Genomic DNA, 115,343 nt, shown 5'->3' with positions numbered 1-115,343 from the left:
TTTTATTGATGATATACTAATTATACTGTAAATAGTAGAGATTACTATTACACAGCTTTCAATAGATAAAGAAAGCAAGACAATAAAAACTTAATATGCTTTGAGCAGAAGGGAAACCAGTGTGAATCTGGTACTGTACCGCAACTGTAATGTGAGCTTGGCAGCGCATATCTTCACGAGATGCTGTCTGGCGATGAACTTAGTCAGAGTGCCTGTGCTCAAAAGTTTTTCCGCGAGCTTGCGATGTACAGGTGAAAGGAAGGATGGTAAAACCATCTTTAGTATTCGACTAGTGCTGCTTGCGTGAGCTATATTAAGACTGCAGCGTTGTCGCCGCAGTTTTTTTGTGAAAAAAGAGTTTCAAGCTATTTGCCGGTAGCACAGTTAGAGCAAACGCTAAGAGCGTGCAGTATGAAGCAAAGAAGGGTGAGAAATGACGAAGCATCTAATTAATTATTGTCCTATTGATTGGTATGAAGATGAGCTGAAGCGCAAAGGAATGACCTTGGCTGATTTAGTACAGCAGCTGGGTGTTGACGGTATTGAACAGTTTGTTTACAGGGAGCCTGGAGCATTCCCCGATTATAAGGATTTAACCTTTGGCGCACATTTGAATTATTGGCCGTACTGGATGGATTTCTGGCTGCGAAAGGCTAAGCGTCTGCAGCAGCAATTCCGTAGCATCCATGAACGTCAGACGTATTTTAAGGCAGCTATGAGCTGTGATGAATGGCTGGCTGTTATCCGCCGTAATATCTGTGCTGCGATTTCGCAGAAGCCGGAATATCTGGTGTGGCATGTGGCGGAGGCTGATACCGAAACAATCTTTACCTTTGATTTCCGTTACGATGACCGCGAGGTATTGGCTGCTTCGGCAGATGTTTTTAATGCTGTGGCGGATGAGATTCCTGCCAACGTTACGGTGCTGTTTGAAAATTTGTGGTGGCCCGGTCTGCGCCTGACGGATGCGCGCAAGGTGAAGTTTTTCTTTGAGCGTATTGAGCGCAAAAACGTCGGCATTATGCTGGATACCGGTCACTTGATGAATACGAATCCGCGTCTACGCACGGAGGCGGAGGCAGCGGATTTTGTCTGCCGCACTGTGGACAAGCTCGGTCCTTATGCTGAACTGATTAAGGGCGTGCATCTTTCCTGCTCGCTTTCCGGTAAGTATCTGCGCAGCTTTGAGCGCAAGGTGCCGGCTAATTCAAGTGCGGAAGCTATTTGGCGTCATATTGCGGCGATTGACCTGCATAAGCCGTTTACTACAACGGCAGCAAAGCAGATTCTGCAGTGTGTTCAGCCGCAGTATGTAAATCATGAGCTGGCATACGAAACTATAGAGGAAATGATTCCGCTGATGCAGCAGCAGCTGTCTGTTGCAAGATAAGTATATATATAATTTTCGGCAGCGTCCCGATGGCAATCGGGGCGCTGTTGTTTGCTTGTAGGCAGCGTTTTGCTTCCTCTGGACTTGCTCATATGGTAGCTTTGACAATTTATCTTCTTCATAATTTATGCTATAATAAACTACAAGTATGTTTGCAGGAGGTTGACCATGTTTGCTGTTAATGTTGCGATAAATTTACCGGTGAAAAATCTATTCCGTCAGTTTACCTACAGTGTGCCGGAAGCGCTGCAGTTTATTGACAGCGGCTGGCGTGTTGTCGTTCCCTTCAGTGGGCAGAAGGTGGAAGGCTTTGTGGTGGAACGTGTGCCATTGCCTAGTGATGAAGTGCTTAGAAGTAAGCTGAAGCCTGTAGAGGCAGCCTTGGGCGATACTCCCTGGTTTGATAAGGAAATGCTGGCTACTGCCAAATGGATGGCAGATTATTATATGTGTTCGCTGGCAGAGGCGATGCGCCTTTTTGTGCCAGGGAAATCGAGCATTAAGCGGCGTGCTGTGCGTGACGCGCAGGGACGTTTGCTTTATTATGTTTATAATGAGCGCTTGCAGGAAAAAACTGTGTTGGCTTATCGTATCAATGCCGCAGGCAGACAGGCGCTGGCTGAAGGAACACTGTCTAAACGCGCTAAAGGGCAGCATGCTGCGTTGGGCGTACTGGCGCAGGCAGCAGGAGCGCTGAGTGTAAGCGAGCTGGTGCAGCAGGGTGTGAGCGCCGCGGTGGCGCGTGCATTAGCACAGAACGGTTTGGCGGAAGCAGTGCAGAAGCGTGTGCTGCGCAATAGCTATAATACAGAGCAGGAGCGTGGCGAAAGCCTGCAGCTGACGGCGGAGCAGCAGGATGCCGCAGTAAAGATTAATCAGGCGATAGATGCACAGCGCTCGCAGTCTTTCTTGCTGCAGGGTATTACGGGCAGCGGCAAGACAGAGGTTTACCTGCGTGCAGCGGCTCATGCTGTGGATGCAGGCTGGCAGGTACTGATGCTGGTACCGGAAATTGCGCTCACAGCGCAGCTGGTGAAGCGCTTTCAGGCGTGGTTCGGCAGTGAGATTGCCGTGGCGCACAGTAAGCTGTCGCAGAACGAAAGAGGCGACGTGTGGTACCGCATGCGTACAGGCAAGGCAAGAGTGCTGATTGGTGTGCGCAGTGCCGTGTTCGCTCCGTTTGAAAAGCTGGGCCTGGTGATTGTCGACGAGGAACACGAGGGAAGCTACAAGGAGGAGGATCACCGTCCACATTACATTGCGCGTGATGTTGCCCGCACCCGCTGCCGCCTGACCGGCGCAGCTTTGGTGCTTGGCAGTGCTACGCCGGATTTGTGTACGTATTACAAGGCGCTGCAGGGCGAATGTACGCATTTGCATCTTACGTCCCGTCCGAACGGCGCTGCTTTGCCTAAGGTTGAAATCGTGGATATGCGTAAGGAGCTTGAGGCACGCAATTTCAGTGTGCTGTCGCGTGCGTTGCAGCAGGCGCTGGTGATGACGGCGGCGGCGGGGGAGCAGGCAATCGTCCTCTTGAACCGCCGTGGTTATTCTACCTTTGTAATGTGCCGTGACTGCGGCCAGACGATTACCTGTCCGCATTGCGCTGTGGCGATGGTTTACCACAAGAAGAACGAGGATTTGCGTTGCCATTATTGCGGTAACACAATGCCGCTGCCACAGGAGTGCCCGAACTGCCACAGCCGCCGCATCAAATATTTCGGCAGCGGTACGCAGAAGGCCGAAGAGCAGCTGCAGCAGCTGCCGGAGGTGCGCGTGCTGCGCATGGATCAGGATTCGACTGTGGCGAAGTTTGCGCATGCCGATATTTTGCGGCGCTTTGCCGATGGTGCGGCCAACGTTTTGATTGGCACCCAAATGGTAGCGAAGGGACACGATATTCCCAACGTAACGCTGGTAGGCGTGCTGGCGGCGGACAGTACGCTGCATCTGCCGGATTACAGAGCGTCGGAGCGCGCCTTTTCGCTGCTGACGCAGGCAGCGGGGCGTGCGGGACGCGGTGACAGGCCGGGACATGTAATCTTCCAGACCTATGATCCGGATAACCCGATTCTGCAGCTGGCAGTGACGCAGGATTACGACACTTTTGCCAAGCGCGAGCTGCAGGAGCGTCAGAACTATTTTTATCCGCCGTTTGCCCAGATGCTTAAGCTGCAGGTGGTGGACAAGGATGAGGGCGCAGGCCTGGCGCTGGCGCAGCAGGTAGTCTTTTATCTGCAGAGCCTGAAGCTGCAGGGCAAGCTGGAGGATTTGCTGATTTCGGGGCCGTTCCCATCATTGGTGGCAAAGGCCTATGATTTGTACCGCTTCAATGTGCTGCTGAAGGCGCAGGACCTGAAGGAAACTAAGGAAGCATTGTTGAACAGTGAATTCAAGGAAAAGCCTAATCTTTACTTTAATGTTGATCCTGTAAGTGTAATTTAACGTGGTAAATGATTGTATAAAAACAGAGTTTGTGTTACAATATAGAAGATTTAACACTGCTAATACCGGTAGAATGTTGCAAAAAATCTGCCGGTGTCAGCAAATTGATTAATGGGAGTAATTGTTTATGAGCATGCAGATGGAATTTATCAAGGTGCTGCCTTCACCGCAGGCCTTAATGGAGGATTATCCGGTAAGTAAGGCTTCTAAGCTGCTGAAGCTGCAGCGTGACGAGGCTATAAAGAATATTTTTACAGGCAAGGATGACCGCTTTTTGCTGGTTATCGGTCCCTGCTCCAGCGATAACGAGGACGCTGTGCTGGACTATGTTTATCGTCTGGCCAAGCTGCAGGAAAAGGTGCAGGACAAAATTTTTATCGTACCGCGTCTGTACACCAACAAGCCGCGTACTATCGGCGTAGGCTATAAGGGTATGCTGCACCAGCCTTCTCCCGAGGGTGAAGAGGATATGCTGGGCGGTATTATCGCTATCCGCAAAATGAACGTGCGCGTGGTAGAAGAAACCGGTCTGACCGGTGCGGAGGAAATTCTCTATCCTGAGGTTTTCCGCTATCTGTCCGATTTGCTGAGCTATGCCGCAGTCGGCGCACGCTCCAGCGAGGACCAGCTCCACCGTATGATTGCCAGCGGCGTAGGCATTCCCGTTGGCATGAAGAATCCTACCAGCGGCGATTTGTCCGTTATGCTCAACAGTGTGGCGGCGGCGCAGCATGAGCAGGAATTTTTGTTCCGTGGCTGGGAGGTACGCACTAAGGGCAATCCGCTGGCGCATTCTATTTTGCGCGGTTATGTTGACCCCATCGGCAACAGCTTCCCCAACTACCATTATGAGGTGCTGAAAATCGTTATTGATATGTACGCAGAACGGCAGCTGCAGAATCCGGCAATTATTGTGGATACCAACCACGCCAACTCCGGCAAAAAATATCTGGAGCAAATCCGCATCGCCAAGGATATCGTGCATTCCCGTAAGCTGAACGCGGACATCAACAGAATCGTCAAGGGCCTGATGATTGAAAGCTATATCGAGGACGGTGCTCAGGGCGTGCATGACGGCGTTTACGGCAAATCTATTACCGACCCCTGCCTGGGTTGGGAAAAAACGGAAAGATTGCTGCTTGACCTGGCGGAAGAATTGTAAACTGATAAGTATGAGCTGCTGCAGCGAAGGCTGCGGCAGCTTTTTGCATGCAAAAAGACCGCCTGCTTCAGCGGGCGGCCTCTAAATTTTCTCAGCTATTAAAATGTTTCCAGCAGCTTGTAGCCACGACCGATGAGGAAGGTGGCAGTTTCCGGCTCGTTGGTTTTGAAAACTACTACCGGCTTAACATTGTCGCGGTTAAAGGAAATGTACAGGTAGGAAATATCAATGTTGGCACCGTGGATAGCGGAAAGAATTCCGTCCAGATAACCCGGAGTATCGTTCATCTCTACGGCAATAACCTTGTCCTGACGGCATTGGTAGCCTTCTGCCTTCAGCACATCGATAGCAGTTTCTGCCTTGTCTACAATCAGGCGCACAATGCCGAATTCCGCACTGTCGTTGGCCAGCATGGTGTAAATATTGATGTTGGCTTTAGCAAGAATGGTAGTGATTTTGAACAAACCACCCTCGTTGTTTTCGGTGAATAAAGAAACCTGGTTAAGCATATGTAAAAATCCTCCCTAAATTATCATAAAGCGGGCTGTACTGTTGTCAGTTTTTGCTTGCTTAATAAAAGATTATAGCACAAATTTTGGGTAGAAGAAAGAGGCTTTTGTAAAGTTATCTTTATCTGGAGCAAGCTATTGTGAAGTGAAAGAGGACAAAAATAATATTTAGCTTTGATTTGAACGCAGAAAAACAGCCGTGGTTTGTGATAAATATAATGCTTGCTGAGCCCTATGCTCTTTAATATTTACGTGGATATTGAGTTTGAATCAAAACAAACAAAGATTGCAAATTGCTTGCTTTTTCGTATGAAGGTGTTATAATACTATTAACAACATATGAGCAAACTTTGAAATGATGCTCATGTAAATAAGCGGAGGTTGATAGTATGAGTATGAAGAAATTATTAGCAGTTTTATTCTCGGCTTTACTGCTTGTAGGTGTTGCAGGCTGCGGCGGCAATGACGCGCAGCAGGGCGCGGTGACACAAAAGGTTATGAACGCCAAAACTAAGCAGGATTTTGAGCCTGTGACGGAAATCAAGGAAGGACGCAAAAACGTTTATGCCGTACTTAAGGTTATGAAGGGTAACTACTGGGAAGAGGTTATCCGCGGCATTAAAGACGGAGCAGCTAAGGCTGACGTTAACGTTTATGTCGGCGGCGTTATGAAAGACGGCGACTGGGAGCTGCAGCGCGATATGGTCAAAGAGCTTCCGGGCAAAAAAGCGGACGCAGTAATACTTGCTCCGGCGGACAGCTCCAATATGACGGCAAGTGCGAAAACTCTGCGCGAGCAGAAGCTGCCTGTATTTTTGGTTGATACCGCATTGAGCAGCAATGATTACGATGCAGCTTTCCTCACCAACAACCTGGAGGCCGGTGCCGAGGTTTGCCAGCAGATGGTAGAGCAGATGAAGGCTAACGGTGTGAAGGAATCCGAGGAAGCAACAGTTCTGGTGCATGTCAGCACTTTGGCCAGCACTACGATTGCCGACCGTCTGAACAGCGTTATGGCAAACTGGGGTAAATTTGCTCCTGCAAGCTGGAAAATAGAACATGATTATATTATTAACTACGGTGATGACGCAGGCGCTGCTAAGCTGGTTGCCGAAAAAATTAAAAACACTCATAATGTTAAGGGCATTATCGCCTGCAACAACGGTTCCACCAATGCAACCGTTGATGCTGTAATGGCTGCAGGCCGCAAGGATATTGCCGTTACCGGCTTTGACCTTGGTAAAAAAACTTTACTGGGCTTGGAGGACAAGAACTATAGTATCGCCGTTGCCGTACAGAATCAGTACAAAATGGGTTACGAGGCTGTGATGGCTGCCGCTGCTGCAGCAAAAGATGGCAGCAAGCCTGCACAGAAGCTGGTAAATACCGGTATCCGTATGGTAGATAAAAACAATTATAAAAAATAAATAACAAAAAAGCTTAAGAGCCTTCTGCTTCTGACGGGAAATCCGCCTTATGCAGAAGGCTTTTGCTGTTTGGGCATAAATATATGAGGAAGCCTGCACAGAGAATTTGTTTTTTTCTGTAGTAATGTGTTATAATGAACTATTGGAATAGCTACAAGGAGGAACAAAAATGGCTAAGTTAAAAATAGTGATTGCCGGCGCGCCGGTGCTGCGAGAGGTGGCTCAACCGGTAGAGCGTATAGATAAAAAATTGCAGCGTCTGCTGCGTGATATGGCAGAAACGATGTATGCGGCTGACGGCGTAGGCCTGGCAGCACCGCAGGTGGGTGTAAGCAAGCGCGTAGTAGTTATTGACGTAGGCGAAGGCTTGTACGAGCTGATTAACCCTGAAATCGTTAAGCGTGAGGGCAAGGTTATGGGCAGCGAGGGCTGTCTTTCCGTGCCTGATTATGAGGGCGAGGTAGAGCGCTCTGAATATGTGGAATGCGAATTCACCGACAAGACCGGTCAACGCATGCTGCTTTCTGCAAGCGGCCTTTTGGCTATCTGCATTCAGCATGAGCTGGATCATCTGGACGGTATTCTTTTCATCGACAAGGCTAAAACCATTTCGCCTAAGCAGAAGGAAAATCCCGAGGATGCTGTAAGATAAATCCTGAGCGGGATACGAAAGAAAGATAGAAAGATATACGGAGGAAAACAAATGCGTATAGTATTTATGGGAACACCGGATTTCGCAGTCGGCAGCCTGCAGGCGCTGTGCGAAAGCGGCAAGCATGAAATTCTGGCAGTAGTAACTCAGCCGGACCGTCCGAAGGGACGCGGCAACAAGCTGCTGCAGACACCTGTTAAGGAATATGCGCTGGCGCAGGGCCTGACTGTTTACCAGCCGCAAAAGGTAAAAACCCCGGAATTTGTTGAGCTGCTGCACGAGCTGCAGCCGGAGTTGATTGTAGTAGCTGCCTTCGGTCAGTTCTTGAGCAAGGAAATTCTGGAGCTGCCGAAATATGGCTGCATTAACGTACACGCTTCGCTGCTGCCGAAGTATCGCGGTGCGGCGCCGATTCAGTACGCCATCATCAAGGGCGAAAAGGAATCGGGCGTAACGATTATGCAGATGGATATCGGCATGGATACCGGCGCAATGCTGGATAAGGTAGTAGTGCCTATTGCTGAAAATACTACGATGGGCGAGCTGCATGATGCTCTGCGTGAGCAGGGTGCAGCACTGCTGCTGCAGGTTATCGACAAAATTGCTGCAGGTACTGCCGTGGCAGAGCCGCAGGATAACGAGCAGGCTACCTATGCAACACTTCTCGACCGCAGCATGGAGCATATTGACTGGAGCAAAACGGCGCAGGAGGTACACAACCTCATTCGTGGCTTTAATCCTGCACCCAGCACCTTTACCAAGCTGCCGAACGGCAAGAGCCTTAAAATATGGGGCAGCAAAATGACTGACAAAAACAGCGCTGCTGCTGCTGCCGGTACCGTTATCGAAACTGGCAAGCACAGCTTCTTTGTTGCTTGCGGTGAGGGCGTACTGGAAATCACCGAGGTACAGCCCGAATCCAAAAAACGTATGCCGGCGCAGGTTTTCCTGAACGGCCGCGGCGTACAGGAGGGCGACCTGCTTGCCTGAAGCAGGCTGTAAATTGAAGGAGTAATCTTTTAATGAACGAAGATAGTGTATTTAAGCCCAAAAAACGTATATTTATGGCCCTGACCTCCATCAGCGCCGTGTTAGGTGCGTTGATGTTTTATGTGGTCTGGAAGGTAACCTTTCCGGGGCTTTATGAAATCAGCCGCTTTCTGCCGATAATTTTCGGCTTTTTCGGCGTACTTATTGTGCTGGCGATGCTCAGCGGCGTGCTGGGAATCGTCATGGCGCTGTTGGGAATACCGGTGCTTAAGATTTTGTATTTTTGGGCGTGGAAGGCGATTAATATTCTCTTCCCCTTTGCGGTAGTACTGGGACGCTTGTTCAACATTCCCCGTGACCGCATTGAGCAGTCCTTTATCGAGGTCAGCAACAATCTGGTGCTGCAGCATAAGGTGAAGGTGCCTGCCAACCGAATTATGATTTTAACACCGCATTGTATCCAGCTTGATACCTGCGTACATAAGATAACCCGTAACGTAGAGAACTGCCGTCAGTGCGGACGTTGCAGCGTAGGTGCTATGCTGGGGCTGGCGCACAAGTACGGTTGCCATTTTGCTGTGGCCACCGGTGGTACGCTGGCAAGGCAGATGGTGAAGCAGGCACGGCCGAAGGCTATTGTGGCCGTGGCCTGCGAGCGTGACCTGACCAGTGGCATTCAGGATGTATTTCCGTTGCCGGTGCTGGGCGTTTTGAACGAGCGACCCTTTGGTCCCTGCTTTAATACACGGGTAGATATCAATAAGCTGGAAGCAGCAATTTTAGCATTTATGGAAGATGATGAGGAAGAAACAAAGCATGCGGAAGGAACAAAAAGCAAATTATCCTGAGAGTGCCCGCGGAGCAGCGGCGCTTTTGGTGCGTATGGTGCTGGAGGACGGCGCTTATACGAATATCGCGCTGAACCAGTATCTGCGCGGCAGCAGACTGAGCGACCTTGACAGAAGGCTGGCAACGGAGCTGGTATACGGCACGGTAAAGGCCAGCGGTACGCTTGACTGGTATCTGGCGCAGTGCGTCAGCCGTCCGTTGGATAAGGTGGCCGGTGATATTCTGGCGATACTGCGCATCAGCACCTACCAGCTGCTGTATATGACGCGCATTCCTGCGTCTGCGGCAGTAAACGAGGCGGTGAAGCTGGCACGCTCGGTGAGCCATGAAGGCAGCGCCAAGTTTGTAAACGGCGTTCTGCGCGGTCTGCTGCGTAAGCAGGAGGCAGGCGCTTTCGTCCTGCCTGATGCCGAAAAGCAGGATGCCGATTATCTGTCGCTGCAGTATTACCATCCGCGTTGGCTGGTGAAGCGCTGGCTGGGACCGTGGGGCCGTGGCGGTACCGAACGCCTGCTGGCGTTTGACAATACAGCTGCGCCGGTGTGCCTGCGTGTCAATACGCTGGTGACTACACGCGACAAGCTTTTGGCGGATTTGACGGAAATGGGTGCGCAGGTGCGTGCTTCCGCATGGAGTCCCTACGGCATTGTGGCAGAGCATCTGCCGTCGCTGCATACACTTTTGGCAGCACTGCCACAGCATTTTTATATTCAGGACGAAAGCTCTATGCTGGTAGCGCCGGTGCTGGCGCCGCAGCCCGGAATGCGCGTGCTGGATATGTGCAGCGCTCCCGGCGGCAAGGCAACGCATGTAGCACAGCTTATGCAGGATAAGGGCGAGGTTATCGCCTGCGACATCCATGAGCACAAGCTGGAGCTGATTGCCGAAAACGCTGCCCGTCTGGGTATGAAGAGCGTCAAAGCGCTGCAGAACGATGCTCTACAACTGCGCAGCGAATGGCTGGGCGCGTTTGACAGAGTTTTGGTTGACGCACCCTGCTCCGGTCTGGGTGTGCTGCGCCGCCGTGCGGAAGCACGCTGGCGCAAGCAGCGCAAGGATCTGAAGCTGTTCCCGCCGCTGCAGCTGGCAATTTTAAAGAATGCCGCACAATACGTGAAGGATGGCGGTACCATGGTTTACAGCACCTGCACGATTGAGCAGAGCGAAAACCATTACCTGGTGGAAGAGTTTTTAACGCAGCATCCTGAATGGCAGCGCGTGGAATTTACGCATCCGCTGACGGGTGAGCAGGTACAGGAGCTGCAGCTGCTGCCGCAGAATGACGGCATCGACGGCTTTTATATCTGTAAGCTGATGAAAAAGCAGGACAAATAGAGGTAAGAGAATGCAAGATATTTTTGCTTTACCAATAGAAGAATTACAAGATTTATTTGTGGCAGCAGGACTGAAAAAGTTCCGTGCCAAGCAGGTGTTTCAATGGCTGTACCAAAAGTCGGTCTTTGATTTTGCAGCGATGCACAACCTGAGCAAGGCCGATATTGCCGTACTGCAGGAAAAGTTCACTGTGCTGCCGCACAGCTTGGAAATTTTGCGTGAGCAGAATTCCTCTGACGGCATGACGAGCAAGCTGCTTTTGGGCTTGCCGGATGGCAATTCGGTAGAAACGGTTCTGATGCACCATGATTACGGCTACAGCGTGTGTGTTTCCAGCCAGGTCGGCTGCGATATGCACTGCGCCTTTTGTGCCAGCGGTCTGAAGGGCGCTGTACGTAACCTGACGGCGGCAGAAATCGTAGCGCAGGTTTACCTGTTCAACGAGCGCCTGCGTGAGCAGGGCGCGATGGTGAGCAGAGTGGTGGTTATGGGCAGCGGTGAGCCGATGCTGAACTTTGACAGCGTTTTGCAGGCGCTAGATTTTCTGCATCGCGAGGACACCTGCAACATGAGCTACCGCAATATGACGCTTTCCACCTGCGGCATCATTCCGGGCATTAAGCGTCTGGAGGAGCAGGGCAAGCCGATTAATCTGGCAATTTCGCTGCATGCAGTCAAAAACGAGCTGCGTACAGCACTGATGCCTGTCAACAAAGGTTATCCCTTTGTAGATGTGCTGACTGCTGCCGAAAGCTACAGTAAAGCCAGCGGCAGGCAGATAACTTATGAATATATTCTTTTGAAGGGGAAAAATGACAGTCCGCAGGACGCGGAGCTTTTAAGCAATTACCTGCGCTATAAGCAGGCATCTGTTAATCTGATACCGGCTAACCCGGTACCGGAGCAGGGCTTTGAGCGTCCGTCCAAGGCGGCAGTAGAACGCTTTTTGCGCATCCTGCAGAAAAACAGGATTAACGCTACCGTTCGTAAGGAGATGGGCAAGGATATTGATGCAGCCTGCGGTCAGCTGCGGGCCAAATTTGCCAAAGAACAGGAGCAAAAATAATGCAGGCAATCAGCAGAACCCATGTGGGCTTGGTCAGAGAAAATAATGAAGATGCGCTACTGGTACGCGAGCCGTATCTTTTTGCCGTTGCCGACGGTATGGGTGGCTATGCGGCAGGTGAAATCGCCAGCAGGTCTACTATCAAAGCCTTTGAGGCTGCAACACACAGCCTGCGCCATGAGCAGGAGGAACAGAATATCCGTAAGGTTATGCTGGAGGCCTTTGATAAGGCCAATACACATGTCTTTAAAATGGCAGTAAGCAATGAAAGCTATTCCGGTATGGGAACAACGATGACGGCGCTTTATCTGCCGGGGGATGGGCACGGCTACTGCTGCCATGTAGGCGACAGCAGACTGTATCTGTTCCGCGACGGCCAGCTGGAGCAGCTGACACATGACCATACTCTGGTAGCCGATTTGCTGGAGCAGGGAAAAATTACGGAGGAGGAAGCCTTTGTACATCCGCAGCGCCATATTTTGCTGCAAGCCCTGGGTGTAGAGGAAACAGTGAAGGCCGACTTCTTCAGCTTCAGCCTGCAGGACGGTGACAGACTGCTGCTGTGCAGTGATGGCCTGTCAGATATGCTGCGTGCTGCTGAAATCAGTCAGCTCATAGGCTGCAGTGATTTGGAGCAGGCGGCAGATAAGCTGCTGGAGCAAAGCCTGGACAATGGCGGACGGGATAACGTGTCCCTGATTCTGCTTGACTTAACTACGCAGGAGGAGGAAAGCTGTAATGGATAAAAATGGCAAGACCATCTTGAACGGACGCTATGAGATTATTCGTCCGATTGGCTATGGCGGTATGGCCGAAGTCTTTTTGGCCCACGACCAGCTTTTGGACCGTAATGTGGCTGTAAAAATGCTGCGCGACCAGTTTCTGGAGGATAACGAGCTGTTGGAGCAGTTCCGCAGAGAAGCAAAATCTGCAGCCCGTCTGGTGCATCCTTACATCATCAACATTTATGATGTTGTGTCGGAAGGCAGCAATCAGTATATAGTTATGGAATATGTTGACGGTGTGACTCTTAAGGAGTATATGCAGGAGCATAAGCTGAGCCTGAACACTGTGCTGGAAATTGCTGTGCGCCTTGCAGATGCACTGCAGCATGCACATAGCCATAATATTATCCACTGTGATATCAAGCCGCAGAATATTCTCATTGATAAAAATATGAATCCGAAAATTGCTGATTTCGGTATTGCCAAAATGGTCACGAACCAGACAATGGTTTATTCCAAATCGGTGATGGGTTCAGTGCATTATATTTCACCGGAACAGGCCTGTGGTGGTAAGATTACTGCCAGCAGTGATGTTTATTCTCTGGGCATTGTGCTTTTTGAAATGCTTACGGGTGAGGTTCCCTACGTTGGTACAACGGCTGTTTCTGTTGCAATGATGCATGTAGAAAAACCAGTGCCGCAGCTCAAGGATTACATGGAAAACGTTCCTGAGGGCATGCAGGAGATTATGAACAAGGCGCTGGCGAAGCGTTGTGAGGACAGATATGCCAACGCCGGTCAGCTCAGACGCGACCTGATGAACCTAAAGATGAAGCTGTTCCCATTCAGCAGCGAGGACTATCATCAGGAGCTGGGCGCTGTGAAGCCTAACGGCAATGTTGTTGATAACAGTGATGACGGCGCTACTGTGATTATGAAGCCGGTGCGCAGTGAGCTGCCTCCGAAGCAGGCAACTCCGCCTGTGGTACAGGAGCCGGATACAATTCAGGAGAAGCACGAAGCAATGCCTTCCGAAAAAGCAGGGGATGAGAAACAAGTGGCAAAGAAAAAGCTTAATTATACCAAACTGATAATAATGATTACTGCTGCGGTAGTAGCAATTTCGCTGGTAGCACACTTTATCTTCAACCGTAATCTGGCGGAGATTGAGGTGCCTAATGTTACCAATATGACGGTAGTAGAAGCACAGAAGCTGCTGGAGGAAAAGCAGTTTAAGGTAGAGCTGGAGGAAAAATACGGCGATCCTGACAAGTTTAAGCCCGGTACGGTTATGGAGCAGTCTCCGAAGGCCGGTGAAAAACGTAAGCAGGGTAGTCTTATTATCCTGACCATTTGTAAGGGTGCGGAGCTGAAGGCTGTGCCTGATGTAACAGGCATGTCGCTGTCGAAGGCGGAGCAGCAGCTGGCGGATGCAGGCTTTAAGGTCGGCAAGGTGACGCGCAAGCACGTGGACGGTGAGAAAATCGGCGCCGTTCTCAGCCAGTCACCCAAGGGCCTGGATAAGGCTCCTAAGGGAACAGGTATTGATCTTGTGATTAACGAAGGCGATAAGGCAGTACCGAATATTATCGGTAAATCTGTTGACGAAGCCAAGGGCATGCTGGAGCAGGCAGGCCTGAAGCTGGGCGAAATCAAAAAGGTTCAGGATGGCAGCGCCAAGAAAAATGTTGTTCTGGCCTGCAACCCGGGTGTAGGCAGTAACCTTAACGATGGCGCTGCTGTAGCGATTACTGTGGCTGCCGGTGGCGATAAGAAGAGCGCCTATGTTGACTTTGTCGTGCCGAGCGGTAAGCCTGCTAATGTGCGTATTGTGCTGATTGATGATAATGGCACAGCAACGCTGTACAGTGGTACACAAAATGGCAGCGTGCGTCTGCGTCAGAAGGTAGAATACGCAGGCAATGCTAGAGTGCAGTTCTTCTGCGACGGCAAGCTTATTTCTGAAAGGAATCTGTAAGCATGGCAGAGCTGCAGGGCAGAGTCCTGAAAAATTATAATGGCTATTATTACCTGAAGGTAGAAGATGAAAGCGAGCCCTATACCTGTAAGGTAAAGGGAAAAATGAAGAAAAACCGTTTTTCGTTGGCGACTGGTGATATCGCCGGCTTTGAGGTAAGCAGCAGCGAAAAGCGCGAGGGGATGATTACCGGCGTGCTGCCGCGCAGAAATTTTCTGCCGCGGCCTACGCTGGCTAATCTGGATTTGTTTGTGGCAGCCTTTGCCTGCGCTGCGCCGGATTTCAGCTTTCTGCTGGCAGATAAGCTGCTGGCGCTGACAGAGCTGGCAAAAATCCCGGCAATCTTAGTGCTCAACAAGGAGGATAATGCTCCTGCGGGCCTGATTGAGCAGGTGAGGGCAGTTTATGAGCCTATCGGCTACGAGGTCTATACCTTATCGGCACAGAACGGCACTGGCGTGGAGGCTTTGCGAGAGCGACTGCGTGGTAAAATCTGCGCCTTTGGCGGACCTTCGGGCGTAGGCAAATCGTCGACAATCAACGCTATCGACAGCAGTGTAGACCTGCGCACGGGCGAGGTAAGCGAAAAAATCGGCCGCGGTAAGCATACTACACGCTATGCCCAGCTGCTGCCGTTTGATGAAGGCTATATTGCGGATACGCCGGGCTTCGGCAACCTGCTGCTGGAGGGCTTGAACGCCGAGATGGTGCTGGCCTCCTTCCGCGAGTTTGCCGATTATGAGGCAGGCTGCAGGTTCTGTCCCTGCACGCATACGCACGAGCCTGTCTGTGGCGTAAAGGATGCTGTGGCGGCAGGAAAAATTTCTGCCAGCCGTTATGAATCATATTTGACAATGTTAGCAGAGGTAAAACTACTGCAAGAGAAAGAGGGAAGAAAATGATGATTAAAGTTGCTCCATCAATTTTGTCTGCTGATTTTGCTTATCTGGCGGATGAAATCAAAAAAATTGAAGCTGCCGGTGCTGACTGGGTGCACATCGATGTAATGGACGGCCAGTTTGTGCCTAACCTGACCTTTGGCGCTCCTGTAGTGAAAAAAATCCGTAAGGTAACCAAGCTGTTCTTTGACTGCCATCTGATGGTAGAAAATCCGGAAAAATACATTGCCGATTTCAAGTCTGCCGGTGCTGACCAAATTGTTGTGCATGTAGAAACCACCAAGCATCTGCACCGCTGCATCCAGCAGATTAAGGCTGAGGGCATGAAGGCCGGCGTTGCACTGAATCCCGCTACCAGCCTGAGTACGGTAGAAGAAATTCTGCCTTACGTTGACATGGTACTGCTGATGACCGTAAACCCCGGCTTTGGCGGCCAAAGCTTTATTGAAGGCGTAGTGCCGAAGATTGAGCGCCTGCATGCGATGATTACCGAGCGTGGCCTGAACGTGGATATTCAGGTTGACGGTGGCGTAAATGCCGAAACCTCTAAGCTGGTGAAGGCTGCCGGTGCCAACGTATTGGTAGCAGGCTCTTATGTTTACGGCGCTGAGGATACCGCTGCTGCTATTGCAAGTTTGAAATAGTATTCAGTGATTAGTGCCTAGTCATTAGTGAATAGTGATTAGTGAACAGTAAATAGTGTTCGGAGAATAAGAAAACCGTCTTTTCCCGTTGCCTGCGGATGCAGGCAGGGAAGGACGGTTTTGTTTTGCTTTGGACGTTATTTTTTTGGGGTATCGTTGGCTTTTTGCCAGATATACCACACTGCGAGCGAGCGCCAAGGGCGCCATGTTTCGGTGAGCGTGTTGATTTTGCCGCGCTTGGGGATTTCGCTAAGATTAAGCATTTTCTGCAGTTCTTTTTTGAAGATAAAGTCGGCACTGGGAACAACGTCTGTGCGGCACAGGGCCAGCAGCAGAAACATTTCTATGGTCCATTGGCCGAGGCCGCGAATCTGCATCAGCTGCTTGGTAATCTGACTGTCAGTCATATCGTCAAACTTGTCAAAATTAACGCTGCCGTTAATAACAGCTTCAGCAAAGCTGCGCAGATAATCTACCTTTTGCTGTACGAGACCGATATTGAGCAGTGCTTCAATCGGGGTTGCCAGCACTGCCTGCGGTGTAATAGGATTGCCTGTAAGGGCTTCCAGCTTTTTCATCAGCTCCTGGCTGACATTTGGCGGTAGCTGTTGTGAAATTATACCGGTCAGTAATATAGTGAAATAAACCTCTTTAGATTTAGGCTTTAACGGACATGGCGAATAACGTGTAACTAACGGGGCGAGCTCTGGAACGTTTTCACGCAGATAGCGGTCACCAATAGACCAATCTGGGGCTTGGCACATAAGCATCCTCCTTTATGTTTACTTTATTACAATATTATAATACGAAATTGACGGTTAGACAAACGAAAAAAATGCGAAATAATAGCAATAAAAGACGTTTTCTATGAACGAAGACGTTCGGAAATGTTTTTTCTTTGAATCATGAAGAAAAATAAAAGCAGACGGCAATGCAGATTAATATTTGCACTTTTTTCTGTAAAGCTGTATAATTAATCTGGTTGACAATCTATATTTGTAATTAAAATGTAAGGAGACGATGAAATGTCTGAAGTCAGAGTAAGATTTGCTCCCAGTCCTACTGGGTATTTACATATTGGTGGTGCGCGTACTGCGCTGTTCAACTGGCTGTTTGCCCGCAAAATGGGCGGCAAGCTGATTCTGCGTATCGAAGATACCGATATTGAACGTTTGAAAGAGGATTCTGTAAGCCAGATTCTTACCAGCCTGAAATGGTTGGGCATCAATTGGGACGAAGGCCCGGAAGCAGGCGGTGAATACGGTCCGTACTATCAGTCCGAGCGCTTTGATATCTACAGAAAATATGCTCAGCAGCTGCTGGATGAAGGCAAAGCATACTACTGCTTCTGCACTACTGAGGATTTGGCTGCACAACGTGAAAAACAACGCGCTGCTAAGCAACCGTTCCGCTATGCCCGCACCTGCCGCGATATTCCGGCAGAAGAGGCTAAAGCACGTATCGCTGCAGGCGAACCGTATTCTATCCGTATCAAGATTCCTGCTGAAGGCAGCATTACCGTACATGACCTGATTCATGGCGAGGTTACCTTTAACATGGATCAGTTCGACGATTTTGTTATTGTAAAATCCAACGGTATTCCTACCTATAACTTCGCTGTTTGTGTCGATGACCATCTGATGGGCATGACTCACGTACTGCGTGCGGAAGAGCATCTTTCCAACACTCCGAAGCAGCTGCTGGTTTATGAAGCACTGGGCTGGGAGCCGCCTAAGTTTGGTCATATGCCGATGATTCTGGCTATGGACCGTTCCAAGCTGAGCAAACGCCACGGCGCAACCTCTGTTGAAGAATTCCGCAGCCAAGGCTATCTGCCGGAAGCAATCATCAACTACCTGACTCTGCTTGGCTGGGGCCCTGGCGACGAGCGCGAAATCTTCACTCTGGAAGAAACAGTTAAGCTGTTTGAGCTGGAGCAGATGAGCAAAAAGGCTGCTATTTACGACACCAAAAAACTCACCTGGATGAACGGTCAATATCTGTCCGAGCTGCCGCTGGCAAAAATTCTGCCGGATGCCAAACCCTTCTTCGTTAAAGATGGCCTGGTAACCGAAGAATGGTTCAACGATGCTGCCAATGAAGCATATTTTGAAAAGCTCGTAGATGTTGTACGTGTACGCGTTAAAACTCTGCAGGAGGTTGCCGATGCTTCCACCTACTTCTTCAAGGATGTTGAAGAGTATGATGAAAAGGGCGTAGCTAAGCACTTCAAGGCAGAAAATATTCCTGTACTGGAACAGTGCATTGCAGCAATTAAGGCTGACGATGTTTATGACCTGGCTTCTACCGAAGCAGCTTATAACAAGATTGCTGCTGATAATGGCCTGGCTCTGGGCAAGGTTATCCATCCGACTCGTCTGGCTCTGACCGGACGCACTGTAAGCCCCGGCATGTTTGATGTTATGGTGCTGTTGGGCAAGGAAAGAACTCTGGCACGTCTGGAAAAGGCTGTTGAATACATTAAAAGTTTATGATTGTAAAATAGCGATTGGCGGCTAGTTTTAGCGCGATTGCTTTAATTAAGCAGGAGGGCATTCTTCCTGCTTAATTTTTACAGGGCATATTGCAGCTTAATATGTCCCGGGAAATGTTTTTGGAAAGGAGCTGCAGGCTATGAAAATCCTGTTGACAACATTATTATGCTTATGCTTATCGCTGCCGGTACTGGCAGACCAGCAGACCACGGTGCTGACAGAACAGACCTCTGTCGGAAAAGCTACGGCAACGCTGCCTTATATTGATGGCAGTAATTCTGTAGAGCTGGAAACACAGGCTAACGCTTTGGTGCGTGACGCTGCAGCTAAGCTGGTAAAAGAGGTTGGCGGTCAGGGAAGCGTGACCTATAAGGTGATGCTGAACCGTCCGAGCCTGGTGAGCCTTTTGCTGGAAGCAGATAATGGCGGACGCAAGGCGTACACCGGTTTAAATCTTGATTTGACTACTGGCAGAGAGTTCGAGGTTACGGACTTCTTTGTCGATAACGATAATGTAAAGACCGCTTTGGGTGATTATGACAATGTGCTCTTTGGTGAAGAGGGCTTGTTTGTGCGCAGCAAGAAAAATGCAGCGTACAGCAGCTTCGTGCCTTATAAAGAGGTAGTTACCTCGTTGCGCATCGGTGAAGCAGGTCGCTTACTGCAGCTGGCGAAGATTACCGATAAGGCGGCAGGCAAAACATTACGTCTGCCTGCAAGCGGACTGATAGCGCTTAAGCTGGACAGCAATCCTTCCACCGGCTATGGCTGGGAATATAGCTGCAGCTCACCGGCAGTAAGCAGGGTAGGCAGTTCGTTTACCATTCCGCGCAGTGAAGAGGAAAGAGTTGGCGCACCCGGCATTGAAATTCTGGTGCTGGCAGTTACTAAGCCAGGCACCTATAATATCCGCATGGATTACAAGCGCTCCTGGGAAAAGCTGAGCCTGCAAAGCTTTAATTTTACCGTTATCGCGGAATAAGCTAGAGGATGTGTTTATGGAAAAAGCATCAGTTTCTGTAAAAATATATAACAGTACCTATGCATTAACGACCTCTGCCTCCGAAGAGCAGGTACTGAAAATAGCAGCAGAGGTAGACAGAAGAATGCAGGAGCTGGCAGAAAACAAAAAGCTGCTGCAGACGGATAAGCTGGCTATCTGGACGGCACTTGACCTGGCAGCTGAAAGATTGGAGCTGCAGGAAAAATGCGTTGCTTTGAAGCAGGAGATGCAGGAAAAGTGTACTGCTATGGAGCAGGAAATGCAGCAAAAATGTATAGCAGCAGAGCAGCAATTGCAGGAGCAATATACTGCAATGGAACAGCAGATGCAGCAAAGAAATGCTGCCCTGGTACAGGAGCTGCAAGAGCTGCAGGCCAGATATGAAAGACTGCAGGCAGCAGTGCGTGAAAGGTAGATAACATATGGAAAAGAAAACAATAGAACTGCTTGCTCCCGCAGGCAGCTGGGAAGCCTTGGAGGCAGCGGTAAACGCCGGCGCCGATGCTGTATATATGGGCGGTAAAGCCTTTGGAGCACGTGCCTATGCCAGCAATTTTGATGAAGAGGAAATGGCGAAGGCGGTGTACTTTGCTCACATGCACCATGTACGCCTTTATATTACGGTCAATACTCTTGTAGATGACAGTGAGCTGGAAGCTTTGTCCGATTATCTGTTGTTCTTGAACAACGTGGGTGTAGACGGACTGATTGTGCAGGATTTGGGCGTTATCCGCCTGGCGCAGAAAATTGTGCCGGAGCTGCCGCTGCACGCCAGCACGCAGATGAGTATTACAAATAGCAGTGGTGTAGACTTCGCTATGAGCGCAGGCATGGAGCGCAGCGTATTGGCGCGCGAGCTGAGCCTGAAAGAAATCGGCGCAGCCTGCAGCCGCGGCAGTGAAATTGAAACCTTTATTCATGGTGCATTGTGCGTCTGCTATAGCGGACAATGCCTGATGAGCAGTCTTATCGGTGGCCGCAGCGGTAACCGCGGACGCTGTGCTCAGCCTTGCCGTCTGCCGTATAAGCTGCTCAACGCGAAGGATGAGGATATGCTGCAGGGCAAGGATGCAGGCCAGTATCTGCTGAGCCCTAAGGATATGAATACACTGAGCATCCTGCCGCAGCTGATTGACGCAGGCGTTGTGTCCTACAAAATCGAAGGACGCATGAAGCGCCCGGAATATGTTGCGGTAGTAGTAGATGCTTATCGCCGCGCGATTGACAGCTATCTTGCCGGTGACTACAATGTGCCGGAGGAGGATTTAGCGAATATCGAGCAAATCTTCAACCGCGATTTTACCACTGCCTATCTGGAGCGTCGTCCCGGACGCACGATGATGAGTGACCGCCGTCCCAACAACCGCGGTGTGCTTATCGGCCGTGTTGCAAAGCTGGATAAAAACCGCAATAAGGCAGTTATTAAGCTGGATAAGGAGCTGCATCTTGGCGATGGCCTGGAGTTCTGGGTAAGTGTCGGCGGACGTGTTGGCACCACCGTTACGGATATGCTGTGTGGCGGCAATAGTGTGCAGAGCGCTGCCCCCGGCCAGCAGGTAACGATTGATGTGCCTAACGGTGTACGCTTGAATGACCGCGTTTTCCGTACACTCGACAGCAGACTGATGAGCTATGCGCAGCAGTTCTTCGGACCGGACGCCAAAAAGCGTATTCCGGTAGATGCCGTAGTTACTGCGCGTCTGGGCGAGCCGATGACGGTTACGCTGACGGACGATGAAGGCAACGTCGGTTATGGCGAAACAGATTTTATCGTAGAGGCAGCACGCAAGCGTGCGCTGGACGAGGCGGGCGTGCGTAAGCAGCTGGACCGCCTCGGTACGACCGAATATTTCCTGAACAGCCTGATCTTTGAGCATGATGAAAATGTTATGGTGCCGATGAGCGAAATGAACGAAGCACGCCGCATGGCGTGCGAGGCGCTGGATGCTGCGCGCCTGAGTGCTTTCGCACCGGCGCGCACTGCGGTGCACAGCTTCAGCGAGCAGCTGGTGCCGCAGGCACATAAGGCCAAGCAGCATGAGTCCGTTCTGGTAGTGCATTGCGACAGCGTTGACAAGGTCAACGCTGCGTTGCAGGCAGGTGCGGAGCGCATTCTCTTCGGCGGTGACTGCTTCAACCATCAGCTGCCGTCTGAGGCGGATTATGCCAAGGCTACGAAGCTGGTGCGCAAGGCAGGCCGTCAGCTGGCCTTTGCAACACCGCGTATCATCAAGGAAGCACAGCTGGCATATTTCGATAAGCTCTTCAAATTGTGGGAAGAGCTGCAGCCGGATTTTGTTTATATCAACAACAACGGCTTGTGGCCCTTGGCGAAGAAGTACGTCGGCCTCAACCTGGTGGCAGACATGTCTTTGAACATCTTCAACAGCCAGACGCTGCAGTTCTGGCAGGAGCAGGGTGCTGTAGGTGCAGTGCTTAGTCCGGAGCTGACTATGGCGCAGGTTGAGCATCTTGTGAGCGTCAGCCCGCTGCCGTTGGAGTGCATGATTCAGGGACGTTTGGAGATGATGGTTTCCGAATACTGCGTAGGCGGCAGCTTCCTGGGTGCGCTGGATAAGGGGGCCTGCAAGTTTAACTGTGCAGAGCCGTTGTTCCTGGGTGACCGCAAGGATGCACGCTTCCCGATTGTGACGGACCAGTTCTGCCGTATGCATATTCTGAACGCGCATGAGCTTTCGATGACTGCCAATGTACAGCATATGGCGGAAGCAGGCGTAGCGGCGCTTCGCATTGACGGACGTGATTACGATGCAGCACGCTTGGGCGAGCTTGTGGCGCTGTACCGCAAGATTATCGGCGGTGCGGTGGAAGCACCGGAAAATCTGCCCGGTACTACAAGAGGCCACTATTTTAGAGGCGTAATGTAAAAGTAAATATAAGCCGAATAGGCTGAATAAGCCAAGGCCCCTGCCGGCAATTGCCGACAGGGGCTTTTTGGCGCTGTTGCGCCTTGGCTTTGTAAGCTGTGTTATTACAGCCTTAGCCATCACAAGCAGGGATATTTTTCAGGCTGATGCAATTATTTTGGCTGGAAAAACTTTACAGCATCTTTCCGTTCCTGCCTGATTTATGATATAATACTAAAGTTATAAAGAAAAAAGGCCATAAGGTCTGAAGATAAATTTATAAGGAAAAGAGGAATGTGAAATGACAAATGGATTTGCAGCCTTAAAGGTTTGTGCGCACACTGTAGAGCAGCTCCAGAAAATGGGCATCAAAAAGCCGATGCCGGTACAGGAGCAGGCTATCCCGGCGCTGTTTGCCGGACGTGACGTAATCGCCCGTGCGCAGACTGGCACAGGCAAGACACTGGCGTTTTTGGTACCGCTGGCAGAAAAAATCGACATTGCCAAAAGCTACGTGCAGGCACTGGTAATTACGCCGACACGCGAGCTGGCACAGCAGATTGCCACCGAAATGAAAAAAATCCTGGGCGAAAGCGATATCAAGGTGCTGGCTGTTACCGGCGGACGTGATTTTGAAACGCAGAAATATAAGCTGGAGGGACGCAGCCATGTGCTGATTGGTACTCCCGGCCGTCTGCTGGACCATATCCGCAAGGGTAATACCGATCTTGGCGGTGTGCGTTATCTGGTATTGGACGAGGTAGACGAAATGCTGCTGCAGGGCTTTATGGATGAAGCGCTGGAGCTGATTGCTATGACCGCGCCGGAGCATCAGACGATGCTTTGCTCCGCAACGCTGTCGGAAGAGGTGCGCAAGCTGGGACGCAAGCTGACGAAAAACTGCGCGCTGATTGATATTAACCCGGACCAGGCTACCGTGGAGAAAATCAAGCAGATTTGCCTGAAAACAACCGACGAATACAAGAATAAGGCTGTCGCAGCACTTATTGACCGCCTGAACCCGTATCTGATGATTGTTTTCTGCATGAGCAAGGAGCGCACCAAGGAGCTGGGCGACTGGCTGGGCATGCAGGGCTATAACGTTGATGTGCTGCATGGCGAAATGTCTCCCGCAAAGCGCAAAACTGTTATGAAGGCCTTCCGTGATGCTAAAATCCAGATTCTTGTTGCCAGCGACCTGGCTGCCCGCGGATTGGACGTTGAAGGTGTAACCCATGTTGTGAACTATGATATTCCGCATGATGTTGACTGGTATGTTCACCGCATCGGCCGTACCGGACGCGCAGGCAATGAGGGCGAAGCAATTACGCTTTATACTGCCGACGAGGTTAAATGGCTGCGTAATATTGAAAATAAACTGGGCATTCTGATGGAACGCCAAAACCTGGAAGGTGAGGTTGTAGCACGTCGTGTCGCTGTGGCTGCCAAAAAGAAGAAGCCTGCTGCACCTAAGCGCGGACGCAATGCTGTTGCTGATAAGCGCAAGGCTCCCAAAACAGGCAGCAACCGCCGTCAAGGTGTGAAAAAAAAGTAAGTTCGTTCTGTATTACTTGCAAAAGCTAGTCTTTTGTGATATATTGAACATAGAAAGACAACCGCCCACAGAGGTGGGTTGCCTTAAGTAAGTGGTTTAGAAAAATCCGCTCCGCTACTGGGCAAAGTTTTGGGGCGGTTTTTCTATGCACGCATTATTTACAAAACAGAAAAATAAAGGTCAGCAATGCCAAAATGAACATTCCAAAAGCCATTAGGTCCTGAAAAGTGAAATGCTTCATAGACATCACATCCATTCTATTTAAGAATGGGGCAACGCCACCCTGCAACACGGTTGTCTTCTGTTTGTGAGTATAGCACATAAACAAACTTTTAGCAGCATCTCTTTTTGTTTTCTGTATTTCTTGCCGGTTGCTCTTGACAAATAGCGCAGCATTTTATATACTAACAGTTAAGCTAAGAAGAAGAGTAGTAGTCTGCAAACTCAGCGAGCCGTGACAGTGCAAGGCGGCAAAGGCAGATGAAGGCACTTTGGAGCTGCAAAAGAAAATTGATTGAGGCGGGCTGCAGATAATTGCAGTCAAGCAGGGTGGAACCGCGGAGTTTGAGCTGTATGCACTCCGTCCCTGTAACATTTATGTTACGGGGACGCGGGTGCTTTTTGTTTTTGGACAAAGCTGCTGCCATTGCCGTCTTTGTAACAAATATAGGAGGTAAAACATGGATTTTCAGACAATTATTTTGAAGCTGCAAAAATTCTGGGCAGGCCAAAACTGCATTATGGCACAGCCCTATGACATCGAAAAAGGCGCAGGCACAATGAACCCGTCTACCTTTTTACGCGTACTCGGACCTGAACCCTGGCGTGTGGCTTACGTAGAGCCTTCCCGCCGCCCGGCAGACGGCCGTTACGGTGATAACCCGAACCGTCTGTTCCAGCATCATCAGTTCCAGGTTATCGTAAAGCCCTCTCCGGAAAACATTCAGGAGCTGTATCTGCAGAGCCTGGCTGAGCTCGGCATTCATCAGGAGGAGCATGATATCCGCTTTGTAGAGGATAACTGGGAATCTCCGACTCTGGGCGCTTGGGGCCTGGGCTGGGAGGTTTGGCTGGATGGTATGGAAATCACCCAGTTTACCTACTTCCAACAGGTAGGCAGCATTGACGTTAAGCCTGTAACTGTTGAAATCACGTACGGCCTGGAGCGTCTGGCTATGTATATCCAGGGCGTAGAAAACGTATTCGATATCCAATGGGTTGGCGATGTTACCTACGGTGACGTTTTCCACACCAACGAGGTAGAGCAATCCTTCTACAACTTCCAGGTAGCAGACACTGCGCTGCTGTTTGACCTGTTCGACAAATATGAAGCAGAAGCTAAGCGCGTTATCGAGCTTGGTTATATCCGTCCTGCTTATGATTACGTTCTGAAATGCTCCCATGCATTCAACCTGCTGGATTCCCGCGGAGCAATCAGCGTAAGTGAACGTACTGCCTACATCGGCCGTGTACGTGCGATGGCCCGCCTGTGTGCAAAGGCTTATGTAGCACAACGTGAAGAAATGGGCTTCCCGCTGCTTAAGAAAGGGGAGAATAAATAATGGAAAAATTACTTTTTGAAATTGGTACAGAAGAGATTCCTGCGAAATTTATGCCTGCCATTCTGGCACAATTAAAGGATTTGGCAGAAAAGAAAATGACTGAGCTGCGCATTCCCTTCGAAGCAGTTAAAACCTATGGCACTCCCCGTCGTATGACCTTCATTGCCAGCGGCGTTGCCGAGGCTCAGGAGGACAGCACTGTTGAGGCTAAAGGTCCTTCCGCAAAAATCGCTTTCGTAAGCGGCGCTCCTTCCAAAGCAGCTATCGGCTTTGCTCGCGGCCAGGGCGTTGACGTAAAAGAGCTCGTTGTTCGTGATGATTATGTATATGCTGTTAAGCATCTGGCAGGCCAACCGGTTAAGGATTTGCTGCCTGGCTTATTAATGGATATCCTGACCAGCTTGAACTTCCCGAAAAACATGCGTTGGGCAGACCATGAATTCAAATTTGTCCGTCCTATCCGCTGGCTGGTTGCACTTTTCGGCGATGAAGTTATCCCTGTTGAAATCACCGGCGTGAAATCCGGTAAATTCAGCCGCGGTCATCGCTTCCTGCGTCCTTCCGCTCTGGATAACGCCAAAGCTCATGAGTCCATCGGCGATGCTGCCAAGGCTCTGTTCGACACCGTAAAGAGCAAGGCTAAGAACGCCGTAGCTTCCGCTGCTATCGGCACTATCGGCGCTGTAGAAATCCCTGATGCTGATTCCTATGAAAAGGTTATGTATGACAACTATGTTATGGTTGACCAGGACGCTCGCCGTGAGCTGATCCGTCAACAGGTTACCGACCTGGCAATTGCTGAAGGCGGTCATGCTGAAATCAACGAAGACCTGCTGGAGGAAGTAAACTATCTGGTAGAATGGCCGACTGCTCTGTGCGGCAAATTCGAAGAGAAATTTCTCACCCTGCCGAAGGAATGCATCATCACCCCGATGCGTGAGCATCAACGTTACTTCCCGGTACTGGCAGAGGATGGCTCCCTGTTGAACAAGTTCATCACCGTCCGCAATGGTGGCAAGGAGCATCTGGAAATTGTTGCTCATGGTAACGAGCGCGTACTGCGTGCACGTCTGAGCGACGCTGAATTCTTCTTCAATGAAGATAGAAAACAATCTTTGGCTGACCGTCTGGAAAAACTCAAAACCGTTTCCTTCCAGGAAGGCCTGGGCAATATGAATGATAAGAGCAACCGTCTGGTACAGGCTGTTGATATGCTGGCTATGGCTATCAATGCCAAGGTTGACAAAGAAAAGCTGGAGCGCACTGCACTGCTGTGCAAATGCGACCTGGTAACCGGCATGGTTATCGAATTCACCGAGCTGCAAGGCGTTATGGGCCGCGAATATGCTAAGCTCGATGGTGAAGCACCTGAGGTTGCACTGGGTATTTACGAGCATTATCTGCCGCGCTTTGCCGGTGACGAGCTGCCGAAGACTGATATCGGCCGTCTGACCGGTATTGCTGATAAGCTGGACAACATCTGCGCTACCTTCAGCCGCGGTCTGGCTCCGACCGGCTCTCAGGATCCGTATGCACTGCGCCGTCAGGCTCTGGGCATCATCAACATTCTGATTGACGGCAACTATCATCTGTCCCTGTACAAGATTATTGCCGGCGCTCTGTACCTGCTGAATATCCCTGCTGAGGACACCAAAAAGCTCGTACCGCAGATTGCTGAGTTCATGAAACAGCGCCTGCGCAACATGCTGATGGATCAGGGCATCCGTTATGACGTAGTTGACGCAGTTCTGGCTGACCAGATGAACGATGACTTCACTGACCTTGTTGCCCGTGCTAAGGCTCTGAACAGCTTCGTTGCTTCCGCAGAGGCTCCGGCACTGATTCAGGCTGCAACCCGTGTTGCTAACCTGTGCAAGAAGATTGAAGAGGAATCCGCTATCAACCCGCAGCTCTTTGCAGTTGAAGCTGAAGGCGCTCTGCACAATGCTGCTATGGCAGCCAGCAAGGAAGTGCTGGTTGCAGCAACCAAGTATGACTATGCTGCAGTTCTGGCTGAAGCAGTTAAGCTGGTTGACCCAATCAACAAATTCTTCGAAGACGTTATGGTTATGGACGAGGACGTTCGCGTGAAGAACAACCGTCTGGCACTGTTGGCAGCAGTTAAGGATATTACCCATGCTGTTGGTGACCTGAGCGTTATCGTACAATAATAAAAGCTAAGGAGATTAGTCTAATGGAACAATTTAATGCAGAAGCAAAAGCACTTGTAGCAATGCAAAACGAATACGTTTTACTGACCAGCAAAAACCCCAGCGAAATGTGCCACGATGATTTCATCCGTGCAGAAGAGCTGAACGTACAGATTAAAGACGCAACCAAGGTTATGGCTGCGCTGGCAATCGAATTTGCCGGCTACAAAAAAGACGAGAAAGGCCTGTGGGTAGAAAAATAATTCTTCCACTGTGCTTTTTGGACAAGCCTTGAGGTTTAACGTTATAGACCTCGTGTGATTGTTTTTGTAATTTAACCGGTCTCCGGTATGCTATTGAAGATAGCATTATCGGAGGCTGGTTTTATTTTTGCCCGAAATAAAATAAGTGCCGGAAGTCTTGAGCCAGGTTAAAGCAAATCAAGATTCCGACACTTATCAGAGGAATATTTTGTTAGTGTAAGGCATTAGCTGTTACAGCTTTGCTGCCCACAGTCCGTGCAGGTTGCAATATGCATAAGCAGCAATCGGAGCTGCATCGCCGGCAAGTGCAAAGACCGCCTCCGGCTTGTCACCGGGCTTTAAAATATAGCGCTGACCGCCATGGGTTGTCTGCAGATAAATCCATTGGATGTAGTGCTTTTCAATCATGGGATGCTCCACGCTGCCTACAGCAACACGTACTGTGCTGCCGCTGGTGGTAATAACCGGCACGTGCTTTTCCTGCGCTGCGTCTTCTGTGTTGGCAACAAGCTCCTGCATCGGCTTACCGCAGCAGACAAGCTCGCCGCCACCGTCCTGAATCAGGCCAACGATATTACCGCAAATAGAACATTTCAAAAATTTTACTGCCATTGTGCATCGCTCCTTTCGCAAAATGAAACATTTTTAGACCTGGAAACTCAATGTCCCTAACTTAATTATAGCTTATGTTATATGCAAAGTATATAGTTTTGTGGAAAATGTTGCACACTTATCACAATCACCGGAAAGATGCAAAGCGTTATTTAGGACGTAAGATAAGCGTTTGTATTGATGCATAGCATTATCTTAGTGTGCTGCTGTTTCTTTGCAGACTGTTTTTGTGATATAATTAGATATATATGCAATAAAATCGAAAAGGTCAGGTGGAAATATATGAAGCAGATAATTCCCGTAAAACAGGGTGATAATATTACATTAACGATTAATGGTCTTGGCAGCAGCGGTGAGGGCGTAGGCAAGTACGAGGGCTTTACGGTTTTCGTTAAGGGAGCACTGCCTGAGGAAGAGGTGCGCGTAAAAATTACCTTGGTAAAGAAAAGCTATGCAGTTGGTGCACTGGAGGAGATTGTCAAAGCGTCTGCCGAGCGTGTGGAGCCTGCGTGCCCGGTGTACAAGGAATGCGGCGGCTGCCAGCTGCAGCATTTGAGCTATAAGGGACAGCTGGCGTGCAAGCGTCAGCAGGTGCAGGATGCGCTTACCAGAATCGGACATCTGGAGTTGGAGGCATTGCCGGTGTTGGGGGCGGCGGAGCCATGGAGCTACCGCAACAAGATGCAGTTCCCGGCGGCAGCGGATGCCGAAGGCGTGCTGCAGATAGGCTGCTATGCAACGGCAACGCACAGCGTTGTAGATACGGATGCCTGCATGATTTCCAAGGAAGCGAACAATGCGATTATGAAAACGGTGCGCACCTGGATGCAGCATTATAACATCAGCGCTTATGACGAAAAGACAGGCAAGGGAATCGTGCGCCATATTATGGGACGCGTGGGCGTGCACAGCGGCGAGGTGATGGCGGTTATCATTACCTCCGGCTATGACATTCCGCACCGCGGCGTGCTAATTGAATGGCTGAAGCGCCATGTTCCGGGCCTTGTGAGCGTAGTGCAGAATATTAATAAAAAGCAGACGAACGTGGTCATGGGCAGCAAGACGCGTGTGCTGTACGGACCGGAATCGATTAAGGACAGCCTGGGCAGCCTGAGCTTCCATATTTCCGCGCAGGCCTTCTTCCAGGTGAACAGCGAGCAGGCAGAAAAGCTGTATAATAAGGCATTGGAGTTTGCGGCGCTGAGCGGCAGGGAAACCGTAGTGGACGTTTATTGCGGTACGGGTACGATTTCGTTGTATCTTGCGCGTCACGCTAAACAGGTTTATGGTATTGAGATTGTGGCGCCTGCGATTGAGAATGCGAAGAAGAATGCTGAAGAGAATAAATGCGCTAATGCGGAATTTATCTGCGGTGATGCGGCGGTAGAGCTGCCGAAGCTGCTGGCCGGCGGCGTACGTCCGGATGTTGTGGTAGTTGATCCTCCGCGTGCGGGCTGCGAGCAGAAGGTGCTGGCGGCGATTGCGGATGTGCAGCCTGAGCGCGTTGTTTATGTGTCCTGCAATACTGCGTCCTTGGCGCGTGATCTGGCGTTTATGGAGCAGCATGGATATAAGGCGATTGTGGCGCAGCCGGTGGATATGTTCCCGATGACGAGCCATGTTGAGTGCGTCACCCTGCTCACTAGGAGCTGAGCGACGCGGTGAGCAGCTGGTGTGCGCTATGTGTTAGCCGTCCAAGAATGCGAGCGAAAGCGAAGCATGATTGGGGACGGTGAACTGCTGAAATTGTGGTGCTGTTGACTAAAGTACAGAATTAGCAGTATGAAAAATAATTGAAATACTCCTTTTGAATAGACCTTTTGAAAACGAAAAAGCAAACACAAATAAAAAAAATTAAGCGTTTTGGTAGTTTGTGGTCAGTAGGATAGATATTATAGGGAGGCAGATGATATGCCAACAACAATAGAAGTTAATAAGCAAAGCGTGGAGACACTTCTAGGTAGCGGAAAATCAAAGCCGTTTGTTATACCAGAATACCAGCGTCCTTATGCTTGGACTGTCGAACAGGTAGAAACTCTCTTTGAGGATTTATGGGAGTTTACTGCTATAAGTGGTGGAACAGAAAGAGAGAGTTCCTATTTTTTGGGAAGTGTAGTTTCTTACGAAAATGAAAATGGTGAGCAGGAAATAATTGATGGGCAGCAGCGTATCACATCACTTTTTCTGTTATTGCGTGCTATTTATACAAAACTTGTTGCAACAGCAACATCTGAGAGAACAGCAGAGGCCAACAATTTTATTGGAAAGATTGAGCCTACAATCTGGCGTACCAATAAACTCACTGGAACGGTGGATTTCAAGAACATTCTTTTAAATTCACGTGTTGTAAATAACGATGGTAATGAAATCTTACGTTCTATTTTGGAGACTGGAAATGCTGATGAAAATGCGAAAGACAATTATTCGAAGAATTATCGATATTTCCAAGAGTTGTTTGATAAGCATTCTAAAGAGAATCCTTTGATGGTTTACCAGTTTATATATGCTCTTTTGAACCAAGCTATCTTGCTTCCGATTAAAGCTGACACTCAGGATACTGCGTTGACGATTTTCTCAACATTAAATGATAGAGGTCTTCCTTTATCAGATGCGGATATTTTCAAAGCGAAGATTTACAACCAACTTGAACAGGATGCCAAAAAGGCATTTATAGAGCGTTGGAAAGAGTTAGATGAGCAAGCTACAGATGCGAATGAAAGTATACAACAGCTTTTCTACTACAATATGTTTTATTACCGGGCACTGGACAAGGATACTAAGACTACTACTCCTGGCGTTAGAAAGTATTACGCAGCCAATAAATTTGAACGTTTATATAAGCCAGAACTTTTAGATACCCTTTTTGTGATTTTGAATCTGTGGAAGGTTGTAAACAAGGGTGAAGAGCTAGAAGGTGAAGATTGGTCTAAAAACAAAAAAATTAGGCAGACACTTGATACATTGACTTCATATCCAAATGAGTTCTGGAAATATCCGGTTGTCATTTACTACGTTTGCTACAGAAATGAGGTGAATTTTGAAAAAAGATTTGCTTTGTTCTTGAATAAGTTACTTATGGAGCTGATGACAAAGTATTTGATGACACCTACAATCAATGCTGTAAAACCAGATATCTTGAAATTGAATTCTGCAATTGTTGTTTCGATTGTACCTGCATTTGAGTTTAAGGTTATTGATATGCCCCAGCTGGAACCATATATTCAGAATCCTAATCGTAATACAGTGCGTATGCTTTTAAAGACGCTTGCCTATGAGCATCAAGATGATTTGCTTCCTGCAAAATGGGAGATTGAGCATATCTTCCCACAGAAGTGGCAGACCAACTACTTTCCAAAAGAGTCGGATTCAACGATAAAGGAGAAAATAGAGCACATAGGCAACAAGCTGCCATTTGAAAAGAAGTTGAATATTGTTGCAGGCAATGGCTATTTCAAGAAGAAGAAAAAAGAGTATGCTACTTCTAAGATTGGAATCACAAATGCTATGGGAACTTCGGATGTAATGGATTGGAATGTGGACTCTATCATGAAGCGAGACATTCGTGTATCGGATGAGGTAGTTAAGATTTTAAATAGATGGAACAACGAATATTTAAATATTCCTGTCGACGAAGATAAGGCAGAATTACCTTCAGAGGAAGACTTAGCTCGAATTGAGGAGTTTAAGAAGAAGGGTTGGATATAATGATAAAGTAAAAAGGGTGCTTTTTACTTGCTAAAAGACAAAGCCGAAATAACCATCCGTTTCATCGCAGCGGAATATCTGACCTATGTTACCTCTGTGGGTGACCAATAGGACAGCATTGAAATGCGCTATGAAGATGAGAATATATGGTTAAAACAGAATATGAAGACATCCTTTCAATACTTCCCGAACAGCTTCAGAAGGGAGCGTGTTATATAATGACTAAGCAATTAAAGCTGCCTGTAGGCATAGACAGCTTTGAAGAAATCCGCAAAAGTGAATTTTATTATGTTGATAAAACAAGGCTTGTTGAGCAGCTTTTGGAGAACTGGGGCGCAGTAAATCTGTTTACAAGACCGCGTCGCTTCGGCAAGACTTTAAATATGAGCATGCTCAAGTGCTTTTTTGAAATAGGTACGGACAGAACTCTGTTTGATGGACTTTATATAGCTGAAAAGCAGCCGCTTTGCGAGCAGTATCTTGGAAAATTCCCTGTGCTGTTTATTTCGCTCAAGGGAGTTGACGGCGAGAGCTTTGAGCAAGCAAGCTATGCATTTACTAACATAGTTGCCAATGAAGCCAGACGCTTCGCTTTTTTGCTTGCTAGTGACAAGCTTACCGAAAAGGATAAGGATGAATACCGTGCGCTGATTGCTATGCGTGAGGGAATATGCACTATGGATGAAAAAATCCTTGTCACCTCTTTGCAAAAGCTGTCAGGACTTTTGTGTAAGCATTATGATAAGCAGGCTATCCTTCTTATTGATGAATACGATGTTCCTTTGGATAAGGCCTTTCAAAATGGCTATTACCGAGAAATGGTTACGCTGCTCAGAGGCATATTTGGCAATGCGTTAAAAAGCAATCCTTTTTTGAAGTTTGCTGTTTTGACAGGCTGTCTGCGCGTATCGAAGGAAAGCATTTTCACCGGCATGAATAATTTTAAGGTGCTTTCTATAACTGATCCGCGTTTTGATGAACAGTTTGGTTTTACTGAAGATGAGGTGAGCCAGCTGCTTGCTGCCTATCATTTGGAGGAGCATTTACCGGAAATCAAGGAATGGTATGACGGTTACCGCTTTGGCGATGCCGATGTATATTGCCCTTGGGATGTAATCAATTACGTGGATTTGCTACGCTATGATGCTCAGGCAAAGCCGCAGGCTTACTGGATTAACACCAGTAGCAATGCTTTAGTGAAGCGTTTTGTGGATAAGGCAGATAAATCCACAAGGGATGAACTGGAGCGTCTTGTTGCAGGTGAGCAGATAGAAAAGCATTTGCGTCTTGATTTGACCTATGATGAGATTGATAATAATATCGAGAATCTTTGGAGCGTTTTGTTTACGACTGGTTATCTGACTCAGGCAGGCATGACAGAGGATGGTGCTTATAAGCTTGTTATCCCTAACGCGGAGGTTAGAGAGGTTTATAAGCTGCAAATACAGGATTGGTTTAAGCGCACTGTTTTTGCCAATACGGAGCAGCTGGAGCTTTTTTGGCAGGCTTTAGCAAAAGGTGCTGCCAAGGCAGCAGAAAGATACTTAAACAAGACTTTGAGTAATACTATCAGCCTTTTTGATATCAAGGGACAAGCAAAGGATAGGGAAAACAGCTATCACTTATTTTTGGCAGGCTTGCTTATCGGTAATGCTGAGTGGCTGGTGCGTTCTAATAGGGAAGCAGGCGATGGCTTTGCTGATATAATAGTAGAAACCGATGATCCTGATGCCGGACTTGTTATTGAGCTGAAGAGCGTTAGCGGGATTACGGAGCTGGACGGCGCGTGCGCGAAAGCTTTGCAGCAGATACATGAGCGCCATTATGACGAATATTTGCGTGATGAGGGACGTGAGGATATTTGGGCGTATGGCATTGCCTTTTATAAGAAAAGGTGCAGGGTTATGGCAGAGAGGATATAAGCTTCTAATACCATAGTTCCCCAAAAAAATTTAAGGATTCCGCAGCTTACCTGATGCAGGTAGTCTGGCGGAATCCTTTTTTACAACTTACCCTTTTTATTTTTCAAAAGTACCTTTTACAAGCGCTTCACCTGCTGCCACCATGATTTGACCTTTGGCAATTACAGTATCTATGTCATAGGTGTCACTGTAAATAATCAGGTCAGCATCACTGTCAGGCTGCAGGCAGCCCTTTTGCGGATATAAGCCGTTCGCCTGCGCAGGATTACTGCTGACAACCTTTGCTACAACATCCGTAGGAACGCCTGCAAGCAGAGCATCCTTAACCTCCTCCTGGAAGGAATCCGGCGATACAGCAAGCTGCTTTTGCCTGCCGTCCGGAAGCGTTACGCTCATGCAGCCGTTGGCATCCGAGCTCATGGTGACTTTGTCCATCGGCACGCCCTCTTCGTAAAGAATTTTGATGGCATCACTGGGCTTCACGCAGGCGGGGAAGCCGTCCTGCTCCCTGATGCCGGAGGTGATATCTACATAACCGCCTAAGCGGGCAAATTCCTTGGCCTGTTCAAAAAGATGGAAGGCACGGTTGACGTGGGTGGGGATAAAATGACGTGTGGGGATTTCTGTTTCGCGTACAATCGCCAACAAGACATCCATGCCACGCTTGCCTACGCCCATGTGGAACTGCACAACGCCGGCTTTGCCGGAAAGCATACCGCCCAGGCGAGCCTGCGTAAGCACCTTTTCCAGCTCCGCGCGAGTAGGCTGCGAGCTTCTGTGGTCGGATAAAGCAACCTCGCCGATGCCAAGGCATTCGTTAATCAGGATGATATCGCGGCGCACATCACCGGTCATGTTATGCAGGGGGATTTCGTAAGAGCCGGTGAGCATGTACGCGGTGATGCCTTCATGCGTCAGGCCTCTGGCCTTCGCCAGCAGGCTTTCGTTGTGTCTGGAGGTGCCGTCTGTACCTAAAACGCCTACTACGGTAGTAATGCCAACCTTTGTCAGCTCGCTGAGGTTGATTTCCGGAGTACGGCTGTAGGGACCGGATTCACCGCCGCCGCCGATAATATGCACGTGCTGGTCAACGTAACCGGGGACTACCTTGCGCTTTTGGGCGTCAAGAATTTGGCAGTCTAAGCCTTGCGGTGCGGTGAGCTGTTGGCCTATTTTGGCGATTTTGTCGTTGATGATCAGGAGGTCGACGATTCCGAGGGGCTGCGGAGCATAGACATCCGCGTTTTTAATCAGTAAGCAGTTCATGTGAGGATTCTCCGTTTCTGAAATTATTTATGCTTTAATTATACACTGAATTGTTGAAAATAGCACTTGGGGGAAGAAAGTTTTCGGGGGATTATGGGATAATAGAGATAATATATGGTTGAAACGCTTGCAGGAGTTTGATGAGGCATAAAAACATACCTTCCTCCCACAAAAAAATTTCCACTCGCCCTACCCGAATTCGCGCATTCGGGTGGGGCGCTTTTCTTATTTTTACGCTAAAATATAATCAGGAAAACAACTGCCCGTAACGCAGATGGCAGGAAGTGGAGGGATTGATATGCAAAAGAAATTATTCTTAAGCGCAGCGCTTGGACTGGCAATATTTGCCAACACTGCCTTTGCTGAAGTTAACACAGATTATTTAGCCAACGAGCTCAGGTCTTATCCCGGCTGGCCGCTGGAGGTATATTGCAACGCAACTGATGTTAATGTCAGAACACAGCCTAATACTGACTGTGCTGTTATCACCATGCTGCAAAGAGGAGATAAATTTTATGTAAGCAGAGTTGTGGATGTAGTAAACAGTGAATACAAATGGCTTCTTGGTACTACTGAAAAGGGGCATGTTGGTTTTATGGCAAGCAAATATCTTGATACAACCACGCAAGCTGCCAGCGCGGCAGGACGTTTTAATGCTGCCCTCGAAGCAGATTGGATTATGGATCCGGAAATTTTTGCTTCAAATGCCTATTACTTGGGGCGTGTGGAAAAGAATACTGATGATACTATCTCCTATGCCGATAAAAAGATGCAGGTCGGACCGCGCTTGTTCTATATAGATTCGTCAAAAAACAGAGTTAGTGAGGTGAAAATCAATAAGCTTCATGGCATGATGGCAGGCTATGCTGTCGGCCAGCTGCTTAATACTGACAGCCAGATTCGTTTGGACGGTTACCTGAAAATGAACGGCTGGGAGGATGATTATATTGGCGGAGGCCGTTCTGATACGCATTATATGATCGGCTGGTTGAAATATGCCTATAACGCAAGAGGGCAAAAATTCCTGCACAAGAGCTTTTATGTGAAATTGGATTCTAAAGATGTGATTTCGGAAATTATTTACTGCGAGCATGACGTTCATTAGGCAAAGTAAAGGACAAAGCAATTTTTTGCTGAAACATCTTTTGACAGGAGGTGGCGTAATGAAGCGGAAGCTGTTTAAGAGCATGTGCCTGGCAATGCTTCTGGCGGCATTTGCCGGTTACGGCACAGAAAAAAATGCCGTATTGCCGCAGATGGATTTGCCTAAGGCGGAGGCTGCTGCCAAAGCAGCGCCGGCCTATGAGCAGGAATATGCAAAGGTTGTAGACAGCGTTTATGAATTTATCGCCAATGGTAATAGTGATAACCTGCCTGAGCAGGGTACAACCGGCATCTATGAGGTGCGGGATTTCGCCAGCCGGGAGGCAGCCCTGCAGCAGCTTGGCTACACGCTGCAGGATATCAGCAGCGACGGTGTTCCGGAGCTGCTTATCGGTTGGATTAGCCAAAAACGCGGCGTGGGGCATTACGGTAAGGAGATTTATGCGATTTACACCTTTGCGGACGGCAGAGTGAAATACGTTGCGGAGGGCTGGAGCCGCAGCAGCCTGCAGCTTATGGCGAATGACAACCTGGTGACACGAGGCGGCACCGGCATTTCGCATCAGGTGCTTGCTGTGGAGTATTTGCAGCCTGACGGCAACCTCGGATGCTATGAGCTTTATTTTACCTGGCCGAAGGATGACGGCCTTGGCGTTTACCGCAACATGACCTGCAGAAGCGAGGCAGATGCTTCGCAGGAAACAGATATGACGGTGGAGGAGTTCAATGAAATGAGGTCTGAATACGCTAATCACAGTGTTGAAATTGAGTTTTTACCGTTGAAGGACTTCAAAAAGCAGGGCTTTAAGGGCCTGATGAGGCAGTATCTTTCTGCAGGAAGGTGAATAAAAGCGCTGCTGCGCTTAGTCTGAAATATGATGGCAGTCGGAATTTAACCGGCTGCCGTTTTTTTTGAGGTGAAATAAGGAGCAATATATAGTATAATATAGATAATTGTGACTGATATACGCTTATGCCAGCTATATATCAAATATTTTTATGAGGTGAATTAATAATGAGCAATGAATTAACCGGACGTAATGTAGGAAAAACCTGTCGCGTACACTATAAAGGTACCTTTAATGATGGCAAGCAATTTGACTCTTCCTATGACCGTGGCGAGCCGCTGGAATTTGTTTGCGGCGCAGGCCAGATGATCAAAGGCTTTGACGCAGCTGTTGCTGACCTGGAGGTTGGTGCTGAGGTTGATATCCATCTGCTGCCGGCAGAAGCATATGGCGAGGCTGACCCGAAGGCTATCTTCACCATGCCGATTGCCCAGCTGCCGGGTTCCGAAAACCTGACCGTCGGCCAGAGAGTTTATCTGCAGAACCAATTTGGTCAGCCGGTACCTGTACTGGTAACTGAAAAGGATGATAACAACATCACCTTTGATGCTAACCATGAAATGGCTGGTAAGGAATTGAACTTCCATATTGAGCTGGTAGAGGTAAAATAAAGCTTCAGTATTGTTTGCGATGAAATATTACTTGCTCTTATAGTCTATGGAATTTACTATATGAATATGCTATAATAACATATGTACAATAGCATATTATAGGTGCAACTAATATTTGGGAGTGTATATTTTGGAATATAAAATTGTTATGCCCAGCGGTATTGTTTTTGACTTCAACAATATGGTTGGAGCGGGCAGACTGCAAGCGCAGGAAGTGGAGCAGGCACTGCAGCAGCAGGGAGCCGCAGCCGAAAAGGCTGTGTGCGAGCTGCGAAGTACCGGTTTTTCCAAGAATCATTTATCTAAGGATGGCACGCCGGAGCATGTTTACTTTCCGCGGATGCCATATATTGCTGACGGCAACCCCAATACAGAGCAGTCGATTATTAAGCTGATGCGCTACAGCAAGCATTTGCGCAGCAAGGATGTTGTGATCTTTTTGGGTGTTGGTGGCTCCTACCTGGGCAATAAGGTTTTGTTTGATGCCTTTGGCGGTTATCATTGGAACACCAGTGCGACACTGCGCCAAGGCCAGCCCTGCATTTATTTTTCCGGCAACAATCTTGACCCGGTGGACTGTAATTCGCTGCTGTTCAAGATGCGCCGTATGGCTGGAGTAAGTGCGCAGGAAGGCAAAAAGCTGAAGATTATGCTGGTGCCGATTTCTAAATCCGGCACGACGTTGGAAACTATTTCGGCCTTTACGTATTTTTATGCTAATTTGTCTCAAAATGCTGATATCGACCTTGACTGCACGGTAGTTACCGATTTAAAGGCTCCGGTGGAAACTGCGCCGCTGCTGCAGCTGGCGGAGAAATTTGGCTGGGAGCGCTTTGATATCAAGGAGGGCATCGGCGGACGCTTCTGCATTATGACTGACCCGGGACTCGTGACGATGGCCGCTCTTGGCGGTGATATCGAGGAGTTTTTGCGCGGTGCGCGTGATATGGATATCTATTGCCAACAGGCGGAGCCTGCGGAGAACCCGGCACTGCTCAATGCTTTACTGAAATTCATGGCCTATGAGCGTGGACGCGATATTGAGGTGTTCATGCCGTACAGCATGCGCCTGAAATCGTTGAGCGAATGGTACGTGCAGCTGTTGGCGGAATCGTTGGGCAAGCGCCGCAACCGTGAGGGTGAGATAGTTTACTACGGTAGAACGCCGATTGTTGCGGTCGGCACGACGGACATGCATGCGCAGACGCAGCAGCATCAGGACGGTCGTCTGAATAAGGTGGTGCAGTTCCTGGAGGTTGCTAATCCTGAGGTTGAGGCAGTTTTGCACAATCCCTTTGCGGATGTACCGTTCTTCGATAAATACGAGGGCCTGGATATGGCGAAGGCGCTCAAGGCGGCGCTGAATGCCAATGAAGCGGCGCTGACGGGTGATAACCGTTATAATGCGCGCTTTACGCTGCCGAAGCTTAATGAATATTATCTTGGTCAGCTGATGTACTTTTTGATGCTGACGATTGCCTACGAGGGCGAGCTGGCGGATGTGGATGCATTTGACCAGCCGGGCGTTGAGGTATATAAGAAATTAATGAAGGCTCAGCTGTAATTTTTAAAAGAAAAAAATTAGACGTTGTGTGCTGAAAAGCACGCAACGTCTTTTTGCTTTGTATTGAATTCAGCGCTTGCCGGTAAACAGCAGCTTTAAGGTACTGCATTTTTCAAATGCTTTCGTCAGCAGAATGCTGAGAGCCAGTGAGCCGAGCACCAGCAGCACGTAGGAAAGTGCTACCTTCTTAACGGTCATGATGATGCCGAAATGGTTGTAGGCGCTGCTGAGCCAGTCCAAAAGCAACGGATGCACAAAGTAGATGAGCATGGAGTAGGCGGAGAGAATGCTGATGGCCTTGTAGAGAAGGCTAGCGAGGGAACCCCTCTCAGTCACCTTGCGGTGACAGCTCCCCGACGCTAAGACCCAGCTTGTCGTGAGCTTGCGCGGCGACAAGCTGTTGGTCGTGCTAATGTCGCTTGCGACGACAAGGGGAGTCTCTGTATGCGATGCTGCTTGAGGGATAGATTGCAGTGCATTGGGAGCCTCTGTTTGTGCCCTTGACTGCGCCTTGCGCTCCAGCCAATCCAGTGCCAGGCAGAAGAAGAGCAGCGAGCCTACGGTGTAGCAGAGTCCCTGCGGGCTGAGCTGGTGATAGGTATTGGCCAGATCAATCAGCGTGTAGCCTTTGACCGTAACTGCCTCGTAACAGCTTTGCACGTCCCAGGCCACGCTTGCAGCAAAAATCATGCATACCATGGCGCTGTATCTGCGCAGGAGGGCGATGAATTTTTGCCAGTAGCAGGCTGCCAGGCCACCGCTCATAAAAATAAGCAAATAATGCAAGGGGAGATAGTTGAGGCGATAATCAAAGAAATTTTTAGCTATAACGCTCCAAGCCGCTGTATTCAAGCCGGGATGCGTTGTCCACCAGTTAAACGCCAGCTGGAAAATGAATAAAAGCACTAGCATAAACGGTATGCTTTGGTGTATAATTATACGCAGAAGCCGGCGCCAAAGCGGATAGCTTGCATAAAACCACAGCAGGATGACCATAAAATACAAATGGTAGCAGCCTAGGCCGAAGAATAGAACGAAGGCCACATGCAGCGGATTCCAGCTGACGAAGCCCGGTGGCAGAATCAGCCAGAAGTAAAGCATGTAAAAAAGCGACCAGCTGAGGTAGGGCAGGCCTGCTCCCCGCAGACGCTTCTTCATAAAGTCGATATAGTTCAGTTGGCTGCCGCTTAAAAGACCTTTATCTGTACAGGCCAGGCCGTAGCCGGAGATAAAGAAAAAGGAGGGGACGCTGTAACGGCTTAAAATCTCCAGTAATAAGTAAAGAGTAAAGTTATTGGGGGCCAGTGCCAGGCTGCCGATATGAATACCGATGACGCCAAGCATGCAGATGCCACGCAGATTATCTATAATAGTGTTTCGCATAATTACCTCGCAATTTTTTAATCTTCTTTATTATACTATACTTGAAAAATTCCTGCCAAGATTTTACCTCGAAATATTTGACGTATTCTTCATTAAGGTGTAAAATATATACAATCAATTTGCACCTTTAAATTGGTCCTGTGAGACTGCAAGGTATAAGTTATTATGAAACCTAAGGCCTTTTTGCACCATCATGGGACGAGAAGGCCTTTTATTATGCAATTTTATTATAAAAAACAGGAGGTAAAGCTAATGGCTAAATCAAATGTATCTCTGGGTGGCAGAGATATACTGGATCTGGAAAGCCTCAGCGTTGAGGAAATCGAGCTGGTTTTGAAAACAGCTGAGGAAATGAAGAAGATTATGAAGAGGGATATCAAAAAGGTGCCCTCACTGCGCGGTAAATCTATCATCAATCTGTTCTATGAGCCCAGTACACGTACCCGTACATCCTTCGAGCTGGCAGGCAAATATCTGGGAGCCGATGTAGTAAACATCACTACATCCTCCTCCAGTGTTGTCAAAGGTGAATGCCTGCGCGACACCATCCTGACTGTACAATCCATGGCTTGCGATGCGATTGTTATGCGTCACCCCATTGAAGGAGCTGCAGCTTATGCTGCTAAGGTTGCAGACCCTGTAATCATCAACGCCGGCGATGGCGCACACGCACATCCTTCTCAAGGCTTCCTGGATATGTTTACTATCCGTGAGCAGGGTAAAAACCTGAAGGGCTTGAAAATGGCAATTATCGGCGATATTCTCTACAGCCGTGTTGCCCGCACCAATATTGCTGCCTGGACCAAAATGGGCGCTGAGGTACACGTTGCAGGTCCTATGACTCTGCTGCCGCACGACATCGCTTCTCTGGGCGTTACTGTACACAAACGCGTTGAAGAAGCAATCGAAGGTGCTGACGTAATCGATATCCTGCGTATTCAGCTGGAACGTCAGCAAAAGGGCCTGTTCCCGTCTCCGCGTGAATATGCACGTATCTTCGGTATTAACGAAAACCGCCTGAAGCTGGCTAAGCCTGACGTAACCGTGCTGCATCCCGGCCCGATGAACCGTGGCCTGGAAATCTCCTGGGAGGTTGGTTACTGCGATAACGCCGCAATCCGTACTGAGGTACAAAACGGCGTAGCTGTACGTATGGCACTCTTATTCTTGACTTTGACAGGAGGTAAACACATTGAAAACGTTGATTAAAAACGGCAGGGTAGTAGACCCCAGCCAAAAATTAGATGCTGTAATGGATATCCTCGTTGAGGATGGCAAAATTAAAGCTTTGGGCAAGGATATTGCCGAAGCAGCTGACGAGGTTTTTGATGCAACCGGCCTCGTAGTAACTCCCGGTCTGATTGACGTACACACTCATATGCGTGAGCCCGGCCTGGAAGCTAAGGAAGATATTATCAGCGGTACCAAGGCTGCTGCTGCCGGCGGTGTAACCACCGTTGCCTGCATGCCTAATACCAAGCCTGTTATCGATACCTCCATCGTAGTAAGCGGTATCAAAGAACGCGCTCGCGAGGAAAGCTACGCTAACGTTGAGGTTATCGGCGCAATCAGCAAGGGCGAAAAGGGCGAAGAGCTGGCAGAAATGGGCGACATGGCAGAAAAAGGTGCTATGGGCTTCTCTGATGACGGCCACTATGTAAAGAGCTCCCGCCTGATGGTGCTGGCTGCCAAATATGTAACCGCTTTTGACAAACCTTTGCTGTGCCATGCAATTGATCCTGAACTGGATTCCGAAGGCTACATGCATGAAGGCGTTGTTTCCGCACGTATCGGCGTACCGGGCGTACCGGCAATCAGCGAGGATATCGCTGTTGCACGTGACTGCATCATCGCTGAATACACCGGCGCACATGTACACATCTGCCACGTTGCCTCCAAGGGTGCTATCGATATCATCCGCCAGGCTAAAAAACGCGGCGTAAATGTTACCAGTGAAGTAACCGTACATCATCTGACTCTGACTGATGAGGCTTGCGCAGATTATAATTCCGCAACCCGCGTTAACCCGCCGCTGCGCAGTGCAGACCACGTACAGGCTATGCGTGAGGCTGTTTTAGACGGCACTGTTGACGCAATCGTTACCGACCACTCCCCGCACGCACCGGAAGAAAAGGATGTTGAATTCCGTTATGCTCCGAACGGCTTCTGCGGTCTGGAAACATCTCTGGCAGTAATGCTGACTGACTTATATCACACCCATGTATTTGATTTGAATACTATTATCAGCAAAATGAGCTGCGAGCCTGCTAAGCTGTTCAAGCTGGCCGGCGGTACTCTGAAAGAAGGCAGTGTTGCTGATATCACTATTATGGACTTAAATAAAAAATGGACTGTTGACAGCTCCAAATTCTATACCCGCGGCAAATTCACCCCGTACGAAGGCAAGGCTTGCACCGGCAAGGCTGTTGCCACTATGCTGCACGGTAATTTTGTAATGAGGAATGGTGTAGTATGCACGAAAAAGTAAGAAAAGGAAAATTAGTTTTAAAAGACGGCAGCGTTTTTGAAGGTACTCTGTATGGTGGCAAGCGCAATGCTGTAGGTGAGGTTGTATTCACCACCGGCATGAGCGGTTACCAGGAGACCTTGACCGACCCGTCCTTCTGCGGTCAGATTGTTGTAATGACCTATCCTCTGGTAGGCAACTATGGCTGCAACCCGCTGTTTAACCAAGGTAAGCAATGCTTCTTCCAGGGCTTCGTTATCGGCGAGCTGTGCGATTGCCCCAGCAACTGGCGCAATGAACAGAGCCTGGAGGACTTCCTGATTGAACAGGATATCCCGACCTTAGCAGGTGTAGATACACGTGCTATCACCCGTAAAATCCGTAATCACGGCGTACTGCAGGGCGTAATCGTTCCGGCAGAAATGCCTGATGATGAAGTACAGAAGCTGCTGGCTTTACCGGCAGTATGCAACCAGGTTGAGCAGGTTACCACTCCCGAGGTTTACACCATGGGTGAGGGCAAGCTGCATGTAGCTGTTATGGACTTCGGTATTAAACGCAATATCCTGAAATCCATTGAAGCCTTTGGCTGCCGCTTGACAGTGTTCCCTGCTTCCGCTACCGCAGAAGAGGTACTGGCATGCGATCCGGACGGCATCTTCCTGTCCAATGGCCCTGGCGACCCGAAGGATTTGCCTGAGGTTATTGAAAACATTAAGAAATTAATCGGCAAGAAACCGATTTTCGGTATCTGCCTCGGTCATCAGCTCATGGCTTTGGCTAACGGCGCTGATACCTATAAAATGAAATTCGGCCATCGCGGTATCAACCAACCAGTAAAATACCTGGCAACCGGCCGTATCTACATCAGCGCCCAAAATCACGGCTATGCTGTAGATGAAAAATCTCTGGAAGGCAAGGGCATCAACATCAGCCATATTTCCATGAACGACGGTACTATCGAAGGCTTGGAATACACCAAGCATCCTACCTTTACCGTTCAATATCATCCGGAAGCCTGCCCCGGCCCTGGTGATCATGATTATTTGTTTAAACATTTTGTTGATATGATGGAGGGTCGTTAATTATGCCGAAACTTAAAGATATTAAAAAGGTTCTCGTTATCGGCTCCGGCCCTATTATTATCGGTCAGGCAGCAGAGTTTGACTACGCAGGCACCCAGGCCTGCCGTGCTCTGAAGGAGGAAGGCCTGGAGGTTGTACTGATTAACAGTAACCCTGCAACCATTATGACTGATGTGCATGTGGCTGACCGTGTATATGTTGAACCTATCAGCGTTGAATTCATTGAAAAAATTATTAAACGCGAGCGTCCTGATTCCCTGCTGGCAACTCTTGGTGGTCAGGTTGGTCTGAACATGGCTATGAAGCTGGAAGAGCAAGGCATTTTGGACAAGTACAATGTTCGTCTGCTGGGCACTCAGATCAGCGCAATCAAACGTGGCGAAGACCGCGAAATGTTCAAGGAAACTATGGAGAAAATCCATCAGCCGATTCCTGAAAGCACCATTGTAGAAACCATTGAGGCTGCTTGCGACTTCGGCAAGGAAATCGGCTATCCGCTGATTGTCCGTCCTGCTTATACCCTCGGCGGTACCGGCGGCGGCATTGCTGAAAACGAGGAAGAGCTGATTGATATCGTGCAAAAGGGCCTGGGCTACAGCCCCATCGGCCAATGCCTGATTGAACGCAGCATCGCCGGCTGGAAGGAAATCGAATACGAAGTAATCCGCGACGCTGCTGATAACTGCATCACCGTCTGCTCTATGGAAAACCTGGATCCTGTTGGCGTACACACCGGCGACTCCATCGTTGTGGCTCCGGCACAGACTCTGAGCGATAAAGAAGTACAGCTGCTGCGTCAGGCTTCTATCGATATCGTGCGTGAGCTGGGCGTAGTTGGCGGCTGTAACGTACAGCTGGCTCTCGACCCGTACTCCGAAAACTACTATGTAATCGAAGTTAACCCGCGTGTAAGCCGTTCTTCCGCACTGGCTTCCAAAGCTACCGGTTATCCGATTGCTAAGGTTACCAGCAAAATTGCTGTTGGCTACAACCTGGACGAAATCGAAAACGCTGTTACCAAAAAGACTAAGGCTTGCTTCGAGCCTACCATTGACTATATCGTACTGAAATTCCCGCGTTGGCCGTTCGATAAATTCGTAACCGCTGACCGCACCCTGGGAACTCAGATGAAGGCTACCGGTGAGGTTATGGCAATTGAGCGCAGCTTTGAAGCTTCCATGCTGAAAGCGGTTCGTTGCCTGGAAATCGGCCTCAACCATCTGGAAATGCCTGAGCTGAAGGCTTTGAGCGATGAAGAAATTCATGACCGCATCAAACGCATTGACGACGAGCGCTGCTTCGTTGTTGCTGAGGCTATCCGCCGCGGCATTACTCTGGAAGAGATTCACGACATCACCAAGATTGACCTGTGGTTCCTCTCCAAAATCCAAAACATCATTAAAATGGAAAAAGCTCTGGAAACTCACGAGCTGACTCCGAGCCTGCTGCGTAAGGCTAAGAGAATGGGCTTTGCCGATGCTGTTATCGGTAAACGCGTAGGCAAGACTGAGTTCGAAATCCGCGATATGCGTAAGGCTAACGGCATTCTGCCGACCTACAAAATGGTTGATACCTGCGCTGCGGAATTTGAAGCTGCAACTCCGTACTACTATTCCTGCTACGAAACCGAGGATGAGGTTGAAGTAAGCGACAGAAAGAGAGTAGTTGTACTCGGCTCCGGTCCTATCCGTATCGGTCAGGGCGTAGAATTCGACTACTGCTCCGTACACTGCGTATGGGCGTTGAAGGAAATGGGCTATGAAACCATTATCATCAACAACAACCCGGAAACCGTTTCCACAGACTTCGATATTTCCGATAAACTGTACTTCGAGCCGCTGACTGTTGAGGATGTACTCAACGTTATCGACAAAGAAAAACCGGAAGGCGTAATCGTTCAATTCGGTGGTCAGACCGCTATCAACCTGGCAGGCCCGCTCTCCCGCGCAGGCGTGAAGATTCTGGGCTCCTCCGTTGACAGCATCGACCGCGCTGAGGACCGTGAACGCTTTGACGAGCTGCTGACAAGCTGCGATATCCCGCGTCCGCAAGGCCACACCGTATTCGATACCGAGGGTGCGCTGGTTGCTGCCCACAAGGTTGGCTACCCGACCATGGTTCGTCCTTCCTACGTACTGGGCGGCCGTGCTATGGAAATCGTTTATAACGATGACGAGCTGCGCAATTACATGACCTATGCTGTTAAGGCTTCTCACGAGCATCCGGTACTGGTTGACCATTACCTGCAGGGTACTGAGGTAGAGGTTGACGCTATCTGCGACGGCAAGGAAGTATTAATCCCCGGCATTATGGAACACGTTGAACGTGCAGGCGTACATAGCGGTGACTCCATTGCCGTATATCCGCCGCGTAGCCTGAGCGAAAGTGTTATCCGTACCATTATCGAATACACCAACAAGATGGCTCTGGGCCTGGAAGTTAAGGGCATGATCAACATTCAGTACATCGTTCGTGACGAGCATGTATATGTAATCGAGGTTAACCCGCGTTCCTCCAGAACTGTACCGTTCCTGAGCAAGATTACCGGCATCTCCATGGTAGACGTTGCTACCAGATGCGCAATGGGCATGAGCCTCAAAGAGCAGGGACTGCAAGCAGGTCTGCGCTTCTTCCCGGACTACTATGCTGTTAAAGCTCCTGTATTCAGCTTCAACAAGATGAGCAATGTTGATATCACCCTTGGACCTGAAATGAAATCCACCGGTGAGGTTATGGCCTGTGACTACCAGTACAGCCGTGCGCTGTATAAGGCCTGCATCGCTTCCGGTATCAATGTACCTCACGAGGGTGCAATCCTGATTACCGTTGCTGATATGGATAAGCCTGAGGCAGTTGCTATTGCCCGCGGCTTTGAAGAGCTGGGCTACACCGTTATCGCAACCGACGGTACTGCAGAATATCTGCAGCAATACGGTGTAACTGTTGAGGTTGCTACCAAAGTAAGCGAAGGTCATCCGAACCTTATTGATGATATCAAGAGCGGCCGCATCGGTATGGTTATCAACACCACCAACCATGGCCGTGACGCTGAACGTGACGGCTTCAAGATCCGCCGTTCTACCGTAGAGCATGCAATTGCCTGTCTGACCTCTATGGATACTGCACGCGAGCTGCTGAACGTTATGAGCGCAATGCGTCGTCGCAGCGTTGTACGCGTTACCGCTCTGCAGGACCTGACCTGGGAGGATTGATTATGTCTAAAACTATTGCGAGTGCCAAGGTAATTGGTCAACGAGTTTTAAATAGTACGACAAAATTAATAAATGTTTATGCACCGGAAATCGCTGCCGAGGCTGTCCCCGGACAGTTCGTCAACGTGAAGGTGTGCAAGAATACTGCTCCGCTGCTGCGCCGTCCCTTCGGCGTAGCAGGAGTTAACAAGGCTGAGGGCACTATCACCATGATCTATCGCATCATCGGTGAAGCCACTCATATTCTGGCTGACGTTTGCAGCGGCGACGAGCTGAGCATCGTCGGCCCGCTGGGACACGGCTTTGATATGAGCGCCAAGAAACCGCTGCTGGTCGGCGGCGGTCTGGGCCTGGCACCGCTGCTGTTTTTGGCAGAGGGCTTCGGTGAAGGCAATACCGATATCCTGATGGGCGGCCGCAGTGCCGAGGAATTGTTCTGGACCAAGCTTTATGAAAGCCTCAGCAAAAATATTTACCTGACCACCGATGATGGCAGTGTCGGCACCAAGGGCACCGTAATGGCCCTGCTGCCGCAGCTGTTGAAAGAGGGCGGCTATGACTGCGTATACGTTTGCGGTCCTGTACCGATGATGCGCGCAGTTGCTAATGCCTGCTTAGAGGCTGGCGTAAAATGTCAGGTATCTCTGGAAAAATACATGGCCTGCGGTCTGGGTGCGTGCCTGTCCTGTGCCTGCGAAGGCATCGGTAAACGCATTAAGGTCTGCAAGGACGGCCCGGTATTCTGGGCAGAGGAGGTAGGAGAATGGTAAAAGCATTGTATGATGGTCGCCTGGCAGTTGATATTGCCGGTGTGAAGATGGCTACACCTGTTACTACCGGCTCCGGCACCTTTGGCTTTGGCCTGGAATTTACCGATTTTCTCGACCTGGAAAAGGTTGGAGCTGTTACCGTAAAGGGTACATCCTTAGAGCCTGCAGCAGGCAATAAGGGCCAGCGTGCAGTAGAAACCCCGTCCGGCATGCTGAACTGCATCGGTCTGGAAAACCCCGGCAGCGAGTACTTCTTGGAGCACACTCTGCCTGAGCTGAAAAAATATAATGTTCCTGTTATTGTCAACATCTACGGCCATTCTCCCGAGGAATACGGCGCTGTTGCCAAAAAGCTGGACGTAGATGGTGTTGATGCTGTAGAAATCAACATCTCCTGTCCGAACGTCAAAGAGGGCGGCATTGTTTTCGGCACTGTGCCGGAGGCAGCTGCTGAGGTTGTACGTGCGGTTAAGGCCAACACCAGCAAAATGGTTATCGCCAAGCTTTCTCCTAACGTAACTGATATCGTGGTAATGGCCAAGGCTGTAGAGGCAGCAGGTGCAGATGCAATTTCCATGATTAACACGCTGCTCGGTACCAAGATTGATATTGAGCGTCAGCGTCCTGTGCTCGGCAATGTAACCGGCGGTCTCAGCGGTCCTGCTGTACGTCCGGTAGCAGTGCGCCTGGTTTACCAGGTAGCGCAGGCTGTGCATATCCCCATCATCGGCATGGGCGGCATTATGTGTGCTGAAGATGCAATTGAGTTCATGCTGGCAGGCGCAAGTGCGGTAGCAGTAGGCACTGCAAACTTTGTACAGCCTGATATCGCTGAAACCATTGCCCATGGTATGCTGGCATATCTGGACAGACACAACGCGCAGAACATTTCCGAAATTGTCGGCCTGGCATTGCCTGAAGGCAAAAAAAGCATGCCATTATTTAACGAAGCTGAATAACGACGCTGTATAACATTATTCTCCAGCGTCTATAAAGTATGATATAAGGGAGATTTTCTCATGCAACATGATGATAGATTAATAGTCGCACTCGACTTTCCTACCTTGGAACAGGCTAAGGCTTGTGTTGTTGAATTGGGTGACGCAGTAAGCTACTACAAGGTTGGCATGGAGCTTTATTATGCAGTAGGCAGCGAAATCATCCGCTTCTTAAAGGAACATGGCAAGCATGTTTTCCTGGACCTTAAGCTGCAGGATATTCCTAACACTGTTGCTCATGCACTTACTGTACTCAGCGATTTGGGTGCAGACATGATGAACGTTCATGCTGTCGGTGGCAAAAAGATGATGGCAGAGGCTGTGAAGGCTGTGCATGAGGCTGCTGAGGCAGCTGGCCGTCCGGCATCGAAGCTGATTGCTGTAACCATTCTTACCAGCATGGATGATGAACAGTTTGCTGATTTAAATTATAAAAATACCATTGCCGAGCAGGTTATCAGCCTGGCTAAGCTGGCGAAGGAAGCAGGCATGGACGGTGTTGTTGCTTCTCCTAAGGAAGCTGCAGCAATCCGCGAGGCTTGCGGTCCTGAGTTTTTGATTGTTACCCCGGGCGTACGTCCTGCGGGCAGCTCTCTGGATGACCAGAAGCGCGTAGCAACACCGGCAGGCGCTCTGCAAAACGGCAGCAGCCACATTGTAGTAGGCAGACCTATTACTAAGGCTGAAGCAAGACAGGCAGCAGCATTGGCAATTGTAGAAGAGATTAAAGGAGTGTAAGCAAATGGCAGTTTTAGAAGAAAAAGATGTTATGAAAATGCTCGAGGAAACTGAAGCAGTTCTCCATGGTCACTTTTTGCTGACCAGCGGTCTGCACAGCCCTATGTATGTTGAAAAATTCAACGTACTGCAGCATCCTAAATATACCGAGCGCCTGTGCCAGGAAATCGCACGTCGTTATGAAAACGACAATGTTGAACTGGTAGTTGGCCCGATGACCGGCGGCATTCTGCTGGCTCATGAGGTTGGCAAGGCTCTGGGCACCCGCGCTATCTTCACCGAGCGTGAAAACGGCAAAATGACTCTGCGTCGTGGCTTCCAAATCCCGGCAGGCACCCGCGTACTGGTTGTTGAAGACATCGTAACCACCGGCGGCAGCGTTAAAGAGGTTATGGAAGTAGTTAAAGAGCATGGCGGCGAGCTCGTAGGCGTTGGCCTGCTGGTTGACCGCAGCGGCGGCAAGGTAGACTTTGGCGTTCGCACCGAAGCTCTGCTGCACCTGAACGTAGAAACCTTTGATCCGGCAACCTGCCCGCTGTGCGCTAAAGGCGTACCGTTCACCAAACGTGGCAGAACTGGTAAATGAGACACAGTTTGTCGCAAGCGTAGCGCCGCGAGAAACTGAATGTCGAATTATCCTCGAAGAGGACAAGTAAGACACCAGATTTTTTACATGCTTCGCGAAGTGAGAAATCTAAAAGGTGGAATTATCCTCGAAGAGGACAAGTAAGACACTCTAACCTAAATTTCAAAGCACCTGCTTATCAGGCAACTGGTAGCAGGTGCTTTTCCCTTATAAGTTTGCTTTTTCCCTTAAAATCACCATGTTTTTAAGGGAAAAACTAACAAAATCTTTTCTCTTGACAAAATCTGAAAAATCAGATAAAATAAACCCATAAGATTTTTGCACGCCTGCCTGGAGTATGGTCGTCGCAGCGTCATTTAGAACGCCTTATGTATTATTTGAGTAGTACATAAGGCGTTTTTTGTTCAGAAGGGAGCTGAAGTAATGCAAACAAACGAAGGAAGTCAAGATAGCGAAATCAAGCAGGTCATCCGCAGCCTTTGCATGATGAACAACAGGTTTATGAATTTTATGCTTGATGACAACAAAAAAGCAGCACAGGTTTTCTTGCGTGTTATCTTGGGAGATGATAAAATTAAGGTGAGAAATGTCAGAATACAGAGCTTTATTCAAAACATCTACGGACATTCTTCGCAACTGGATATTTTAGCGCAGGATAGCCAAGGACGTTATTTTAACGTAGAGGTACAAAGAAGCGATGAGGGCGCACCTGCAAGACGCGCCAGATTTTACAGTAGTATTCTTGATACTCACTTCCTACAGCCTGGTAAGCTTTATGAAGAGCTGCCGGATACCTACGTAATTTTTATCACAGAAAACGATGTCTTGCACGATAATTTGCCGCTGTATAATATCAGGCGCAGAATCGATGAAAATGCGAAATGCTTTGAAGATGGTTCGCGCATTATCTATGTCAACAGCCAGCGTCGAGATGATACAGCGCTTGGTAAACTGATGCAGGATTTATATTGCACAGAGCCAAAGAATCTGCATTATCATGAATTTGCCGAGCGCATGGAGTTTTTGAAATACAGCAAGGAGGGCGAAGAAAAAATGACTGATGTAATTGAGGAATATGCTGCAAGAAAGGCCGAAGCAGCAGCGAAGGCAGTTGAAGAAAAAATGACTGACGTAATTGAAGAATATGCCGCAAGAAAAGCTGAAGCATTGGCGAAAGAAGCAGCGAAAAAAGCTGAAGAAAAAGAGCAGGCAAACAGAATAGAGCTTGCCCAAGGCTTACTGGCTGACGGTATGAGTATCGAGTTCACTGTCCGTCACTCTAAGCTTACAGAAGCAGAGGTGCGCGAGCTGGCTTCCAAGCTAACTGCGTAAGCTAAAAGGGTAGTACCTAAAAAACAAAGAATATCGTATGTACAGGCACCTGTTTATCAGCAAAATTATAAGCAGGTGCTTTTTTCTGCGCATTTTTTGCTATTTAACATGCTCTTAACATCAGCATAATACTTCCTTAACAATGATATATTATACTAGCATCATAAACCACGAACCCTACTGATAAGGCGCAGACCTTATCGGAAATAAATTTTTAGACGATGGTTGAAGGAGGAAATATATTATGAAATTGAAAAAAGTCGCATGTTTAGGTCTGGCAGCTATGGTAGCACTCGGTGCTCTGGGCTGCGGCAGTGATAACAAGGCTGCTGATAACAAAGCAGGCAGCAAGGTTACCGGCAGTGTAACCGGCAGCGGTTCTTCCGCACTTCTGCCGTTGGCAAAGGATGCAGCAAGCAAATTCAAAGCTATTAACCCGGATGTTTCCATCACCCTTAACGGTGGCGGCAGCGGCACCGGTCTGAAACAGGTTGCAGACGGCAGCGTTAACATCGGTAACTCTGACGTACCGGCAGAAAGCAAGCTGAAACCCGAAGTTGCCAAAGGACTTGTAGACCACAAGGTTTGCGTAGTTACCATGGCTCCGGTTATCAACAAAGACCTGGCAGCTAAAGTAAAAAGCCTGACCAAGGCTCAGCTGACTGACATCTTCACCGCTAAGGTAACCAACTGGAAACAGGTTGGCGGTCCGGATGAGCCTATCGTTCTGATTACCCGTCCTGCTACCAGCGGTACCCGCGCTCTCTTCCAGGAGTTCGCTCTGGGCGGTGCTAAAGAAGCAACCAACAAATCTCTGGAGACTGATGACTCCGGCACTCTGCTGCAAAGCGTAAAGGATAACAAAGGCGCTATCGGTTATGTTGCCCTGTCCTACCTCGTAAATAACAAAGACGTTGCAACCGTAGCAATCGACGGTGTAGAGCCTACTCTGGACAACACCTACAACGGCAAATATCCTGTATGGGGTTATGAGCACATGTATACTAAAGGCGAAGCTACCGGCGCTGTAAAAGCATTCCTGGACTTCATCCTCTCTGCTGATTATGGTAAGGAAATTGAAAAACAGGGTTATGGTGTTACTGCTAAGATGCAGGTAAAGAGATAACATCGGACTTCGGCTAAGGACACATCTGCGTCATAACATGAGTCATTAAAATTATTACGCTTCCATCTAAACGAGAAGCAGGAAGACAGCATACGCCAAGAGATGCGTCTTACCGCTCTTCTCATCCCCTTTAGAATAAAGATCAAGGCTGTGCCGGGCAGGAGCTGGTAAGTTATCAGCTGCGAGCCTTTGCATAGCCTTTAGCTTTAAAAAGACAAATATATTCACGAGTTACATCAGAGGAGAATAGTTTATGCAACAGGTTACAACAAATGCTTATAGGCAGGATGCGTTGTGGCGATATATTATTACCGGCTGCGGTCTGGCGCTTATTGTTTTGACCATAGCTATTGGTGCTTTTTTATGCTACAAGGGCTTAGGCACATTCACTACATATAATCACAGCATCAGCGAGTTTCTTTTTTCAGCAGATTGGGAGCCGAGTGACAGTGCTGAGGGCGGCGGCAGTGTTGGCGCAGCCATCTTCATCTTCGGTTCTGTTATTACCTGCGCGTTGGCGCTGGCGATTGCTACACCGTTCAGCCTGGCAACCGCAATTTTTATGACGGAGATTTCGCCGGAGCTGGGCAAGCGCTTTGTCCAACCGGCTGTGGAAATTTTTGTCGGCATTCCTTCCGTAGTTTACGGCTGGATCGGCCTGACAATTTTGGTACCGCTGATTAAAAACATTTTTAACCTGCGCTTCGGCTTTTCCGTGCTGGCGGCAGGCATTGTGCTGGCGGTGATGATTTTCCCGACTATCACCAGTCTGGCAGCAGATGCACTGCGCAGCATCCCTAAAAGCTACCGCGCTGCTTCCTATGGCTTGGGCGCAACGCGTTGGCAGACTATTGCCAAGGTGGTAGTGCCTGCGGCAGCCACCGGTCTGATGACGGCAGTAATCCTGGGCCTGGCGCGTGCCTTCGGCGAAGCGCTGGCTGTAGCGATGGTTATCGGCAAGATGCGCGCCTTTCCGAGCTCGCTGCTTGCTCCGACCAACAATCTGACGGCGGCGATTGCGGCAGATATGGGCGGTGCAATGGAGGGCAGTGAATACAACATTGCCTTGTGGACGATGGCGTTGCTGCTGTTTATCATCTCCCTTGCCTGCATCTTTGCCATCCACTTTTTAACTGCTAAAGGAGGGAAGCAGGCATGAACGACGGTATAGCGCGTGCAAAGTTTATTGATAAGCTGATGACAGCGGTGTTTTATTGCGTAGCAGGCTTCTTTATCCTGTTGCTCGTAGCCTTTGCTCTGTATGTTATCATCAACGGCTTCAAGGATTTCAGCTGGAGCCTGATATCCTTTGAGGGCAGCGGCATCGGTAATTTGTTCTTCAATACTATTTATCTGGTTTTCCTGTCGCTGCTTGTGAGCGTTCCTCTGGGTGTCGCTGCCGGCATCTATATGGCCGAATATGCTAAGCAGGGCAAGTTTACTAAGTTCCTGCGCATGTGTATCGAAACGATGTCCTCACTGCCTTCGATTGTTGTCGGTTTGTTCGGTTACCTGGTATTTATCGTAATGACCGGCTCGCAGTGGAACCTGTTCAGCGGTGCGCTGGCAGTTTCTATCCTCAGCATTCCGCTGATTATGACGGTCACGGAGGATGCCTTCAAATCACTGCCGCAGGGCTATAAGCGTGGCAGCCTGGCCATGGGCGCAACGCTGTGGCAGACTATTTACAAGGTGCTGCTGCCGGCGTGCCTGCCGCGTATTATGACGGGTGTGATTCTGGCTGCTGGCCGTGGCTTCGGTGAAGCGGCAGCGCTGCTGTATACCGCAGGCATGAGCACGGATATAAACTGGAACAGCTGGAACCTGCTGTCGCCGACCTGCCCGCTGAACCCCTTCCGTCCGGGCGAAACGCTGGCGCTGCACATCTGGGCATCGCGTACCGAGGCGTTGGCTGCGAATGCGGCGCAGATGGCCAACCTTTCTTCAGCAATATTAATGCTGCTGGTGCTGTCCTTTAGCCTGGGCGCACGTTACCTGAGCACTTATTTAGACACAAAAACCGGAGGTAGCAGAAAATGACAAATGATAACGCTGCAACTAAATTTTTAGTGCAGGATCTGGATTTGTATTACGGCCAATTCCAAGCGTTGAAAAAAATAAATCTTGATATTAAGGAAAAGGAGATTAGCGCGCTTATCGGCCCTTCCGGCTGCGGCAAATCCACCTTTTTAAAGACACTGAACAGAATGAACGACCTGGAGGAGGGTGTGCGCATTGAAGGCAGCATTGCGCTGGATGGCAAGGATATTTTTGCGGAGATTGACCCCATCAGCCTGCGTCACCGTGTAGGTATGGTCTTCCAACAGCCTAACCCCTTCCCGAAAAGCATTTATGATAACGTTGCTTACGGTCCGCGTATCCATGGCGTGACGAAAAAGAGCGAGCTGGACGAGATTGTGGAGCGCAGTCTGCGTCAGGCTGCCATTTGGGATGAGCTGAAGGACAGACTGAGCAAGAGTGCATTGGGCCTGAGCGGCGGCCAGCAGCAGCGCTTGTGTATTGCGCGTACCCTGGCCGTGCAGCCGGAGGTTATCCTCATGGACGAGCCTACCAGTGCGCTGGACCCGATTTCTACGATGAAGATTGAGGATTTGGCTCTGGAGCTGAAAAAGGATTACACCATTGTTATTGTTACGCATAATATGCAGCAGGCTGCACGTATTTCTGACAAAACAGCCTTCTTCCTTTTGGGCGAGCTGATTGAGTTCAACGAAACGAAGCAGCTGTTTGCTAATCCGTCTAATCCTAAGACAGAAGAGTATATTACCGGCAGATTCGGTTGATGCAAGGAGAGGCACGTAAATGCGACACGGAAAGGCTCTCCTGGGGGACAAAGTAAGGTATACTGTCGAAATGCTAATAAGTGCAGTCCCCTCTCAGTCGCCCTGTGGGCGCCAGCTCCCCCCAAAGGGGAGCCTCTCATGTATCGCTGCTTACCTTGCATTTAAATTTGTTGAGAAAGGAATAATAAAATGACACGTAATAAATTCAACGAGGAGCTGAAGCAGCTGCTCAACAGTGTGCGCGTGATGGGTGTAAATCTGGAGGATACCCTGGACAAGGTTATTGCCAACCTGGAGCAGAAGGATGCAGCTTTAGCGCAGCAGATAATCAGCGACGATGATAATTTTGACAACAGTGAAGTAAATATCGAAAAGCAATGCCTGGAGCTGGTGCTTACACAAACTCCGGTAGCAACAGACTGGCGCGAGATTGCCAGCTGCCTGAAGCTGGTGGGCGATATGGAGCGCATTGCCGACCATTGCAGCGACATCAGCCAATACACCTTGAAGCTGATTGAAAAGGAGCCTGTGCCGCTGCCAGATAACTTTATGGCTATGCTGCAGGTTATGCGCCAGATGGTGTACGACAGCATCAGCGCAATCAGCGAAAATGATTTGGAGCTGGCCAATAAGGTTATTGCTACCGATGATGAGGTAGACAATTATTTTGCCGAAATGCGTCAGCATCTGACTACTGTTATGCAGCAAAAACCGCAATATGTACCCCAATATGTTGACTATCTGATGATTGCCAAATATGTGGAGCGCATTGCCGACCATTCCACAAATATCGCCCAATGGGTAATGTTTGTGGTAAAGAACGAACTGAAAAACTGAGCTTTGAATGCCAATCACGGCCTCTGCAGAAATGCGGGGGCTTTTGTTTATGTTACGGTTGTTGCGGCGTTAGCGGGCCGCGTCATTTGGCAGACTGGTTTTCTATATTCGTTGATTTGTGTTATAATATAACATTAGAGTATTTGCGGACAGGGCAGCGTCATGTGTTATTATAGGCACTGGCATTATGCATAGACATATGCTGCAGGCTGCACTTGTCACGATTGAAAAGGATAATATCTTTAGAGCAGTTTCAGGAGGGACGCAATGCATATTGACAGACGATTAGAAACTATTGCCAACCTGGTGCCGCAGGGCTGTGTGCTGGCGGACATCGGTACAGACCACGCGTATTTGCCGGTTTGGCTGCTGGAAAAGCAAAGAATTTCCCGGGCAATTGCCGGTGATATTGCCGCAGGCCCCTGCCAGGCTGCGCGCACTACCGTGGCGCAGTTTGGCCAGCATGAGCATGTAGATGTGCGCCAGGGCAGCGGCCTGAAGGTGCTGAGCCCCGGTGAAGCAGACTGCATTGCTATTGCCGGCATGGGCGCTTCTACCATTATCAGCATTCTGGAGGACGATATGGAGGTAGCACAGAGCGCAGAGCTTTTGGTGCTGCAGCCAATGGCAGGCGCTGCATCACTGCGCGCGTGGCTGTGCAGCCACGGCTGGCAGCTGGCTGCCGAGGAGCTGGTGGAGGATGCTCCGCATTTTTACGAGATTATCGCCGCTAAGCGCGGCTCTGCGCCTGCTTACAGTGCGGCAGAGTGCGTTGTAGGACCGCTGCTGCTCGCACAGAAGCACCCGCTGCTGGGTAAACAGCTGGCACGCCAGCTTGCTAGTTGCAGACAGCTGCTGGAGAACATGGGACGCAGCGAGCGCGCACGCGCGAGCGAAAAGTATAAGGAAATCGAAGCGTTGAAAGCAGAACTGGAGGTGCTGCAAAATGGCAAGTGTAGTGACAGTAAATGATATCATCAACCTGCTGGAGGAGATGGCGCCGCCGGAGCTGGCAGAATCCTGGGATAACGTCGGCCTGATGCTGGGCAGGCGCCATAAGCCTGTGCGCAAGCTGCTTCTGGCGCTGGATATGACACAAGAAACGGTGACGCAGGCCTTGACGAAAAAGGCTGATATGCTGATTACGCATCATCCGGCAATTTTTCACAAGCTGGGCAATATGACGGACGCTGACTGGCAGCAGAAGCTTTTGCTGCAGCTGGCAGAAAATGGTGTTGCTGTTTACAGCGCGCATACGAACCTGGACTGCGTGGCGAATGGTGTCAACAGCGTGCTTGCCAAAAGATTGCGTTTGCTGGAGCCTGACGTACTGGATACAGTAAGCGGACTGGGACGCATTGGCGAGCTGGAAAAGCCGGCTAAGCTGCAGGATTTTGCACTCTTTGTCAAAAAGGCTTTGCAGGCTGATTATCTTACCATAGGCGATGCGGGATGCAAGGTTAAGCGTGTTGCCGTCTGTGGCGGTGCCGGTGCCGATTTGATCGGGCTGGCGTTGGCGCAGGGGGCGGACACGCTGGTGACGGGTGATGTGAAGTACCATGAGGCACAGCAGGCTGTTTTCAGCGGTCTGAACATTATCGATGCAGGCCATCAGCCGACGGAGCTGCCAGTGCTGGACGATTTGGCTGACAGATTATCGTTGCGCTTTACGGAAAAGCATTGGGACGTGGCAATTCAGGTAGCACGCGAAACACTGCTGCTGAAGCATATATAGAAAACAGGTGATGAAAAAATGATTAAGGATTTTAAGGCCGGCACTAAGGTATGCCAGGCAGTTTTAGTAAGAGTACAGAAGGTAGGTAATTCCTCTAACGGCGGTGTATTTGCCCGTGGTATGCTGGAGGATAACAGCGGACGCATTGCTTTTATCTGCTTTGATGCAGTGCTGGTAGACAAGCTGCGTGAGCTGGAGGGACCGACAGCCTTTATGATGGGCGGCAACGTCGACATCAACAAATTTAATAACGATATGTCGCTGCAGGTGATTGTGCAGCGTCTGGAAAACCTGCTGCCGCAGGACGATATCAGCAATTTGCTGCCACAGGGTGATTTTGATGTAGAGGCTTATAAAACTAAGCTGACAAATTATATCAAGGCAGTGCGTACTCCGGGATTACGTATGCTGCTGGAGACTATCTTCAGCGGTGCTACCTATGAGCGCTTTGTGACCAATCCCGCAGGCATGCGCATGCATCATGCTTATCTGGGCGGCCTGCTGCAGCATTCTATTGATGTTACCGGCCTGGCAGTGGCCATGGCGGAGCAGATTGAGGGCGTAGACAAGGACCTTGTTATTGCTGGCGCTCTGCTGCACGATATCGGCAAAATCCGTGAGATTTCTGCGGAAATAGGCTTTCCTTATACCAGTGAAGGCCGTTTGCTCGGACACATTACCATGAGCTGCATGATGGTGCAGGAGGCAGCGGCTAAGCTGCGTCTGCCTGCGTCTCGTCTGGAGCAGCTGCAGCACATTCTGCTGGCGCACCATGGCGATAACGAAAAGGGTTCGCCGGTAGCCTGCGCTACGCGTGAAGCCTTTGTGGTACATTACGCTGACGAAATCAACGCTGTAATGAACCAGTTTGATGTGCATGAGGGCAAGAGTGCCTGGGAGTTCAACCGCATGCTGGGACGCAATATCCTGGTAGACAAGCTGTGAGCAGCAAAATAATACGCCAAACAGCGTTGAAGCTGCACGGTATGACGATAAACTTACAGTTTAAGCTGGTCAAAAATATTACGCTGCGTATCAAAGAGAATGGCGGCATCTTTCTTACTGCTCCTGTAGGGATGAGCGTAAGCGAGGTACAGCAATTCCTGGAGAGCAAGGAGCAGTGGCTGCGCCAAAAGCTGCAGCTGGTGCTGCAGGCGCAGCAAAAGCAGGAGAAGAAGTACAGCATGGGCGAGCTGCCCTTTGACGGGCAGCATGTGTGGCTGTGGGGCAAGCGTTTGCCGGCGCGCTTTTTGCTAAGCGGCAAAAAGCACGGTACCTATGAGGTGGAGGACGAAGCTGTCTGCTTTTATTACCGCAGTGAGCTGAGCGAGGAAGCCCGGTGTGCTTTTGTGGAATTCTTCTATAAGCAGGAAGTGCTCTACAAGGGGGCGCAGCTGATGGCAGTCTGGGCGAAGAAAATGGGCGTGCAGCCCACTGGTCTCAAGGTGCATCGCATGAAAACGCGCTGGGGCTCCTGCAACGTGCGCACGGGCAGTATCAATTTGAATACGCTGCTGGCCTGCTGGCCCGAGGAGTGTCTGGAATACATCGTGGTGCATGAGCTGGCACATTTACAGGAGGCTAATCATTCACCACGCTTCCATGCGATTGTCGAACGCTATTTGCCCGAGTGGCGTGAGCGCAAAAAGCTTCTGGAAGACTTTAAGCCTGTTTAATACTGCTTCAAGCATAAGGTATAAGCATTTTCTGTGATAAATAAAGCATTTTGCTTTGTATTGATGATAAAAACAGTATATATATGTAAATCTTTTGTGAAAGCATACTAAGAAAGCAAGTATTTGTGCTATAATTATAGTAACATCTTGTAGGACTCTGTCATTTGCTGTGATAAATAAATGACATGAGTCAGTTTGAAGGCAGGAGTGATGATTATGGCAAAACAGAAAATATTAATTGCTGATGATGAGGCGCAGATTCGCGAGATTTTGCGCATATATTTTGAGAAGGAAGGCTTTGAGGTTATTGAAGCTGAAGATGGTGCTGCCGCAATTTTGAAGGTGCAGTCCGAAAAGCCGGATATTTTGCTGCTGGATATTATGATGCCCGTCCTCGATGGCATTGAGGTTTGCAAGCAGGTACGCAAGATGTCGGACCTGCCGATTATCATGGTTACCGCTAAGGACGATGATGATGACCGCATCGCCGGCCTGGAAATCGGCGCTGATGACTATATCACCAAGCCGTTTAATTCGCGTGAGGTTGTGGCCCGCGTGAAGGCTGTGCTGCGTCGTGCAGGCACCCAGGAGAAGAAGGGCGAGGTATCGCGCATCACTTATCCTGGTCTGATTATCGATATGGACCAATATCAGGTAACAGCCTTCGGCAACAAAATGACCTTTACAACTAAGGAAATGGAGCTTTTGTGGTGCCTGGCATCTAACCCTGGCAAGGCCTTTAGCCGCAACCAGCTGCTGGAAACCATCTGGGGCTATTCCTATTATGGTGATACCCGTACTGTTGATACGCATATCAAGCGCATCAGACAGAAGCTGAACATTCCGCCTGATTCCAAATGGGATATTACGACTATCTGGGGTGTAGGCTACAAATTTGAGCTAAAGGACAACTAAATTATGAAAAAATCCCTAAGCACACGCTTGATGTATAGTTTTATGACTATCATAATTATCGTCGTTGTGGGGATTACAGCAGGCATATCGTACCTGATTGCTGACTACTTTTTCCAGATTAAGGAGCAGGAGCTGGCCGAAAAGGGAGATGAGATGGGGGAAACGATTGAAGCCTTCATCCGTCTGCAGGACCGCGATATGCTTTACCGATATATTTTAGCTGTAGATAAGCTGGTTGGCGCACGCATCTGGCTGTTTGATGATAATTACGAGCTTTTGGCGGCCTCTAGTTTTGAGTCCGTTAAGGAGACCGGAGAAAATGCCAATATGAAGGAATTTCTCAGGTATGGCGCACCCTCCAGGCAGGTATTGCAGGAGAGCGTCAGAAAACTGGATCAGGATATGAAGAGCAGTAATTTATCGTATCGCATTAAGGTGATACTAAATGATGTTTATGCCGGGAAGTCCTTCAAATCGCAGATTTATCATCCGTATTACAAGGAGCAGGTGATCCTGGTTGGTGTTCCTTATACCTTTGGTAACGGGCACACAGGCGCTATTTTGATGATTGAGCCCTTGAGCGGTTTCGAAAAATTCTTGCGAAATGTTTACATTTATATTATGATTGTAGGTATCATTGCCATTATTTTCAGTTTGTTTTTGGTTAAGCGTCTGTCAGGCCTCATTATCCGGCCGGTGCTGGATATGAAGGACAATGCGCAGGCGATGGCTTCGGGAGATTATTCCCGCAGGCTGGAGGTGCATGGTGATGATGAAATTGCCGAGCTGGGGAATGCGCTCAATTCTTTAGGCAAGGATTTGGGTGATTACATTGCCAAGATGGAGCGGACGGAAAAAATCCGCCGTGATTTTGTGGCTAATGTATCGCATGAGCTGCGGACGCCGATTACAATTATCCGTGGCTACAATGAGGCAATCTGTGACGGTATGGTAACGGATACTGATCTGATTCAGCGTTACCGTGGCCTGATAAATGAAGAAACAGTCCGCCTGGAGCGCATGGTACGCGAGCTGCTGGATATCAGCAGACTGGAGTCCAGCGACCCGCTGACTGTAAGCAACATGGATGAGCTGCCGCTGGCCGGTATCATCCGTAATGTCGCCGAAAAATTATCGGTGCGCTGCGTGAAGAATAATGTTACAATTAGTGTTCATGCCGACGATAATATCAAAATTTTGGGCGATGGAGACCAAATGGTACAGTTAATTATGATTTTGTGCGATAATGCCTTGAAATATTCGCCAGAAAATGGTACTGTATCAGTAGGTGCGAATAAGCTTGACGATGGTAGCGTGCTTGTAACAGTTGCTGACCAGGGCAAGGGCATCCCGGAGGAGGATATTCCGTTTATCTGGGAACGCTTTTACAAGGTGGAAAAATCGCATTGCCGCAGTGTTCCGGGAACGGGACTGGGGCTTGCTATTGCCAAAGAAATTATTCGCGTACACGGCGCCAGTGCCGAGGTTATCAGCAAATGTGGTTCTGGTACCACGTTTGAAATAAAATTTCCAAAGGATAAGGTAGTATGATTTTAAAGTATGTTTGCCCCGATTACAGAGTAAAAAGTTTATTTGACATTTCCGCAAAATGGCTGAAGCGCAATGGCTACACCAAAATTGTTGTTGATATTGACAATACCTTGCTGCCGCGCGACAAGAACCTGGTAGGCCCTCGTGCTATGACCTGGATTCGTCAGCTGCATCAGATGGGTATCAATGTGGCATTGATTTCCAATAATGGTGGTGACCGCATTAAGGGTATCACCCGTCAGACTGGTCTTGGCACCATTATGCGTGCCGCTAAGCCTTTGCCTATGGCTTACAAGCAGATTACTAAAGCTATGGGCGGCGGTAAGATTCTTTTTATCGGTGATCAGCTGTTGACCGACGTTTTAGGCGCTAAGGTTGCCGGTCATCCTGTAGTCTTTGTTGAATCCTTAGGCGGTAAGGAGCATTTTATTACCCGTTGCACCCGCAAGCTGGAGAAATTCTTCCTTGGTCGTCTGAACAGCAATAATATGATGCCTAAGGAGCGCGTATTATGAAAATAGCCCTGCTGCAGCTGGAGGTTCTGGAAAAGAATAAGGCGGCCAATGTGGCCCATGGTCTGCAGCTGGCAGCGGATGCTGCCAAGGAGCATGATTTACTGGTGCTGCCCGAGGTGTGGACAACAGGCTATAGCCTGGGACACCTGGAGCAGGATGCTGAACCGCAGGCTTCGCCTGTGCTGGCGCAGCTAGCGGAGCTGGCGCGCAGCGAGCAGTGCGCAATCCTCGCAGGCTCAGTGCCGATGCGTCATGCTGATGGCAAGGTTTATAATACCTCTGCGGCTATTGATAAGAATGGTGAAATTGTTAATCTTTATGATAAGGTGCATCTTTTTGGCCTTTTCAATGAGGGTGATTTCTTTGCTCCCGGCAATAATTTCAATGCCTTTACATTAGACGGTCTGTGCTGCGGCTCGACTATCTGTTACGATTTACGTTTCCCCGAGCTTTTCCGTCACCTGGCTTTGCAGGGGGCACAGCTCATTTTCTGCCCGGCTGAGTGGCCTGAAGCGCGGGGAGATATCTGGCGCTTGCTGGCACAGGCACGTGCTGCCGAAAACCACACCTTTGTGGTAGCGGTAAATTGTGCGGGCAGCTTTAAGGGTGCGCCGTTTTACGGTCATTCGATGGTGGTTGCGCCCAGCGGCAGGATTCTTGCTGAGGCAGGGATGCAGGAGGAGGTTGTTTCCTGCGAAATCGATCTGGCAGATGTTGCGAGAGTACGTAGCAGGCTTAATGCTTTAGCTGATGTACGCAAGGAGCTGATTCAATAGTGAATTATCGAAATTTGCTGGCCGGCCTGGCGGCCGGTCTGCTTTTCTATGTCCAGACGGGAGCGGAGCTTGCTCTGGCTGCTGTACCTAATGATGCGCCGAAGGATATTAAGTATATTCTTGGTTTTTATTATGGCAATGGCGAAAATATTCTTATCCGTGAGAATAATGGCCGTCTGGAGCTGTTATACCGTACTGCGCAGGAGGACAGGTCTTTTGCTGCGGCTAATCTTTATCCGCTGAGCAAGGTGCATTTTGATTCCTATACGCTGCAGGAGTCCGGTCCGATGAGTAATACTGAGGCCAGTGTGCGTTTTGAACGTGACAGTGATGGCTATGGTATTTCGTGTCGCGTTGGTGGTAATACGTACAGCCGTTACTTTTTTGGTACGACGCAGGGGGAAAGGGCGAAGCCTTTCCGTCTGGAGGAGCGCAGTGCTGAGGAATGGGCTAAGCTACGCGAGGAGGCTGCGAAGGCAGCTGTTCCTGCGGCCTTGGCAGCAGGGGAGCAGGCGCAGCTGGTTGATGCTGCTTCTGTTGCCGGTGTGAAGGTTAATTCTGTTTACGCCGGTAGTGATAACCTGTTTGGTGCACCGCTTTATACTACGCCGAAGCTCTTTGTTTCTAAAGAGGCTGCAGCTGCTTTAGGCAAGGTGCAGCAGCGCTTGGCACCTTACGGTTACGGCCTGGTGCTGTGGGATGCGTATCGTCCCTGGTCGGTGAGTAAGCTGGCTAATCTGGCTTTGCCGGAGGGCAAGAAGGATATGCTGGAGGATCCGGAGGTTAAGGGAAGCGTGCATAATACCGGTAATGCTGTTGATGTGGGCTTGTATAGCCTGGAGAGCGGCGAGGAGCTGGATATGGGCTCCGGCTTTGATGAGCCGTCACTGCGACAGTACGCCAGCTATGCTGGCGGTACGTCGCGCGAGCGCTATCTGCGCAGTTTGCTGCGCGAGGAGATGGAGCTGCAGGGATTCAAGGGGATTGAGATGGAGTGGTGGCATTTTGAGTTTGGCGACTGCTCTAAGTTCGCCCATTTGAATGTAAGTAACTAGTAGTAAGGTAACTAGTAATAGCGTCGCAAGCGATATGTCGTTCCGCTCAGAGAAATTTTCCGTCAATCGCTTGCTGGGTTAAGTTTTCCTGAGAGGTTTGCAGAAGCGAGTTGACGGACGCAAATTTCGTGTGGAAGCAAGACGAAACGTGCGGCGCCGATCTTGTTCGAGGGTAACCTTTAGGGTTCGGTTGCCTTGTTTCTGTGTTTCCAGACACTCATTTGCTAAAATTTATATTCGCTGCACGATATATCACTTGCTTGCGTTGGCGTGCTGTAGTGGTTGTATAAGTGTCCCTGTGTTGATGTGTAGTATTTTTCTATGTTTGTTTCTTACGTTAGTGTAAAAATATATTATTAGTGAGGTGTTTAGTTATGAACGTTTATGATAATGCAAATGATCTGGCTAAGGCTATGCGCGAGAGCCACGAGTACAAAAAACTGAAGGAAGCTGCTGTTGTTCTGGAGAAGGATCCGGATACCAAGAAAATGGTTAATGAGTATCTGATGGCTGCTCAGGAGGTTGAGTTTGCTAAGCATCAGGGTAAGACTCCGGATGCTGCTGCTATGGATAAGCTGGAGAAGCTGCAGGGTATTTTGAATCTGAACAGTGATGCTATGCAGTATCTGAATGCGTTGATTCGTTTCCAGATGATGCTGATGGACGTTACTAATACTATTCAGGACGTTGTTAAAGAGGCAATGGGAGATAAATAATGACGTTGCAGGAGATTTTCGCAGGCTGTACTGCTAAGCCTTTGCTGGTGCAGGAGCCGATGGCGAAGCATACATCCTTCCGCATTGGCGGTCCTGCTGACCTGATGGCTATGCCGCAGAGCGAGCAGGAGCTGCAGCAGCTGCTGCAGCGTGCCTGTGAGGCAAAGGTGCCGGTTACGCTGATTGGCAATGGTTCTAACCTGCTGGTGCGCGATAAGGGCATCCGCGGCCTGGTTATCAAGCTGGGCAATATGCTCAATGACGTTGCTGCTGATGGCTGCAACCTGACCTTTGGCAGCGGTGTTTCTTTGGCTGCTGCTTCCCGCAAGGCTGCAGAGCTGGGCCTGAGCGGCATGGAGTTTGCTGTGGGCATTCCCGGAAGCATTGGCGGTGCTGTTTATATGAACGCCGGTGCTTATGATGGCGAGATGGCCAAGGTTGTTACCAGCGTGCGCGTGATGGAGCTTGACGGCACAATCAGCGAGCTGCCTGCTGCAGCTCTTGATTTTGGCTATCGCCATACTGCGCTGCAGGGCAGCGGTAAAATTGTTACTTCGGTGACTGTACGCCTGACTGCAGGCGATAAGCAGGCTATTGCCGATAAGATGGCTGATTTCAGTAACCGCCGCATCACTAAGCAGCCGTTGGAGCTGCCAAGTGCAGGCAGTATGTTCAAGCGTCCTCCCGGATATTTCGCCGGTACGCTGATTGACCAGACCGGTCTGAAGGGCTATACTGTCGGCGGGGCGCAGGTTTCTGAAAAGCATGCCGGTTTTGTGGTGAACATTGGCGGTGCTACAGCGGCAGATGTGCTGCAGCTTATCTGCGATGTGCAGGATAAGGTGTTTGCGGCGCATGGTGTGCATCTTGAGCCGGAGGTTTTGGTTCTCGGCGAAGAATAAACTAGGGGAGAGCGCCTAGAAGACGTCATCTACGTCGTCAGGGCTCCTAGGAGTATAAGGGTATACGCCGTCGTCGCCCTTCCTCGTATCTGACATCTTCTAGGCGCTCTCTAAAGAAAGCGGTGTAAGACGCCTCTCCGTCGCCAGAGCTTTCTAAAGAAAACGCTGTAAGAGTCATAGCTCTTAAATAAAAACAGTGCGTCATCACCCCTTGACGCAGTTGACAGCATTTTATCGCTTTTGGTGTAATACACCGGGATACAGCTTTACGAAAAAGTTTACAGGAGAAGAATATTTTGGAGCAGCAACTTTTAACAGAGCAGGAAATTCACGAGCTTGGCTTGCAGGCTTTCGTTCCCTGGCTGGAAAGTCATAATTTTAAAATTGATTTTATGCAGACTGATATGAATACTGTGCCGCATATTTTTGCCCTGAGTGGCAAAATCCTGACGGTTATCGTCGCAGCGACGGCAATGTACCCGCATAAGGGTGTTGTCGGTGAAGCGGACAAGGCTTATGCTATGCGTGTAGCAACACAGCTTGGCGCTCTTTGCGCTACTGCTTCTATCGGTCTGGTAAATGTAGACGGTCTGCCTGATGACAAAAAGCTCATGGGTACGCCTATGCGCAATGGTCATTATAAGGCAGATTTTAGTGGACTAGAATACATTCACTATACCGATAATGCACTGTGAGGTGACGTTATGGATTTGTTAACAGTTAATCAGGAAAAATGCCTGCGTTGCGGCATTTGCGTAGAATGCTGTCCTTCCTGCATTCTTTCGATGGGTGAAAACGGACCGGAGTGCAATTTTGACCGTGGCTGCATGAGCTGCGGCCAGTGCGTTGCTATCTGCCCCGTAGGTGCCCTGGATAATAAGTATACGCCGCTGGCGGAGCAACGCCCGGTGACGATGCCTTTGCCGACGCCGGAGGTGGCTTATGAATTTTTGCGTATGCGCCGCAGTGTGCGCAACTTTAAGCCGCAGGCACCGACTGACGAAGAGCTTACCCGCATGCTGGATGTGGCACGCTATGCGCCGACTGCCGGCAATTCGCAGGGCTTGTATTACATCGTTATCCGCGATAAGGAGCAGATCCGCGCAATTGCTGATGCTGTTGCCAACTGGATGGAGGACGAGGTTGCGGCAGGCACCGAAAACAAACGTTATTTTCAGGTAGTGCTGCGCGCTTACCGTGAGCGTGGACAGGATATCATCGCGCGTAATGCTCCTTGCCTGATTTTTGCGCTGGCGCGCCGTCTGAATATTACCGGTGTGAGCAACGCAGAGCAAAGCTGGGCTTACGCAGAGCTGTTTGCTCCGACTATTGGCTTGGGTACGACAATTGCCGGCTTTATCCAATCCTGCGGTATTGCAGGCTATCAGCCGCTGCTGGAGCTGGTTGCCGTGCCGCCGAAGCACAAAATTGTAGGCACACTGATGGTTGGCTATCCTAAATATAAATATCAACGGATGCCGGAAAGACAGCATCTGAAGGTTGATTTCCGTTAGTTTATTTAAGCATGAACTATTGCCGTGGTTCATGCTTTTTTATTCTTATATTATTTGCCAAGAAGTTCCTAATTGCATGAGATGCAGGATGTGATTTATTGTAGAGCCTGCATGGGTGTGGTATAATATATAGGATTGAGTAAAGTATAGTATACTTAAATTTATTTGAATTTTATGATGAAGTATGAGCATGAGGTGTATGTATGTCAGAAGCAGTATTGAGTGTTAATCATTTATCTATAGGCTATGGCAGCCGCTGTGTTATCAGCGACGCCAGCTTCACGATCGGCAAGGGCGAGCTCGTGGGTATTATCGGCTGTAACGGTGCCGGCAAGAGTACGCTGTTAAAGACTATCCGCGGTATGCTGCCGAAGCAGAGCGGTGAGGTTTTGTTTTTTGATAAGCCGATGGAGGAATATACTGACAGAGATTTGGCGCGCGAGGTAGCCTATCTGCAGCAGCAGGTAGAGGTTGGCTTTGGCTATACAGGCCAGGATATTGTTATGGCGGGACGCTACCCTTACCTGAAATGGTGGGAACGCGAAAGCGAGGACGACAAGCGTCTGGCGCTGGACTGCATGGAATATACCGGTACGCGTGAGCTGGCGGAAAAGCCGGTGACGGAGGTTTCCGGCGGTCAGAAGCAGCGTATCCTGTTGGCGAAGGTTTTGGCGCAGCAGACGCCGGTGCTGTTCCTCGATGAGCCTACTACCGGTCTGGATATGGTTTACCAGGAGGAAATATTCCGCTTTGCGCGTGAGCTGGCGCTGATGGGCAAGACGGTGCTGATGGTTGTGCATGAGCTGAATCTGGCAGCGAAATACTGCAGCCGTATCCTGCTTTTGGGCGAGGGAAAGCTGTTGGCAGACGATACGCCGGAGCGCGTATTTACGGAAGCTTTGCTTAGCAGAGCATATGCGGCTGATATTGCCGTAAGCCGCAATCCGCTGAACAATAACCTGGAGATTACAACGCGCGTAGATGAGGCCAGCAAAGAGAAGGATGCAGCATTGCTGAAAAAGATTTGCTGCGAATAGGTGAAGTATGAGAATCTTATATATCCTGCTGGCGTTGCTGTGCCTCGCACAGCAGGCCTTTGCAGGCGTGAAGCTGGAGACAGTGTACCCCTACAATCTGGATAAGAGTGCCGCGCATGTAGTGCACGGCGGCAGCACGATGCCTTTATTTATTAATATCAGCAGCTTTGATGTGCCGCATGAGCAGCAGGCGCATCTGCGCGTAATTTTGCCAGAAGGCTTTAAGGCGCTTGCTAATGACAAATGGCGTTTGGGAAGCGCTGACGGCCGCCAGACGGCGGAGGCAGATTGGGTGCTGCCGGCTGATTTCGGACAGAGCTTTGATTTGCTTTATATTCAGCCGCAGGCAGATTTAGCACGTGGCGCAAAGCAGCTGACGGTGGAGGTCAGCGGCGACGGCTGGCATGAGCGCAAGGAGCTGAGCTTCAGTTATGAGCCGGCGGCGGCAGCAGCGGTAGCTGCGGAACCGACGCAGGGGAAGAAGCTGGACCGCAGCAAGTTTAACTGGTATATCCAGAGCGTGACGCTGCCGGTAGATAATTTGGGCAATAAGGATGACCGCGCGGCAGAAGGCGTGGTTTTTATCCGTGATACTACGCTCGAAGGCTTCCGCAACCGCATGACGGGCGACGGTGCGACGAACTGGTCGGCCGTGTTTAACCACCCTGCTACTTTTCTGGTGCTGGATATGCGCAATCCGCAGCGCGATGTACGTCTGCTGAAATTTAAGGCGGAGCTGATTGATAAGAAGACGGGCAAGGTTATGCCTGGTCTTTGCACCGCGGGCAAAAACAATGAGGATTCCGAGCATGGCTGGGCCGGTGAAACCGGCAGCGTTAACGAAACTACGGCGCTGATTTCGCTGGACGGCAAGAAAACTCAGGCCTTTATTATTCCGTTATATGTAGATTATTTTACCGTTCTGGAGGGCGATTACAGTCTGCGTGTGACCGTAAGCGGCAACGGGCAGGAAAAGGTACAGGAGGTTCCGCTGACAATCGCCAAGAAGCATAATCTGGGACTTTTGGCAGTAGGCTTTTCCTTCATCTGCCTGCTGGCAGTGCTGGCCTGCAGCTACAAGCTGAAGGGCTGCATTTACCGCATCGGGGCGCGCGGTGCTATTACGGTGTCGCTTTTTGCGGCGCTGGCCTTTGGTGGTATTACGTTACCGACAACGCTGATCGGTGATTTGCTGCATGTATTCTTAGGGCCTTTCTCCGGTTTGCTTACAGGCATTCTGAGCGGCATGCTGCTGTATTTGCTGGTAGTGGCGCTGTTGGTGCTGTTCCGTGCGCCGGGCGTGCTGACTCTGATGTATTTTGTCAAATATATGCTTTCCGGTCTGATGTTCGGACACTTTACGCCGTTAGGACTGTTGAGCATGTGTGTCAACGTAGCAATTTTGGAAACGCTGCTGTATCTTTCCGGCTTCTACCGCAGGCAGGAGCTGGGCAAGGGTTATATGCTGTTTATCTGCCTGCTGATGGGCGTGGGCGACGCACTTGTCACCTTCGTCAACATGGAGCAGATGATGTTCTTCTATCGTCTGTATTACGCAGACTGGTATTTGGCGCTGTATATGCTGGTCAACGGCCTTGTATATAGCAGCATCGGCGCCTGGCTGGGTGCTAAGACGGGCAGCAAGCTGCAGCAGGTTATGGGGGAATAGAGATGCTGAAAATAGACAATTTATCTTATCGCTATCCCTCAAGGAAGCAATTTACCTTAAAAAATATCAACCTGACGCTGGCAGACGGTGAAATGTTGCTTTTGGCAGGTCGCAGCGGCTGCGGCAAGTCGACGTTGATTAAAGCTATCAGCGGTCTGTTGGGCAGCGAGGAGCGTGGCGAGCTGCAGGGAGCAATTTACCTGCAGGGCGAGGATATCAGCAAATGGCCGCCGGAAAAAACAGGCCAGCTGGTGGGTACTGTGTACCAGTCGCCTGATGACCAGCTTTTTGCGATGACGGTAGCGGATGAGGTTGGCTTTGCGCTGGAAAACCAGGGCGAGGAGCTGGAGGTTATCGCGCGCAAGGTGAGCGAAACGCTGCAGCTGGTAGGCTTGGGCGGTTTTGAGGATTACAGCATCCACAAGCTGAGCGGCGGTCAGAGGCAGCGCTTGGCGTTGGCTTCGATTCTCGTTACCAGGCCGGGACTTTTGATTTTAGATGAGCCTGTCAGCCAGATGAATCCGCAGGGCGTGCAGAGCTTTATGCAGCTTTTGGTGCGCCTCAACCGCGAGGCAGGCATTGCCATTTTGATGATTGAGCATCGTGTAAACGAGCTTTGCAAATATTTTTCGCGTCTGGCAGTAATGCAGGACGGACGTATTGTTTATGACGGTCTTGTTAAAGATGCCTGGAAGGCGATGACAGGGCGCACGGATTTGGGCTTGCGTGAACCGCAGACAGTAAAGCTGTGCCGCGCACTGCAGCTTTCGGAGCTGACGACAGACAAGGAAAAAATAGTGCAGATGCTGCGCAGCGAATGCGAGCCTGCAGCAGCTGCTGAGCAGGCCAAGCCTGCAGGGCAACAGCAGCCTCTTCTTGAAGCGCGCAATTTGTATTACACCTATCCCGGCAGTAAGGAGCCAACGCTGAAGAATTTGCAGTTTACGCTTTATCGGGGGCAGATTACAGCGATTATGGGCTTCAACGGCGCCGGCAAAAGTACGCTGATGAACCTTTTGGGCGGCCTGACACAGACGCAGCAGGGAAGCATGCTGCTGCAGGGAAAACCGGTCGACAAGCAACTGGGAAAAATCGGCTATCTGCGGCAGGAGCCTGATTTGATGCTGCTGGCGGATACGGTGCGCGAGGAGCTGTGCTGGAAGAATCACACGATTACGCAGCAGGAGCTGCAGCAACTCTTAGAGCATATGAATCTGGCGGAATATGCCGATGATTTTCCGCTGGCGCTGAGCAAAGGGCAACGTTTGCGTGTTGTTTTGGGCGCGATGCTGGCGAAGAAGCCGGCGCTGCTGCTTTTGGACGAGCCTACGACAGGACAGGATGAACAGAGTCTGGCGGAAATCCGCCGTTTGCTTTTGGCTTATAAGGAGCAGGGGGGCAGTATCTTCATCTGTACGCATGATATGGAGCTGGCGGCGCAGGTTGCCGACCGCGTAATTGTGCTGTGTGCGGGGCAGATAATTGCCGACGGCACGACAGAAGATGTTTTGAGCAATAAGGAGCTGGTGGAGGCCGGCGGTCTTACTCCGTCAGCGTTGCTGCCGGTGTGCGAGCAGGCGGGGCTTCCTCCCTGCATCACGGTAGAGGGGGTGAAGCGTTATGTCCGTAAGACAACTGTGGGAAGGCACTGATGCTGCCGGTTGGGCGCAGAAGCTTAACGGGCGTACTAAGCTGCTGTTCCTTTTCCTCTTTGCTATTCTGATGATTACCGTAGATAATCCGCGGACACTCTTTATTTTATTTACGTTTACCTTATTACTGCATCTGGCAGCGAAAACTTCCATTTACAAATGGAAGGTGATGGCGATACTGCTGCTCTTGGGTCTGTGGGGCTCCATGTTCAGCCAGGCACTGTTTTTTGCGCAGACGCCGCGTACACCGCTGTTGGTGCTGATTGCTCCGGAGGCAGGCTTCATCGGCCAGCTGACGGGCGGACTTTTCATCTACCGCGAGGGCATTCTGTACGGTGCGGTGCAGGGCTTGCGCAGTGCCAGCATGCTGGCACTGGGACTTTTGGTCTGCTGGACGAGTGACCCGCGGCAGCTGCTGCAGGCATTGCTGGCCTGGCGCCTGCCGCCGCAGATGGCGTTCATGCTGGTGACGGCGATTCGCTTTTTGCCGGTGCTGGCAGCCGAAACAGGTGAGGTCATCACAGCGCTGCAGCTGCGCAGTGACAGCCAGAGCGGACGCACTGCTGTGCTGCGTCATTTGCCGTATATCGCCAAGCCTTTGTTGGCGCGCTGCCTGAGGCGCGCGCAGACGCTTGCACTTTCGGTTGTGAGCCGCGGCTTTTTTGCAGGCGGCGCTGCAAAGCGACGCCAACAATGGGACGCACGCGAAAAGGTAAGCTGCCTGCTGCTGCTTGCAGTAGTGGTGGCAGTTGTTGGCAGTAAAATTATTTACCTGCTGTCGGAGCAGGGCTTCTACTTTGGCGTTTTCCGCCAAATCTATGATTGGACGGTGCTGTATCTATGAATAAGCTTAAAGGCTGGCTGGCACTTGTGCTGCTGCTGCTTTCCTGGTGCGCACTGTACTGGATTACCGGCAGCAGAACGCCATGGAACCAGTTTCATGTTAATAACGACGGCTCCGGCGTGAGCGTCTATCTGGGTGATATCCCGACACAGAATTATGACCGCATGGGCTTTACGAAGGCAGTGGTGCGCTACGCTGCTGAGGAAGAAGGCTGGATTGTCGGAACGGAGCGCGGCGAGCTTTTCCTTTTTGACAACGAAGGAGGTCAGAAATGGAAGCGCTCCCTTGGCATAGGTAAGCTGATTGCACTGTGCCTGACACCGGACGGCAAGCTGGCGATAGTAGGCGAGCAGAGCGCGGAGGGCAGGCTTTACGCCGTTGATGTGCATACAGGCGATATCCGCTGGCAGTATAAGAGTGCTGATTTCGTCGGCTCCGATGCTTCGCAGCGTTCCTATCCTTCTGTGGTGCATATCGCAGTCGATAAGGAAAACAACGTCTATGCCAACGCTTACCGCTTTTTGATGCGCAAGGACGGCAGCAGAGGCTATAATGCCAAAATGCTGGCGGTAAATGAGGAAGGAAAACTGCTGTGGCTGTTCCCCAAGAATGAGATTATCGACAGTTGGATAAACTGGTGCGATGTCAATGATACCAACGGCAGAGCTGTTTTTTCTACCTCGGCCTACGATTACCGCGAGGATATGAAGTATAAGGATACGATGTACTTCCTCGATAAAAAGACCGGCGAGCTGCTTAATTCGACGAAGGTACCGCAGATTCCGCCCTTTGACAACACAGTTATGCGCGGTAGTCCTAACTTCAGTGCGGACGGTAAATATCTGGCAGCTGCTGCCAGTGACGGACGCGGCATGCTGTTTGATGAAGCAGGCAGAACGCTTTGGATGCGTTCCATCTCCAAGCCGCAGGAGGTTGACGGCGCTTATGTCAACGCCAGCGGCCGCGACGGCTTTGTAACACCCTACGGCGTGCTCTTTACCACGATTAACACCTTTAACCGTGAAAACTGGCAATTGCCAACGCCGGTAGAGCATCCGAGCAACAACAGTATTTTTGTATTCAATACAGACGGTACCTTCCGCTATCAGTATATGGCAGACGGTACGATGGAGGAAATAGCCTTCGCCGGCAGGCTGGCGGCCTGCGCGGTGGGGCGCAACGTGCGCACGCACAATTACAAGGCGCATGGGGCGCTGGTGCTGGACCTGGAAACAGGTAAAAAGTACAGCTATTTCCCGACCGAAGGACCTTGCCAGGCGATTGGTATTTCACCTGACGGACAGTGGCTGGCAGGCGTGGAAGCGCCGGCGCTGACTCCCGATGGCAAGATTATAGGTGCTTACCGTTTACATATCTGGAAAAATAACGCAGGAGGAGCAAAGTAAATGTTGCAAAAAATAATTCATTATTATAAGCCCTATAAGCTGATTTTGCTTTTGGTGCTGATGGGCTCATGCTTCTCAGCCTTGATGGAGCTGGTCTTTCCTTATATTGTAAGACAGATGCTCAACGTCGAAATTCCTCAGAAGAATCTTGACGAGCTGTTTTGCTGGGCAGGCATACTGGTAGTACTGTATGTGGTAAACTTTGGCCTGCTTTTTGCTATCAACTATTATGGTCATGTGATGAGCTCCGGCATTGAGAACGATATGCGTCGCGATTTGTTCGGACATATGGAAAAAATGTCCTTCCGCTTTTTTGATAATGCCCGCACAGGACAGCTGCTATCGCGCATTACAAGCGATATCGTGGAAATCAGCGAGCTGACATTTAAAGGACCTAATGACCTGCTGGTCTGCACTATCAGTATGCTGGGTACTATTTTCATGATGCTGTATCTGAATCCGTATCTTGGCTCTATTATCGGTGCTATGCTGATTATTAAGGCGGTGCATTCCGTTTTCGTCAACAGAAAGATGAAGCGTGCCTTCCGCCGCAGCCGTGAAAAATCCGGTGAGGTTTCCGCGCAGGCAGAGGAGGCTCTGAGCGGTATCCGCCTGGTAAAGGCCTTTGCTAATGAACAGCTGGAGCTGGAGCGCTTTATGCGCAAGAGTAATGAGCTTTTGCGTGTGCGTACCGAATCATTTGCGATACTTTCATATTTTTCAGGAACTATTACCTTTTTTACCAACGCAACCAATCTGGTAGTTTTGGTTTGCGGTGGTATGATGGTTGCCAATAACCAGCTGGCGCTTAGTGATTTTGTTGCCTTCTTCCTTTATGTCAACATCTTTATGAAGCCTGTTTTCCGTCTGCTGATGTTTACGGAAATGTACCAGCGCGGTATGGCTGGCTATCACCGCTTTAATGAGATGATGCAGCATAAGGTGGAGATTGACGATGCGCCCGGTGCGATTGCCGCAGGCGAGATCAAGGGCCGCATTACCTTTGAGAATGTAACCTTTGGCTATCTGGAGGATAAGCCGGTGCTGAAGCATTTTGATCTGGACATCGCTCCCGGTGAAAAGGTGGCCTTTGTGGGTGCTACGGGTGCAGGCAAGACGACGCTGGCGAGTCTTTTGTTGCGCTTTTACGAGCCGACGCAGGGCAGAGTGCTGCTTGATGGCGTGGATATCAAAGAATATAAACAGAGCTATCTGCGTAACCATGTCGGCCTGGTGCAGCAGGATGTTTTCCTCTTCAGCGATTCTGTTAACTTTAATATTGCATATGGCAAGATTAAGGCAAGCGAGCAGGAGATTGAGCAGGCTGCCAAGCTGGCGGCGGCAGACGACTTTATCAGCGCGCTGCCTGAAGGCTACGAAACCAAGGTTGGCGAGCGTGGCGTGAAGCTCAGCGGCGGCCAGAAGCAGCGTATTGCTATTGCCCGTGCCTTTTTGAAGAACCCGCCGGTGATGGTGTTTGACGAAGCGACAAGTGCACTTGATACCAAAACGGAAAAGCAGATTCAGAAGTCTTTGGATAAGCTGGCTGAAAGCCGCACGACGCTGATTATCGCACATCGTCTGTCGACGATTATCAATGCTGACAGAATTGTGGTGCTGCATAACGGTGAAATTGCGGAAATCGGCACGCATAAGGAGCTTATGGCCCTTGGCGGCATTTACAAGCGCCTGTATGAGCTGGACGAGCAGGATTAAGGGCGGCTTCGTTTCTGAAAAATACATAACTCGATGCTTATAGTTGCGGTGTACGATAATATAGCTTTGTGCTATAATGCTATATAGGAGATTAGTCAAAACGGAGGAGGTAATGGAAATGGGCTTATTTCTTAATCCTGATAACAGAGCCTTTCAAACGGCGATAGATTCGGAAATTTACGTTGATAAAACCGGGCTCATAGAATTTACCAACAAGGTTTTGGGGACGCAGCAGGCCTTTATCTGTAACAGTCGCCCACGCCGTTTTGGTAAATCAATTACAGCTAATATGCTGGCTGCCTATTATAGCAAGGGCTGCAATTCGCAGGAGCTTTTTGCCGGACTGGCTATCGAAAAAAGTCCTGCGTATCAAAAGCAGCTCAATAAATATGACGTTATCCATTTTGATGTGCAATGGTGCTGCAAGGAGGCAGGCGGTGCAGAAAAGACTGTAGGATTTATTTCGCAGGTGCTTATGGAGGAGCTGCGTGAGGCCTATGGCGCATATATACCGGAAAAGGTGACCAAGGTTTCCAGTGCTTTGGCTTATATCAGCGATGCGACTGGTAATCGTTTTGTGATTATTGTTGATGAATGGGACGTGCTGATTCGTGACGAGAGCACGAATAAAATTGCGCAGGAAGAGTATATTGATTTTTTACGCAACCTTTTTAAGGGCATTGAGCCGACACGCTATATAGCCTTAGCTTTTATGACAGGCATTCTGCCGATAAAAAAATTCAAAACGCAATCTGCGCTGAACAACTTTGATGAATATACTATGCTTGATTCCGGCGTTCTTGCTCCGTATATTGGCTTTACGGAGAGCGAGGTGCGGGGTTTGTGTGAGAAATATCACAAGGATTTTGCGGAGGTAAAGCGTTGGTATGATGGTTATCAGCTTGGCGGCTATCATGTGTATAACCCCAGAGCGGTGGTAGGCGTAATGCTGCGGGGAACCTTTCAGAGCTATTGGTCACAGACTGGCACGTATGAATCCATCATTCCGTTAATTAATATGAATTTTGATGGACTTAAAACGGATATTGTTACCATGCTTTCCGGTGATGCTGTTTTGGTGCGCACTAATTCATATCAAAATGATATGGTGACCTTTAAGAATAAGCATGATGTTATGACGTCGCTGATTCATTTGGGCTATTTGGCATATGAGCAGCAGGAGCAAAAGGCTTATATACCTAACGAAGAGGTTCGCAGTGATTTCCTGTGTGCTATTGAAGAAATAGCTTAGAAGAATTTGCCTATATATAACCAAATAAGCTTATGTATAATGCTGTAGCTGCAGATAGCGGTTGCAGCATTAGCTTTTCTGAAACAAAAAATGCACTTGCTGCTCCGTTTTTTCTGCCAAGCAGGCGCTCTCAATTGCTTGCGCTTATTGACATTCACAGGTAAAAATTATATAATTTTTTTATATGCAATCTTTGTTTGCTGCGGCATTTTCCGCAGTAATGCAGTATTATTTTTCGAAGGAGCGAATGAACTACTATGAAATACATGACTGGTAACGAAATCCGCGAAAAGTTTTTGAAATTTTTCCAAGATAGAGGCCACCTTATGCTTCCGAGTGCTTCCCTGATTCCTCAGGATGACCCGACTCTGCTGATTATCGGTGCTGGCATGGCACCGTTCAAGCCGTTTTTCACCGGCAAAATGAAACCGCCTGCTACTCGTATCACCACCTGCCAAAAATGCGTGCGTACCGGTGATATTGAAAACGTTGGCCGCACTGCGCGCCACCATACCTATTTTGAAATGCTGGGCAACTTCTCCTTTGGCGATTACTTCAAAAAAGAGGTTATCCCCTGGAGCTGGGAGTTCCTGACCGAGGAGCTTGGCCTGCCTGCCGACAAGCTGTACATCACCATCCACACTGAGGATGATGAAGCTTTTGATATCTGGCACAATGTTGTAGGTGTTCCTGAAGACCGTATTGTACGCCTGGCTGATAACTGGTGGGAGATTGGCAGCGGTCCGTGCGGCCCTGACTCCGAAATCCACATCGACCTCGGTCCTGAACGCGGCTGCGGCAAACCGACCTGCGGCCCCGGCTGTGACTGCGACCGCTTCCTGGAAATCTGGAACCTGGTATTCACCCAGTTCAACCAGATGCCTGATGGCACCTACCCGCCGCTGAAAAACAAGAACATCGATACCGGCGCCGGCTTAGAGCGTCTGGCAAGTGTTGTTCAAGGCAAGCCGTCCAACTTTGAAACTGACCTGATTTTCCCGATTATTGAATATGCAGCTAAGATTGCCAATGTTGAATATGGCAAGGACAAGGCTAACGACGTATCCCTGAAGGTTATCGCTGACCATGTACGCAGCATGACCTTTATGATCGGCGATGGCATTCTTCCGTCCAACGAAGGCCGTGGCTATGTACTGCGCCGCATCCTGCGTCGTGCTATCCGTCACGCTCGCCTGCTGGGCATCAACGAGATGTTCCTGACCGGTGCTGTTGATGTTGTTATCGGCATGTTCGGTCACGCTTACCCCAACCTGGTAGAGAAGGCTGACTTCATCAAAAAGGTTGTGGAAATGGAAGAAACCAGCTTCCTGCGCACTCTGAAACAGGGCTGCGAGCTGCTGAACGAGGAGATTGAAAAGCTGAAGGCTGAAAACAAAACCGTGCTCGACGGTGCAACTGCTTTCAAGCTTAATGATACCTTTGGCTTCCCTTGGGAACTCACTGAAGAAATCCTGGAAGAAGCAGGCATGACTATGGATAAAGAAGGCTTCGACGCTGCGCTGGAGGTTCAGCGTAAAATGGCGCGTGAAGCACGCAACGATAAAGAAGGCCGTCCGGTTGTTTATAACACCAGCGGCATCAATGTTGCTGAGCTGAAGGTTGACGAAGCTGCAACCGAAGCTAAGATTGTAAAAATGTATCCTGCGCATGACGCACAGCCGATTGAAAACGCTGCTGACGGCACTGATGTTGCTGTTATCTGCGACGTTACCGCTTTCCATGCTGAGGGCGGCGGCCAGCTGGGCGATATCGGTACTATTACCGCTCCGACCGGCGTTATCGCTGTAAATGTTACCAAGAAGCTGCCTGATGGCGCTGTTATTATGATCGGTTCCGTAACCGAAGGCACTGTTGCTGTAGGCGACGCTGTTACCTTTGCTGTAGACAAGGCTCGCAAGATGGATATCGCGCGTAACCATACCGCAACCCATCTGCTGCATGCTGCTCTTAAGCAGGTGCTGGGTGCTCATGTTAACCAGGCCGGCAGCTATGTTGGTCCGGATCGTCTGCGCTTTGACTTCTCCCACTTCTCTCAGGTTACTGCTGAGGAGCTGAAGGAGGTTGAGGCTATTGTCAACGAGCAGGTACTGGCTGGCAAGGCTGTTAATATTGAAGAGCTGCCGATTGAGGAAGCTAAGAAGAAGGGGGCAACCGCTCTCTTCGGCGAAAAGTATGGCAACATCGTTCGCGTTGTTACCGTGCCGGACTTCTCCATGGAGTTCTGCGGTGGCAGCCATGTAAGCAATACTGCACAAATCGGTATGTTCAAAATCGTGAGCGAAGGCTCCAGCGGTGCAGGCGTGCGCCGTATTGAGGCTGTTACCGGTCATGGTGCTGTGGCTCATGTAAATGCTACCGAGGCAATGGTAAACGGTCTGGCTGCTGAGCTGAAATGCCGCTGCTGCGACGTTCCGACTCGTCTGGAGGCTCTGCAATGCGAGCTGAAGGCTGCTCAGAAGAAGGCTGAAGAGCTGGCTGCAGAAATTGCTAAGGCTCAGGTAAGCAATGTTGCTGACCAAATTAAGGATGCTAACGGCGTTCCTGTGCTGGTGCAGAAGGTTAATGCTGACAGCGTTGACGCTCTGCGTAATCTGGGTGACCAGATGCGCGATAAGGTGGGCGGCGTTGTTGTGCTGGCTGCTGTTATGGGCGAGAAGGTAAGCATTCTGACCATGGCTACTAAGGATGCAGTTGCTAAAGGCGTACATGCGGGCAATATCGTTAAGGCTGTTGCTAAGCTGTGCGGCGGCGGCGGCGGTGGCCGTCCGGATATGGCACAGGCTGGTGCTAAGGACGTAGCTAAGGTTGATGAGGCACTTGCTGCTGCCTTTGATATTGTTGCTGCTATGGTGAAATAAGCTTAGCGCTGAATATTACGTATAAAAATAAACTGACGAGGCAATTTTGCTTCGTCAGTTTTTTTGTGTTTATGCAGTTATGATATTTTCAGGTGGTTCGCTAATAGTTTACCTGTCAGCAGAAGCTATGCTTAGCGTAGCGGATAGGCTGTTTTAAAAAGGTTGGCGCTTAGAAGTCGAAGCGTGCGCCGATACGCCAGGACCAGTCCTTGCTGAAGCCGCTGCCGCTAGCGCGTTCAGCGTCCATGAAGAGATGGCTGGCGTGGCCAGCCTTGATATCAAAGCCCAGGCCGTATTCCCACCAGCTGCCGTTGCTGTCGCCATTGCAGAAGTCGCTCTTAACACCCTTGTAGAAGGCAGCGCTGACGCGGTCGCCAAGCTCGGTGTTGTAGCGCACCTTGGCATAAACCTGGCTTTGGTCGCCGATATTTTGGCCAACGTCCACGCCCATGCTGAGGATGGCGCTGTTCAGATGGTCACTTGCTACATGTACGCCATTGGAGGTGGTGAAGGCTTTGTTGTACAAGCGTCCCAGCGTAAACTGAGCGTTGGGTGTTACAAAAAGACCATGGTTGTTTTCCAGGCGGTGGCCATATTCCGCACTTGCCTGCAGGCCGTGACTTTTGGCGCTGCCATTGACGCCGTCCAGCTTGAAGTCGTTGTCGTAAGAGCTGTAGCGGAGAACATAGTCAGCGTAGGAGCCGGATTGTGAGGTGTGCGTATGGTAGGCAGTGAGGGCGCCGCCGCGGATGTCACTGCGACCACCGGCAACCTGCAGCGCGTCGCTGACCTTGTAGCCATCCATGCTGCTGCTGCCTTTGATATAGGTGAAGGCGAGGCCGCTGAAGTCACGTGTTTTTTTAGCGTTTGCCGCAGTCAGGTGTTCGTCCGAATTATGCTTGAAGTCGTAGCCGATGGTGTAGGTTTTGACCTTGGCGTCGCTGCCGTAAATACCGCTGCCGCTGATATCAGAATTGCTCATCCTGGTCCACACGCCTGCGCGTTCTTCGTCAAAGCAGGTGATGCCCAGGCGCTTGGTGAGACGCTCGCTTTGGTCACGCCACAGGTAGTAGTTCATATTGTGGGCCTTGATGGTGCCAGCCTCGTCGCGGGTGGGGCCTTTGGGAGGAGGTGTGGGGTTGGTATTCTTCGCCAGATACCAGTCGGTGGTGTAGCCTGTTGTAGTACTTTCCTTCTTATTTAACTCGTAGATGTTCCAGGTGAGGTTGTCATCGGAGGCAGCCTTGAAGTCGCCGCTTTCGTTGACTACGCTCACCAATACGGTACCTTCAGCGTTGCCAGTCAGGGAAGTTGCGCCGTTCACCTCGTTGAGGTACAGGCAATGCGTGCCGTTGTGGTTATTGATGAACAGCTTGTCGGCGGTAGAACCGTCGGTGCTGCTTTGGCTGTCGTCGTAATCCAGTTTGATGGTGCCGCTGCCGCTAAGTTTGTTGATTTTGAGCTTTTGGAAATCATGGTCATGCGTGCGGCCGATGGTGCTGCTACCAGCCATGTCTACAGTTGCAGCTTCATTGTGCTGTGTGAGGTCAATGATGCTGTTGCCAGCCATTTCTACGTTTGCCACTTCACTGTCTGCAGTGACATTCCAGGTAGCGTCCTTCATCTTGAGGTTGGTGCCTTTTTCCGAAAAGCTGGTATCACTGAAGCTGAAGTCAGTAGCGGTGGAGGCTTTGTCTAAAATTTTACCGGTCAGCGTGGAGCGGCCAGCCTGTCTGCCGGTAGCGTTGCTTGCCTGGCTTGCAGCACTGCCATCGCCCAGGGTGAGATATACCTCGTTGCCTTTGTCGGTGTAGATGTCGCCAGTAATGTTGACCAGCGCGGTGGTGTTATCCTTGTTGATGCTGATGCTATTGCCTGTTGCAGCATCCGGATTGGCTTTGATAACAATGTTGCCGTTGATGACAAGCTGGTTATTGGCCTTAATGTCAATGTTACCGGCATTGACGGCAGTGCCATCATACTCTTCTACCAGGTCCGGGCGAGAGGGATTGATAATGCCGCCGCTGCCAATAGCAATCTTTGCGTCTTCTTTTTCTACTACCTGAGCATTTTTGAGGTAGTTGGTATTTTTGTTGGTGATGGCCAGGTCATTGCCTTCGATGTTTACGGTAGCACCGGCGCTGGCAGCTACTGTGGCAACGTTGCCGTAATTGCTGTTGATGACGGCGGTGTCAGCCTTTACGTTGATCAATGCTTTGTTGTGGGCATTGATAGCGTTCGTGTTGGCGTTGAATTCGGCATTTTCAGCATAGACATTGATTTGCGATTTATGCAGGATGTAGTTATCAGCTGTTTTGCCGTCAGCGATGGTGGCGCTGTATCTGTTGTAGCGGCTGGTCTCTTTCTCCTCGTAGATATAGGAGCTACTGTATAGGTTCATGTTAGCGTAGTTTTTTTTGCCTTGTTCGTCTTGGTATTGATCGAATTTGAGAGTTTTAATTTTATTATCAGCACTGCCAAGGTTGACGATGGCACTTGTATCACTGTAAACGGCAGCAGCAGTTGGACCGCTGGTGGCAGCAGCAATGGTGAGGGTGTTGCTGTTGATGTTGACTTGAGGCCAAGGAGTATTGGTTTCCCAGCTACCATCCTCTAGTGTATTTATATTGTCTACGCTGCGTGCGGTGGCAAGGATAGCGCGCCCAGTTGAGGTGATTGTTGTGTTTGTCGCGTTGATGTTAATGATGCTGCCATAGTCGCAGGTGATGGTATTGTCTTCGGTTGCAGTGAGGTATCCTTCATATTCTGAAACGCGATTGATGTTGCTTGTAAGATTCAGGGTACCGATGTCAGTGAGATCTACTTTGCCTCTAACATCACTGTAGATAGCGCTGACGGTGCCGGAGATATCAACGTTTTTGATGTTATTGAGGTACAGGCCGCCATTAGTTTTGTTGCCTTCGTTAGCTTCTAAACCGTAGGTGCCGTTTGTGATTTTCAGTGTATCAAGGTCATGGACTGATAATTTTTTGGTTTGTGTAGCGATGATATCGCCGTAGAGCGTAAGTTTTTCGCTTTTTGTTGCACCGGCTACATTATACGAATTCCATTGCCAGCCTGAGTTTGTATATAAAGTGGTTCCTAAAGATGCAAATTGAGCTCCTGGTTGAGTAGGCAATCCAAAGGAACTAGAGTAGGCAAAGGTGCGATAGATGCTTCTGTCCGCATTTAATGTTGCGGTTTGGGTTTCCTCATCCCATGTAGTGGTGTCATCATTGGCCATATCCCAACCATTGTAGTAGTATTCGGCTGCATTTACTTCTCCTGCGAAGGATGAAGATAAAATGGTCAGCCCGACAGCAAAAGCCAGCAGGCTTTTGCTCCGTTGGTGTAAATAATTTCCCATAATGTTTGTATTCCTCCCTTATTTTCATAAATACCCTAATAAAGTCATGATAAGTTTTCCCTAATAAACTTACTTACTTTAGTTACTTAATTCACTTACTTAATAGAATACTAGGGTATATTGTTAATGACAAGTAAACTTTTTGTGAAATATCTATGAATTAAAGCCTATAAACGCTCTATGCTTTTGCGGTATTTGCCATATTTAATAGTAAATAGGTAAAGCTTTTAGCATGTACATAAGGGGCTGGCAGGTACAGCGAAGGTGATGAGCAATAATTTTACTATGTATTTTTTGACAAGCAATCCATTTTGTGCTAAATTCATATTAGCAGAAGTTTTTATTATGAACGGGGCGTTGGCCTCGCGTGTGTATATATGAAGGAGGTTTTTATCATGGCAGAAGATTTTGTTGGCGTTAGCGGTTCTTTGAATGAAAGCTTTGTGGGCGCAAGCAATGATAAGCTGTTTGAGGTGCCGTTTGAGGCGCTGGAGGTGCGCATGGCTAAGGAAAAGCCGCAGGTTATGCCAGGGCTGACTGCTTTGAAGAAGGCAATGTCTGCGCCTGCGTTTGCGCGCCTGATCAGCCCGCTGCTGAATATTAACCTGGGCGAGGATGCACTTTTGCTTGTCGCTGGTGATGAGCGTGTGCGCACGGAGCTGATTGGCAAGTATTTGCCGGTGCTGAAGGCGGCGTTTAATGTGAGCAATGTGCGTGTTGTTGGTGGTGCGCGCAATGGGCTGGATGCTTATTGAAGGCTTTGGGGTGGATGCCCGTGCCTTTTTAGTGTGAATTAATAAAGAACGTCGTGAGGTTATGGGCTTGATGTTTGCCCCCGATACCAGATGCATGGTATTGGGGGTATTTTTATGTTATGCAGCCAGGAGTATTACAGAAGGCGTGTAGAATTATATCGACAGGGGAAATGGTCGCAGGCGCTAAAAGATGTTATAATATAGGAAGAAGCAAAGAAAGGGGAATTCTCATGCAACAGACAAGACTGCCGCTGCCTGTCGGCACTACTGACTTCAAAAGAATCTGCCGGGAAAATTATTATGTCGACAAGACGTTGCTTATAAAGGACCTGCTTGATGAAAAGGTGAGCAACATTCTTTTTACGCGTCCGAGGCGTTTTGGCAAGACCTTGAACATGGATATGCTCCGTACTTTCTTTGAGAAAACAGACGCAGATACCAGCAGCTATTTCAAGGATAAAGCAATCTGGCAGCAGGGCGAAAGCTATAGGCAGCAGCAAGGTCAATATCCTGTTATCTTTTTGTCGCTGAAGGATATAAAGGCGCAAGATTGGGAAACAGCATATGAGCTGTTGAAAATGATTATCAGCTCCGAGTATGCAAGACACCCGGAATTGCAGGCTGGTAATGAGATATCCCAACAAGACAAGGATTTTCACGAAAAAATAGTCAATAAAAATGCTAATAAAGCAGATTATATGCTCAGCCTGCAGATTCTCAGCAGAATGCTTTATCAGCATTACAAAAAGGCTCCTGTGATAATCATTGACGAGTACGATACTCCTATCCAGGAAGGCTTCGTCAATAATTACTATAATGAAGCTATTGAGTTTATCAGAAATTTCTTTTCGGCTGCTTTGAAGGATAATCCTTATATAACTATGAGCATTATGACGGGTATCCTGCGTGTCGCTAAAGAAAGCATCTTCAGCGGGTTGAATAATATCCGCGTTGATTCTGTACTTGATGATACTTTTAGTGGTTATTTTGGATTCACTGAGGGTGAGGTCAAGACTATAACGCAGTATTATAATGTAACTGAAAAGCTGGCAGAAATCAAAAGCTGGTATGATGGCTATAGGTTCGGCAGCACTGAAATCTATAATCCGTGGTCGGTGATTAATTATATAACAAGCAGCTGCAAGGCTATCCCGTATTGGAGCCAGACTTCGGAGAATACTATTATTCATGAAATACTGAAGAAGTACAATGAAGCAACTTACAGGAATCTTCATGAATTGCTTAAAGAAAACGGGCAGGTAAGCTCTGTAATTAAAACGAATATAATTTATCCTGAACTTAAGGGGCCTCAGACAGATATTCTTGGTTTTCTTCTGATGACAGGTTACTTGAAGGCAACGGAAATGACTCTTAACGAAGACGGTGAGCATTTATGTCGGCTCAATATTCCCAATAAGGAGATACGCACGATCTATCGTAAGGAAATTATTAGTCTGCTGATAGCGGAAGTCGGTGATATGACGGTAACGGATTTAAGAGACGCTTTATTAAATAAGGATAGTGCTGTCATCAAAGAGACGCTGGGAAGATTTATGATGCAGACAATCAGCTATTATGACGGGCTTAGGGAAAGCTATTATCATGGCCTTATGCTGGGACTTATAACTATCTTTGAATATACTCACTTTATCCGCTCCAATAGAGAAAGTGGAACTGGCAGATATGATATTCAGCTTATTCCTAAAAACGCAGGTATGCCAGGGATTATTATTGAAATAAAAGCAGGTGAAGCAAAGGACGATGATGGTGCTTTGAGCAAGCTGGCGCAGGTTGCGTTCGACCAGATTGAAGAAAAGAAGTATGATACTGAGTTGCGTTCACTGGGTGTAAGTGTTATACACAAATACGGTATTGCGTTTGCCAATAAGAGAGTTGAGTTGAAGACGAATTAGATATTGTTTTTTACAGCAAAAAAGCCGCCTGCGAAGGCGGCTTTTGGTGTGTAGTCTTGCCTGCCCCTTGGGGAAGGTGCCGAGCGAAGCGAGGCGGAAGGGGGCGGAGAGGGGACTGGGTGGTGTCGCAATTAAATATCGTTCCAGTCAGTAGCAATTTTCCCGTGCCATGGGGCACAACGCAAATTTCGTGCGGAACCAGGACGAAGCTTCGGTAAAATTTGTCAGACGGTAAGAGAAAGTTACGTACCCTTGCTTCTATGGTTCCAAGCACTCATTTGCTAAAATTGCTATTCCTTACACGATATGTTAATTGCTCGTCTAGCTTTCTTGCCTGCCCCTTGGGGAAGGTGCCGAGCGAAGCGAGGCGGAAGGGGGCGGAGAGAAGGTGTCACAATTGATATATCGCGTTGCAACCCTTCCGTCTGCTCGCAAAGCTCGCAGCCACCTTCCCTTTCAGGGAAGATATATCAGACCTGCGGAAGGCTAAACTTCACAAATCTGATTAACTTTTATATGCTCCCTGCCGTCGCAAAGCGACATTAGCACGACCAACAGTTTCTCGCAGCGCAAGCTTGCGACAAACTGGGTCTTAGCGTCAGGGAGCTGGCATCGCCGCAGGCGATGACTGAGGGTTGTGCCACCTCGCGATACTGCCGAGCGCATCTCGACGGAAGGGGGCTGCGAACCGCGAAGAATTTCTCCGATATTTTACAAAAACCTAACCAGCATTTTAGAATATTTTTGACTTTATCTGTTATATTAATAATGTAGACTGCTAGTACTGAATGCATGAAATAAAATAATATCATATAAAGCATACTTGAAAAAACAGCGGATAAAACGGTGCGTTGTCTAATGTATACAGTAAAAAATCTTATTTGAACTGATTGACTCCAAAACTTCAAAGTAGTACAATATTCTTAAATGTAACTGAGTTTGATTCTTCTTATTTTTGTACATTAGTATTACGTAAAATAAAATCAGGCTCTAGTATAAACAAAGGTAAGATTTCTCTTGATCGATATTCATTCCCACATTATTTTTGGAATAGATGACGGCAGCAAGGACGAGGCGATGAGCCTTAGAATGCTGCAGAAGGCTGTGGCTTCCGGTACGACTTCTATTTTTGCAACGTCGCATTTGCTGCAGGCTGCCAACCATCCTGCTTGGCAAGATTTTTTAGTTGGGGCAGAAAAACTGCGCGCTTTGGCGAGTGAGCACAATTTGCCGTTGGCAATTTATTCCGGCTGTGAGGTGTTTATGGATTGGGATTTGCTGGATATTATTGCTGAGAATGGCAGTTTTTGCCTGAATGGTGAAAATTTTGCTACAGCGCAGACCAGTTATATCCTTGTGGAGTTACCTATGTATTTCATACCGAATTATGCTGATGATTTTTGGTATGAGCTGCGGTTGAAGGGGGTTGTGCCGATTTTAGCACATCCGGAGCGTTATACTGAGTTAATGGCGAAGCCGGACCTGCTACTTCGTTGGCGACGTGAGGGCTTGCTGCTGCAATGCAATATTGGCAGCTTTGCAGGGCATTTTGGCGTGCAGGCCGAGCAGGCGGCGAAGCTGCTTTTGGCTAACAATCTGGTGGATTTTGTGGGCAGTGATGCGCACAGGGACAGCGGGCGCGATACGGATATGCGCGCCGGTGCTGCTGTAATAAGGGAGCTGGCCGGAGAGGCCACACTGCAGCAGCTGACGCAGATTAATCCGCAGAGGATTATTGCTGGCACTCCTTTGGAAGTTAAGGCACCGCAGCAGTTAATTGCAAAGGAAAAGAAATCTAGATGGTGGAACAGGTTATTTAAATAATAAATATACCGTTTTTTTTTTTTTTTGTTTAAAAATTTTTATTAAGGAGTATAAAATGAAAAAGTCATTAGTAGTATTGGCATTGGCGCTGGCTTTAGGGACAGGCAGCGCTGCACAGGCGCAGGATTATGTGATGTGCCCTGGCGATGTGCTGCAGGTTGTGGTATATGGTCACGAGGATTTGAGTACGCTGGCGGGTAATACACAGAATTCGCCGTATGTGGTGCGCCCCGACGGCAAGGTGTCGTTCCCGCTGATTGGCGATGTGGATGTTACGGGCAAGACTGTGACGCAGTTCCGTGAGGAGCTGGTGAGCCGCTTTGGTTATTACCTGGTGAAGCCGCAGATCAGTGTGAATGTGGTGAAGCTGGGTACTACGCGTGTGTATGTGCTGGGCGAGGTTAAGCGCCCGGGCCTGTTTGAGCTGGAAAAGAGCCACCGCGTGCTGGATGCACTGGCTAAGGCGGAAGGCTTTACTGAAAAATCTGCCAAGAGGAATGTCTTTTTGGTGCGTGCCGGTTCTACCGAGGTGCAGCAGCTGAACATCAACAATTATTTGAGAAAGGCTGACCAGAGCGCAAACCTGGAGCTGCATGAGGGCGACTGCCTGTATCTGACCAGCAACCATAAGGTTATCTTCAGCAAGGATATTATGCCTTTCCTGACCGGTGCATATTATATCAACGAAATTAAAAACGATGATTGAGGAGAATAGATGTGAGTAAGGATTTACATAATGACGAAGAGATTACTATAGACCTGCTGGAGATAGCCAATATTTTGAAGCGCAATGCAGGCAATATCGCCCGCGTTACCGGTGTTTTTGTGGTGGCAGCAGGCGTGTACCTGGCTACAGCAACTCCGGTTTATGAATCGCAGGCTTTGCTGCGCGTTAAGCAGCCTAAGGGCATTGGTACCAGCCTTTTGGAATCCATGCCGATGGGTAATGCGATGGCCAACACCCAGCTGATGAATACCTATGCGGAGATTTTGAAGAGCCGCAGTGTTGTAGAACCCGTAATCCAAAAGACGGAGCAGCCTAATAAAGAAGGCAAGTATCCTGCTTATGATGCTTATGTGAAGGGACGCATTACTACCGCGCCTTTTAAGGATACCGAAATTATGCAGCTGACGGTGCGTGCAAATACGCCGGAAAAGGCACAAGAGGCTAATAAGCTGATTGTGGACGGCTTTTTGAAGCGTTTGACGGACCTTTCACGTGACCAGCAGAAGGCTACCCGTGGCTTTTTGGAGGAGCGTGCTGTGGCTGCCAAAAATGAGCTGCAGACTGCGGAAGATAAGCTGACGGATTATAAGAAGAAAAATGATATTATTGCTCCTGATGATGCTGTGAAGCTGGCGAGCGAGAAGATGAGCATGGTGGATAAGCTGAGCGCGGAAAACAAGGTGGCGCTGGCAACTGCCAATGCGCGCCTGGCAGCGGCGAACGGCCAGCTGCAGGGCGAGGCTGTTTCCATTGCGGATAACAAGACGATTCAGAGCTATAATGCGAAGCTGGCAGAGCTGGAGGGCGAGCGTATCAGCTATATGGATAAATATACTGCCAACCACCCGAAGGTGCAGCAGGTGAACCAGGAGATTGCCGGCCTGAAGGCTAAAATCCAGAACGAGATTAACAAGGTTGCCGCTTTGCAGGCTCCCAGTGATAACCCGGTACACCAGCAGCTGCTGGCCAGCAAGTTCAGCAGCGAGGCGGAGGCGAGCGTGGCACAAAGCAACCTGGCCAAGCTGGCGCAGATTGACGGCGAAAACAAGAACGGCTTAAAGGAGCTTTCCGATAAGGAGCAGCAGTTTGTTGGTCTGCTGCGTGATGTGACGGTGGCTAACGAGATTTACGTTATGCTGGCCAAACGCCTGGAGGAGGCCAAGGTTGCGGAAGCAAGCGTTGCTACCGAGGTGCAGGTGGTGGACAGCGGCACGCTGCCGGAAGCCCCTGTGAAGCCGCGTAAGGCGATGACATTGCTTTTGGCAGCACTGCTGGGCATTTTGGCAAGCAGTGGCTTTGTAGTGGTGCGCGAGCTGCTCAACAGAACGATCAAGACTGCCGATGATGTGGCACAATATCTGGATTTGCCGGTTTTGGGCAATGTACCTGATTTGGAGGACTTGCAGAAGAATATGCAGGAGAAGGATAAAAAACCTGGCCTGGCAGTGAGAATGTGGAGGAAAATATGGAAGGCTTAAACCTGATTGCTCATAATGATTTGAAGAACCCGGCGACGGAGGCATACCGTGTTATCCGCACCAGTATCCAGTTTGCGCAGGCCGGTAAGGAGCTGAAGACGCTGGCTGTTACCAGCTGCACACCGAACGAGGGCAAGAGCATGACTGTTGCTAACCTGGCGGTGGTGCTGACGCAGGCAGGCAAGAGCGTGCTGCTTTTGGATTGCGATATGCGTAACCCGACTGTGCACAAGAATTTTGGCCTTTCCAATAAGCTGGGGCTTTCCAGCTGCATCAGCATGGGCACTCCGCTGAGCGCTGCAGTGCAGGCTACGAAGGTGGATAACCTGTATGCGTTGACAAGCGGCGTGATTCCGCCGAACCCGAGCGAGCTGCTGGGCAGCGAGCGTATGCGGGAGCTGCTGCAGGAGGCCAGAGAGGTTTATGATTATGTGCTGATTGACCTGCCGCCGGTGCTGCCGGTTGCGGATGCACTGATTTTGGGCGCTATGGTGGACGGCGTGGTGCTGGTTATTGACAGCGGCGAGGTGAAGGTTGACCTGGCGCGCGATGTGAAGAACCAGCTGCTACATGCCGGTGCCAATATTTTGGGCGTTGTGCTGAACAAGGTGCGCAGTGAGCACCATGGCTATGGTTATGGCTATTACTATTATTATGGAAGCAAAAGTTCATCTGGGGGGGGACGCTGGGAAGTAAAAGGAAAGTAAGCTAAGGGGCGGACTTTTTGATTTGCGTTGTTTTGTTAATTGATGTGTTTTAAAGAAAGTGTTTGTGATATGTTTTTATGATGAGTATTAATGAAGTTGGCAAGAGAATTAGAATAAGATGGCTGCTGATGGCTTATGACAGCGTAATTTTCCTGCTGGTGGTTGCCTTTATGGTGAGCTCTTATGGCACTAACGCCAAGACGGTGACACAGTTTGTGGCGACGATTGTAGCATCGCTTATCTGCCTGCTGTTTTGCCGTATCGTGGGCAATGTTTACCATATGGTAATCCGCTATGGCGGCGTGGGCGTGTATATGCGCCTGTTTGCTACGGATTTGGTTGCGCTGCTGTTTTACTTCCCACTGAAGCATATTTGTGGCCTGGAACATATGGAAAGCAAAAGCTGGCTGATTATCATCCTGCTGAATTTGCTGGGTGCTGTGGGCATCCGCCTGATGTACCGCTATTGTTACCGTTATGGCGTGCGCAAGGACAAGAAGGGTGAGTTCCTGCGCTGGCTTTTGGTGCTGTGTGCCGGTGAGACGGTTATCAAGGAGCGCCGCAATGAAAACAAGCGTATCCGCGTAGCGGTGCTTGGCGCAGGCCGCCTGGGCGCAGCCCTGGCGGACGAGCTGCTGAGCAATGACAGTGCTCCATATGTGCCGGTTTGCTTTATCGACCAGGATATGCACAAGGTGGGACGCGAGATTATGGGCCTGCCAATTTACGCTGAAGGCGAGGACACCCTGGACGATATTAAGGAAATGGGCGTGCAGGAGATTGTTTTTGCCATCACCAATATTGTGAATACGCAGAAGGAGCTTTTGTTTAACTTCTATCGTAAGGCAGGCTACAAGGTTAAGGTTTATGATTTTTCCGTGGCAGATATTGCCAAGAGCGGCAAGCGTATGCTGCGTGAGTTTGATATTGACGAATTGCTGTTCCGCCAGCCTATTGTGGTAAATAACGAGCTGGTGGAAAGCTACTATAAGGATAAGGTGATTTTGGTAACCGGTGGTGGTGGCAGTATCGGCAGCGAGCTGTGCCGCCAGCTGGCGAAGATGGCACCGAAGCAGATTGTAGCGCTGGATATTTATGAGAACGGCGTTTATGACCTGCAACAGGAGTTGCGTTTGCTTTATGGCAAGGAGCTGGATTTTAAGGCGGAGATTGCCAATATCTGTAACGAGGGTTCCATGCGCAGGATTATGGAGAAATACCACCCCCAGATTGTGGTGCATGCTGCTGCGCATAAGCATGTTCCTTTGATGGAAAAGAACTGCATTGAGGCGGTGGAAAACAATGTTTTTGGTACGCTGAATGTGATTAAGCTGTGCGAGGAATATGGTGCGCAGCGCTTTATGATGGTTTCCACAGATAAGGCGGTCAACCCCACGAATATCATGGGTGCGACCAAGCGTATGTGCGAGATTATCGCCAGGGCGCACAGTGCCAGCGGCAGCAGCGTTGTCTTCAGCGATACGCGCTTTGGCAATGTGCTGGGCAGCGCAGGCAGTGTTATTCCGCTGTTCAAACGCCAGATAGCCAATGGCGGACCGATTACGCTGACGGATAAGCGCATTATCCGCTATTTTATGACGATTCCGGAGGCCAGCCAGCTGGTGCTGCACAGTGGTGCAATTGCCAAGAACGGCGAGCTGTTTGTGCTGGATATGGGCCAACCGATTAAGATTTATGACCTGGCGGTGAATATGATTAAGCTTAGCGGGCTGGAGCCTTTCCGCGATATTGATATTATCGAGACAGGCCTGCGCCCCGGTGAAAAGCTTTATGAGGAGCTGCTGGTGAAGAGTGAAACGCTGCGCAAGACAGATAATGACCTGATCTTTATTGAGAAGGACGAGCCGATCAGCATGGAGGACTTGCGGGAGCGCTTAGAAATTCTGCGTGAGGCTATCCGCTCCAACGATGATGAAACAGTGCGTGCTGCGATGCGCAGGGTTGTGCCGACGTACAAAACGCCGGAAGAGGTTAACTGCAAGGCTGCGCAGGCGGCGGAGATGCAGAATGCGAAGGTTGTAGAATAGAGGTAAGAGACATGTCTAAAAGCTTACTAATTATCGGAGCTGGCGGTCATGGCCAAGTTGTTAAAGAGGTCGCTGAAGCGCTTGGATATGACAAGATAGCTTTTCTTGATGATAACAGTGTTGAAGCGATTGGCAAGATTGCCAATTCAAAAAGCTTTGTGCAAGAGTATCAAGCTGCTTTTGTAGGTATTGGCAATAATAAGTTCCGCAATGAATTACTGCAAAGGTTAGAGCAAGAGGGCTATGAAATACCTGTGTTGCTTCATCCAACAGCCTATATTAGCAAAACAGCGGTTATAGGCAAGGGAGCAGTGGTAGAGCCAAAGGCAATTGTCAATGCGAACAGCAGAGTTGGCGTTGGTTGCATTATTTCTGTAGGTGCTATTGTTGACCATGATGTAGTTTTGGAAGATTGTGTGCATGTTAATGCAGGAGCAATTTGCAAGGCTGGTAGCTTTGTAGCAAAGGAAACGAAGCTTGAGGCTGGGCAGGTTGTGAAAGGATATTAAGTTAATTATTAAGCAAAGAAGGTTGTAACATGAATTATTTGGTAGTAGTTGCGCATCCTGACGATGAAGTTTTAGGAGCTGGTGCAACGATTCATAAGCTGATTAAACAGGGGAACAAGGTTGCTGTTGCTATTATGGTAAGTCAGGCTGCAGCGCGTAAGGATTTATCTTCCAGCTTGGCTGAAGATGAAAAGGAAGCGCTGGACATTTTAGGCGTAACGAAGACCTATCATGCAGACTTCCCGAATATCAAGATGAACACAGTACCGCATCTTGAGCTGGTGCAGTTTATCGAGAAATGCATTATGGATTTTAAGGCGGACGCTATTATTACGCATCATCCTGCCGATACTAATAATGATCATGTTATGACGTCTTATGCTGCTCAGGCTGCATGCAGACTGTTCCAAAGGAGGGATGATGTGCCGGGATTGAAGGAACTCTTATATATGGAAGTTCCTTCTTCTACAGAATGGTCCATTGATTCGTCCGCAAATGATTTCAGAGCTAATACCTATTTCGAAGTTGGTAGAGATGGTTTAGATGTCAAGCTTAAGGCTTTGGCTGCATACAAGGGAGTTATGCGTGCATATCCGCATCCGCGTTCTAATGAAGCATTGGAAGGCCTTGCGGCTTATAGAGGTGCGCAGTCTGGTTGCAAGTATGCAGAAGCGTTTGAGAGCGTGTTGAGAAGAATAGTGGAGTGATTTGTTTGTATAGATGTTTTTTTAAAAGATTTCTCGACATTGTTTTGTCATTGGCAGGCATTATTTTATTGTCACCTCTATATATAGTTTTATCTTTGATGGTATGGCGTGGCATGGGCAGACCAGTGTTGTTTTCTCAGGAGCGTATTGGTAAGGATGAAAAAATATTTAGACTTTACAAATTTAGGTCTATGACAAATGAGAGAGACAAAAATGGAGAGCTTTTAAGTGAAGAGAAGCGTTTAACAAAGTTTGGCATTGCATTGCGCTCTACGTCGTTAGATGAACTGCCTGAATTGTTCTCTATATTGAAAGGCGATATGTCTATTATAGGACCTCGTCCTCAACCAAAATTTTATCTTCCGTATTATAACGAGGAAGAAAGAAAAGCACACAAAGTGAGAGGCGGCTTATTGCCACCAGATAGTTTATGTGGTGAGTGCCAATGCGATTGGGAAACTCAGCTCAAATATGAAGTATATTATGCTGAAAACGTTTCCTTGGCACTGGATGTAAAAGTTTTGTTTTATACTTTTATTATTTTATATAAAAGAATGCAGCATAATTATGGCGCTGATGATAGACCTATGTTAAATAAATACCGTGCTGGAAAAAATTTTACCCCTGAGGAAAAAGCTAAATGGGCTGCAATGGGGATTGAAATTAATTGATTACTAGTGGAGCATAAAGATGAGTAGCAAAGAATTAAAAACACCATATTATATGTTTTATGCAGATGAGTTTATTAAGAACTATAAGGACTTAGAAAACTCGATGAAAGCAGTATATGAGAATTACCAAATAGCTTATTCCTTTAAAACTAATTACACACCTGCTGTTTGTAGTTTGGTAAAAAGCCTTGGAGGATATGCGGAAGTTGTATCAGATATGGAGTATTCGTTAGCTCTGAAAATAGGATATGCTCCACAAAAAATTGTTTACAATGGACCGGGAAAAGGAAGTCTGTTAGAGCATTGCCTTTTAAATGGTGGACTTCTTAATATTGATAATTTTAGGGAGTTGGAACAGGTTTACTTTATTGCTGAGAATAATCCTGATAAAAAATTAGAGATTGGCATAAGGGTTAACTTTGATATAGGTAATGGCCTTCATTCAAGGTTTGGCTTGGATAGTGAAAATGGTGATTTTCAAAATGCACTATCGATAGTGGATAAAACACCTAATCTGCAAGTGAGAGGACTTCATTTCCATATTAGCCGCGCAAGAGGTCTTGACTCTTGGAAGAATAGAATCATTGGTATGTTGAAGTTGGTTGAGAAGCATAACTTGTACAATCTGCAATATATTGATTTAGGTAGTGGAATGTATGGAAAGCTCGATCCTGAATTACAGGAGCAGTTTGGTGATACACCTAGTTTTGACGATTACGCTAATGTTGTTGCTTGGGAAATGCAGAAATTTTATTCCGATAAGCTGATAAAGCCTATGCTTATAACGGAACCTGGAACAACAATTGTATCAAAATATTTTCATGTATTTATGAAAGTATTGGATATTAAGGAGATTCGAGGGAAGAATTTTGCTTTACTAGATGGCAGTTTTCATAATGTAGGCGAAATTTGTGGCTTGAAAAAGGTACCTATGAAGGTCATAAACGTAAATAATGACAAAAACTATCAAGATGTAGACTTTGTGGGTTATACATGCTTGGAACAAGATGTGATTTATTCTGGATATAATGGCAACTTAGGAATAGGCGATATTGTTGAAATTTATAATGTTGGTGGTTACTCCATTGTTGATAAACCTCCTTTTATTCATCCGGATATTCCTATTTATATGTTGTTGAAAGATAATGTTAGCTGTATTAAAAGAGAGCAAACTTTAGAGGATATTTTTGCTCCGTATGAATTTGTAGCTGTGGAGGCGCAATAATGTTGAAACCTATTACTGTGATGATGAGTGCAAGTGGTTCGCAGTTTGCACCCGGGATTATAAAGTGCTTTAAGGATAATGGAGAGCGTGAAATCACTGTCATCGGTGGAGATATGAGCAATGATCCTACTAATAAATTTTTAGTAGACAAATTTTACACTGTACCTGCAGCTAAAGATTCTAAGTATGTAGATGTATTGCTTGATATATGTAAGAAGGATCATGTTGATATTTTTGTGCCGCAAATGTCTGCTGAATTGCCAGTGCTGTTGGAAAACATTAAGCGTTTTGATGAAGCTGGCGTTAAGGTTTCTATGACGCGTAATGATAGCTTATATATTGCTAATAATAAATTGAGACTTTTTGAATTTATGAGTGCGCATGGGATACCGGTATCAAGATATTCAATAATAAATTCAATAGATGATTTTGATTCTTCGATTAGAAAAATAGGTTATCCAGACCAGCCAGTTTGTGTGAAACTAACTGAAAGCAGTGGTGCGCGAGGGGTTCGTATTATTGATGATAGCAAATCAAAGTATGAAATATTTGCGCACGAAAAACCGGATTCTTTTTATATTTCTTATGATGATATGAAGAAAACACTAGAAGAAGCAGAAATTTTTCCGGAGCTCATGGTAATGGAGTATTTATCTGGTGATGAGTACGATGTTGATTTAGTTGCAGAAAATGGCAAAGTATTGTATATGGCAGGAAGAAGAAATCCTGTTATGGTGATGAGCATAACTCAAGAATCTATACTTGAGAAAAACGACGAAGCATACAGCATTGCTGAGGCTGTAGTTGAAAAGCTTGGCTTAGATGGAAATATTGGTATTGATTTTAAATTTGCAGAAGATGGCAGTTGCAGACTTTTAGAGATTAATCCAAGAATAGATGCTACCGTTTCAATTTTTGCTGCAGGTGGCTTAAATTTGCCATATCTACAGGTTAAGCGTTTAATGGGTGAAGAGTTACCGAGTGTAGATATTAAGTATGGCACAAGGTTAAAAAGAAGATATTTAGAGACTTTTACAGATGCAAGTGGAGAGCTTATAAATTGGTGATTTAGAAAGGGATAAATTATGTTTTCCAAAAAAAAGGTTATGTTGATATCACCTAAGGATAATAACTTTTACAATTTTCGAAGTGAGCTTATTTTAAAATTAAAAGAAATGGGTAATGAGATTATCCTTGTGTGTCCCTATGGAAAGAAGATAGATTATTTTACGGCTAAGGGTTGTAGATTTATTGATTTAGAAATTGATCGTAGAGGAAAAAGTATCATAAATGATTTTAATTTAATGCTTTCTTATAGAAAAATCTTTGCGTCAGAAACACCAGATATAGTGTTGACATATACTACAAAACCTTCGGTTTATGGAGGTTTTGTTTGTGGTATTATGAACATCCCCTACATTGTAAATAATGCTGGACTTATGGAAACAAGCGGTTTGTTTGATAAATTTATGAAGTTTTTATATTGGATGGGGTGGCGTAAAGCAAGCTGCATGATGTATCAGAACACTTATGAAAAAGAGATTATAAATAACTTGCTTGCAGGAAAAGTGCATTATCGTGATATTCCTGGTTCTGGTGTTAATTTAAAGCAGTTCGAGTTTAAACCATATCCAGAAAAACGTAAACCTTTGGTTTTTAACTATGTTGCAAGAATAGTTGATATTAAGGGTATTAATGAATTTTTAGCTTGCGCAGAAATTATAAAAAAGCAATATCCAGATACGCGTTTTATTCTTTATGGTGATTATGATGATGATTCATACAGGGCTAAAGTTAAAGCTTTAGAGCAGAAGGGAATTGTTGAATATGGTGGTATAAAATTGGATATGAAGCCATATATTGAGACTGCTCATGCAGTAATTCACCCCAGTTATTATGAAGGTATGACGAATGTTGTTTTAGAACATAGTGCTATGGGTAGACCATGCATCGGTTCTGATATTCCAGGTGTAAGGGATGGTATCGATGATGGGAAGACAGGTTTTTTATTTGAAGTCAAAAATGTTAACTCAATGGTGGCAGCAATTAAGAAATTTATTGAACTTCCTTATGAAGATAAGGTTAAAATGGGCAAAGCTGCTAGAGAAAAGATGGAAAGGGAGTTTGATAGAGAAATAGTTAGCAATATTTACGTGGAAGAGATAGGCAGGATTTTGCAGTGAATGATTTTATGAAAAATTTAATTTCAGTAGCAACAACAGAGATTAGATTTATATTTATGAAACTTAGATATGGTAAGCGCTTTAGTTTTAGCGGGATTCAACGTTTCTCTCCTGCAACTGATGTAAGTATATCTTCTGAGGCAATTATATCATTAGGAAGTAAGGTTCGTGCCCATACTGGTACACGAATCAAAGCAAGAAAGGGAGCTAAGATTAAAATTGGTGATGATGTTTCTTTTAATTATAATTGTTTAGTTGTCGCACATGATGAGATTAATATAGGAAATGGATGCGAAATAGGGCCTGGTGTTTTGTTCTATGATCACGATCATGATTTTCATGGTAAATCGATTAAAGAAAAAGAATTTAGAACATCTCCTATAAATATTGGTGAAAATGTTTGGATTGGTGCTAACTGCATTATTCTTCGAGGAGTAACAATTGGTGATAATTGTGTCATTGGAGCAGGAAGTGTAGTTAAAGGTGTAATACCTCCGGAAACCATTTATATTCAAAAAAGAGTAGTAGAATATCATTCTAGAAAAAATAGTATATAGAGCTGTTTAAATCCTATACTATTGAAATTGCGATGAACCTGAGGCAAATAATTAATTTGAATGTTAGTGCCGTGAAAGGAGTATTATATTTCATGAAAGTCCTTGTTTATGCTGGTAATGGTGGAAGTGGTGGTTTAAGAGGATGTATAAAAGGGTTTTTATCGGCTTGCTATACAAGGCCTTATGATAAGATTTTCCTTCTTTGTACAGAAGGTTTTTTCGAAACTATTAAAGGAAAATTATCTGATAATATAACTGTAATTCGTGAGAATTCCTGCAAAATGGGGCTTAAGGAATGTGTACTTAACAAAGCTTACAGTAAAAAAATAATAGAAATAATAGATGAAATAAATCCTGATATTATCTTCCATATGAGCAATATAATATACAAAGGAACAGAAAAATATATTAATGTTGTAGGTATGCATAACCAATTATTTGTAGATTTAAAGCAATTAAAGAGACAGGGGCTGACAAAAACGACATTATCTTTGTTGCTTCAAAGACATTTTGCTTTACGTTCATATAAAAATGCTGATGCGGTAGTTTTTGAAAGTGGATATTCAAAGCAGCAGGCTATAGATAATGGATTAACTTTTAAAAAAGGTATAGTAGCTAAATATGGAGTTTTAGATAGCGAAAGAATGCATAAATTTATTTCAAAAAACAAGCTAGTTAATGAGATAAACCTATTATATATTTCTACTATATTTCCTTACAAGAATCATATAGAATTGCTAAAAGGACTGAAGCTATTAAAAGAGCAAGGCTATAGATTTAAGCTACATCTGGTAGGTAATGGACCTCAATATTATGAAGAAAAATTAAAAAGCGCTATTCTAAGTTTAGGTTTGAAAAAAGAGATAGTTTTATATTCATGGGTTAGTCATGAATATATTAAAAATATGATAGATAAGTCAGATATATTTATTTATGCTAGTTCTATAGAAACATCTGGCTTTGGGGTAATGGAGGCAATGGTTCGAGGTGCCACCATCTTGTGTAATAATGAGTCTTGTATGCCTGAGATTTTAGGTGAAGGAGGACTTTTATTTAATGTTCATGATTCTAAGAATACTGCTGATATGTTAAAAGCTTTAATTGATAGTCCAGAATTAAGAGAAGCACTTGGCAGGAGAGCTTTTGAAATTAGTAAAGAGTATACATGGGAGAAGCAGTGTGGAATATTATTTGATGAATTTATAAAGCTAACTGCTAGTTAAGAAGATTTAAATAATAAAAGGAGAACATAATTATTATATAAAGAAAGGATAAAAGAGCATTTGCTTGGTAACTATTCATGAATGGGCGTAGACTATTTTATTATTTTGGGTTTCTAACGAATATATTTTCTCTTATAATGAAAATATTTCCTTTAAAAATCCGTATATATTTGTTCTCTGGCGAGAGATATTCTCAAGGCTATTATGGCTTAGCTATAAGATATATTCTATTGAAAAGCATAGCGAAAAAAATTGGCAGAAATGTTGCAATTGAAGAAGGTTGTTTTATATTAAATCCCCAAAATCTAGTGGTGGGAGATAATGTGAGTATTAATCAAATGTGTTATATAGAATGTTATGGCGGAGTAGAGATAGGCAGTGATGTTTCCATTGCTCATGGTACTACAATAATGTCAGTGACTCATAATTATGATAGACATGATGAACCAATAAAATATCAAGGAACTACACCTTTGAAGGTAATAATTAAAGACAATATTTGGATAGGTGCTAAATGTACAATTCTTGGAGGTGTTTTAATAGATAGTGGTGCTATTGTGGGCGCTAATGCTTTAGTCAACAAATATGTATCACCTAATACAATTGTGGGAGGAGTACCTGCTAAATTTCTCAAAAACAGGTAAGAACAAGATGATGAAAATATTGGCGATTACAAGAGCAAGTTGGGATAATAGTAATAATGTAGGTAATACTTTATCTAACATTTTTTCAAAATTTAATAATAGTACATTTTATAATCTATACTTGAGGAATGATATTCCGAAAGAATCTATATGTGATAATTTTTATCAAATTACAGAAAATCAAATTCTACATTCTATTTTCACTAAAGGAACCTGTGGTGGAAAAATAAGAAAAGCAAATACCAATGGAAAAAATAATTTGGAAGAACTTGAACAGCATATGAATTCGTTAGTTCATCAATTACCTTTTTACTTTCCTTGGTTTGTAAGAGAATTTATTTGGGGAATAGATAATTGGAAGAATGAAGAACTAAGAAGATTTTTAGCTGATGCTTCACCAGACATTATATTTATGCCGGTATTTCCTTGTTGGTATACGTGTAAGGTGCTTGAGTTTGTGCATTCTGTTTTACCTAATGCGAAAATAGTCTTGTTTCATGCAGATGATGATTATTCATATAAACATATAAACTTTTCACCTTTATTTTGGCTTTACAGGTATATTCAAAGAAAGTGGATACGCAAGATAACGGCAATTGCTAGTTTAAATTATTGTATATCGGAGCAACAAGTTGAAGAATATAGTAGAAGCCTCAATTGTGAATGTAAATTATTGCAAAAGGGTGTAGATATAACTAAAATTCCTGAAAATAGCGTCCATAATCTTAAAGATATTATCGAATTTGTGTATACCGGAAATTTAATTTGTGGTCGCTGGAAAACTTTAGCAAAATTAGGTGACGTTATAAGGAAATTAAACAAAGAAAAAATTGTGGCTAGATTGAGTATTTATAGTGCCTCTTTGCTTACAAATAAGATGAAAAAGAGCTTTAATTTTGATGAATTAGTAGTGTGGAAAGGGAGAATTCCAGCATCAGAGGTGTATGCAGTTCAAAATGAAGCAGATGTCTTAGTACATGCTGAATCCTTAAATTATATAGAAGCTTTAGAAGTAAGGTTATCTTTTTCTACTAAAATCATAGATTATCTTGCAATGAATAAATGTATAATGGCATTAGGATGTGCTGGTATAGCGTCTATCGAATATTTTAAGAAGTATGATAACGCAATAGTTGCTACAAATGCGGAAGAAATAGAAAACAGAATAAGAGATATTCTAAAAGACAAAAATATTTTAAAGGTATATGCGGAAAAATCTAGGAGAAGCGCTATTAAGCTGCATGATGATAGGACAATAAAAGAAAATTTTGCCGAAGACATTAAGAATCTATCGTAAATGAAACCCAAATATTCAGCTAAACCACTAGTTATAAAATAGTAAAACGGAGGATTTTATGATTTATGCAAGTATTTCGTTGTTTTTGGTTATGTTTTTCTCATCGTTTTATGGGAAAATTAAACAGGGAAATTTTATTCCTATATGGGGGAGCGCATTTATTTTAATAATATTTGCTGGATTGAGAAGCATATCATTTGGTTCAGATCTATATTCGTATATGAATGAGTACTTATATTATGTTCCTCAGGTTGCTTATACTGATATTTTTAACCTCTATATGCAGGGAGCAACTAAAGATGGTTTTTTCTATATGTTGATGAAGGCTTTTACAGATTTCAATATATCATTCCAGTTTTTTTTGATGTTTGTAACAGCAAGTTATATTATTTCTACAACATATTTTGTGGAAAAAAAAGCGAAAGCAATTATCATAAGCTTTATGATGTTTGTAGCATTGCCATGGTTACAGTTTGCTTTTACTGGACTAAGGCAGACTGTGGCAATGTCTATATGCTTAATTGCACTAACGCAATTGTTAGGGAATTCAAAGATCTATAAACCAGTTAGCTTAATTTGCATAGCAGGATTATTTCACTCTTCTGCTTGGGTGTTTTTACTTGCACCAATAATTTATTTGTTTAAATTAAAAATCGGAAGAGTGAGGTTTATTCAGCTTACTGTATTATCAATTTTATTGTCTATATTGGGCGAAACATTTTTTAGAGGGATGATAAATGTATTATCATGGAATAAATCTTTAGCAAATTATGCAACAACAGATGTTTCATTGAATTGGTCTGGATTTATTATTCAGATGATGTTTGCCATTGTATCTTACTATTTCTATGATGCTTTGATTGAAAAAGATAAAGACTATGGATTTTTATATTCTTTAATGGCTATAGGTGTAGCAATGCAAGCTTTATCTTCCGTTATAGCAGAAATGTTTCGTGTTAGCATGTATTTTAGCATTGTTTCAATTTGTATATATCCTGCAGCAATATTGTCTATTAAGCGAAAGCGGTATAGAATTTTAGCTTATTATTTAAGTATATTGCTTTTGTTGGCGTATTTCTTTGAGGCAAATAGATTTGGCACGTATATTCCAATAATATAATGAGAGGGGACTTCTGAAATGGCAATTTATTATATTACATTTGGAACTTATAAAGGCTTAGAGAGTTTTAATCTTGAATCCAGTCCTGCTGCTTTACAAAAAAGTAATTATGTTATTGAAAAACTTGCTGATGCTGACTTTGAATTCGAGGTAATAACTTTATCAGAAACAGGAAGTCATGAATTTACAATTAAGCATTCACAAACTGTAAAATGCTATGAAAATGGCTCCTATACTGTTTGGACAACTTTTGGAAAACCATATAGGCTTTTTCCTACTTTGCATAAGTATTTCAGATTACACCAATTAAAAAAATTTCTTGATACGCTATGTTCAGCTGATGTTGTAGTAGTATACCATTCTTTATACATTTCTAAGTTAATAGTCGATATGAAGCAGAAAAAAGGCTTTAAACTTATATTGGAATTAGAAGAAATATACCAAGACGTAGTAGAATGTAGTGAAAGTTTAGCTTTATGTGAAAAAAGAGTTATTGATATAGCTGATGGTTTTATATTGGCTGTCAAAAATCTTTTGCATGAAATACCGCAAAATAGACCTTATATTGTTATTAACGGAACATACAAGACAGAAGTAGATAAATCAGTTTCCTTTAATGATAACAAAATTCATTGTATATATGCAGGAACGTTTGATACAACAAAAGGTGGAGCTGCTGCTGCTGCTGCTACTGCTGAATTTTTGCCTTCAAATTATCATATACATATTTTAGGATTTGGAACAGAAAAGCAAAAAAAAGAACTATTAGCATTGATAGATAGAGTTCAAAAAAAAGCTAAGTGTACGCTAACTTATGATGGATTGAAGTCGGGAGAAGAGTATATAACCTTTTTACAAAAGTGTCATATAGGCTTATGTACGCAGATTCCTGATGCGAAATATGTAGAAACATCATTTCCATCGAAAATACTGGTTTATTTAGCGAATGGGTTGAGAGTTTTGTCTGCTCGCATTCCAGCAGTAGAAAAATCTGATGTGGGGTCTTTAATTAATTACTATAACAAGCAATCTCCTCAAGAAATTGCAAATGCAATTATGAAAATAGATATCAATGATAATTTTAATCCGCGTGAGCATTTGAAAAAATTAGATGTGAATTGCGGTAAAGCTCTAAAAGATTTGATTAATGTGGTGCAGAATGAGAATAATAGATAAATTAAAGAAAAAAGATAATACTAGTATTGTCATTAGAAATACGTTGATTTCAGTAGTTGTGAAAGGTGGTTCCTTATTTATTGCGCTTTTTACTACTCCGGCGTATATGCATTTTTTTGATAATAATGAAATACTTGGAGTATGGTTTACTTTACTTTCGGTTCTGGCTTGGATCCTGAACTGCGATATGGGAATTGGAAATGGGCTAAGAAACAATTTGGTTTATGCTATTAATGACAAAGACTGGGATAAAGCAAAAAAATATATTTCTTCGTCATATATTTTCTTGACCATAGTCGGATCTCTTATTTTCTTAATGGTAAGATTTGCTGGTGATTTTGTAAGCTGGAACCGAGTATTTAATATTTCTACTAATGTTATATCATCAGAAATTATGGCAGATGCAGTGCAAATTTTGTTAGCATCTATAATTTTGCAATTTATATTACGTTTAGTTACTTCCGTTTTATATGCATTACAAGAAGCTTTTGTACCTGGCTTAATGAATCTGCTTACAAATTCAATTATGCTTATCTACGTAGTAATCAGTAATATTCTAGGCAATAATAATAATATCACTAATTTAGCTATTGTTTATTTGCTTGCAGTTAATTTGCCGTTAGTGATAGCAACAGTTTTTGTGTTTGTTAAGAAAATCCCTAAGGCAGCACCATCTATTTCTTGCTTCAAAATGAGCTATGCAATTGAGATACTGAAAATTGGAGCAGCATTTTTATGGCTTCAGCTAATAGCGATGATTATAGATAACACCAATAGTTATTTAATTGCTGTTTTTGTCAATAATTCCGCAGTTGTTGAATATCAGATATATAGTAAAATATTCAATTTGCCAATGACTGCTGTGATGCTCTTAACAACCTCTCTTTGGTCAACTATAACAAAAGCTAAAGCAGAGGATGACTGGATTTGGATTAAAAATTGCTATAAAAAAAGCATGAAATTGATAATAGTGATTGCCTTTATGGAGTTTATTGCTATTTGTCCATTACAGTTATTTTTTGATTTATGGCTTGGTGAAAAATCTATTACTGTAAATTATATTTATGCTGCTGTTTTTTCAGTATCAGGAATTGTTATGAGTTTACGAACAGTTTTAGCTAGTTATTCAAATGGTCTTTGTGAGTTAAGAATTCAATCGATCTATATGACTCTTGGGGCCGTTATGTATATTCCTTTAGCATATTTACTTTCATACATGGTTAACAGTTATATAGCTATTGTAGTAGCAAATATTATTTCAATGATGCCTTATTGCATTGCACAGATGATTTGGTGTAATAAAAAATTTATAAGTTTAGCTCATTGAGAACCAATCATATATTACTGTTTGATATGGATTTTTTGTATTTGCATGTTTGAGTCTTCAGCACTTAGAATTTTTTTCTTTTCATTAAAAACAACGAGAGATATTCTTTTCCCTACATATAATGATAAAAGTGTTACGCTTACAGATGGAGTTAAGCTAAACTTAAAAACATAAATTTATTTTTTCTAAAAGGGTGATTAAATGGACAAATGGCTTGAAGAGTTCGGAATATATGATTTTCTAGGAGTTATTTGTCCTGGAATTTTCGCTATAGGTATCTTTTACATTTTCGATCATATAAATAACAGTCTAAACTGCTTTAACGAGATAATAAGGCATGTTGGTGTAACACCAAATGCTACAAATCTACAATACTTCTTTTATATTTATATCATAGTTGTAATTTATATATTTGGTAGTTTTATTCATGAAGTAGGACATATTTTCTCTGAAATTTACTCTACCGGATTTAGAGGAATCTTGAATGTTATTGACAGCGCTATTGAGGAGCAGCTTCCTAAATGTTTTGGTGATGGTAATTCTGAAGCAGAGAATACATTTTTATTATATGATATGTCAAACAGCAATCAAAAAGAGCGTGAAACTTGGTTTGAATTAATGAATACTACGAAATGCGGAGATAAGTATCCTTACAAATTAGATTTTGATTTTAAAACAATAGTTGCTGGAGATATCTATGACGTTAAGTTAAAATCAGCAGCTTTTTACCAACACTGCAAGAGATATGTTTCTTATAAAGGCTATGGACGTACCAGTAAGAAGAAAGATGCGATATATGGCTTGAGTAGAAACATAAGCTGGATGTTTTTAGCTCTGTTAGTTACTCTTGTAGTATTTTGTAATATGGGAAAATTTGATACTACTTATGAACAATATTATGTGCAATGCGGATTGTATAGCATTTTCGCTTTTATATTTGGATGTAAATTTGTAAGATATAAAAATATGGAAGTGATAGATGTGATAAGGACTTATCAGTGCTTAGTTGAAAATAAAGAAGACAAGGTGGATTTATAACAATGAAAAAGAAATTTTTGGTTACGATTGAAGATGAAAATAGTTCAGTAGAGGAGAATAAGTTTGGTATTGGTTTTTGGTATTATGTGGGTGCAATATTTGTGTTTATCCTAGCTAATTCATTAAGTTGTTGGCTTCTGTTTGGCAATTATCCAGAAAGATTTTCTGAGATAGTAAAATTCTTATTAGGAGTAGATACTTTGACATTGATATTAGCAAAAATGCTAGTAAAGTATGTTAAAAAATAAAAATATTAAACAGTACCATTTGTCAAGGATATTTTGAATTAGTGTAGTGCCTATTTTTTAGACACCTACACAAAAGAAGATACCTTATTTCAGGATATGCCTTTAATATGCTATCAATAAAGTAGTATAATGGTTACAGGGAATTAGACCAGAGTGCAAGCTCTCCCGCTTTTTTTAGGGAAATTCCCTTGCTAATATTAGGGAATTCTGATGCTTTTTTGAGGTACTTTTAGTGTATCATATACAGGTGCTTTGATGCACGAGCTTAATAAGTAATTGGAGAAAAACGATTGCAATAACTATTATGCTGATATTGAATTCAATAGGGTAATAAAAAAGGCTACCAATAAAGTTAAACGGTTACCTGATGAAAAACGTACTCCTAAGCATATTTTTACTGATATTATTGTGCATAATCGTAGCGAGGAAAATCCTGATAATTTGCTAGCTATTGAAATGAAAAAGAGTACAGCTAGGGGTGACGCAAAAGAAAGAGATAAAAATAGACTAAGTTTGCTCACAAGCCTATACCCTTATAAATATAAATTGGGAGTATATTACAAGATTAATCATGATGAAAGTCAGATTTTGGTTGAGTTTTATCAAACAAGAAGAAAAAAGAGTACTGATTCAAGAATTATAGAATATAAAATTACAGAGGAGCGAGGGTTAGAATTTATTCGTGAGAGGTTATTTGATAGCGATGAATATAATATACCCATATAAGCTAGATAGCAATTATTCACAAGCATGTTTAATATTTTATAGTTTGTAGTGCGCTTTGAGTACTTGTATAGTGAGGTGGAATACAATGGTAGAAAAATTTATTGAAAAGTTTATTGAAAAATTGCCTCAAATATTGCCTACATTAGTTGGGTTGGTTGCTCTTTTAGTCTATTATTTACAAGAAGGTCAAAAGAGAAAAGAAGCTGCTTCTTTAATAGTATTACAAATAAATGAATTAACAGAAAGAATAAGAGAGATTTCAGGATATATAACTGAAGGTGGGATTGATTCAGTGTCTTTTTATGAATCGGTACCTATTTTGGAAACCAATTATTGGAATAAATATAAGCATTATTTTGTTAATAGCATGGATGGCAATAGCTTTACAGCTATTAATCAATTTTATAGTTATGCTTTAGAAATACAAGAACAACAAATGTTTGCTAAAGAGTTACAGAAAAAAAGTCTTTTATTAGTACAACAAGCTATAAATAATTTAGAGTTTGAGTTTATAAAAAATGGAATTAACAGTAATTATGGAAAGATTGATCTAAATAGTTTGCTGTCATCACTTGCTAAATCTATGCCAGCAGGCATGAGTGAGGAAGATAAAAACAATTTACTTAATTTGAGTAAATTGGTATTAGATCAAAATCCAGGATTCGATATAAATCAATTTTGGAATGTATTTGATAAACAAAAGGTTCGCATTAACTTAATATTTAATAGCAGAGGGAATATAATTACAAATTACTCACCGATACAAGTAGCCGTTAGTTTAAAGAAAATTTTTGTAAAAATTTCGTTACTTCCGATTATAGGATGTAATGGATATACAAGTTTAGAAAAAATAGCCAATAGCACGGCATGGCTATTGTATAAGAGATGAGATACTTATATACTTTTGTATATAGCAAGCGTTAAACCAATCACTGAGAGATACATACAAGTGCATACTTTAATTATAATTTAATTAAAATTTTGTTGCATCAAAGTGTCTGGTTTACTAAACGATATTAAAAGCGAGAGACAAAATTAACTTTGCGAAACAGAGTGCAAATTTTGCATTTGATGAGGTGAGATTTATTGGCATCCAAACTTCTTATAGTAGGCGCCGGCGGCTTTGGCCGCGTGACGCTGGAGCACGCCAGCAGGCAGTTTGACTGCGCCTTTGTCGACGATGGCCAGGCAGTTGGTGCAGTAGTCGATGGCGTGGAGGTAGTAGGCGGCAGCAGCGATTTGCAGCGCCTGCATGACGAGGCCGGCTTTGACCAGCTTATAGTGACCATTGGCAACAACAAGCTGCACGAGGAGCTTTACCGCAAGGCCAAAGCACTTGGCTACAGCTTTCCCAACATTATCTGCAGCAGCGTTTACATCAGTCCGCATGCCCAAATAGGCTGTGGCTGCGTGCTTTTAAACAACGTCGTAGTACAAAATGGCGGGCGCGTTGGTGATGGCGTGCTGCTGAACCCCGGTGTAGAGGTACACAATGACGCCTTTGTAGATGATTATGCGCTGATTTACACCAACTCCGTAGTACGCGCGCTGGCACATGTAGGCAAGCGAGTACGTATAGGCAGCAATGTAAGCATCAGCAACAACGTAAACGTAGCAGATGACAGCGATATTCCCAATGGGACAACGCTGTGAGTATAAAAGAGAAAAGATAAAAACTAGGAGGGTTCATACATGACCGCATTTTCTGGAGCAACATTGATGATTACTGGTGGCACCGGTTCCTTTGGCAACACGGTGCTGAAACATTTTTTGGAGACCGATATCGGTGAAATCCGCATCTTCTCCCGCGATGAGAAGAAACAGGACGACATGCGTCACAGCCTGCAGGCAACGCATCCCGATACAGCAAAAAAAGTAAAATTTTACGTAGGTGACGTGCGCGACTACCGCAGCATCCGCGATGCTATGCCCGGTGTTGACTACATCTTCCATGCAGCAGCACTCAAGCAGGTACCAAGCTGCGAATTCTTCCCCATGCAGGCCGTAAAAACCAACGTAGAAGGCACCGACAACATGCTGCACGCAGCCATCGAAGCTGGCGTAAAGCGCGTAGTCTGCCTTTCTACTGATAAAGCTGCTTATCCCATCAACGCCATGGGCATTTCCAAGGCCATGATGGAGCACGTAATCTATGCCAATGCCCGCGTAGCTGCTGAACGTGGCGGCACTGTAATCTGCTGTACCCGCTATGGCAACGTAATGTGTAGCCGCGGCAGCGTTATTCCTCTGTTCATTGACCAAATTCATGCAGGCAACCCTATTACCATCACTGATCCTGATATGACACGCTTCCTGATGAACCTTGATGAAGCAGTAGACCTGGTAAAATTTGCCTTTGAACATGCCAACCCCGGCGACCTTTTTATCCAAAAGGCAGATGCATCTACCATTGGCGACCTGGCTAAGGCAGTGCAGGAATTGTTTGGCGACACTGGCACCAACATCATCGGCACACGCCATGGCGAAAAGTTGTATGAAACACTGATGACTCGCGAAGAACGCCTGCGCAGTGAAGATATGGGTAACTACTTCCGCGTAGCAGCAGACAGCCGCGACCTGAACTATGATAAATTCGTAGTCAAGGGACAGGTACACACCATGGCAGATGAATCCTACACCAGCCACAACACTACACGTCTTGATGTTGCAGGTACCGTGAAAAAGATTCTTACTACCGACTACGTACAAGAAGAGCTTAAGGGTATTCGTCATTATTAAGCGGGGGGCAGGCAAATGAAAATACTTGTAACGGGCGCTAAAGGCTTTGTTGGGCAAAACCTTGTAGCCAATCTCAAAAACATCCAGCAGGGCAAAAACCGTACACGTCCTGCACTGCAGATAGATGAAATTTATGAATATGATATTACCTCCACACAGCAGGAGCTGGACAAATACTGCGCACAGGCAGACTTCGTCTTTAACCTGGCTGGCGTAAATCGTCCCAAGGACCAGAGCGAATTCATGCAGGGAAACTTTGGCTTTGCCTCCACGTTGCTGGATACACTCAAAAAGCACGGCAATACCTGCCCGGTAATGCTGGCAAGCTCTATTCAGGCAACACTCATAGGACGCTACGGTGAATCCGACTACGGTAAATCCAAGCTGGCAGGCGAGGAGCTGTTCTTTGCCTATGCCAAGGAAACAGGGGCGCAGGTGCTTGTATACCGCTTCCCCAATCTTTTTGGCAAATGGTGCAGACCAAACTATAATTCCGTAATTGCCACCTTCTGCAACAACATCGCCAACGACCTGCCGATTCAGGTCAACGATCCCAATGTAGAGCTGGAGCTTTTATATATCGACGATTTGGTAGAAGAAATGCTGGACGCACTGGAGGGCAAAGCACATCGCTGCAATTATGACGGCCTCGCAGCGCAGGCAGCAGCAGACGGACGCTACTGCTATGCGCCGACAACGCATAAGGTAACACTTGGCGAGATTGTAGAGCTGCTGGATTTGTTCAAAGCACAGCCGCAAAGCCTTGTTATGCCGGAAATTCCCTACAACAGCTTCGCCAAAAAGCTGTATTCCACCTATCTTTCCTATTTGCCGGCAGAAAAGACCATCTTCGACCTGAAGATGAACAAGGACGAACGCGGCAGCTTTACCGAGCTGCTGAAAACGCTGAACTGTGGTCAGTTTTCCGTCAACATTTCCAAACCGGGGATTACCAAGGGCGAGCACTGGCATAACTCCAAGTGGGAATTCTTCATCGTTGTCGCAGGCCATGGCCTGATTCAGGAGCGCCGCATCGGTTCGGACGAAATCCGCGAATACGAAGTCAGCGGTGACAAGATACAGGCAGTACAAATGCTGCCTGGCTTTACGCACAACATCATCAACCTGTCACAGACAGAAAACCTTGTAACAGTAATGTGGGCCAACGAACAGTTTGATCCGCAGCATCCTGATACCTTTGGCGAGAAAGTAGAGGCAAAGCATGAGTGATTATAGCAAGGTAAGCTTTCAAAACAACGGCAAGCTTAAGCTTTTGATTATCGTAGGCACCAGACCGGAAATCATTCGTCTGGCTGCAGTTATTAAAAAAACACGCAAATATTTTGATGTAATCCTGGCACATACAGGACAAAATTATGATTATACACTGAACGGCGTCTTCTTCCATGATTTGGAGCTGGCAGATCCTGAAGTGTATCTGAACGCCGTAGGCAGCGATTTGGGCGAGACCATGGGCAATATTATCGCTGAATCCTACAAGCTGATGGTAGCAATAAAACCGGACGCAGTGCTTGTTTTGGGCGACACCAACAGCTGCCTTTCTGTTATCGGTGCCAAGCGCCTGCATATCCCCATCTTCCATATGGAAGCAGGCAACCGCTGCAAGGACGAGTGCCTGCCGGAGGAAACAAACCGCCGCATTGTAGATATCATCTCCGATGTTAACATGGCCTATTCTGAGCACGCGCGTCGTTATCTGGCAGATACAGGACTGCCGAAGGAGCGTACCTACGTTACCGGTTCCCCTATGGCTGAGGTGCTGCATATGAATCTGGCGAAGATTGAAGCATCTGATATCCATACACGTCTGGGATTGGAAAAGGGTAAATATATCCTGCTTTCCGCGCACCGTGAGGAAAACATAGATACAGAAAAGAACTTTACTTCGCTGTTCACCGCAATTAACAAAATGGCAGAAAAATATGATATGCCGATTCTGTACTCCTGCCATCCTCGTTCCCGTAACCGTCTGGCAGCCAGCGGCTTCGTACTGGACAAGCGCGTAATTCAGCATGAGCCCTTAGGCTTCCATGATTACAACTGCCTGCAGATGAACGCCTTTGCTGTAGTATCTGATTCCGGTACACTGCCGGAGGAAAGCAGCTTCTTCACCAGTGTGGGACATCCCTTCCCGGCGGTGTGCATCCGTACCTCTACGGAGCGCCCGGAAGCGCTGGACAAAGGTTGCTTTGTGCTCGCAGGCATTGACGAAAAAAGCTTGCTGCAGGCTGTAGATACGGCGGTGCAGATGAACCTTGATGGCGATGACGGACTGCCGGTGCCTGATTATGTAGATGAGAACGTATCTACTAAGGTTGTGAAGATTATCCAAAGCTACACAGGTGTGGTTAATAAGATGGTCTGGAGAAAAGGGTAAGGGGAGCAACTTAGAGTTAAATATCGTGCAATAGAAAAAGCGCTTGCCGGATGGCAAGCGCTAAATAATATGGTTGAGATGTGCGTACATGAACCATCAATATAAAATATATGACGGAAGGTAATAGATAGCAGTAGTCGTTATTGGAGGCTTTTGTCCTAATACTTTAGGAGTTATTCACTCATTGAGCGAAAATAATAAAGGCATATTAGGATTAAATAATACCTATGCTAGTTTGATTGTAAAAGAAATATTGTAGTGATATAATGAAAGTACACACTTTCATGGTTATTAGATGAATTCCGCTTTGTAGAATTTATGGAATATGAGAGTGTCTTGCAGAAATAGTATGGTTGATATATTACGTATATTGTAATATATTGACTATGCAAAATAAAAATCCAACATAGATATACGAGGGATGATATGAATTCAATCATAAACCATGAAAGCAACAAACAAAAATGTCAGAAGTTTACTTCTCAAAATGAAGTAAAAAAAATGCTTGATTTAGCAGATTATAAGGAGAATCTATTCGGGAAAAAAATTCTAGAGTATTCTTTTGGTAATGGAAACATTATCAAGGAAGTTGTAAAAAGATATATAGATGATGCATTTAAAAAGAAAATAACAAACGAGGAAATTTCAAAAGGATTATCTGCAGATATTTATGGTATAGAAATTGATATTGAATTGTATAAAAAATGTGTCGACGATTTAAATTGCTTGATTGAAAAGTATGGAATTCCTTCCGTTAATTGGTCATTATTCTGCCGAGATACCTTAAAATGGGAGACAGAAATAAAGTTTGATTTTGTTATTGGAAATCCACCATATATATCATATCGCTATATAGATAGCAAAAACAGAGATTATATCAAAAGGAATTTTTCTTGTTGTCAAAAGGGAAAATTCGATTATTGTTATGCATTTTTAGAAAAAGGTATTAAGCTACTTTCTAAAAGTGGAAAAATGGTACAATTAGTTCCTAGTAATATTTATAAAAATGTATTTGCTAATGAATTACGAAAAATGTTAGTAAAAGGTATAGAAATTATTTTAGAGTATCCTGACCAGTCTTTGTTTAAAGATACACTTACGACTAGCAGTATATTTTTATTTAAAAATAATTCATCGAAAACGGCAGTAAAATACTTGAATGTTACCCAAAATAAACATTTTGTAATTTCTAAAAAATCTTTAGGTGATAAATGGGAGTTTAAAGCACAAGAAAAAGAGAGTTCTTCTGTCAAAATGATCAGATTTGGTGATAGATACAATGCTTCTAGTTCTGTTGCTACTCTATTAAATGAAGCATTTGTAATAGAAGAATCAGGTAATATTGAATCTGCATGTCTAAGAAGAGGGGCAACGCCTCGCTTGCTAAGAAATCAGAAACATACATATATTATATTTCCTTATTATTTTAGTGAACAAGGAGATTTACAGCATTATGATGAAAACGATTTTAAAAATCGTTTTCCTAATACATATGCGCATTTGTTGAATTATAACAAAGATTTATTAAAACGAAATTCAGATAAAAGTGCTGAATGGTATGAATATGGGCGTTCGCAGGCGTTAAGGAATATAAATCAAGAGAAATTAATAATATCTACAGTTATAACAAATAGAGTGGAAATATACAATTTAGATAGAGATACTGTACCTTATTCTGGGATTTATATTATAGCGAATAATGAAGAGTATCCTTTGAATAAAGCTAAAGAAATTCTTGAAGACAAATCTTTTTTTGAATATATTACAAGTAGAGGTTTAAGTGTAAATGGAAAATCTATAAGGATTACATGCAAAGATATAAACGATTATTACTTCAAGGAGGAATAAGTCCATGGAGCAGCTTAAATATGTAATAGAAGACAAGACGATAGCGTATTTGTTAGGTGAAAATAACTTTACTAATGATGAATCTGCAATATTAGAACTAATCAAAAATGCCTATGACGCAGGTGCGCTTAATGTTCACCTT

At 46.8% G+C, this 115,343-nt stretch carries 97 protein-coding genes, 1 pseudogene and 1 riboswitch; of the genes and pseudogenes, 92 read left to right on the top strand and 6 right to left on the bottom strand.

The window, feature by feature from the left end; genetic code table 11:
- The first annotated feature begins 76 nt into the window (after window positions 1–76).
- Window positions 77–235: riboswitch (cobalamin riboswitch) on the top strand.
- Window positions 236–433: 198 nt separating this feature from the next.
- From Q0G26_RS04290 to Q0G26_RS04280, 3 genes are all read left to right on the top strand, one after another.
- Window positions 434–1,390: a TIM barrel protein gene (locus Q0G26_RS04290; protein ID WP_293828892.1), complete on the top strand. Its 957-nt coding sequence runs from the start codon at window positions 434–436 to the stop codon at window positions 1,388–1,390.
- Between the two features lie 168 nt (window positions 1,391–1,558).
- A complete protein-coding gene (gene priA, locus Q0G26_RS04285; RefSeq protein WP_293828891.1) occupies window positions 1,559–3,835 on the top strand; it encodes a primosomal protein N' in 2,277 nt (758 codons plus the stop codon).
- Window positions 3,836–3,962: 127 nt separating this feature from the next.
- Window positions 3,963–4,997 carry a 3-deoxy-7-phosphoheptulonate synthase gene (locus Q0G26_RS04280; RefSeq protein WP_009145209.1) on the top strand — a complete coding sequence of 345 codons (1,035 nt, stop codon included), beginning with the start codon at window positions 3,963–3,965 and terminating at the stop codon, window positions 4,995–4,997.
- Between the two features lie 98 nt (window positions 4,998–5,095).
- Here the strand turns inward: Q0G26_RS04280 and Q0G26_RS04275 are convergent, their stop codons facing one another.
- Complete coding sequence (locus Q0G26_RS04275; RefSeq protein WP_293812156.1) at window positions 5,096–5,506, bottom strand: amino acid-binding protein; 411 nt, start codon at window positions 5,504–5,506, stop codon at window positions 5,096–5,098.
- A 389-nt stretch (window positions 5,507–5,895) separates the two neighbouring features.
- Between Q0G26_RS04275 and Q0G26_RS04270 the strand changes: the two genes are divergently transcribed.
- The 10 genes from Q0G26_RS04270 to rpe all read left to right on the top strand — a co-directional run bounded on the left by Q0G26_RS04270 (window position 5,896) and on the right by rpe (window position 16,071).
- Entirely contained in the window at window positions 5,896–6,933 is a 1,038-nt protein-coding gene (locus Q0G26_RS04270; protein ID WP_293828890.1) for a substrate-binding domain-containing protein, read from the top strand.
- A 169-nt stretch (window positions 6,934–7,102) separates the two neighbouring features.
- A complete protein-coding gene (gene def / locus Q0G26_RS04265; RefSeq protein WP_293828889.1) occupies window positions 7,103–7,585 on the top strand; it encodes a peptide deformylase in 483 nt (160 codons plus the stop codon).
- 51 nt (window positions 7,586–7,636) lie between these two features.
- Window positions 7,637–8,575, top strand: a complete 939-nt coding sequence (gene fmt / locus Q0G26_RS04260; RefSeq protein WP_293828888.1) for a methionyl-tRNA formyltransferase — start codon at window positions 7,637–7,639, stop codon at window positions 8,573–8,575.
- Between the two features lie 32 nt (window positions 8,576–8,607).
- Window positions 8,608–9,423 (top strand): DUF116 domain-containing protein, encoded by an 816-nt coding sequence (locus Q0G26_RS04255; protein ID WP_210684574.1) that lies wholly within the window; start codon window positions 8,608–8,610, stop codon window positions 9,421–9,423.
- Window positions 9,392–10,759 (top strand): 16S rRNA (cytosine(967)-C(5))-methyltransferase RsmB, encoded by a 1,368-nt coding sequence (rsmB, locus tag Q0G26_RS04250; protein ID WP_293828887.1) that lies wholly within the window; start codon window positions 9,392–9,394, stop codon window positions 10,757–10,759. The genes Q0G26_RS04255 and rsmB overlap by 32 nt, the downstream gene beginning before the upstream one ends.
- A gap of 10 nt (window positions 10,760–10,769) precedes the next feature.
- On the top strand, window positions 10,770–11,825 hold the full coding sequence (gene rlmN / locus Q0G26_RS04245) for a 23S rRNA (adenine(2503)-C(2))-methyltransferase RlmN (RefSeq protein ID WP_276633476.1): 1,056 nt from the start codon (window positions 10,770–10,772) through the stop codon (window positions 11,823–11,825).
- A complete protein-coding gene (locus Q0G26_RS04240) occupies window positions 11,825–12,571 on the top strand; it encodes a Stp1/IreP family PP2C-type Ser/Thr phosphatase (protein ID WP_293828886.1) in 747 nt (248 codons plus the stop codon). The genes rlmN and Q0G26_RS04240 overlap by 1 nt, the downstream gene beginning before the upstream one ends.
- The gene (pknB, locus tag Q0G26_RS04235) at window positions 12,564–14,528 is read left to right on the top strand and encodes a Stk1 family PASTA domain-containing Ser/Thr kinase (protein ID WP_293828885.1); all 1,965 of its coding nucleotides are present in this window, start codon (window positions 12,564–12,566) and stop codon (window positions 14,526–14,528) included. Before Q0G26_RS04240 ends, pknB begins: the two co-directional genes overlap by 8 nt.
- A 2-nt stretch (window positions 14,529–14,530) precedes the next feature.
- A complete protein-coding gene (rsgA, locus tag Q0G26_RS04230) occupies window positions 14,531–15,430 on the top strand; it encodes a ribosome small subunit-dependent GTPase A (protein WP_293828884.1) in 900 nt (299 codons plus the stop codon).
- Window positions 15,430–16,071: a ribulose-phosphate 3-epimerase gene (gene rpe, locus Q0G26_RS04225; RefSeq protein ID WP_366517732.1), complete on the top strand. Its 642-nt coding sequence runs from the start codon at window positions 15,430–15,432 to the stop codon at window positions 16,069–16,071. Before rsgA ends, rpe begins: the two co-directional genes overlap by 1 nt.
- 137 nt (window positions 16,072–16,208) lie before the next feature.
- On the opposite strand, the gene Q0G26_RS04220 is transcribed toward rpe, so the two are convergent.
- Window positions 16,209–16,835 (bottom strand): hypothetical protein, encoded by a 627-nt coding sequence (locus tag Q0G26_RS04220; RefSeq protein WP_293828882.1) that lies wholly within the window; start codon window positions 16,833–16,835, stop codon window positions 16,209–16,211.
- 261 nt (window positions 16,836–17,096) lie between these two features.
- Between Q0G26_RS04220 and gltX the strand changes: the two genes are divergently transcribed.
- From gltX to Q0G26_RS04180, 8 genes are all read left to right on the top strand, one after another.
- Window positions 17,097–18,566 (top strand): glutamate--tRNA ligase, encoded by a 1,470-nt coding sequence (gene gltX / locus Q0G26_RS04215; protein ID WP_293828881.1) that lies wholly within the window; start codon window positions 17,097–17,099, stop codon window positions 18,564–18,566.
- 139 nt (window positions 18,567–18,705) lie between these two features.
- Complete coding sequence (locus Q0G26_RS04210) at window positions 18,706–19,548, top strand: protease inhibitor I42 family protein (RefSeq protein ID WP_293828880.1); 843 nt, start codon at window positions 18,706–18,708, stop codon at window positions 19,546–19,548.
- A gap of 16 nt (window positions 19,549–19,564) precedes the next feature.
- Window positions 19,565–19,984 carry a cell division protein ZapA gene (gene zapA, locus Q0G26_RS04205; RefSeq protein ID WP_293828879.1) on the top strand — a complete coding sequence of 140 codons (420 nt, stop codon included), beginning with the start codon at window positions 19,565–19,567 and terminating at the stop codon, window positions 19,982–19,984.
- 7 nt (window positions 19,985–19,991) lie between these two features.
- Window positions 19,992–22,457 (top strand): U32 family peptidase, encoded by a 2,466-nt coding sequence (locus tag Q0G26_RS04200; RefSeq protein ID WP_293828878.1) that lies wholly within the window; start codon window positions 19,992–19,994, stop codon window positions 22,455–22,457.
- 280 nt (window positions 22,458–22,737) lie between these two features.
- Window positions 22,738–23,991, top strand: a complete 1,254-nt coding sequence (locus tag Q0G26_RS04195; protein ID WP_293828877.1) for a DEAD/DEAH box helicase — start codon at window positions 22,738–22,740, stop codon at window positions 23,989–23,991.
- 680 nt (window positions 23,992–24,671) lie between these two features.
- Complete coding sequence (gene glyQ, locus Q0G26_RS04190) at window positions 24,672–25,553, top strand: glycine--tRNA ligase subunit alpha (RefSeq protein WP_293828876.1); 882 nt, start codon at window positions 24,672–24,674, stop codon at window positions 25,551–25,553.
- Window positions 25,553–27,724, top strand: coding sequence for a glycine--tRNA ligase subunit beta (gene glyS / locus Q0G26_RS04185; RefSeq protein ID WP_293828875.1), 2,172 nt, complete (start codon window positions 25,553–25,555; stop codon window positions 27,722–27,724). Before glyQ ends, glyS begins: the two co-directional genes overlap by 1 nt.
- A 23-nt stretch (window positions 27,725–27,747) precedes the next feature.
- Window positions 27,748–27,966, top strand: a complete 219-nt coding sequence (locus Q0G26_RS04180) for a hypothetical protein (RefSeq protein WP_293828874.1) — start codon at window positions 27,748–27,750, stop codon at window positions 27,964–27,966.
- Window positions 27,967–28,197: 231 nt separating this feature from the next.
- Here Q0G26_RS04180 and Q0G26_RS04175 read toward each other — a convergent pair whose 3' ends face one another.
- A complete protein-coding gene (locus tag Q0G26_RS04175) occupies window positions 28,198–28,578 on the bottom strand; it encodes a desulfoferrodoxin (RefSeq protein WP_293828873.1) in 381 nt (126 codons plus the stop codon).
- A gap of 282 nt (window positions 28,579–28,860) precedes the next feature.
- On the opposite strand from Q0G26_RS04175, the gene rlmD reads away from it, so the two are divergent.
- The 3 genes from rlmD to Q0G26_RS04160 all read left to right on the top strand — a co-directional run bounded on the left by rlmD (window position 28,861) and on the right by Q0G26_RS04160 (window position 34,205).
- Window positions 28,861–30,231 (top strand): 23S rRNA (uracil(1939)-C(5))-methyltransferase RlmD, encoded by a 1,371-nt coding sequence (gene rlmD, locus Q0G26_RS04170; protein WP_293828872.1) that lies wholly within the window; start codon window positions 28,861–28,863, stop codon window positions 30,229–30,231.
- A 258-nt stretch (window positions 30,232–30,489) separates the two neighbouring features.
- The gene (locus Q0G26_RS04165; protein ID WP_293828871.1) at window positions 30,490–32,283 is read left to right on the top strand and encodes a DUF262 domain-containing HNH endonuclease family protein; all 1,794 of its coding nucleotides are present in this window, start codon (window positions 30,490–30,492) and stop codon (window positions 32,281–32,283) included.
- 218 nt (window positions 32,284–32,501) lie between these two features.
- Window positions 32,502–34,205 carry an AAA family ATPase gene (locus Q0G26_RS04160; protein ID WP_293828870.1) on the top strand — a complete coding sequence of 568 codons (1,704 nt, stop codon included), beginning with the start codon at window positions 32,502–32,504 and terminating at the stop codon, window positions 34,203–34,205.
- A 96-nt stretch (window positions 34,206–34,301) separates the two neighbouring features.
- Here Q0G26_RS04160 and iadA read toward each other — a convergent pair whose 3' ends face one another.
- Complete coding sequence (gene iadA / locus Q0G26_RS04155; protein ID WP_293828869.1) at window positions 34,302–35,471, bottom strand: beta-aspartyl-peptidase; 1,170 nt, start codon at window positions 35,469–35,471, stop codon at window positions 34,302–34,304.
- A 298-nt stretch (window positions 35,472–35,769) separates the two neighbouring features.
- Between iadA and Q0G26_RS04150 the strand changes: the two genes are divergently transcribed.
- The 4 genes and pseudogenes from Q0G26_RS04150 to Q0G26_RS04135 all read left to right on the top strand — a co-directional run bounded on the left by Q0G26_RS04150 (window position 35,770) and on the right by Q0G26_RS04135 (window position 39,598).
- Entirely contained in the window at window positions 35,770–36,576 is an 807-nt protein-coding gene (locus Q0G26_RS04150; protein WP_293828867.1) for an SH3 domain-containing protein, read from the top strand.
- A gap of 58 nt (window positions 36,577–36,634) precedes the next feature.
- Window positions 36,635–37,420: a hypothetical protein gene (locus Q0G26_RS04145; RefSeq protein WP_293828865.1), complete on the top strand. Its 786-nt coding sequence runs from the start codon at window positions 36,635–36,637 to the stop codon at window positions 37,418–37,420.
- A gap of 182 nt (window positions 37,421–37,602) precedes the next feature.
- Window positions 37,603–38,034 (top strand): annotated as a pseudogene (locus Q0G26_RS04140) (peptidylprolyl isomerase); the annotation flags it as partial.
- A 121-nt stretch (window positions 38,035–38,155) separates the two neighbouring features.
- A complete protein-coding gene (locus Q0G26_RS04135; protein WP_293828935.1) occupies window positions 38,156–39,598 on the top strand; it encodes a glucose-6-phosphate isomerase in 1,443 nt (480 codons plus the stop codon).
- Between the two features lie 69 nt (window positions 39,599–39,667).
- On the opposite strand, the gene Q0G26_RS04130 is transcribed toward Q0G26_RS04135, so the two are convergent.
- Entirely contained in the window at window positions 39,668–40,981 is a 1,314-nt protein-coding gene (locus tag Q0G26_RS04130) for an acyltransferase (protein WP_293828859.1), read from the bottom strand.
- Window positions 40,982–41,233: 252 nt separating this feature from the next.
- Between Q0G26_RS04130 and Q0G26_RS04125 the strand changes: the two genes are divergently transcribed.
- The 35 genes from Q0G26_RS04125 to alaS all read left to right on the top strand — a co-directional run bounded on the left by Q0G26_RS04125 (window position 41,234) and on the right by alaS (window position 80,746).
- On the top strand, window positions 41,234–42,190 hold the full coding sequence (locus tag Q0G26_RS04125; RefSeq protein ID WP_040564652.1) for an aspartate carbamoyltransferase catalytic subunit: 957 nt from the start codon (window positions 41,234–41,236) through the stop codon (window positions 42,188–42,190).
- Window positions 42,174–43,469, top strand: a complete 1,296-nt coding sequence (locus Q0G26_RS04120; protein ID WP_210684232.1) for a dihydroorotase — start codon at window positions 42,174–42,176, stop codon at window positions 43,467–43,469. The genes Q0G26_RS04125 and Q0G26_RS04120 overlap by 17 nt, the downstream gene beginning before the upstream one ends.
- Window positions 43,454–44,533, top strand: a complete 1,080-nt coding sequence (locus tag Q0G26_RS04115) for a carbamoyl phosphate synthase small subunit (RefSeq protein WP_293828858.1) — start codon at window positions 43,454–43,456, stop codon at window positions 44,531–44,533. The genes Q0G26_RS04120 and Q0G26_RS04115 overlap by 16 nt, the downstream gene beginning before the upstream one ends.
- Before the next feature lie 2 nt (window positions 44,534–44,535).
- Window positions 44,536–47,745: a carbamoyl-phosphate synthase large subunit gene (gene carB / locus Q0G26_RS04110; protein WP_293828856.1), complete on the top strand. Its 3,210-nt coding sequence runs from the start codon at window positions 44,536–44,538 to the stop codon at window positions 47,743–47,745.
- A 2-nt stretch (window positions 47,746–47,747) separates the two neighbouring features.
- Window positions 47,748–48,515, top strand: coding sequence for a dihydroorotate dehydrogenase electron transfer subunit (locus Q0G26_RS04105; protein ID WP_210684235.1), 768 nt, complete (start codon window positions 47,748–47,750; stop codon window positions 48,513–48,515).
- Window positions 48,509–49,474: a dihydroorotate dehydrogenase gene (locus Q0G26_RS04100; RefSeq protein WP_293828854.1), complete on the top strand. Its 966-nt coding sequence runs from the start codon at window positions 48,509–48,511 to the stop codon at window positions 49,472–49,474. The genes Q0G26_RS04105 and Q0G26_RS04100 overlap by 7 nt, the downstream gene beginning before the upstream one ends.
- A 60-nt stretch (window positions 49,475–49,534) precedes the next feature.
- On the top strand, window positions 49,535–50,251 hold the full coding sequence (gene pyrF, locus Q0G26_RS04095) for an orotidine-5'-phosphate decarboxylase (RefSeq protein ID WP_293828852.1): 717 nt from the start codon (window positions 49,535–49,537) through the stop codon (window positions 50,249–50,251).
- Window positions 50,252–50,255: 4 nt separating this feature from the next.
- On the top strand, window positions 50,256–50,837 hold the full coding sequence (gene pyrE, locus Q0G26_RS04090) for an orotate phosphoribosyltransferase (protein WP_210684238.1): 582 nt from the start codon (window positions 50,256–50,258) through the stop codon (window positions 50,835–50,837).
- Window positions 50,838–51,260: 423 nt separating this feature from the next.
- Window positions 51,261–52,169 (top strand): Rpn family recombination-promoting nuclease/putative transposase, encoded by a 909-nt coding sequence (locus tag Q0G26_RS04085; protein ID WP_293828848.1) that lies wholly within the window; start codon window positions 51,261–51,263, stop codon window positions 52,167–52,169.
- A gap of 244 nt (window positions 52,170–52,413) precedes the next feature.
- On the top strand, window positions 52,414–53,295 hold the full coding sequence (locus Q0G26_RS04080) for a phosphate ABC transporter substrate-binding protein (protein WP_293691150.1): 882 nt from the start codon (window positions 52,414–52,416) through the stop codon (window positions 53,293–53,295).
- 253 nt (window positions 53,296–53,548) lie between these two features.
- Window positions 53,549–54,454: a phosphate ABC transporter permease subunit PstC gene (pstC, locus tag Q0G26_RS04075; protein ID WP_293828846.1), complete on the top strand. Its 906-nt coding sequence runs from the start codon at window positions 53,549–53,551 to the stop codon at window positions 54,452–54,454.
- Window positions 54,451–55,335, top strand: a complete 885-nt coding sequence (pstA, locus tag Q0G26_RS04070; protein ID WP_293828844.1) for a phosphate ABC transporter permease PstA — start codon at window positions 54,451–54,453, stop codon at window positions 55,333–55,335. Before pstC ends, pstA begins: the two co-directional genes overlap by 4 nt.
- Window positions 55,332–56,099, top strand: a complete 768-nt coding sequence (gene pstB, locus Q0G26_RS04065) for a phosphate ABC transporter ATP-binding protein PstB (RefSeq protein ID WP_293828841.1) — start codon at window positions 55,332–55,334, stop codon at window positions 56,097–56,099. Before pstA ends, pstB begins: the two co-directional genes overlap by 4 nt.
- 189 nt (window positions 56,100–56,288) lie before the next feature.
- Window positions 56,289–56,936, top strand: a complete 648-nt coding sequence (phoU, locus tag Q0G26_RS04060; protein ID WP_293828839.1) for a phosphate signaling complex protein PhoU — start codon at window positions 56,289–56,291, stop codon at window positions 56,934–56,936.
- A 267-nt stretch (window positions 56,937–57,203) separates the two neighbouring features.
- Window positions 57,204–57,908 (top strand): class I SAM-dependent methyltransferase, encoded by a 705-nt coding sequence (locus tag Q0G26_RS04055; RefSeq protein WP_293828836.1) that lies wholly within the window; start codon window positions 57,204–57,206, stop codon window positions 57,906–57,908.
- Window positions 57,883–58,671, top strand: coding sequence for a Nif3-like dinuclear metal center hexameric protein (locus Q0G26_RS04050; protein WP_293828834.1), 789 nt, complete (start codon window positions 57,883–57,885; stop codon window positions 58,669–58,671). Before Q0G26_RS04055 ends, Q0G26_RS04050 begins: the two co-directional genes overlap by 26 nt.
- 18 nt (window positions 58,672–58,689) lie before the next feature.
- Entirely contained in the window at window positions 58,690–59,616 is a 927-nt protein-coding gene (locus Q0G26_RS04045; protein WP_293828832.1) for an HD domain-containing protein, read from the top strand.
- A gap of 41 nt (window positions 59,617–59,657) precedes the next feature.
- Complete coding sequence (locus Q0G26_RS04040) at window positions 59,658–60,347, top strand: SprT family zinc-dependent metalloprotease (RefSeq protein WP_293828830.1); 690 nt, start codon at window positions 59,658–59,660, stop codon at window positions 60,345–60,347.
- Between the two features lie 210 nt (window positions 60,348–60,557).
- Complete coding sequence (locus Q0G26_RS04035; protein WP_366517731.1) at window positions 60,558–61,262, top strand: response regulator transcription factor; 705 nt, start codon at window positions 60,558–60,560, stop codon at window positions 61,260–61,262.
- Window positions 61,263–61,304: 42 nt separating this feature from the next.
- The gene (locus Q0G26_RS04030; protein WP_293828826.1) at window positions 61,305–62,813 is read left to right on the top strand and encodes a HAMP domain-containing sensor histidine kinase; all 1,509 of its coding nucleotides are present in this window, start codon (window positions 61,305–61,307) and stop codon (window positions 62,811–62,813) included.
- Complete coding sequence (locus tag Q0G26_RS04025; RefSeq protein WP_021719567.1) at window positions 62,810–63,328, top strand: YqeG family HAD IIIA-type phosphatase; 519 nt, start codon at window positions 62,810–62,812, stop codon at window positions 63,326–63,328. Before Q0G26_RS04030 ends, Q0G26_RS04025 begins: the two co-directional genes overlap by 4 nt.
- Entirely contained in the window at window positions 63,325–64,104 is a 780-nt protein-coding gene (locus Q0G26_RS04020) for a carbon-nitrogen family hydrolase (protein WP_293828824.1), read from the top strand. The genes Q0G26_RS04025 and Q0G26_RS04020 overlap by 4 nt, the downstream gene beginning before the upstream one ends.
- Window positions 64,104–65,159 carry a M15 family metallopeptidase gene (locus Q0G26_RS04015; protein ID WP_293828823.1) on the top strand — a complete coding sequence of 352 codons (1,056 nt, stop codon included), beginning with the start codon at window positions 64,104–64,106 and terminating at the stop codon, window positions 65,157–65,159. The genes Q0G26_RS04020 and Q0G26_RS04015 overlap by 1 nt, the downstream gene beginning before the upstream one ends.
- A 374-nt stretch (window positions 65,160–65,533) precedes the next feature.
- Entirely contained in the window at window positions 65,534–65,875 is a 342-nt protein-coding gene (locus tag Q0G26_RS04010) for a YlbF family regulator (protein WP_293828821.1), read from the top strand.
- The gene (gene murB, locus Q0G26_RS04005) at window positions 65,875–66,777 is read left to right on the top strand and encodes a UDP-N-acetylmuramate dehydrogenase (RefSeq protein ID WP_293828818.1); all 903 of its coding nucleotides are present in this window, start codon (window positions 65,875–65,877) and stop codon (window positions 66,775–66,777) included. Before Q0G26_RS04010 ends, murB begins: the two co-directional genes overlap by 1 nt.
- Window positions 66,778–67,073: 296 nt before the next feature.
- On the top strand, window positions 67,074–67,472 hold the full coding sequence (locus tag Q0G26_RS04000; protein WP_293828816.1) for a hypothetical protein: 399 nt from the start codon (window positions 67,074–67,076) through the stop codon (window positions 67,470–67,472).
- A gap of 9 nt (window positions 67,473–67,481) precedes the next feature.
- Window positions 67,482–68,291, top strand: a complete 810-nt coding sequence (locus Q0G26_RS03995; RefSeq protein ID WP_293828814.1) for a nitroreductase family protein — start codon at window positions 67,482–67,484, stop codon at window positions 68,289–68,291.
- 203 nt (window positions 68,292–68,494) lie between these two features.
- Window positions 68,495–69,328 carry an ABC transporter ATP-binding protein gene (locus tag Q0G26_RS03990; RefSeq protein ID WP_293828812.1) on the top strand — a complete coding sequence of 278 codons (834 nt, stop codon included), beginning with the start codon at window positions 68,495–68,497 and terminating at the stop codon, window positions 69,326–69,328.
- 7 nt (window positions 69,329–69,335) lie between these two features.
- On the top strand, window positions 69,336–70,997 hold the full coding sequence (locus tag Q0G26_RS03985; protein WP_293828810.1) for a hypothetical protein: 1,662 nt from the start codon (window positions 69,336–69,338) through the stop codon (window positions 70,995–70,997).
- A 2-nt stretch (window positions 70,998–70,999) separates the two neighbouring features.
- Window positions 71,000–72,649, top strand: coding sequence for an ABC transporter ATP-binding protein (locus Q0G26_RS03980; protein ID WP_293828808.1), 1,650 nt, complete (start codon window positions 71,000–71,002; stop codon window positions 72,647–72,649).
- Window positions 72,618–73,493, top strand: coding sequence for an energy-coupling factor transporter transmembrane component T (locus tag Q0G26_RS03975; RefSeq protein WP_293828806.1), 876 nt, complete (start codon window positions 72,618–72,620; stop codon window positions 73,491–73,493). The genes Q0G26_RS03980 and Q0G26_RS03975 overlap by 32 nt, the downstream gene beginning before the upstream one ends.
- Entirely contained in the window at window positions 73,490–74,899 is a 1,410-nt protein-coding gene (locus tag Q0G26_RS03970) for a PQQ-binding-like beta-propeller repeat protein (RefSeq protein WP_293828803.1), read from the top strand. The genes Q0G26_RS03975 and Q0G26_RS03970 overlap by 4 nt, the downstream gene beginning before the upstream one ends.
- Window positions 74,900–76,615, top strand: coding sequence for an ABC transporter ATP-binding protein (locus Q0G26_RS03965; RefSeq protein ID WP_293828801.1), 1,716 nt, complete (start codon window positions 74,900–74,902; stop codon window positions 76,613–76,615).
- Between the two features lie 118 nt (window positions 76,616–76,733).
- Window positions 76,734–77,867, top strand: coding sequence for an AAA family ATPase (locus Q0G26_RS03960; protein WP_293828799.1), 1,134 nt, complete (start codon window positions 76,734–76,736; stop codon window positions 77,865–77,867).
- Between the two features lie 257 nt (window positions 77,868–78,124).
- Window positions 78,125–80,746, top strand: coding sequence for an alanine--tRNA ligase (gene alaS, locus Q0G26_RS03955; RefSeq protein WP_293828797.1), 2,622 nt, complete (start codon window positions 78,125–78,127; stop codon window positions 80,744–80,746).
- A 169-nt stretch (window positions 80,747–80,915) separates the two neighbouring features.
- On the opposite strand, the gene Q0G26_RS03950 is transcribed toward alaS, so the two are convergent.
- Window positions 80,916–84,113 (bottom strand): autotransporter outer membrane beta-barrel domain-containing protein, encoded by a 3,198-nt coding sequence (locus Q0G26_RS03950; protein WP_293828795.1) that lies wholly within the window; start codon window positions 84,111–84,113, stop codon window positions 80,916–80,918.
- 395 nt (window positions 84,114–84,508) lie between these two features.
- Between Q0G26_RS03950 and Q0G26_RS03945 the strand changes: the two genes are divergently transcribed.
- From Q0G26_RS03945 to Q0G26_RS03805, 29 genes are all read left to right on the top strand, one after another.
- Window positions 84,509–84,868, top strand: coding sequence for a hypothetical protein (locus tag Q0G26_RS03945; protein ID WP_293828792.1), 360 nt, complete (start codon window positions 84,509–84,511; stop codon window positions 84,866–84,868).
- 230 nt (window positions 84,869–85,098) lie between these two features.
- Window positions 85,099–86,781 (top strand): AAA family ATPase, encoded by a 1,683-nt coding sequence (locus Q0G26_RS03940; protein WP_293828790.1) that lies wholly within the window; start codon window positions 85,099–85,101, stop codon window positions 86,779–86,781.
- 1,017 nt (window positions 86,782–87,798) lie between these two features.
- Window positions 87,799–88,605, top strand: a complete 807-nt coding sequence (locus Q0G26_RS03935) for a CpsB/CapC family capsule biosynthesis tyrosine phosphatase (protein WP_293828789.1) — start codon at window positions 87,799–87,801, stop codon at window positions 88,603–88,605.
- Between the two features lie 55 nt (window positions 88,606–88,660).
- A complete protein-coding gene (locus Q0G26_RS03930; RefSeq protein ID WP_293828787.1) occupies window positions 88,661–89,311 on the top strand; it encodes a polysaccharide biosynthesis/export family protein in 651 nt (216 codons plus the stop codon).
- A gap of 11 nt (window positions 89,312–89,322) precedes the next feature.
- Window positions 89,323–90,810, top strand: a complete 1,488-nt coding sequence (locus tag Q0G26_RS03925; protein ID WP_293828785.1) for a GumC family protein — start codon at window positions 89,323–89,325, stop codon at window positions 90,808–90,810.
- Window positions 90,798–91,517: a CpsD/CapB family tyrosine-protein kinase gene (locus Q0G26_RS03920; RefSeq protein WP_293828783.1), complete on the top strand. Its 720-nt coding sequence runs from the start codon at window positions 90,798–90,800 to the stop codon at window positions 91,515–91,517. Before Q0G26_RS03925 ends, Q0G26_RS03920 begins: the two co-directional genes overlap by 13 nt.
- A 77-nt stretch (window positions 91,518–91,594) precedes the next feature.
- The gene (locus Q0G26_RS03915) at window positions 91,595–93,565 is read left to right on the top strand and encodes a nucleoside-diphosphate sugar epimerase/dehydratase (RefSeq protein ID WP_293828780.1); all 1,971 of its coding nucleotides are present in this window, start codon (window positions 91,595–91,597) and stop codon (window positions 93,563–93,565) included.
- An 11-nt stretch (window positions 93,566–93,576) separates the two neighbouring features.
- Window positions 93,577–94,074, top strand: a complete 498-nt coding sequence (locus tag Q0G26_RS03910; RefSeq protein ID WP_293828778.1) for a hypothetical protein — start codon at window positions 93,577–93,579, stop codon at window positions 94,072–94,074.
- A gap of 29 nt (window positions 94,075–94,103) precedes the next feature.
- Window positions 94,104–94,781 carry a PIG-L deacetylase family protein gene (locus Q0G26_RS03905; protein ID WP_293828776.1) on the top strand — a complete coding sequence of 226 codons (678 nt, stop codon included), beginning with the start codon at window positions 94,104–94,106 and terminating at the stop codon, window positions 94,779–94,781.
- A complete protein-coding gene (locus Q0G26_RS03900) occupies window positions 94,778–95,452 on the top strand; it encodes a sugar transferase (protein ID WP_293828774.1) in 675 nt (224 codons plus the stop codon). Before Q0G26_RS03905 ends, Q0G26_RS03900 begins: the two co-directional genes overlap by 4 nt.
- A 19-nt stretch (window positions 95,453–95,471) precedes the next feature.
- Window positions 95,472–96,677 carry a hypothetical protein gene (locus Q0G26_RS03895; protein ID WP_293828772.1) on the top strand — a complete coding sequence of 402 codons (1,206 nt, stop codon included), beginning with the start codon at window positions 95,472–95,474 and terminating at the stop codon, window positions 96,675–96,677.
- Window positions 96,677–97,744: an ATP-grasp domain-containing protein gene (locus Q0G26_RS03890; RefSeq protein ID WP_293828770.1), complete on the top strand. Its 1,068-nt coding sequence runs from the start codon at window positions 96,677–96,679 to the stop codon at window positions 97,742–97,744. The genes Q0G26_RS03895 and Q0G26_RS03890 overlap by 1 nt, the downstream gene beginning before the upstream one ends.
- A gap of 18 nt (window positions 97,745–97,762) precedes the next feature.
- A complete protein-coding gene (locus tag Q0G26_RS03885) occupies window positions 97,763–98,860 on the top strand; it encodes a glycosyltransferase family 4 protein (RefSeq protein WP_293828768.1) in 1,098 nt (365 codons plus the stop codon).
- A complete protein-coding gene (locus Q0G26_RS03880) occupies window positions 98,857–99,417 on the top strand; it encodes an acyltransferase (RefSeq protein WP_293828766.1) in 561 nt (186 codons plus the stop codon). Before Q0G26_RS03885 ends, Q0G26_RS03880 begins: the two co-directional genes overlap by 4 nt.
- Before the next feature lie 92 nt (window positions 99,418–99,509).
- On the top strand, window positions 99,510–100,640 hold the full coding sequence (locus tag Q0G26_RS03875) for a glycosyltransferase (protein WP_293828764.1): 1,131 nt from the start codon (window positions 99,510–99,512) through the stop codon (window positions 100,638–100,640).
- Between the two features lie 77 nt (window positions 100,641–100,717).
- Window positions 100,718–101,284, top strand: a complete 567-nt coding sequence (locus Q0G26_RS03870; RefSeq protein WP_293828763.1) for an acyltransferase — start codon at window positions 100,718–100,720, stop codon at window positions 101,282–101,284.
- 7 nt (window positions 101,285–101,291) lie between these two features.
- Window positions 101,292–102,581 carry a glycosyltransferase gene (locus Q0G26_RS03865; RefSeq protein WP_293828760.1) on the top strand — a complete coding sequence of 430 codons (1,290 nt, stop codon included), beginning with the start codon at window positions 101,292–101,294 and terminating at the stop codon, window positions 102,579–102,581.
- Between the two features lie 58 nt (window positions 102,582–102,639).
- On the top strand, window positions 102,640–103,701 hold the full coding sequence (locus tag Q0G26_RS03860) for an EpsG family protein (RefSeq protein ID WP_293828758.1): 1,062 nt from the start codon (window positions 102,640–102,642) through the stop codon (window positions 103,699–103,701).
- Window positions 103,702–103,719: 18 nt separating this feature from the next.
- Window positions 103,720–104,877, top strand: a complete 1,158-nt coding sequence (locus Q0G26_RS03855) for a hypothetical protein (RefSeq protein WP_293828756.1) — start codon at window positions 103,720–103,722, stop codon at window positions 104,875–104,877.
- Window positions 104,861–106,204 carry a hypothetical protein gene (locus Q0G26_RS03850; RefSeq protein WP_293828754.1) on the top strand — a complete coding sequence of 448 codons (1,344 nt, stop codon included), beginning with the start codon at window positions 104,861–104,863 and terminating at the stop codon, window positions 106,202–106,204. Before Q0G26_RS03855 ends, Q0G26_RS03850 begins: the two co-directional genes overlap by 17 nt.
- A 201-nt stretch (window positions 106,205–106,405) precedes the next feature.
- Window positions 106,406–107,242 (top strand): hypothetical protein, encoded by an 837-nt coding sequence (locus tag Q0G26_RS03845; protein ID WP_293828752.1) that lies wholly within the window; start codon window positions 106,406–106,408, stop codon window positions 107,240–107,242.
- Between the two features lie 2 nt (window positions 107,243–107,244).
- Window positions 107,245–107,490, top strand: coding sequence for a hypothetical protein (locus Q0G26_RS03840; RefSeq protein ID WP_293828750.1), 246 nt, complete (start codon window positions 107,245–107,247; stop codon window positions 107,488–107,490).
- Window positions 107,491–107,766: 276 nt separating this feature from the next.
- Window positions 107,767–108,216 carry a hypothetical protein gene (locus tag Q0G26_RS03835; RefSeq protein WP_293828748.1) on the top strand — a complete coding sequence of 150 codons (450 nt, stop codon included), beginning with the start codon at window positions 107,767–107,769 and terminating at the stop codon, window positions 108,214–108,216.
- An 85-nt stretch (window positions 108,217–108,301) separates the two neighbouring features.
- On the top strand, window positions 108,302–109,105 hold the full coding sequence (locus Q0G26_RS03830) for a hypothetical protein (RefSeq protein WP_293828746.1): 804 nt from the start codon (window positions 108,302–108,304) through the stop codon (window positions 109,103–109,105).
- Between the two features lie 197 nt (window positions 109,106–109,302).
- Window positions 109,303–109,869 carry a hypothetical protein gene (locus Q0G26_RS03825; protein WP_293828744.1) on the top strand — a complete coding sequence of 189 codons (567 nt, stop codon included), beginning with the start codon at window positions 109,303–109,305 and terminating at the stop codon, window positions 109,867–109,869.
- Between the two features lie 39 nt (window positions 109,870–109,908).
- Window positions 109,909–110,955 (top strand): polysaccharide biosynthesis protein, encoded by a 1,047-nt coding sequence (locus Q0G26_RS03820; RefSeq protein ID WP_210684289.1) that lies wholly within the window; start codon window positions 109,909–109,911, stop codon window positions 110,953–110,955.
- A 15-nt stretch (window positions 110,956–110,970) separates the two neighbouring features.
- Window positions 110,971–112,185, top strand: coding sequence for a capsular polysaccharide biosynthesis protein CapF (locus Q0G26_RS03815; RefSeq protein ID WP_293828741.1), 1,215 nt, complete (start codon window positions 110,971–110,973; stop codon window positions 112,183–112,185).
- Window positions 112,178–113,353 carry a UDP-N-acetylglucosamine 2-epimerase (non-hydrolyzing) gene (gene wecB, locus Q0G26_RS03810; protein WP_293828739.1) on the top strand — a complete coding sequence of 392 codons (1,176 nt, stop codon included), beginning with the start codon at window positions 112,178–112,180 and terminating at the stop codon, window positions 113,351–113,353. Before Q0G26_RS03815 ends, wecB begins: the two co-directional genes overlap by 8 nt.
- Window positions 113,354–113,779: 426 nt before the next feature.
- Window positions 113,780–115,201 carry an N-6 DNA methylase gene (locus Q0G26_RS03805; RefSeq protein WP_293828737.1) on the top strand — a complete coding sequence of 474 codons (1,422 nt, stop codon included), beginning with the start codon at window positions 113,780–113,782 and terminating at the stop codon, window positions 115,199–115,201.
- Window positions 115,202–115,343 lie beyond the last annotated feature (142 nt).

This window comes from uncultured Phascolarctobacterium sp. (genome assembly GCF_934190775.1).
GTDB lineage: Bacteria > Bacillota > Negativicutes > Acidaminococcales > Acidaminococcaceae > Phascolarctobacterium_A.
This window is presented reverse-complemented; position numbering and strand designations above follow the sequence as displayed.

Coding starts and splice junctions, on each gene's coding strand:
- Q0G26_RS04290 (WP_293828892.1), top strand. CDS start 434: ATGACGAAGCATCTAATTAATTATTGTCCTATTGATTGGTATGAAGAT.
- priA (WP_293828891.1), top strand. CDS start 1,559: ATGTTTGCTGTTAATGTTGCGATAAATTTACCGGTGAAAAATCTATTC.
- Q0G26_RS04280 (WP_009145209.1), top strand. CDS start 3,963: ATGAGCATGCAGATGGAATTTATCAAGGTGCTGCCTTCACCGCAGGCC.
- Q0G26_RS04275 (WP_293812156.1), bottom strand. CDS start 5,506: ATGCTTAACCAGGTTTCTTTATTCACCGAAAACAACGAGGGTGGTTTG.
- Q0G26_RS04270 (WP_293828890.1), top strand. CDS start 5,896: ATGAGTATGAAGAAATTATTAGCAGTTTTATTCTCGGCTTTACTGCTT.
- def (WP_293828889.1), top strand. CDS start 7,103: ATGGCTAAGTTAAAAATAGTGATTGCCGGCGCGCCGGTGCTGCGAGAG.
- fmt (WP_293828888.1), top strand. CDS start 7,637: ATGCGTATAGTATTTATGGGAACACCGGATTTCGCAGTCGGCAGCCTG.
- Q0G26_RS04255 (WP_210684574.1), top strand. CDS start 8,608: ATGAACGAAGATAGTGTATTTAAGCCCAAAAAACGTATATTTATGGCC.
- rsmB (WP_293828887.1), top strand. CDS start 9,392: ATGCGGAAGGAACAAAAAGCAAATTATCCTGAGAGTGCCCGCGGAGCA.
- rlmN (WP_276633476.1), top strand. CDS start 10,770: ATGCAAGATATTTTTGCTTTACCAATAGAAGAATTACAAGATTTATTT.
- Q0G26_RS04240 (WP_293828886.1), top strand. CDS start 11,825: ATGCAGGCAATCAGCAGAACCCATGTGGGCTTGGTCAGAGAAAATAAT.
- pknB (WP_293828885.1), top strand. CDS start 12,564: ATGGATAAAAATGGCAAGACCATCTTGAACGGACGCTATGAGATTATT.
- rsgA (WP_293828884.1), top strand. CDS start 14,531: ATGGCAGAGCTGCAGGGCAGAGTCCTGAAAAATTATAATGGCTATTAT.
- rpe (WP_366517732.1), top strand. CDS start 15,430: ATGATTAAAGTTGCTCCATCAATTTTGTCTGCTGATTTTGCTTATCTG.
- Q0G26_RS04220 (WP_293828882.1), bottom strand. CDS start 16,835: ATGTGCCAAGCCCCAGATTGGTCTATTGGTGACCGCTATCTGCGTGAA.
- gltX (WP_293828881.1), top strand. CDS start 17,097: ATGTCTGAAGTCAGAGTAAGATTTGCTCCCAGTCCTACTGGGTATTTA.
- Q0G26_RS04210 (WP_293828880.1), top strand. CDS start 18,706: ATGAAAATCCTGTTGACAACATTATTATGCTTATGCTTATCGCTGCCG.
- zapA (WP_293828879.1), top strand. CDS start 19,565: ATGGAAAAAGCATCAGTTTCTGTAAAAATATATAACAGTACCTATGCA.
- Q0G26_RS04200 (WP_293828878.1), top strand. CDS start 19,992: ATGGAAAAGAAAACAATAGAACTGCTTGCTCCCGCAGGCAGCTGGGAA.
- Q0G26_RS04195 (WP_293828877.1), top strand. CDS start 22,738: ATGACAAATGGATTTGCAGCCTTAAAGGTTTGTGCGCACACTGTAGAG.
- glyQ (WP_293828876.1), top strand. CDS start 24,672: ATGGATTTTCAGACAATTATTTTGAAGCTGCAAAAATTCTGGGCAGGC.
- glyS (WP_293828875.1), top strand. CDS start 25,553: ATGGAAAAATTACTTTTTGAAATTGGTACAGAAGAGATTCCTGCGAAA.
- Q0G26_RS04180 (WP_293828874.1), top strand. CDS start 27,748: ATGGAACAATTTAATGCAGAAGCAAAAGCACTTGTAGCAATGCAAAAC.
- Q0G26_RS04175 (WP_293828873.1), bottom strand. CDS start 28,578: ATGGCAGTAAAATTTTTGAAATGTTCTATTTGCGGTAATATCGTTGGC.
- rlmD (WP_293828872.1), top strand. CDS start 28,861: ATGAAGCAGATAATTCCCGTAAAACAGGGTGATAATATTACATTAACG.
- Q0G26_RS04165 (WP_293828871.1), top strand. CDS start 30,490: ATGCCAACAACAATAGAAGTTAATAAGCAAAGCGTGGAGACACTTCTA.
- Q0G26_RS04160 (WP_293828870.1), top strand. CDS start 32,502: ATGACTAAGCAATTAAAGCTGCCTGTAGGCATAGACAGCTTTGAAGAA.
- iadA (WP_293828869.1), bottom strand. CDS start 35,471: ATGAACTGCTTACTGATTAAAAACGCGGATGTCTATGCTCCGCAGCCC.
- Q0G26_RS04150 (WP_293828867.1), top strand. CDS start 35,770: ATGCAAAAGAAATTATTCTTAAGCGCAGCGCTTGGACTGGCAATATTT.
- Q0G26_RS04145 (WP_293828865.1), top strand. CDS start 36,635: ATGAAGCGGAAGCTGTTTAAGAGCATGTGCCTGGCAATGCTTCTGGCG.
- Q0G26_RS04130 (WP_293828859.1), bottom strand. CDS start 40,981: ATGCGAAACACTATTATAGATAATCTGCGTGGCATCTGCATGCTTGGC.
- Q0G26_RS04125 (WP_040564652.1), top strand. CDS start 41,234: ATGGCTAAATCAAATGTATCTCTGGGTGGCAGAGATATACTGGATCTG.
- Q0G26_RS04115 (WP_293828858.1), top strand. CDS start 43,454: ATGCACGAAAAAGTAAGAAAAGGAAAATTAGTTTTAAAAGACGGCAGC.
- carB (WP_293828856.1), top strand. CDS start 44,536: ATGCCGAAACTTAAAGATATTAAAAAGGTTCTCGTTATCGGCTCCGGC.
- Q0G26_RS04105 (WP_210684235.1), top strand. CDS start 47,748: ATGTCTAAAACTATTGCGAGTGCCAAGGTAATTGGTCAACGAGTTTTA.
- Q0G26_RS04100 (WP_293828854.1), top strand. CDS start 48,509: ATGGTAAAAGCATTGTATGATGGTCGCCTGGCAGTTGATATTGCCGGT.
- pyrF (WP_293828852.1), top strand. CDS start 49,535: ATGCAACATGATGATAGATTAATAGTCGCACTCGACTTTCCTACCTTG.
- pyrE (WP_210684238.1), top strand. CDS start 50,256: ATGGCAGTTTTAGAAGAAAAAGATGTTATGAAAATGCTCGAGGAAACT.
- Q0G26_RS04085 (WP_293828848.1), top strand. CDS start 51,261: ATGCAAACAAACGAAGGAAGTCAAGATAGCGAAATCAAGCAGGTCATC.
- Q0G26_RS04080 (WP_293691150.1), top strand. CDS start 52,414: ATGAAATTGAAAAAAGTCGCATGTTTAGGTCTGGCAGCTATGGTAGCA.
- pstC (WP_293828846.1), top strand. CDS start 53,549: ATGCAACAGGTTACAACAAATGCTTATAGGCAGGATGCGTTGTGGCGA.
- pstA (WP_293828844.1), top strand. CDS start 54,451: ATGAACGACGGTATAGCGCGTGCAAAGTTTATTGATAAGCTGATGACA.
- pstB (WP_293828841.1), top strand. CDS start 55,332: ATGACAAATGATAACGCTGCAACTAAATTTTTAGTGCAGGATCTGGAT.
- phoU (WP_293828839.1), top strand. CDS start 56,289: ATGACACGTAATAAATTCAACGAGGAGCTGAAGCAGCTGCTCAACAGT.
- Q0G26_RS04055 (WP_293828836.1), top strand. CDS start 57,204: ATGCATATTGACAGACGATTAGAAACTATTGCCAACCTGGTGCCGCAG.
- Q0G26_RS04050 (WP_293828834.1), top strand. CDS start 57,883: ATGGCAAGTGTAGTGACAGTAAATGATATCATCAACCTGCTGGAGGAG.
- Q0G26_RS04045 (WP_293828832.1), top strand. CDS start 58,690: ATGATTAAGGATTTTAAGGCCGGCACTAAGGTATGCCAGGCAGTTTTA.
- Q0G26_RS04040 (WP_293828830.1), top strand. CDS start 59,658: ATGACGATAAACTTACAGTTTAAGCTGGTCAAAAATATTACGCTGCGT.
- Q0G26_RS04035 (WP_366517731.1), top strand. CDS start 60,558: ATGATTATGGCAAAACAGAAAATATTAATTGCTGATGATGAGGCGCAG.
- Q0G26_RS04030 (WP_293828826.1), top strand. CDS start 61,305: ATGACTATCATAATTATCGTCGTTGTGGGGATTACAGCAGGCATATCG.
- Q0G26_RS04025 (WP_021719567.1), top strand. CDS start 62,810: ATGATTTTAAAGTATGTTTGCCCCGATTACAGAGTAAAAAGTTTATTT.
- Q0G26_RS04020 (WP_293828824.1), top strand. CDS start 63,325: ATGAAAATAGCCCTGCTGCAGCTGGAGGTTCTGGAAAAGAATAAGGCG.
- Q0G26_RS04010 (WP_293828821.1), top strand. CDS start 65,534: ATGAACGTTTATGATAATGCAAATGATCTGGCTAAGGCTATGCGCGAG.
- murB (WP_293828818.1), top strand. CDS start 65,875: ATGACGTTGCAGGAGATTTTCGCAGGCTGTACTGCTAAGCCTTTGCTG.
- Q0G26_RS03995 (WP_293828814.1), top strand. CDS start 67,482: ATGGATTTGTTAACAGTTAATCAGGAAAAATGCCTGCGTTGCGGCATT.
- Q0G26_RS03990 (WP_293828812.1), top strand. CDS start 68,495: ATGTCAGAAGCAGTATTGAGTGTTAATCATTTATCTATAGGCTATGGC.
- Q0G26_RS03985 (WP_293828810.1), top strand. CDS start 69,336: ATGAGAATCTTATATATCCTGCTGGCGTTGCTGTGCCTCGCACAGCAG.
- Q0G26_RS03980 (WP_293828808.1), top strand. CDS start 71,000: ATGCTGAAAATAGACAATTTATCTTATCGCTATCCCTCAAGGAAGCAA.
- Q0G26_RS03975 (WP_293828806.1), top strand. CDS start 72,618: ATGTCCGTAAGACAACTGTGGGAAGGCACTGATGCTGCCGGTTGGGCG.
- Q0G26_RS03970 (WP_293828803.1), top strand. CDS start 73,490: ATGAATAAGCTTAAAGGCTGGCTGGCACTTGTGCTGCTGCTGCTTTCC.
- Q0G26_RS03965 (WP_293828801.1), top strand. CDS start 74,900: ATGTTGCAAAAAATAATTCATTATTATAAGCCCTATAAGCTGATTTTG.
- Q0G26_RS03960 (WP_293828799.1), top strand. CDS start 76,734: ATGGGCTTATTTCTTAATCCTGATAACAGAGCCTTTCAAACGGCGATA.
- alaS (WP_293828797.1), top strand. CDS start 78,125: ATGAAATACATGACTGGTAACGAAATCCGCGAAAAGTTTTTGAAATTT.
- Q0G26_RS03950 (WP_293828795.1), bottom strand. CDS start 84,113: ATGGGAAATTATTTACACCAACGGAGCAAAAGCCTGCTGGCTTTTGCT.
- Q0G26_RS03945 (WP_293828792.1), top strand. CDS start 84,509: ATGGCAGAAGATTTTGTTGGCGTTAGCGGTTCTTTGAATGAAAGCTTT.
- Q0G26_RS03940 (WP_293828790.1), top strand. CDS start 85,099: ATGCAACAGACAAGACTGCCGCTGCCTGTCGGCACTACTGACTTCAAA.
- Q0G26_RS03930 (WP_293828787.1), top strand. CDS start 88,661: ATGAAAAAGTCATTAGTAGTATTGGCATTGGCGCTGGCTTTAGGGACA.
- Q0G26_RS03920 (WP_293828783.1), top strand. CDS start 90,798: ATGGAAGGCTTAAACCTGATTGCTCATAATGATTTGAAGAACCCGGCG.
- Q0G26_RS03915 (WP_293828780.1), top strand. CDS start 91,595: ATGATGAGTATTAATGAAGTTGGCAAGAGAATTAGAATAAGATGGCTG.
- Q0G26_RS03910 (WP_293828778.1), top strand. CDS start 93,577: ATGTCTAAAAGCTTACTAATTATCGGAGCTGGCGGTCATGGCCAAGTT.
- Q0G26_RS03905 (WP_293828776.1), top strand. CDS start 94,104: ATGAATTATTTGGTAGTAGTTGCGCATCCTGACGATGAAGTTTTAGGA.
- Q0G26_RS03895 (WP_293828772.1), top strand. CDS start 95,472: ATGAGTAGCAAAGAATTAAAAACACCATATTATATGTTTTATGCAGAT.
- Q0G26_RS03890 (WP_293828770.1), top strand. CDS start 96,677: ATGTTGAAACCTATTACTGTGATGATGAGTGCAAGTGGTTCGCAGTTT.
- Q0G26_RS03885 (WP_293828768.1), top strand. CDS start 97,763: ATGTTTTCCAAAAAAAAGGTTATGTTGATATCACCTAAGGATAATAAC.
- Q0G26_RS03875 (WP_293828764.1), top strand. CDS start 99,510: ATGAAAGTCCTTGTTTATGCTGGTAATGGTGGAAGTGGTGGTTTAAGA.
- Q0G26_RS03870 (WP_293828763.1), top strand. CDS start 100,718: ATGAATGGGCGTAGACTATTTTATTATTTTGGGTTTCTAACGAATATA.
- Q0G26_RS03865 (WP_293828760.1), top strand. CDS start 101,292: ATGATGAAAATATTGGCGATTACAAGAGCAAGTTGGGATAATAGTAAT.
- Q0G26_RS03860 (WP_293828758.1), top strand. CDS start 102,640: ATGATTTATGCAAGTATTTCGTTGTTTTTGGTTATGTTTTTCTCATCG.
- Q0G26_RS03855 (WP_293828756.1), top strand. CDS start 103,720: ATGGCAATTTATTATATTACATTTGGAACTTATAAAGGCTTAGAGAGT.
- Q0G26_RS03850 (WP_293828754.1), top strand. CDS start 104,861: ATGAGAATAATAGATAAATTAAAGAAAAAAGATAATACTAGTATTGTC.
- Q0G26_RS03845 (WP_293828752.1), top strand. CDS start 106,406: ATGGACAAATGGCTTGAAGAGTTCGGAATATATGATTTTCTAGGAGTT.
- Q0G26_RS03840 (WP_293828750.1), top strand. CDS start 107,245: ATGAAAAAGAAATTTTTGGTTACGATTGAAGATGAAAATAGTTCAGTA.
- Q0G26_RS03830 (WP_293828746.1), top strand. CDS start 108,302: ATGGTAGAAAAATTTATTGAAAAGTTTATTGAAAAATTGCCTCAAATA.
- Q0G26_RS03820 (WP_210684289.1), top strand. CDS start 109,909: ATGACCGCATTTTCTGGAGCAACATTGATGATTACTGGTGGCACCGGT.
- Q0G26_RS03815 (WP_293828741.1), top strand. CDS start 110,971: ATGAAAATACTTGTAACGGGCGCTAAAGGCTTTGTTGGGCAAAACCTT.
- wecB (WP_293828739.1), top strand. CDS start 112,178: ATGAGTGATTATAGCAAGGTAAGCTTTCAAAACAACGGCAAGCTTAAG.
- Q0G26_RS03805 (WP_293828737.1), top strand. CDS start 113,780: ATGAATTCAATCATAAACCATGAAAGCAACAAACAAAAATGTCAGAAG.